General features: G+C 72.2%; 98 protein-coding genes, 6 pseudogenes and 1 riboswitch (1 of these 105 running past the window's edge). Of the genes and pseudogenes, 47 read left to right on the top strand and 57 right to left on the bottom strand.

Annotation, left to right across the window (positions count from 1 at the left end):
- The 3 genes in view from egtB to egtD are tightly spaced (each overlapping or abutting the next) and all read left to right on the top strand, a layout consistent with a single transcriptional unit that may run on beyond the window.
- Positions 1–234, top strand: partial view of an ergothioneine biosynthesis protein EgtB gene (gene egtB / locus ACWEK3_RS05110; protein ID WP_453248960.1) — the 3' portion only. It extends 1,128 nt beyond the left edge of the window; the window shows 234 of its 1,362 coding nt (coding positions 1,129–1,362); its start codon lies off the left edge, out of view; the stop codon is at positions 232–234.
- A complete protein-coding gene (egtC, locus tag ACWEK3_RS05105; protein WP_450547061.1) occupies positions 234–1,025 on the top strand; it encodes an ergothioneine biosynthesis protein EgtC in 792 nt (263 codons plus the stop codon). The genes egtB and egtC overlap by 1 nt, the downstream gene beginning before the upstream one ends.
- The gene (egtD, locus tag ACWEK3_RS05100; protein ID WP_450547060.1) at positions 1,022–1,984 is read left to right on the top strand and encodes an L-histidine N(alpha)-methyltransferase; all 963 of its coding nucleotides are present in this window, start codon (positions 1,022–1,024) and stop codon (positions 1,982–1,984) included. Before egtC ends, egtD begins: the two co-directional genes overlap by 4 nt.
- A 133-nt stretch (positions 1,985–2,117) precedes the next feature.
- Here egtD and ACWEK3_RS05095 read toward each other — a convergent pair whose 3' ends face one another.
- Positions 2,118–3,365, bottom strand: coding sequence for an extracellular solute-binding protein (locus ACWEK3_RS05095; protein ID WP_453248959.1), 1,248 nt, complete (start codon positions 3,363–3,365; stop codon positions 2,118–2,120).
- A 255-nt stretch (positions 3,366–3,620) separates the two neighbouring features.
- Between ACWEK3_RS05095 and ACWEK3_RS05090 the strand changes: the two genes are divergently transcribed.
- The gene (locus ACWEK3_RS05090) at positions 3,621–3,836 is read left to right on the top strand and encodes a dodecin (protein ID WP_361417760.1); all 216 of its coding nucleotides are present in this window, start codon (positions 3,621–3,623) and stop codon (positions 3,834–3,836) included.
- 87 nt (positions 3,837–3,923) lie between these two features.
- On the opposite strand, the gene ACWEK3_RS05085 is transcribed toward ACWEK3_RS05090, so the two are convergent.
- The gene (locus ACWEK3_RS05085) at positions 3,924–4,415 is read right to left on the bottom strand and encodes a phosphatase domain-containing protein (protein ID WP_453248958.1); all 492 of its coding nucleotides are present in this window, start codon (positions 4,413–4,415) and stop codon (positions 3,924–3,926) included.
- Positions 4,416–4,510: 95 nt separating this feature from the next.
- On the opposite strand from ACWEK3_RS05085, the gene ACWEK3_RS05080 reads away from it, so the two are divergent.
- On the top strand, positions 4,511–4,744 hold the full coding sequence (locus tag ACWEK3_RS05080) for a hypothetical protein (protein ID WP_361417754.1): 234 nt from the start codon (positions 4,511–4,513) through the stop codon (positions 4,742–4,744).
- A gap of 43 nt (positions 4,745–4,787) precedes the next feature.
- Here the strand turns inward: ACWEK3_RS05080 and ACWEK3_RS05075 are convergent, their stop codons facing one another.
- Positions 4,788–5,081 carry a hypothetical protein gene (locus tag ACWEK3_RS05075; protein ID WP_450547057.1) on the bottom strand — a complete coding sequence of 98 codons (294 nt, stop codon included), beginning with the start codon at positions 5,079–5,081 and terminating at the stop codon, positions 4,788–4,790.
- A 91-nt stretch (positions 5,082–5,172) separates the two neighbouring features.
- On the bottom strand, positions 5,173–5,646 hold the full coding sequence (locus ACWEK3_RS05070; protein ID WP_453248957.1) for a universal stress protein: 474 nt from the start codon (positions 5,644–5,646) through the stop codon (positions 5,173–5,175).
- A 108-nt stretch (positions 5,647–5,754) separates the two neighbouring features.
- Between ACWEK3_RS05070 and ACWEK3_RS05065 the strand changes: the two genes are divergently transcribed.
- Together ACWEK3_RS05065 and ACWEK3_RS05060 are read left to right on the top strand one after the other, a co-directional pair.
- Positions 5,755–6,354 (top strand): DinB family protein, encoded by a 600-nt coding sequence (locus tag ACWEK3_RS05065; protein WP_450547055.1) that lies wholly within the window; start codon positions 5,755–5,757, stop codon positions 6,352–6,354.
- A 73-nt stretch (positions 6,355–6,427) separates the two neighbouring features.
- Positions 6,428–7,510 (top strand): DNA polymerase III subunit beta family protein, encoded by a 1,083-nt coding sequence (locus tag ACWEK3_RS05060; protein WP_450547054.1) that lies wholly within the window; start codon positions 6,428–6,430, stop codon positions 7,508–7,510.
- Between the two features lie 83 nt (positions 7,511–7,593).
- On the opposite strand, the gene ACWEK3_RS05055 is transcribed toward ACWEK3_RS05060, so the two are convergent.
- Positions 7,594–9,192, bottom strand: coding sequence for a hypothetical protein (locus tag ACWEK3_RS05055; protein WP_450547053.1), 1,599 nt, complete (start codon positions 9,190–9,192; stop codon positions 7,594–7,596).
- Positions 9,193–9,949: 757 nt separating this feature from the next.
- Between ACWEK3_RS05055 and ACWEK3_RS05050 the strand changes: the two genes are divergently transcribed.
- Positions 9,950–10,507: an FG-GAP repeat protein gene (locus tag ACWEK3_RS05050; RefSeq protein WP_450547052.1), complete on the top strand. Its 558-nt coding sequence runs from the start codon at positions 9,950–9,952 to the stop codon at positions 10,505–10,507.
- 77 nt (positions 10,508–10,584) lie between these two features.
- Here ACWEK3_RS05050 and ACWEK3_RS05045 read toward each other — a convergent pair.
- Positions 10,585–10,698: pseudogene (locus tag ACWEK3_RS05045) on the bottom strand (cation diffusion facilitator family transporter); the annotation flags it as partial.
- Between the two features lie 94 nt (positions 10,699–10,792).
- The gene (locus tag ACWEK3_RS05040) at positions 10,793–11,368 is read right to left on the bottom strand and encodes a hypothetical protein (RefSeq protein WP_453248956.1); all 576 of its coding nucleotides are present in this window, start codon (positions 11,366–11,368) and stop codon (positions 10,793–10,795) included.
- Between ACWEK3_RS05040 and ACWEK3_RS05035 the strand changes: the two genes are divergently transcribed.
- Positions 11,367–11,882: a hypothetical protein gene (locus ACWEK3_RS05035; protein ID WP_453248955.1), complete on the top strand. Its 516-nt coding sequence runs from the start codon at positions 11,367–11,369 to the stop codon at positions 11,880–11,882. The two genes, ACWEK3_RS05040 and ACWEK3_RS05035, sit on opposite strands and share 2 nt — an antisense overlap.
- Positions 11,883–12,019: 137 nt before the next feature.
- On the opposite strand, the gene ACWEK3_RS05030 is transcribed toward ACWEK3_RS05035, so the two are convergent.
- A complete protein-coding gene (locus ACWEK3_RS05030; RefSeq protein ID WP_453248954.1) occupies positions 12,020–12,175 on the bottom strand; it encodes a hypothetical protein in 156 nt (51 codons plus the stop codon).
- Between the two features lie 165 nt (positions 12,176–12,340).
- On the opposite strand from ACWEK3_RS05030, the gene ACWEK3_RS05025 reads away from it, so the two are divergent.
- Entirely contained in the window at positions 12,341–12,727 is a 387-nt protein-coding gene (locus tag ACWEK3_RS05025; protein WP_450546950.1) for a signal peptidase I, read from the top strand.
- A 59-nt stretch (positions 12,728–12,786) separates the two neighbouring features.
- On the opposite strand, the pseudogene ACWEK3_RS05020 reads toward ACWEK3_RS05025, so the two are convergent.
- Positions 12,787–13,101: pseudogene (locus ACWEK3_RS05020) on the bottom strand (aldehyde dehydrogenase family protein); the annotation flags it as partial.
- Between the two features lie 270 nt (positions 13,102–13,371).
- Between ACWEK3_RS05020 and ACWEK3_RS05015 the strand changes: the two are divergent.
- Positions 13,372–14,061: a TetR family transcriptional regulator gene (locus ACWEK3_RS05015; RefSeq protein WP_453248953.1), complete on the top strand. Its 690-nt coding sequence runs from the start codon at positions 13,372–13,374 to the stop codon at positions 14,059–14,061.
- A 95-nt stretch (positions 14,062–14,156) separates the two neighbouring features.
- Positions 14,157–16,496: an ATP-binding cassette domain-containing protein gene (locus tag ACWEK3_RS05010; RefSeq protein WP_453248952.1), complete on the top strand. Its 2,340-nt coding sequence runs from the start codon at positions 14,157–14,159 to the stop codon at positions 16,494–16,496.
- 368 nt (positions 16,497–16,864) lie between these two features.
- Here the strand turns inward: ACWEK3_RS05010 and ACWEK3_RS05005 are convergent, their stop codons facing one another.
- From ACWEK3_RS05005 to ACWEK3_RS04985, 5 genes are all read right to left on the bottom strand, one after another.
- Complete coding sequence (locus ACWEK3_RS05005; RefSeq protein ID WP_453248951.1) at positions 16,865–17,881, bottom strand: lysophospholipid acyltransferase family protein; 1,017 nt, start codon at positions 17,879–17,881, stop codon at positions 16,865–16,867.
- Complete coding sequence (locus tag ACWEK3_RS05000) at positions 17,881–18,654, bottom strand: GNAT family N-acetyltransferase (protein WP_376550888.1); 774 nt, start codon at positions 18,652–18,654, stop codon at positions 17,881–17,883. Before ACWEK3_RS05000 ends, ACWEK3_RS05005 begins: the two co-directional genes overlap by 1 nt.
- A 315-nt stretch (positions 18,655–18,969) precedes the next feature.
- Positions 18,970–19,719, bottom strand: coding sequence for a succinate dehydrogenase/fumarate reductase iron-sulfur subunit (locus tag ACWEK3_RS04995; RefSeq protein WP_361417700.1), 750 nt, complete (start codon positions 19,717–19,719; stop codon positions 18,970–18,972).
- On the bottom strand, positions 19,716–21,665 hold the full coding sequence (locus ACWEK3_RS04990; RefSeq protein ID WP_453248950.1) for a fumarate reductase/succinate dehydrogenase flavoprotein subunit: 1,950 nt from the start codon (positions 21,663–21,665) through the stop codon (positions 19,716–19,718). The genes ACWEK3_RS04995 and ACWEK3_RS04990 overlap by 4 nt, the downstream gene beginning before the upstream one ends.
- A gap of 1 nt (position 21,666) precedes the next feature.
- The gene (locus ACWEK3_RS04985) at positions 21,667–22,338 is read right to left on the bottom strand and encodes a succinate dehydrogenase (RefSeq protein WP_361417694.1); all 672 of its coding nucleotides are present in this window, start codon (positions 22,336–22,338) and stop codon (positions 21,667–21,669) included.
- Between the two features lie 120 nt (positions 22,339–22,458).
- On the opposite strand from ACWEK3_RS04985, the gene ACWEK3_RS04980 reads away from it, so the two are divergent.
- Positions 22,459–23,346, top strand: a complete 888-nt coding sequence (locus ACWEK3_RS04980; RefSeq protein WP_453248949.1) for a LysR family transcriptional regulator — start codon at positions 22,459–22,461, stop codon at positions 23,344–23,346.
- A gap of 81 nt (positions 23,347–23,427) precedes the next feature.
- Here ACWEK3_RS04980 and ACWEK3_RS04975 read toward each other — a convergent pair whose 3' ends face one another.
- Positions 23,428–24,108, bottom strand: coding sequence for a TetR/AcrR family transcriptional regulator (locus ACWEK3_RS04975; RefSeq protein WP_453248948.1), 681 nt, complete (start codon positions 24,106–24,108; stop codon positions 23,428–23,430).
- Positions 24,109–24,196: 88 nt separating this feature from the next.
- Here ACWEK3_RS04975 and ACWEK3_RS04970 point away from each other — a divergent pair, with 88 nt between their 5' ends.
- The gene (locus tag ACWEK3_RS04970) at positions 24,197–25,825 is read left to right on the top strand and encodes an amidohydrolase (protein ID WP_453248947.1); all 1,629 of its coding nucleotides are present in this window, start codon (positions 24,197–24,199) and stop codon (positions 25,823–25,825) included.
- A 94-nt stretch (positions 25,826–25,919) separates the two neighbouring features.
- On the top strand, positions 25,920–27,326 hold the full coding sequence (locus tag ACWEK3_RS04965; protein ID WP_453248946.1) for an APC family permease: 1,407 nt from the start codon (positions 25,920–25,922) through the stop codon (positions 27,324–27,326).
- Between the two features lie 270 nt (positions 27,327–27,596).
- Here the strand turns inward: ACWEK3_RS04965 and ACWEK3_RS04960 are convergent, their stop codons facing one another.
- From ACWEK3_RS04960 to ACWEK3_RS04950, 3 genes are all read right to left on the bottom strand, one after another.
- On the bottom strand, positions 27,597–29,732 hold the full coding sequence (locus tag ACWEK3_RS04960; protein ID WP_361417679.1) for a putative bifunctional diguanylate cyclase/phosphodiesterase: 2,136 nt from the start codon (positions 29,730–29,732) through the stop codon (positions 27,597–27,599).
- On the bottom strand, positions 29,729–30,541 hold the full coding sequence (locus ACWEK3_RS04955; protein WP_450541664.1) for an SAM-dependent methyltransferase: 813 nt from the start codon (positions 30,539–30,541) through the stop codon (positions 29,729–29,731). Before ACWEK3_RS04955 ends, ACWEK3_RS04960 begins: the two co-directional genes overlap by 4 nt.
- Positions 30,542–30,769: 228 nt before the next feature.
- On the bottom strand, positions 30,770–31,720 hold the full coding sequence (locus tag ACWEK3_RS04950; protein WP_453248945.1) for an SCO0930 family lipoprotein: 951 nt from the start codon (positions 31,718–31,720) through the stop codon (positions 30,770–30,772).
- 758 nt (positions 31,721–32,478) lie between these two features.
- On the opposite strand from ACWEK3_RS04950, the gene ACWEK3_RS04945 reads away from it, so the two are divergent.
- The 3 genes from ACWEK3_RS04945 to ACWEK3_RS04935 all read left to right on the top strand — a co-directional run bounded on the left by ACWEK3_RS04945 (position 32,479) and on the right by ACWEK3_RS04935 (position 34,024).
- Positions 32,479–32,607 (top strand): hypothetical protein, encoded by a 129-nt coding sequence (locus ACWEK3_RS04945; protein ID WP_263637975.1) that lies wholly within the window; start codon positions 32,479–32,481, stop codon positions 32,605–32,607.
- A gap of 16 nt (positions 32,608–32,623) precedes the next feature.
- Positions 32,624–33,388 (top strand): bestrophin-like domain, encoded by a 765-nt coding sequence (locus tag ACWEK3_RS04940; RefSeq protein ID WP_450541668.1) that lies wholly within the window; start codon positions 32,624–32,626, stop codon positions 33,386–33,388.
- Positions 33,389–33,550: 162 nt separating this feature from the next.
- Positions 33,551–34,024, top strand: a complete 474-nt coding sequence (locus ACWEK3_RS04935) for a hypothetical protein (RefSeq protein ID WP_450541670.1) — start codon at positions 33,551–33,553, stop codon at positions 34,022–34,024.
- 183 nt (positions 34,025–34,207) lie between these two features.
- On the opposite strand, the gene ACWEK3_RS04930 is transcribed toward ACWEK3_RS04935, so the two are convergent.
- Complete coding sequence (locus tag ACWEK3_RS04930; RefSeq protein WP_450541748.1) at positions 34,208–34,717, bottom strand: hypothetical protein; 510 nt, start codon at positions 34,715–34,717, stop codon at positions 34,208–34,210.
- Between the two features lie 1,101 nt (positions 34,718–35,818).
- On the opposite strand from ACWEK3_RS04930, the gene ACWEK3_RS04925 reads away from it, so the two are divergent.
- A complete protein-coding gene (locus ACWEK3_RS04925) occupies positions 35,819–36,493 on the top strand; it encodes a class F sortase (protein ID WP_450541672.1) in 675 nt (224 codons plus the stop codon).
- 45 nt (positions 36,494–36,538) lie between these two features.
- On the opposite strand, the gene ACWEK3_RS04920 is transcribed toward ACWEK3_RS04925, so the two are convergent.
- Positions 36,539–37,381: a polysaccharide deacetylase family protein gene (locus tag ACWEK3_RS04920; protein ID WP_450541673.1), complete on the bottom strand. Its 843-nt coding sequence runs from the start codon at positions 37,379–37,381 to the stop codon at positions 36,539–36,541.
- Positions 37,382–37,478: 97 nt separating this feature from the next.
- Complete coding sequence (gene lysX / locus ACWEK3_RS04915; RefSeq protein ID WP_453248944.1) at positions 37,479–40,772, bottom strand: bifunctional lysylphosphatidylglycerol synthetase/lysine--tRNA ligase LysX; 3,294 nt, start codon at positions 40,770–40,772, stop codon at positions 37,479–37,481.
- Positions 40,773–40,887: 115 nt separating this feature from the next.
- On the opposite strand from lysX, the gene ACWEK3_RS04910 reads away from it, so the two are divergent.
- Positions 40,888–41,367: a universal stress protein gene (locus ACWEK3_RS04910; RefSeq protein WP_361417649.1), complete on the top strand. Its 480-nt coding sequence runs from the start codon at positions 40,888–40,890 to the stop codon at positions 41,365–41,367.
- 141 nt (positions 41,368–41,508) lie between these two features.
- Positions 41,509–42,957 carry an amino acid permease gene (locus tag ACWEK3_RS04905; RefSeq protein WP_453248943.1) on the top strand — a complete coding sequence of 483 codons (1,449 nt, stop codon included), beginning with the start codon at positions 41,509–41,511 and terminating at the stop codon, positions 42,955–42,957.
- A 6-nt stretch (positions 42,958–42,963) separates the two neighbouring features.
- Here the strand turns inward: ACWEK3_RS04905 and ACWEK3_RS04900 are convergent, their stop codons facing one another.
- Entirely contained in the window at positions 42,964–43,788 is an 825-nt protein-coding gene (locus tag ACWEK3_RS04900) for an alpha/beta fold hydrolase (protein WP_450541679.1), read from the bottom strand.
- A gap of 58 nt (positions 43,789–43,846) precedes the next feature.
- Here ACWEK3_RS04900 and ACWEK3_RS04895 point away from each other — a divergent pair, with 58 nt between their 5' ends.
- Complete coding sequence (locus ACWEK3_RS04895; protein WP_450541681.1) at positions 43,847–44,344, top strand: MarR family winged helix-turn-helix transcriptional regulator; 498 nt, start codon at positions 43,847–43,849, stop codon at positions 44,342–44,344.
- A 6-nt stretch (positions 44,345–44,350) separates the two neighbouring features.
- Here the strand turns inward: ACWEK3_RS04895 and ACWEK3_RS04890 are convergent, their stop codons facing one another.
- Complete coding sequence (locus tag ACWEK3_RS04890; RefSeq protein WP_450541683.1) at positions 44,351–45,514, bottom strand: CapA family protein; 1,164 nt, start codon at positions 45,512–45,514, stop codon at positions 44,351–44,353.
- A 210-nt stretch (positions 45,515–45,724) separates the two neighbouring features.
- On the opposite strand from ACWEK3_RS04890, the gene ACWEK3_RS04885 reads away from it, so the two are divergent.
- From ACWEK3_RS04885 to ACWEK3_RS04875, 3 genes are all read left to right on the top strand, one after another.
- Positions 45,725–46,273 (top strand): sigma-70 family RNA polymerase sigma factor, encoded by a 549-nt coding sequence (locus tag ACWEK3_RS04885; protein WP_141355925.1) that lies wholly within the window; start codon positions 45,725–45,727, stop codon positions 46,271–46,273.
- 148 nt (positions 46,274–46,421) lie between these two features.
- A complete protein-coding gene (locus ACWEK3_RS04880) occupies positions 46,422–46,937 on the top strand; it encodes a hypothetical protein (protein WP_365417009.1) in 516 nt (171 codons plus the stop codon).
- A 165-nt stretch (positions 46,938–47,102) separates the two neighbouring features.
- Entirely contained in the window at positions 47,103–47,753 is a 651-nt protein-coding gene (locus tag ACWEK3_RS04875) for an anti-sigma factor family protein (RefSeq protein ID WP_453248942.1), read from the top strand.
- A gap of 4 nt (positions 47,754–47,757) precedes the next feature.
- On the opposite strand, the gene ACWEK3_RS04870 is transcribed toward ACWEK3_RS04875, so the two are convergent.
- Positions 47,758–48,621, bottom strand: a complete 864-nt coding sequence (locus ACWEK3_RS04870; protein ID WP_361417627.1) for an Fpg/Nei family DNA glycosylase — start codon at positions 48,619–48,621, stop codon at positions 47,758–47,760.
- A gap of 94 nt (positions 48,622–48,715) precedes the next feature.
- Positions 48,716–50,803 carry a SpoIIE family protein phosphatase gene (locus ACWEK3_RS04865; RefSeq protein WP_450541687.1) on the bottom strand — a complete coding sequence of 696 codons (2,088 nt, stop codon included), beginning with the start codon at positions 50,801–50,803 and terminating at the stop codon, positions 48,716–48,718.
- Positions 50,804–50,903: 100 nt separating this feature from the next.
- Here ACWEK3_RS04865 and ACWEK3_RS04860 point away from each other — a divergent pair, with 100 nt between their 5' ends.
- Positions 50,904–52,334: a lipase maturation factor family protein gene (locus tag ACWEK3_RS04860; protein WP_453248941.1), complete on the top strand. Its 1,431-nt coding sequence runs from the start codon at positions 50,904–50,906 to the stop codon at positions 52,332–52,334.
- Positions 52,335–52,374: 40 nt separating this feature from the next.
- Entirely contained in the window at positions 52,375–52,782 is a 408-nt protein-coding gene (locus ACWEK3_RS04855; RefSeq protein ID WP_450541691.1) for a DUF3224 domain-containing protein, read from the top strand.
- Positions 52,783–52,797: 15 nt separating this feature from the next.
- On the opposite strand, the gene ACWEK3_RS04850 is transcribed toward ACWEK3_RS04855, so the two are convergent.
- From ACWEK3_RS04850 to ACWEK3_RS04820, 7 genes and pseudogenes are all read right to left on the bottom strand, one after another.
- The gene (locus ACWEK3_RS04850; RefSeq protein WP_453248940.1) at positions 52,798–53,637 is read right to left on the bottom strand and encodes an amidohydrolase family protein; all 840 of its coding nucleotides are present in this window, start codon (positions 53,635–53,637) and stop codon (positions 52,798–52,800) included.
- On the bottom strand, positions 53,634–54,617 hold the full coding sequence (locus ACWEK3_RS04845) for an aldo/keto reductase (protein ID WP_453248939.1): 984 nt from the start codon (positions 54,615–54,617) through the stop codon (positions 53,634–53,636). Before ACWEK3_RS04845 ends, ACWEK3_RS04850 begins: the two co-directional genes overlap by 4 nt.
- 89 nt (positions 54,618–54,706) lie before the next feature.
- A pseudogene (locus tag ACWEK3_RS04840) lies at positions 54,707–55,072 on the bottom strand (enolase C-terminal domain-like protein); the annotation flags it as partial.
- A 61-nt stretch (positions 55,073–55,133) separates the two neighbouring features.
- Positions 55,134–55,601, bottom strand: coding sequence for a DUF4231 domain-containing protein (locus ACWEK3_RS04835; RefSeq protein WP_376403345.1), 468 nt, complete (start codon positions 55,599–55,601; stop codon positions 55,134–55,136).
- 104 nt (positions 55,602–55,705) lie between these two features.
- Positions 55,706–58,717, bottom strand: coding sequence for an alpha-mannosidase (locus tag ACWEK3_RS04830; RefSeq protein WP_453248938.1), 3,012 nt, complete (start codon positions 58,715–58,717; stop codon positions 55,706–55,708).
- 51 nt (positions 58,718–58,768) lie between these two features.
- A complete protein-coding gene (locus ACWEK3_RS04825; protein WP_453248937.1) occupies positions 58,769–59,998 on the bottom strand; it encodes a flotillin family protein in 1,230 nt (409 codons plus the stop codon).
- 33 nt (positions 59,999–60,031) lie between these two features.
- Complete coding sequence (locus tag ACWEK3_RS04820; protein WP_361417600.1) at positions 60,032–60,283, bottom strand: hypothetical protein; 252 nt, start codon at positions 60,281–60,283, stop codon at positions 60,032–60,034.
- 187 nt (positions 60,284–60,470) lie between these two features.
- On the opposite strand from ACWEK3_RS04820, the gene ACWEK3_RS04815 reads away from it, so the two are divergent.
- Complete coding sequence (locus tag ACWEK3_RS04815) at positions 60,471–61,823, top strand: amidase (protein ID WP_453248936.1); 1,353 nt, start codon at positions 60,471–60,473, stop codon at positions 61,821–61,823.
- Between the two features lie 27 nt (positions 61,824–61,850).
- Here ACWEK3_RS04815 and ACWEK3_RS04810 read toward each other — a convergent pair whose 3' ends face one another.
- Positions 61,851–62,333 carry a GNAT family N-acetyltransferase gene (locus tag ACWEK3_RS04810; RefSeq protein ID WP_361417594.1) on the bottom strand — a complete coding sequence of 161 codons (483 nt, stop codon included), beginning with the start codon at positions 62,331–62,333 and terminating at the stop codon, positions 61,851–61,853.
- A gap of 54 nt (positions 62,334–62,387) precedes the next feature.
- Positions 62,388–62,561: a hypothetical protein gene (locus ACWEK3_RS04805; RefSeq protein WP_141355952.1), complete on the bottom strand. Its 174-nt coding sequence runs from the start codon at positions 62,559–62,561 to the stop codon at positions 62,388–62,390.
- A 443-nt stretch (positions 62,562–63,004) separates the two neighbouring features.
- On the opposite strand from ACWEK3_RS04805, the gene ACWEK3_RS04800 reads away from it, so the two are divergent.
- Positions 63,005–63,433, top strand: a complete 429-nt coding sequence (locus ACWEK3_RS04800; RefSeq protein ID WP_365416991.1) for a hypothetical protein — start codon at positions 63,005–63,007, stop codon at positions 63,431–63,433.
- Between the two features lie 43 nt (positions 63,434–63,476).
- Here the strand turns inward: ACWEK3_RS04800 and ACWEK3_RS04795 are convergent, their stop codons facing one another.
- The 6 genes from ACWEK3_RS04795 to ACWEK3_RS04770 form a co-directional block, all read right to left on the bottom strand.
- A complete protein-coding gene (locus tag ACWEK3_RS04795; RefSeq protein WP_450541707.1) occupies positions 63,477–64,952 on the bottom strand; it encodes an SDR family NAD(P)-dependent oxidoreductase in 1,476 nt (491 codons plus the stop codon).
- Between the two features lie 103 nt (positions 64,953–65,055).
- Positions 65,056–66,414 (bottom strand): wax ester/triacylglycerol synthase family O-acyltransferase, encoded by a 1,359-nt coding sequence (locus ACWEK3_RS04790; protein ID WP_450541750.1) that lies wholly within the window; start codon positions 66,412–66,414, stop codon positions 65,056–65,058.
- A 168-nt stretch (positions 66,415–66,582) separates the two neighbouring features.
- Entirely contained in the window at positions 66,583–68,913 is a 2,331-nt protein-coding gene (locus ACWEK3_RS04785) for a GH92 family glycosyl hydrolase (protein WP_453248935.1), read from the bottom strand.
- 139 nt (positions 68,914–69,052) lie between these two features.
- Complete coding sequence (gene glgC, locus ACWEK3_RS04780; protein WP_450541711.1) at positions 69,053–70,273, bottom strand: glucose-1-phosphate adenylyltransferase; 1,221 nt, start codon at positions 70,271–70,273, stop codon at positions 69,053–69,055.
- A 57-nt stretch (positions 70,274–70,330) separates the two neighbouring features.
- Complete coding sequence (gene glgA, locus ACWEK3_RS04775; protein ID WP_450541713.1) at positions 70,331–71,482, bottom strand: glycogen synthase; 1,152 nt, start codon at positions 71,480–71,482, stop codon at positions 70,331–70,333.
- A 40-nt stretch (positions 71,483–71,522) separates the two neighbouring features.
- Positions 71,523–72,266, bottom strand: coding sequence for a (2Fe-2S)-binding protein (locus ACWEK3_RS04770; protein WP_450541715.1), 744 nt, complete (start codon positions 72,264–72,266; stop codon positions 71,523–71,525).
- A gap of 241 nt (positions 72,267–72,507) precedes the next feature.
- On the opposite strand from ACWEK3_RS04770, the gene ACWEK3_RS04765 reads away from it, so the two are divergent.
- Positions 72,508–73,626 carry a DMT family transporter gene (locus ACWEK3_RS04765; protein ID WP_453248934.1) on the top strand — a complete coding sequence of 373 codons (1,119 nt, stop codon included), beginning with the start codon at positions 72,508–72,510 and terminating at the stop codon, positions 73,624–73,626.
- Positions 73,627–73,710: 84 nt separating this feature from the next.
- Here the strand turns inward: ACWEK3_RS04765 and ACWEK3_RS04760 are convergent, their stop codons facing one another.
- Positions 73,711–74,880: a transglycosylase family protein gene (locus ACWEK3_RS04760; protein WP_453248933.1), complete on the bottom strand. Its 1,170-nt coding sequence runs from the start codon at positions 74,878–74,880 to the stop codon at positions 73,711–73,713.
- A 228-nt stretch (positions 74,881–75,108) separates the two neighbouring features.
- Here ACWEK3_RS04760 and ACWEK3_RS04755 point away from each other — a divergent pair, with 228 nt between their 5' ends.
- Together ACWEK3_RS04755 and gndA are read left to right on the top strand one after the other, a co-directional pair.
- Positions 75,109–75,306, top strand: a complete 198-nt coding sequence (locus ACWEK3_RS04755) for a hypothetical protein (protein WP_361417566.1) — start codon at positions 75,109–75,111, stop codon at positions 75,304–75,306.
- Complete coding sequence (gene gndA, locus ACWEK3_RS04750) at positions 75,303–76,742, top strand: NADP-dependent phosphogluconate dehydrogenase (protein ID WP_453248932.1); 1,440 nt, start codon at positions 75,303–75,305, stop codon at positions 76,740–76,742. Before ACWEK3_RS04755 ends, gndA begins: the two co-directional genes overlap by 4 nt.
- Before the next feature lie 759 nt (positions 76,743–77,501).
- Here gndA and ACWEK3_RS04745 read toward each other — a convergent pair.
- The 3 genes from ACWEK3_RS04745 to panD are packed head-to-tail and all read right to left on the bottom strand — an operon-like array spanning position 77,502 to position 78,960.
- Positions 77,502–78,170 carry an aspartate/glutamate racemase family protein gene (locus tag ACWEK3_RS04745; protein ID WP_453248931.1) on the bottom strand — a complete coding sequence of 223 codons (669 nt, stop codon included), beginning with the start codon at positions 78,168–78,170 and terminating at the stop codon, positions 77,502–77,504.
- Between the two features lie 7 nt (positions 78,171–78,177).
- Positions 78,178–78,522, bottom strand: a complete 345-nt coding sequence (locus ACWEK3_RS04740) for a GNAT family N-acetyltransferase (RefSeq protein WP_450541725.1) — start codon at positions 78,520–78,522, stop codon at positions 78,178–78,180.
- Positions 78,523–78,540: 18 nt separating this feature from the next.
- Complete coding sequence (gene panD / locus ACWEK3_RS04735; protein ID WP_450541727.1) at positions 78,541–78,960, bottom strand: aspartate 1-decarboxylase; 420 nt, start codon at positions 78,958–78,960, stop codon at positions 78,541–78,543.
- A gap of 461 nt (positions 78,961–79,421) precedes the next feature.
- Between panD and ACWEK3_RS04730 the strand changes: the two are divergent.
- Positions 79,422–79,970: pseudogene (locus tag ACWEK3_RS04730) on the top strand (hypothetical protein).
- Between the two features lie 103 nt (positions 79,971–80,073).
- Positions 80,074–81,351, top strand: coding sequence for a tRNA uracil 4-sulfurtransferase ThiI (gene thiI / locus ACWEK3_RS04725; protein ID WP_450541729.1), 1,278 nt, complete (start codon positions 80,074–80,076; stop codon positions 81,349–81,351).
- Between the two features lie 67 nt (positions 81,352–81,418).
- On the opposite strand, the gene ACWEK3_RS04720 is transcribed toward thiI, so the two are convergent.
- Together ACWEK3_RS04720 and ACWEK3_RS04715 are read right to left on the bottom strand one after the other, a co-directional pair.
- The gene (locus ACWEK3_RS04720; protein ID WP_453248930.1) at positions 81,419–82,495 is read right to left on the bottom strand and encodes an enoyl-CoA hydratase/isomerase family protein; all 1,077 of its coding nucleotides are present in this window, start codon (positions 82,493–82,495) and stop codon (positions 81,419–81,421) included.
- Positions 82,492–82,671 (bottom strand): annotated as a pseudogene (locus tag ACWEK3_RS04715) (acyl-CoA dehydrogenase family protein); the annotation flags it as partial. The gene ACWEK3_RS04720 and the pseudogene ACWEK3_RS04715, both read right to left, overlap by 4 nt.
- A gap of 93 nt (positions 82,672–82,764) precedes the next feature.
- On the opposite strand from ACWEK3_RS04715, the gene ACWEK3_RS04710 reads away from it, so the two are divergent.
- Positions 82,765–83,685, top strand: coding sequence for a cobalamin-binding protein (locus ACWEK3_RS04710; RefSeq protein ID WP_450541733.1), 921 nt, complete (start codon positions 82,765–82,767; stop codon positions 83,683–83,685).
- A gap of 31 nt (positions 83,686–83,716) precedes the next feature.
- On the opposite strand, the gene ACWEK3_RS04705 is transcribed toward ACWEK3_RS04710, so the two are convergent.
- The gene (locus ACWEK3_RS04705; RefSeq protein ID WP_453248929.1) at positions 83,717–84,115 is read right to left on the bottom strand and encodes a (2Fe-2S) ferredoxin domain-containing protein; all 399 of its coding nucleotides are present in this window, start codon (positions 84,113–84,115) and stop codon (positions 83,717–83,719) included.
- A 60-nt stretch (positions 84,116–84,175) separates the two neighbouring features.
- Positions 84,176–84,298, bottom strand: a riboswitch (cobalamin riboswitch).
- A 72-nt stretch (positions 84,299–84,370) separates the two neighbouring features.
- Positions 84,371–85,153, bottom strand: a complete 783-nt coding sequence (locus ACWEK3_RS04700; protein WP_453248928.1) for an Fpg/Nei family DNA glycosylase — start codon at positions 85,151–85,153, stop codon at positions 84,371–84,373.
- A gap of 384 nt (positions 85,154–85,537) precedes the next feature.
- On the opposite strand from ACWEK3_RS04700, the gene ACWEK3_RS04695 reads away from it, so the two are divergent.
- Positions 85,538–86,185: a hypothetical protein gene (locus ACWEK3_RS04695; RefSeq protein WP_453248927.1), complete on the top strand. Its 648-nt coding sequence runs from the start codon at positions 85,538–85,540 to the stop codon at positions 86,183–86,185.
- Between the two features lie 198 nt (positions 86,186–86,383).
- On the opposite strand, the gene ACWEK3_RS04690 is transcribed toward ACWEK3_RS04695, so the two are convergent.
- The gene (locus tag ACWEK3_RS04690; protein ID WP_450541737.1) at positions 86,384–86,566 is read right to left on the bottom strand and encodes a DUF397 domain-containing protein; all 183 of its coding nucleotides are present in this window, start codon (positions 86,564–86,566) and stop codon (positions 86,384–86,386) included.
- Positions 86,563–87,384: a helix-turn-helix domain-containing protein gene (locus ACWEK3_RS04685; RefSeq protein WP_453248926.1), complete on the bottom strand. Its 822-nt coding sequence runs from the start codon at positions 87,382–87,384 to the stop codon at positions 86,563–86,565. The genes ACWEK3_RS04690 and ACWEK3_RS04685 overlap by 4 nt, the downstream gene beginning before the upstream one ends.
- 225 nt (positions 87,385–87,609) lie before the next feature.
- Here ACWEK3_RS04685 and ACWEK3_RS04680 point away from each other — a divergent pair, with 225 nt between their 5' ends.
- Together ACWEK3_RS04680 and ACWEK3_RS04675 are read left to right on the top strand one after the other, a co-directional pair.
- Positions 87,610–88,836, top strand: a complete 1,227-nt coding sequence (locus tag ACWEK3_RS04680) for a bifunctional class I SAM-dependent methyltransferase/NUDIX hydrolase (RefSeq protein WP_453248925.1) — start codon at positions 87,610–87,612, stop codon at positions 88,834–88,836.
- A gap of 188 nt (positions 88,837–89,024) precedes the next feature.
- Positions 89,025–89,656, top strand: a pseudogene (locus ACWEK3_RS04675) (DedA family protein).
- 81 nt (positions 89,657–89,737) lie between these two features.
- Here ACWEK3_RS04675 and ACWEK3_RS04670 read toward each other — a convergent pair.
- A complete protein-coding gene (locus ACWEK3_RS04670) occupies positions 89,738–91,645 on the bottom strand; it encodes an ABC transporter ATP-binding protein (protein ID WP_376406379.1) in 1,908 nt (635 codons plus the stop codon).
- Positions 91,646–91,798: 153 nt separating this feature from the next.
- Here ACWEK3_RS04670 and ACWEK3_RS04665 point away from each other — a divergent pair, with 153 nt between their 5' ends.
- The 7 genes from ACWEK3_RS04665 (at position 91,799) to ACWEK3_RS04635 (ending at position 100,194) form a co-directional block, all read left to right on the top strand.
- Positions 91,799–92,785 carry a lysylphosphatidylglycerol synthase transmembrane domain-containing protein gene (locus ACWEK3_RS04665; RefSeq protein ID WP_450541743.1) on the top strand — a complete coding sequence of 329 codons (987 nt, stop codon included), beginning with the start codon at positions 91,799–91,801 and terminating at the stop codon, positions 92,783–92,785.
- Positions 92,786–92,885: 100 nt separating this feature from the next.
- On the top strand, positions 92,886–93,650 hold the full coding sequence (locus tag ACWEK3_RS04660; protein WP_453248924.1) for a crotonase/enoyl-CoA hydratase family protein: 765 nt from the start codon (positions 92,886–92,888) through the stop codon (positions 93,648–93,650).
- Between the two features lie 145 nt (positions 93,651–93,795).
- Positions 93,796–96,012, top strand: a complete 2,217-nt coding sequence (locus ACWEK3_RS04655) for an NADP-dependent isocitrate dehydrogenase (RefSeq protein WP_453248923.1) — start codon at positions 93,796–93,798, stop codon at positions 96,010–96,012.
- A 391-nt stretch (positions 96,013–96,403) separates the two neighbouring features.
- Positions 96,404–97,774, top strand: a complete 1,371-nt coding sequence (locus tag ACWEK3_RS04650) for a bifunctional o-acetylhomoserine/o-acetylserine sulfhydrylase (protein WP_453248922.1) — start codon at positions 96,404–96,406, stop codon at positions 97,772–97,774.
- Complete coding sequence (gene metX, locus ACWEK3_RS04645; RefSeq protein WP_450546559.1) at positions 97,771–98,931, top strand: homoserine O-acetyltransferase MetX; 1,161 nt, start codon at positions 97,771–97,773, stop codon at positions 98,929–98,931. Before ACWEK3_RS04650 ends, metX begins: the two co-directional genes overlap by 4 nt.
- Positions 98,932–99,018: 87 nt before the next feature.
- Positions 99,019–99,816 (top strand): N-formylglutamate amidohydrolase, encoded by a 798-nt coding sequence (locus ACWEK3_RS04640; RefSeq protein WP_453248921.1) that lies wholly within the window; start codon positions 99,019–99,021, stop codon positions 99,814–99,816.
- A 54-nt stretch (positions 99,817–99,870) separates the two neighbouring features.
- Positions 99,871–100,194 carry a hypothetical protein gene (locus tag ACWEK3_RS04635; protein ID WP_450546561.1) on the top strand — a complete coding sequence of 108 codons (324 nt, stop codon included), beginning with the start codon at positions 99,871–99,873 and terminating at the stop codon, positions 100,192–100,194.
- On the opposite strand, the gene ACWEK3_RS04630 is transcribed toward ACWEK3_RS04635, so the two are convergent.
- The 3 genes from ACWEK3_RS04630 to ACWEK3_RS04620 are packed head-to-tail and all read right to left on the bottom strand — an operon-like array spanning position 100,172 to position 102,758.
- Positions 100,172–100,690: a hypothetical protein gene (locus ACWEK3_RS04630; protein ID WP_450546553.1), complete on the bottom strand. Its 519-nt coding sequence runs from the start codon at positions 100,688–100,690 to the stop codon at positions 100,172–100,174. The genes ACWEK3_RS04635 and ACWEK3_RS04630 overlap by 23 nt on opposite strands.
- Positions 100,687–101,262, bottom strand: a complete 576-nt coding sequence (locus ACWEK3_RS04625) for an RNA polymerase sigma factor (RefSeq protein WP_361415622.1) — start codon at positions 101,260–101,262, stop codon at positions 100,687–100,689. Before ACWEK3_RS04625 ends, ACWEK3_RS04630 begins: the two co-directional genes overlap by 4 nt.
- A 59-nt stretch (positions 101,263–101,321) precedes the next feature.
- The gene (locus ACWEK3_RS04620; protein ID WP_450546554.1) at positions 101,322–102,758 is read right to left on the bottom strand and encodes a S8/S53 family peptidase; all 1,437 of its coding nucleotides are present in this window, start codon (positions 102,756–102,758) and stop codon (positions 101,322–101,324) included.
- Between the two features lie 158 nt (positions 102,759–102,916).
- On the opposite strand from ACWEK3_RS04620, the gene ACWEK3_RS04615 reads away from it, so the two are divergent.
- Together ACWEK3_RS04615 and ACWEK3_RS04610 are read left to right on the top strand one after the other, a co-directional pair.
- Entirely contained in the window at positions 102,917–105,481 is a 2,565-nt protein-coding gene (locus tag ACWEK3_RS04615; RefSeq protein ID WP_453249014.1) for a CHAT domain-containing protein, read from the top strand.
- A 237-nt stretch (positions 105,482–105,718) separates the two neighbouring features.
- Positions 105,719–108,784 carry a M36 family metallopeptidase gene (locus tag ACWEK3_RS04610; protein WP_450546556.1) on the top strand — a complete coding sequence of 1,022 codons (3,066 nt, stop codon included), beginning with the start codon at positions 105,719–105,721 and terminating at the stop codon, positions 108,782–108,784.
- A gap of 114 nt (positions 108,785–108,898) precedes the next feature.
- On the opposite strand, the gene ACWEK3_RS04605 is transcribed toward ACWEK3_RS04610, so the two are convergent.
- The 3 genes from ACWEK3_RS04605 to ACWEK3_RS04595 form a co-directional block, all read right to left on the bottom strand.
- Positions 108,899–110,026, bottom strand: coding sequence for a helix-turn-helix domain-containing protein (locus ACWEK3_RS04605; RefSeq protein ID WP_453248920.1), 1,128 nt, complete (start codon positions 110,024–110,026; stop codon positions 108,899–108,901).
- Between the two features lie 269 nt (positions 110,027–110,295).
- Positions 110,296–111,477 carry an ROK family protein gene (locus ACWEK3_RS04600; protein WP_390725433.1) on the bottom strand — a complete coding sequence of 394 codons (1,182 nt, stop codon included), beginning with the start codon at positions 111,475–111,477 and terminating at the stop codon, positions 110,296–110,298.
- 258 nt (positions 111,478–111,735) lie between these two features.
- Positions 111,736–112,413: OmpL47-type beta-barrel domain-containing protein (locus ACWEK3_RS04595; RefSeq protein ID WP_450546558.1), on the bottom strand; the 678-nt coding region annotated here is incomplete at its 5' end.

The raw sequence follows: 112,413 nt of genomic DNA, 5'->3' as shown, positions 1-112,413 counted from the left end.
ATCGGGGACGTGTGGGAGTGGACGGCGAGCGACCTCCTCCCCTACCCGGGTTTCACCGCGTTCCCGTACAAGGAGTACTCGGAGGTGTTCTTCGGGCCCGAGTACAAGGTGCTGCGCGGCGGGTCGTTCGCCGTGGACACGGTGGCCTGCCGGGGCACGTTCCGCAACTGGGACTACCCGGTGCGGCGGCAGATCTTCTCCGGGTTCCGCACGGCCCGCTCGGAGGCCATCTGATGTGTCGTCACCTGGCTTATCTGGGACCCGAGGAGCCGCTCGGCCGGTATCTGGTGGAACCGGCGCACAGCCTGTACCGGCAGGCGTGGGCGCCCCGGCACCAGCGGCACGGGACGGTCAACGCCGATGGCTTCGGGGTGGGTTGGTACGCGGAGGGCGACCCGGTGCCGGCCCGCTACCGCCGCGCCGGGCCCATCTGGGCCGACCTGTCCTTCGCCGACCTGTCCCGGGTCGTACGCACCTCGGCGCTGCTCGCCGCGGTGCGGGACGCCACCCTCTCGGGCGCGGACGCGGAGGCCGCGGCGGCGCCGTTCGCCGCGGGCACCTGGCTGTTCAGCCACAACGGCGCCGTCACCGGCTGGCCGGACTCGCTCGCCGCGGTGTCCCGGACCCTGCCGCCGCGGGACCTGCTGACGCTGGAGGCCCGCAACGACTCCGCGCTCGTGTGGGCGCTGGTGCTGGCCCGGCTCCGCGGCGGCGACGAGGAGGGGCAGGCGCTCGCCGACACCGTCCTGGAGGTCGCCGCGGCGGCCCCCGGCTCGCGGCTCAACCTGCTGCTCACCAACGGCGAGACGATCACCGCGACCGCCTGGGGCGACAGCCTGTGGTACCTGGCCGAGCCGGGCCGCCGCACGGTGGTGGCCTCCGAACCCTACGACGACGACCCGCACTGGGTTCAGGTGCCCGACCGCACCCTGCTCGCGGCGAGCCGTACGGACGTCCTGCTCACCCCGCTCAAGGACCCCACCGAGGACCTGGCATCCGCACGATCCGAGGAGCCCCGCACGTGAGTGAGTTCCGTATCACCCGTACCCTGCCCGAGGACGCCATGGCCGCGGCCCTGCGCGCCGACGTCCAGAAGGGCCTGACCTCCGACCCCAAGACGCTGCCGCCGAAGTGGTTCTACGACGCGCGCGGCAGCGAGCTGTTCGAGCAGATCACCGAACTGCCCGAGTACTACCCGACCCGTGCCGAGCGGGAGATCCTCGTCGGCCGCGCCGCCGAGATCGCCGACGCGCTGCCCGCCCGCACGCTCGTCGAACTGGGCTCCGGCTCCTCGGAGAAGACGCGCCATCTGATCGACGCACTGCCCCGGCTGCACACCTACGTCCCCGTCGACGTCAGCGACACCGCGCTGGAACAGGCCGGGCGGGCCCTGGTCGCCGAGCGGCCCGGACTGAACGTGCACGCGCTGATCGCCGACTTCACCGCCTGCCTGACTCTCCCCCACTCCCCCGGCCCCCGGCTGCTGGCGTTCCTCGGCGGCACGATCGGCAACCTGCTGCCCGGCGAACGCGCCGAGTTCCTGGCCTCGGTGCGCGCCCTGCTCTCCCCCGGCGACGCGCTGCTGCTCGGCACCGACCTGGTCAAGGCCGAGGACGTGCTGGTCAGGGCGTACGACGACGCGGCCGGGGTGACGGCCGCGTTCAACAAGAACGTCCTGAGCGTGGTCAACCGCGAGCTGGGCGCCGACTTCGAGCCGGACGCCTTCGACCACGTGGCGCTCTGGGACACGACGAACGAGTGGATCGAGATGCGGCTGCGCTCACGCACCGCGCAGACGGTGAAGGTGCCCGCGCTCGATCTCGCCGTGCACTTCGCGGCGGGCGAGGAACTGCGCACCGAGGTGTCGGCGAAGTTCCGCAAGGACCGGGTGAGCGTGGAACTCGCCGCTGCTGGGCTTGAGTTGGGCGGGTGGTGGACCGACGGTGAGGAACGCTTCGCGCTGTCGCTGAGTCTGGTGCGGTGACGGGGGGCCGGTGTCGGGGGCGAGGCTCCGGACGCCGTTGAGGGCCTCCCAGTCCTCCCAGTCCTCCGAGTCCTCCGAGTCCTCCGGGCCGTTGCCCGGAGGGCTTGGGGGCCATCGCCCCGGGCCCGGGCGGCTACGCCAACTGCTCGGTGATCCGCTGTGAGGCGCGGCGGGCCTCCGTTCCCGGGTCGCCCCCGGAGAGCACCTTCGTCATGTAGTCCTTGATCGGGTTGTCGGCCTCGACTGTGGCCCACAGCGGCGTGTTGGGGGTCGCCCGGCCGTGTGCGGCGCCCGCCGCCATGGCCGCGACCCCCTCCTCGTCCGCGACGGCGGCGGCGAGCTTCGTCTTGTTGGGAACGTAGTTCATGGTGCGGGCGAGGTCGGTGTCCCACTTGGCGCCGGTGAGGGCGGCGACCACGGCGACGGCGCCGTCCCGGTCGGTGGTGTTACGGGGCACGACGAGGTCGGAGCCGCCGGTGAACACCGAGCCCGGCCGGGCGGCGGTCCTGCCCGGCACGGGGAAGAAGCCCAACTTGTCCTTGAGGTCGGGGTTCTTCCCCACGATGGTCTGGGCGAGGCCCGGCACCGCCACGATCTGCGCCACCTTGCCCTCGGCGAACACCTCCGCCTGCGGGGGGTGTTCCTCGTCGGCGTCGACCGGGCCCCGGCCCAGCGCCTGGAGTTGCCGGTAGAAGTCCATGCCGCGCAGCGCGGCTTCACCGTCCAGGGTGCCCTTCCAGCCGCTGTCGGTCTCCGTGGCGAGGTCGCCACCCTCGTCCCAGATGAAGCCGGAGAGCGTGTACCAGTCCTGTCCGGCGAGGTAGATCCCCTGGTTGGCCTCGGAGTTGAGTTTCTCGCTGGCGGCCAGCCACTCGGTCCGGTTGCGGGGCGGTTTGGTGATGCCCGCCTGCTCGAACAGCTCCTTGCGGTAGATGACGACCCGGTTGGCCGCGTACCACGGGATGCCGTACTGGGAGGAGTTGTCCAGCCCCGGTTCGGCCAGGCCGGGCAGCCAGTCCCGCATGCCCCAGTCCCGCATCGACTCCAGCGTCAGGTTGGTCAGCCTGCCGCCCTTGGCGTACTGCGCGACCTGGGTGTTGCCGACCTCGATGACGTCGGGGCCGCCCTCGGAGCGATTCGTGAGCGCGGCCTGCACCTTCGGACCGATACCGGTCCACTCCTGGATGCGGATGTCGAGGCGCAGGTCGCCGTGGGTGCGTTCGAAGTCCTCGGTGAAGCGGTCCAGGAAGTCCTGCGACGCGCTGCCCTTCATCATCCACACGGTGACGGTGTGCCGCCCGCTTCCGCCCGGCGACAGCACGCCGCAGGCGCTGACCAGGAAGGAGGACGCACACACCAGAGCGAGGAGGCGAGGTCTCACGAGGGGTCCTGTTCTTTCCGACGCACAGGGAGGGGGCCCGACGTGGGGGGACGAGCAGGGCTCGCGCGGGTGTGGCTGCGATTTTGGTATGGACCAATGCCTGGGTCAAGTGATGTCCCGCTTGCCGCACTTCTTCATCTCGCGCCGCGTCTCCGCATACGGCACGGTGGAGTGACGCGCGCCACACGCGCGCCCGGAAGTCGTGACGCCCCTTACCCGCGTCACCGGCGCCGCCCGCCGAGAGGAGCCACCCGCATGACCGACCACACCTACCGGGTCACGGAGATCGTCGGCAGCTCGCACGAAGGCGTCGACCAGGCCATCCGCAACGCCATCACCCGCGCCTCGCAGACCGTGCGCAACCTGGACTGGTTCGAGGTGACCCAGGTCAGGGGCCAGATCGAGGACGGGCGGATCGAGCACTACCAGGTCGGCCTGAAGGTCGGCTTCCGGATCGAGGACGCGGACTGACGCGCCTGCGTCCCCCGCTCTCGTCCCTCCCCCCCGTACGTCCCTCTTGGCGCGTCCCTCTTGGTGCGTGGCCGGCCCTCCTGCGGCTCAGGTACGCCCCTCGCTCTCCTGCGCCGTCCTCAACTCGGCGGACGGCGCCGTCCAGCGGGCGCGCAGGACGCGGAACCCCGCCAGTTCGGCGTCCTCGCACACCAGCTCGTCGTCGTCCACGAGGACACGGATCTCCCGGCCGCGGGCGAGCCGCCGCAGGATCTCCAGCTTGGTGCGGCGGGCCGGTCTGCGGTCGCCGTCGCGCCGCATGTGCAGGCGCCCCTCGGGCAGCCCGTGGGCGGCCAGCCAGTCCAGGGTGTCCCGGCGGCACCGCTCGGGCCGCCCGGTGAGGTAGACGATCTCGCACTCCACCGCGCTCCGGCGGGCCAGCTCCACCCCCTGCCCGATCGGCGGATCGTCGGGCGCGGCCGCGAAGAAGGCGTCCCAGTCGCGCGGGCGGCGCTGGAGGAAGCGCTGCCGGTGCGCCGTGTCGGCGAGGGTGTTGTCCAGGTCGAACACGGCGAGCGGCCGTCTGTTGCTGTCCGTCACCCGGACAGCGTAATCGGGCCCTCCTCGGAGCAGGCCAGGGCGCGGACCGCCGCCGTCCGGATGCGGCGGCGCGGCCCGCATCCGATGCTGGGTACATGCCCGGACCACTGCCTGTGATCGTGCACCCGCCCTCCCCGACGGGCGGCCGGCGCGTCCGCGTGAACGGCGAGATCCTGGGGCTGGCCTACAGCGTCGCCGACGTCGCCGAGTTCCTGCGCCGCGCGGGGCTGGACGTCGATCCCGTGGAGGTCTCGGTCTCCCCGCTGATCGACTGGCGCGGGGGCGGCCCGGAGTACTGGGGTCCCGAACCCGACGACACGCGCGCCTGAGCGCCACGGGAACGATCTGCCGAGAAGGAACGGAACAAGTCGTTCAGGTCGTTTCCTTCACCCGCGTCTGCTGGATGGTGGCTCCGCCACCCGCGCCGACGGCGGCCACCACGGCCTGGTGCAGCTCCCGGCTGCGCCGCTCGGAACGGCAGGGCACGGGGCTTCCGGTGAAGGTGAACCATTCGGAGGTGCCGGTGTACCCGACCGTCACGTCGGCGTTGTTGCCGTCCCAGGTGGTGTGGACGGTCAGGTTGCCGGTGACGACCCCCGCCTCGTCGGTCCGTACACCGCCCCGGCCGGTGAAGACCCCGGGGGTGGTCCATGATGCCCAGGCCATGACGTCAACCTTCTTTCCTGCTCCCGCGCTCAGGTCCCGCGTCCTCCCAGACTCGCCCGGCCGACGCCCTGTGTCATAGGGCCACATGGCCTCACCCCACACCATTGGCCCCATGGGCGGCGCTCGGTACGGGGCCGCGGATGACAACCACCGGGCACACCGCGTGCTGAACGAGGTGCTGGCCGACCGACCCGAGCAGCGCCTCGGTGAATCCGCCGTGCCCCCGGTTCCCCACGACCAGCAGTTCCGCCTCCCGGGAGGCCTCGAGCAGCACGGCCGCCGGGTGTCCGCGCTCGACCCGGGGCCGGATCTCGACCGGCCGGTCGGGGCCGAAGGTCTCGTCGAGCGCCTGGCTGAGGATCTTCGCCGCGTTGTCCGCGACATCGAAACCGGCGGCCATGGGGCTGGTGCCGTACCACAGCGGGTACTCCCACGCGGTTACCGCCTCGATCACGGCACCTGTCAGGGCGGCCTGCCGCGCCGCCCAGCGCAGGGCGGCCTTCGACGGCTCGGAGCCGTCGACGCCGACCACGATCCGTGCGGCGGACGCCGTCAGGCCGCTCATGACTCACCTGCCCTGGATCCGTACTCTCAGCTTGTCTCCCGCACCCGCCCCACGCACCCGGGCGACAGGCGGGCCCCGTTGTCAGTGGCGGCTGGAAGACTGCCCGGCATGATCGAAGCAGACCCGAAGGCGAACCTTCTCCGCTATCTGCAAGACGCCCGTGACGCCCTGCTGTGGAAGCTCGAAGGGCTCTCGGAATACGACGTACGCCGCCCTCTGACTCCCACGGGCACCAACCTGCTGGGGCTGGTCAAGCACACCGCCGGTGTGGAACTCGGCTACTTCGGCGACACGTTCGGACGGCCGTTCTTCAAGGAGGATCCGCCGCCCTGGTGGTACACGGAGGACGCCGAGCCCAACGCTGACATGTGGGCCACCGCGGACGAGTCGCGCGAGGAGATCGTCGGGCTCTACCGGCAAGCCTGGGAGCACGCGGACGGGACGATCGCGCAGCTGCCGCTCGACGCGACCGGTCACGTCCCGTGGTGGCCGGAGGAGCGGCGAGAGGTGACCCTGCACCACGTCCTGGTCCGCGTGCTGTCCGATACCCAGCGGCACGCCGGCCACGCCGACATCGTCCGGGAGCTCATCGACGGGACCGTAGGCCTGTCACAGGGCGCCGGCAACATCCCTCCGGGCGATCGCGCATGGTGGGAGACCCACCGACGCCGCCTGGAGCGCAGCGCACGGGAGGCGGGCGAGGGCTGATCCAAGGCTGATCCCGCGCCCAGTTGACCCTCGACCTGGTCGAGGCCTCAGGGTTCGGGGTGTGGAAAGCGAGATGCGCAGTATCGGGGAGATGGCCCGGGACAGCGGACTGGGCGTGAGCGCGCTGCGGTTCTACGACCGGTCCGGGGTGCTGGTCCCCGCCTGGGTGGACCCGGTGAGCGGCTACCGCTGGTACGAGCCCGGTCAGCTCGACGAGGCGCGGTTGCTGGCCCGGCTGCGTCGGGCCGGGATGCCGCTGGCGGACATCCGGCTGGTGCTGGCCGGCTGGTCCAACGCGGACACCGACCTGGTGCGGGGGCTCCTTCAGGCGCACCTGCGCCGTCTCGAACGGGGCCTGTCCGATGCCCGCAGCGAGCTCTCCGCACTTCGAGCCGTACTCGACCACAGGGAGAACCCCATGACTTCGCTCCGCACCGCCACAGTCCGGCTGTCCGTCCCCGCCCCGGAACTGGCCGCCGCGCTGGACGCGGTCCGCTTCGCGGCCAGTACCGATCCGGAACTGCCGATGCTCTGCGGGCTCCTGTTCGACATCGAGGGCGAAGACCTGCGCGCGGTGGCCACCGACCGGTACCGGCTGGCCGCAGCGCGGACCCGGACCACCGGACACGACGCGGGACGGGTGCAGATCATCGTGCCCCTTCCCCTCGCCGACGCGATGCGGGCGCTGTTGGACGGAGAGGAAACCGTGGAACTCACCGTCGACGGCGGCCGCGTGTCATTGGAGGCCGGCGACCGCCAGACGGCCGGCCAGTGCCTGGACCACGACTTTCCCGACTACCGCCGCCTCGTCCACCTGCCCGACCGCCGACGCACCCTCGTCGAAGTCGCCGCTCTCCGGGAGTCCCTGGCGACCGGCCCCGTCCGCACCAGTGAGCCACGGAACCAGGACGGCCCGCCCTGCGCCCTCAGCGTGCTGAAGTTCGCGGACGACGGCACGGTGACCGTCTGCGGCGACGGCGACGAGGACCAGCACCACATCGCCGTCAACCGCGACTTCCTCCACGACGCCCTCACCGCCGGATCCCGCCCCGAACTCCTCCTGGAGTTCACCACCCCCACGGCCCCCCTCGTCATCCGCCGCCCCGACGACGAGCACACGCTCTCACTCCTGATGCCGGTCCGCCTGGAGAACTGATCCGGTCGGTTCGACGGCGGACTTGACCGTCACCCAGTCAGCACCGGCTCCGTGAAAGACTCACTCGTCACGGCCGATCGAGGTCAAGGCTTGGCGTATTTCAGGGGACGGACGTAGAAGTCTCCTCCGAGGGCCCAGAGCCGGGTGTTCTTCATCGTGATCTGCAGCGCGTAGAAGAGACTCGGGTCCAACGAGCGGACGTCCGCACCGCGCCACCGAACCTGGTACCAGCCATCCGGCCCCGGCTCGAGAACGCTTCTGTCTGCCTCGAAGCCGGGTTGGACGGCGGTTCCGTTCTGGTCCATCAGGGCGACGGAGACGGAGCCGCCGTGGTCGATGTCGATGAGGAACCGCACATCATCGCCGAAGAAGTTGAGGCCTTGTGTGGTGACCACGGTGGGCTTCTGGACCTGCCGACCGCCGTAGTAGGCGAACTTGTCCTTCTCGATCCACCCTCGCCCGAGTGCTGTCTGCCGCCAGGACGTGTGCCATCCCTTGCCGCCCATGTAGTAGAACCAGAGGCGGTTGTCCATCTCGATCGGGACGGACGCGAAAATGACGCTGCTGTCGAAGTCACCGCGCGGGTACCGGCCCATGCCCGAGCCGTGCGGGATGAAGGTGCTGTCGTCCGGGGCGACGTTGTTCCATTCGGTGGTGTTGGTGGACCACAGGAGCGAGAGGTCTACCGTGTCGTAGTCCGGAAGCGTCTTGTCACCATCGGTGTAGACAGAGCCGAGGCCCAGGTACAGACCCTGGCCGTACTCCCACGAAGGCATCGAGTACACCTGGGACTCGAAGCCGTTGCCGCGGTGCACCTCGACCGGCTTCGACCAGTTGACGAAGTCGGTGCTCCGCGACATGGCCACCACGCGGACGTTGCTGTCCCACAGGCGGGTGATGAGCACGTACTCCCCGCTTACGCTGTCCTTGAACACGCGGTTGTGGCAGTCCGCCCCCGGAGAGGGGCTGTTGGCCGGCCAGGGCCGCAGCGGCGTGAAATGGATGCCGTCGGAGGAGAACGCGACGGACAGCTTGGACGCGAGGGTGATCAGCTTGTACCGGCGGGACGGATCGGGGTCTTCAGGGTCGTAGAGGACCGAAGTCCCCTGGACTCCCTTCAGCAGGATGTTGTTCGCCGTGCTGCCGTTGAAGTCGACGAGTCCCAGATCGGGCTTGGTCCAGTGGATTCCGTCTGCCGACTCGGCGTAGTTACAGCCGGTCACCCGGTTCGCAGTGGAGTACGTCTTTCCGATCCGCTGGTCGACGGGTGTGCTCGACGACGACGGGTCCACCAGGAAGAGCGTGTAGTAGCAGCGGAACTTCCGGTGTTCGGGATCCCAGAAGACATTCGGGTAGCCGTTGTCGAAACGTGGCTCCCAGGGCAGCGCCGGATGCTCGTACAGGCCCTCGCCGAACAGCGGGTTGTGCGCCGTGTCCTTGGTGAAACTCCCCATGCCCACCTGACAGTTCGACATCAGATGGCCGTTCCACAAGCCGGTGTCGAAGGCGAAGTACTTGTGTTTGCCACTGGTGGGGTCGATGGCCGGAGGTGTGGCTGCCGAGCGGGCCGTGGCGGCGAACGCCGAGGACGTCGTTGCCGCCAGTGAGGCGCCGGCGGCAACGCCCATGCCTCCGATCAGGGCCGCCCTGCGGGAAAAGCTGCTGTCGTGCGCGTTGCCCATCAGTCGTCGCTCCTTCGAAGCACTCCACTGCTGGACATAGGACGTCTGATGTCCGATGTCTCGCAGAGAAGCTAAGACCACGCCGATGCCCTGTCAATGAGCGCGGATGCGTCGGCCTCACTGACGAGCGCCGCCAGTCCTTGCGGTCGGTATGCCGGCGCAGCCGGTGGCACCGACGGGCGAGGGGCAGCGCGAAGGCGGATCCGACGTGGATCATCGGCTCCGCACAACGAGGGCAGAGCAGGGTGGCCCGGGAGCGGGAACGGGCCATCGCGATGTACGCGAAGCCGCCGAGCGCGGTGCGGGACCGACTGGACCTCACCCGTCCGCCGGCGCGCACGCTGACCAGGACCGGGGCGGGCGCCTGAACCCGCATCCGACACCCCGTCACCAGTGGTCGGGTACAGCGCCTTCCCGTGATGCTCGTTGCGGTGTCGCCTACCACGGCGGAACGTGACTGCTACCGAGATCGCCTCGACCCATTCCGGGTGATTGATCAACGGGTTCCGAACGTTGCCTGCCGGAACACTGGTTCAGCGGCCCAGGCGATGATGTCTCCCGAGCAAGGCCACAACGGCCGTGTCACCCATGGGATATCGGTGACACGGCCGCGTCTGACGTCGGATCAGTGCCTGTGCATCGGTGTCGCCTTGGCGTCCGCGCACGTCACCGTGATCGCGCCGCTGAGCTTCAGCTCCGCGCCCTGCCCGTCCCGTGGTCCGGCGAGCCGCACAGCCCGGACGACGGCGGCGAGAACATGACCGGCGGCATGGTCGGCGTCTACTACGGCAGTGCGGACGGCCCCGCCGGCCGGGAGGGGCCGGGCACCCCTCCCGTGTGGTGGACCCAGAACTCGGCGGGCGTGCCGGGCACGAACGAGCGGGGCGACGGCTTCGGCACCGACCTCTCCGTCGGCGACAGCAACGGCGACGGATACGCGGACGTGGCGATCGGTGTCGCGGGCGAGGACATCGGCGCCGTCGCCGACGCGGGCGCCATCACGGTCCTGCGTGGCTCGGCCAAGGGTCTGACGTCCACCGGCGCACTGTCCGTGAACCAAGGCACCAAGAACGTCCCGGGCACCGTCGAGAAGGGCGACAAGTTCGGCGGCCAGGTCTCCTTCACCGACCCGAACGACGACGGCCGCTTCGGCCTGCTCGTCTCGGCACCCGGTGAGAACACGAACGACGGCTACGTCTGGGTGTTCTCCGCGGGCCGCTCAGGCCTGACCACCTCCGGCTCCTGGAGCTACAGCCTGAAGGCGTTCGGCGGCCTGCGGACGGACGCGCTGTACGGGGCGGCGATCGACGACTAGACGGTACGGCTGTCGTGGAGCGACGACACCGCGTGCCCCGGCCGCGCGGCCGGGGCACGCGGTGCTTCGTTACGAGCGATGTCGGCCTCCGCGCGCAGGGCGTGGCCGATCCACCGCATCCGCACCTGCCCCACGCCCCGCACGCCCTCCATGGCACCCAGAGCTTCCTCGGCGCGCGCCACGAGCTGCGGGGCGCCCCGGACCGATGGGCTGCGATCGTGGCGCTCGCGGTCGGGTAGGTTCCGTCCGGGTCTCCGGGCGGGACGATCGGGGTGCTGGAAAGGCTCATGCTTCTATGCACAGCCAGGTCTCGCCCGTGCGGAGCCAAAGAATTCCGTCGCGACCCTGGCCGCAGCGCAGGACGACGCGTCCGGGTACGTCGAGCCTGCGGCGGTCGGTCACCGTCCAGGTGCTGCCGTCAAACTCGGCGCGGGTGAGTTCGACGGTCCGCCGGTTGTGGTCACGGCGGGTCAGCACGGCCCGGTTGTCGCGGACCGCGAAGCCGTCCGGATCGGGGACGGGGCTGGGGTAGCTGATCACTTCGCCGGTGGACGGGGTGATCCGGGTCAGGAAGGTGCCAGGTCCGCCGCCGGCGTACCAGACCAGCCACACTCGGTCGCCCTCCGTCGCTGCCGTGCAGCCTTCCAACGGGTAGGCGGGCAGCCGATCCCCCGGGGCCCATGTCGCATGGCCTTCGGGGTCCCAGCCCGCGAGACCGGAGCCGGACTCGGGATGACCGCCATAGATGCCTTCGTCCCCGTAGGCCGTCCAGATCCCTCCGTGGCGGTCGGTGATCAGAGCGGGGATGTCGTCGCCGATGCAGAACTCGCTCTCGGCTGCCCCCGATGCGGAGAACACCATGCTTGCCGGGCAGCAACCTCCGGACAACATCCCCTCGCCCGGCATGGCCGGCCTGCCCCTGCTCACTGTGGCCGACCTGCTCAGGGACGGTGCCCCCGGCGGGCGTATCCCCGAAGGCTCGGCCCATGCCGTGGCCGAGGAGGGTGACGTGGTGGTCGCCGGAGTGATCAGGGCCTTCAGGGCATGGGTGCACCAAGGTCCACCGACGGCACTGGGCCCGCAGCTGTACGCGGTACGGGTGGACCCGGAGAAACTGGACGCCCACTTCCTGGCCGGCTGCCTGCGCGCCCCCACCAACGGACGCCAGGCCGGCACCCACGCCTCCAGCTCGTCCCGGGTGGACATCCGGCGCCTGCAGGCACTGCCCCTGCCCCTGGCGGAGCAGGCGGCCTACGCCATGGCCTTCCGTCGCCTCACCGACTTCGAGGGCCTTCTCACGCGCGCCGAGGACCTGGGGCGCCGGCTGGTGAGCGACGTGCGCGACAGGCTCGCCTCGGGCGGGCTGGGCTGCTGACAACGCCGCTCGCACAGAATGGCGGTGGGTGGACGTCGATGTTTGATCTGTGGCGGCGGCTACGGATTCGCCGCTCCGGCCCAGGTGAGCTTGAGCGTGCCGCGGTCCCCGTCCTGCTGCTCCACCAGCCCGGTCCATCACAGTGAGGGCAGGGCCTCGCGGACCTGGACCGCATCGAGGTCCGGGGCCGCGTTGGATTCCGGCGCCGCTTCGGGATCCGGGTGGTCGCACAGGCCCAGTTCCCGCAACAGACGTTGCTGGAGCGGTGGCAGATGTCCAGTGGGAACAATCATGGTTTCAGTACGGGGCTCCATTACCCGGGCTCCCCTTCTCTGGTGGCGCGCGGGCCAGGGGCAGGGCTGAAACCGACCTGCCGTTGTCCGCCGTCCACGGCTATTCGCGGCCGCCGGCCCTTCAAACCCGCCCACATGGGCGCCCAACTGCTAGCGTCCGCCTGCGTGAGTGACAGTGTGTATGTGGGGAACGCGGGCAAGGACGCGGCGCTGGATCGGGGGTGGCTGCTCGGGCACTTCAAGGGTGTCGGTGATCCGCGTCGCAGTCAGGCCGTGGAGATCAAGTGGGGGGTCCATCGTCGTGGCGACGAACGATTGCGGTGGGTGGAGGGGGAGGAACGTACGGCTCTGCTGGTGCTCATCAGTGGGCGCTTCCGGGTGGAACTCCCGGGCCGCAGCGTTCTCCTGAAGGAGCAGGGGGACTACGTCGTGTGGGGGCGCGGAGTGGACCACTCGTGGTGCGCGGAGGAGGAGTCGGTGGTGCTGACCGTTCGGTGGCCGTCCGTGCCCGGCTACGCGGTGGAAGAGACGGTGCCGCCCGGGCGCCGGTAGACACGGTTGTGGCGGGAGGTGTGCGTCTTGTTCGGGCCGCGCCCGGCACCTCGGGGTGATCACAGTGCGATGGACTGGTACTCCGTGTAGGCGCTCAGGCCCGCCGGGCCGAACTCGCGGCCGACGCCGCTGGCCTTGAAGCCGCCGAACGGTGCGCGCATGTCGCGGGAGGCGCCGTTGACGCCGAAGGTGCCGGTGCGGATGCGGCGGGCGACTTCGAGGCCGTGCTCCGGGTCGGCGGTCCACACGCCGCCGTCGAGCCCGTAGGCGGAGTCGTTGGCGATGGCGACGACCTCGTCCTCGGTGTCGTACGGGATGACCGCAAGGGCCGGGCCCTCGCGGGCCGCCGCCACGGCACGGTCGACGTCGGCGAAGGACGCCTCGGGCACGACGCCCACCAGGGACTGGTCGTGCGGGCAGCGGACTTCCAGGACGTCGGAGGTGGCGGCGGCGGTCCAGGCGCCGCCCACCAGCAACTTGTCGAACGTGATCACGGTGTCCTCCCTGATCCGTACGGAGCCGGTCCGGCCGAATTAGCCGAACGGCGTTCTCTTAACTCTTCTCCGACCGTAACAGAATCCCGTTCTCTTAACCGGGGCGGTCGATATCCTGACCGCAGGGACACCGCGAGCGAAGAGAGGGTCATGAGCGAGTCGAAGCAGGGGTTCATCCGCGCGCGCAGCCCCGAGAACCGGGAGTTGCGCAGGCAGTCGATCCTGGACGCGGCCGAGCATCTGCTGAAGAAGTCGCAGGTCGCGGACATCACCCTGCGCGACATCGGCCGGCAGGTGGGGATCGCCACCTCGAACGTGCTGCGGTACTTCGAGAACCGCGAGGCGGTCTTCCTGGAGCTCCTCAACCGGGACTACGGCGCGTGGCTGGAGGCGCTCCCGGCCGAGCTGGGGCCCGCCTACGCGGGCGGCACCGGGCCGGCAGCGCGGGTGCGCGCGTTCGCCGAGGCCTACGCCGCCTCACTCGCCGCCCGGCCGGCGATGTGCGAGCTGGCGAGCGTGCTGGCCAGCGTGCTGGAACGCACGGTCTCGGCGGAGACGGTCCGCGCCTACAAGCGCCAGGCACTGGCCAACAACGACCGGCTCGCGGGCATCATCCACGCCCGCCTCCCCGAACTGGACGAGGCGGCCGCGAAGGAACTGGCCTCGGCGACCATCGTGCTCATCGCCGGCCTGTGGCCGTTCGCCCACCCCGGACCCACCGTCGTCGCGGCCGTCGAGGACCCCGCGCTCCTGGCCGCGCATGTCGACTTCCCCGCCCGCTACGGCCGCATGATCGAGCTGCTCACCACCTCACTACCGGGCCCCGCCACCCCTGAGTGACGGCCCATCCGCCGGGCCCGGTGGCCGGCAGGACCGCTCGCGTAGAATTTCAGGGTTTGCCCCTTCCCGCCCGCACCCCCGTACGGAGCCCTTCCATGCACAGCCCGCACGACCCGTACGTCCGCGTCCGTGGTGCTCGTGAGCACAACCTCCAGGGGGTGGACGTGGATGTTCCGCGGGACGCGCTGGTGGTGTTCACGGGGGTGTCGGGGTCGGGGAAGTCTTCGCTGGCGTTCGGGACGATCTACGCGGAGGCCCAGCGGCGGTACTTCGAGTCGGTGGCGCCCTACGCGCGGCGATTGATCCACCAGGTGGGGGCGCCGAAGGTCGGGGAGATCTCCGGGCTGCCGCCGGCCGTGTCGCTGGAGCAGCGGCGGGCGGCGCCGACGTCGCGGTCCTCGGTGGGCACCGTCACCAACCTGTCGAACTCGCTGCGGATGCTGTTCTCCCGGGCCGGGGACTATCCGCCGGGGGCCGAGCGGCTGGACTCGGACGCGTTCTCGCCGAACACGGCGGCCGGGGCCTGTCCCCAGTGCCACGGTCTCGGGCAGGTGCACCGCACGGAGGAGGCGCTGCTGGTGCCCGACCCCTCGCTGTCGATCCGTGAGGGCGCGATCGCCGCCTGGCCGGGTGCCTGGCAGGGCAAGAACCTGCGGGACATCCTCGACGCGCTGGGGTACGACGTGGACCGGCCGTGGCGTGAACTGCCCGCCGGAGAGCGGGAGTGGATCCTGTTCACCGACGAGCAGCCGGTGGTGACCGTGCACCCGGTGCGGGACGCCGAGCGGATCCAACGGCCGTACCAGGGCACGTACATGAGCGCCCGGCGGTATGTGATGAAGACGTTCGCCGATTCGAAGAGCTCGACCTTGCGGGCCAAGGCCGAGCGTTTCCTCACCGCCGCCCCCTGTCCGGCCTGCGGCGGCAGCAGGCTGCGGCCCGAGGCGCTGGCCGTGACCTTCGCGGGGCGCACCATCGCCGAGCTGGCCGCACTGCCGCTGACCGAACTCGCGGAGCACCTGCGGGGCACCTCCGAGCCCGCGCGGGTACTCACCGCGGACCTGAAGTCCCGTATCGCGCCCGTCGTCGAACTGGGCCTGGGCTATCTCAGCCTCGACCGGGCGGCGCCCACGCTGTCGGCGGGCGAGCTACAGCGGCTGCGGCTCGCCACACAGCTGCGGTCGGGGCTGTTCGGGGTGGTGTACGTGCTCGACGAGCCGTCGGCGGGGCTGCACCCGGCGGACACCGAGGCCCTGCTCACGGTCCTGCAACGGCTCAAGGCGGCCGGCAACTCGGTGTTCGTGGTGGAGCACCACCTCGACGTGGTGCGCGGTGCCGACTGGGTCGTCGACGTCGGTCCGCGGGCCGGGGAGCACGGCGGGCGGGTGCTGCACAGCGGGCCGGTCGCCGAGCTGGCGGGGGTCGCGGAGTCGGCGACGGGCCGGTTCCTGTTCGACGGCTTCCCTGGGCCGGTACGGGAAGTGCGGCGTGCACGCGGGCAGTTGACGGTGGGGCCGGTCACCCGGCACAACCTGCGCGCGGTGACGGCGGAGTTCCCGCTCGGCGCGTTCACCGCGGTCACCGGGGTGTCGGGGTCCGGGAAGTCCACGCTCATCGGTGAGATCACGGAGGAGCAGTCCGGTGTCGGACGGCTGGTCCGCGTCGACCAGAAGCCGATCGGGCGCACTCCGCGCTCCAACCTGGCCACCTACACGGGGCTGTTCGACGTCGTACGGAAGGTGTTCGCGGACACCGACGAGGCGCGGACGCGCGGTTACGGGGTCGGGCGGTTCTCCTTCAACGTCGCGGGAGGCCGGTGCGAGACCTGCCAGGGCGAGGGATTCGTCAGCGTGGAGCTGCTGTTCCTGCCGAGTACGTACGCTCCTTGCCCGGACTGCGGCGGGGCCCGCTACAACCCCGAGACACTTCAAGTGACCTACCGCGGACGGAACATCGGCCAGGTGCTGGACCTGACGGTGGAGAGCGCGGCGGAGTTCTTCGCCGACACGCCGGCCGTGGCCCGCAGTCTCGGCACCCTCCTCGACGTCGGCCTCGGCTATCTGCGACTCGGTCAGCCCGCCACCGAACTGTCCGGCGGTGAGGCGCAGCGCATCAAGCTCGCGAGCGAGCTGCAGCGCGGCCGCCGCGGCCACACCCTCTACCTCCTCGACGAGCCGACGACCGGACTGCATCCGGCCGATGTCGAAGTGCTCATGCGGCAGTTGCACGGACTGGTCGACGCCGGGCACACCGTGATCGTCGTCGAGCACGACATGTCCGTCGTGGCCGGCGCCGACTGGGTCGTCGACCTCGGCCCGGGCGGCGGCGACGCGGGCGGCCGGATCGTGGCGGCGGGACCGCCGGCTGAGGTCGCGCGGGCGGCGGGGAGCGCCACGGCTCCTTATCTGGCGCGGGCCGTACGGCGGGGCGTCTAGTGCTCCGACCGGAAAGGTTTTCTACGGCTACCACATGGGCGTGCCCCTGGCCGCGAAGGCGGACACGTCCGGGAACCGGATACCGCGCCAGTCCCGCGACATGGCCGACTACACGCCCGGGGTGCTGATCGACCGGACCGACGGCGTCCGCCCGCCGGCCGCGAGCCTGCTCCAGCCCGGCGACCTCGTGCTGTTCAACGCCGACTCCGGGGACGACGGGGACCCGCGGACCGTCACGGTCGACCATGTGGGGATCTACCCGGACGGGACGCGGCCGGCCAGCGGCGCTTCCTGTCCAGCCGCAAGACGGTCAACGGGCCCACCATGGCCGACCTGGCCGGCGCCTCACTGCTCGACGGCACGGGCCTCTACGCCGAGTCCCTGCACACCGTGCGCCGCGTCTGAGCCGGCACATGGGGCCGGGGCGGCCGGGCGGCCGCCCCGGCGGGGGCGTGACCCGCGAGGGCGTGACCCGTGGAAGCCTCACCCACGGAGGCGTGACCCACAGAGGCCTGCCCCACGGAAGCGTGACCCGCGGAAGCGGGCCCAGCGGGCGCATGACCGCACGTCGCGTTCGAGTGCGGGTCGGCACCATCGTGGCAACCCTCGGGCAGGTCCTGCTGGGCCGCGCGGGCCAGCGTGCGGCGGTCCGGGCAGGTGCCTGGAGGAAGCACGGGGCGCACGTCGACCTCGGCGACCAGGCCGCGTGCCGTCGCCACCCGCCACAGGGACGCGAGCAGGGAGTCGTCGCCGACGAAGGCAGGGGCCGTGCTGGCCGCTCCCCCGGCGTGGCCCAGGTAGCGGATGCGGACCGGCTGGACGGGCACCCCGGCGTCGAGGGCGGCCTGGAAAACGGCTCGGTGGAAGGCGCCCTGGGCGCGGCCGCACCAGGTGCTGCCCTCCGGGAAGGCGGCGACCGCGGCGCCGGCGCGCAGTTCCCCGGCGATGTGCGCCACCGTCGCGGGCAGGGCGCGCAGGCGGTCCCGTTCGATGAACAGGGCGCCGCCGCGCGCGGCGAGCGCGCCGGCCACCGGCCACGCGCGGATCTCCGTCTTGGCGAGCATCCGGGCCGGACGGACGGCGGCCAGCAGCGGGATGTCCAGCCAGGAGATGTGGTTGGCGACCAGCAGGAGGCCGCCGGTGGGCGGGGCCGTGCCGGTGATCCGGACCCGCACCCCCGAGGCCCTGACGACCGCCCGGCACCAGCACCGGACCCAGCCGGCGGGGATCTGCGCGCCGAGCGGCGACAGCACGACCCCGGCGAGTACGAGGATCGCGACCAGCGTCAGCCGCAGCACGGCGCGCGGTACGGCCGCCCCCGCGGACCCCGTCGTCTCCACGCATGCCCTCGGGGTGCAGGGCGCGCTGGGCAGCCAGAGGCTCATCAGGCCGGCACGAGGGAGAGGAAGTGCCGCAGGTAGCGCGGGCTGACCCGGCGCATCGACAGCAGGACGTAGAGGTCGGCGACCCCGAAGTCGGGGTCGTGCGCGGGCGCGCCGCAGACCTGGGCGCCGAGCCGCAGGTAGCCGCGCAGGAGGGCGGGCAGTTCGGTGCGGGGCGCGGCCGGGAGGTCGGTCCGCGGGATCCACGGCAGCAGCGGGCGCACCCGCTGTTCCTCCGGTGCCAGGTTCTTCTCGCGCACCCGCTCCCAGGTGGCGGAGGCGAGGGCGCCGCCGTCGGCGAGCGGTATCGAGCAGCAGCCCGCCAGCCACTCGTGCCCGCGGTCCACCATGTAGCGGGCCAGCCCGGCCCAGATCAGCCCGATCACCGCGCCGTCGCGGTGATCGGGGTGCACGCAGGAGCGGCCCACCTCCACCAGGCCGGGACGGATCGGGGCCAGCGCGGTGAGGTCGAACTCGCTCTCCGCGTACAGCCGTCCGGCGATCGCGGCCCGCTCCGGCGGCAGCAGCCGGTAGGTGCCCACGACCTGCCCGGTCGTCGTGTCGCGCACCAGCAGGTGGTCGCAGTAGGCGTCGAAGGGGTCGACGTCGTACCCCGGCTGCGGGGTGGACAGCAGGGCGCCCATCTCCCCGGCGAAGACGTCGTACCGCAGCCGCTGCGCGGCCCGCACGTCCGCCTCGTCACGGGCGAGGGCGACGGTGTAGCGGGTGGGCGGCGCGGGCTGCGGGGGGCTTTCGAGCGTGGAGACGCCGGTCATGTTCTCTCCTGGTCGTGGACCCGGTACGGAAGAGGGACGGCGGACCGGCGGTGCGGTCCGTCGTCCCTGTTCTTCCGATGCCGGTTGGCGTCCGCGTGACCTGTGCCGGGAGAACGGATGTGGGGATGTTGAACGGTGCGGGCGGCGCCGCGTCCGGCCGGCCCGCCTGACGCTCCCCTCGGCGTCGAGGACCCGTTCGGGGACCGGGCCGCCCGCCCGTGGCCGGGTCCTCGTGGAGAAAACCGAGGCGGGGCCGGGGATGAGCACCACTCCCGGCCCCGCCCGTCCGCCCCCTCGGCGAACGTTCTGTATGGGCTACCGCTTGGACGCCTTGCGGGTCGCGCGCAGCCACTCCTTGTTCATGCTGGTGATCGACACGAGGGGGATGCCCTTGGGGCAGGCGGTGGCGCACTCCCCGGTCAGGGTGCAGCCGCCGAAGCCCTCCTCGTCCATGCGGGCCACCATGTCCAGGACGCGGGTCTCGCGCTCGGGGGCGCCCTGCGGCAGCACGTTGAGGTGGTTGATCTTGGCGGAGGTGAACAGCATCGCCGCGCCGTTCGGGCAGGCGGCGACGCAGGCGCCGCAGCCGATGCACTCGGCGTGCTCGAAGGCGAAGTCGGCGTCGGGCTTGGGTACGGGGGTGGCGTGGGCCTCGGGCGCGGAGCCGGTGGGGGCGGTGACGTAGCCGCCGGCCTGGATGATCCGGTCGAAGGCCGAGCGGTCCACGACCAGGTCCTTCACCACCGGGAAGGCGGCGGCGCGCCACGGCTCGATGTCGATCGTGTCGCCGTCCTCGAAGGACCGCATGTGCAGTTGGCAGGTGGTGGTGCGCTCGGGGCCGTGCGCGTCGCCGTTGATGACCAGGCTGCACGCGCCGCAGATGCCCTCGCGGCAGTCGTGGTCGAAGGCGACCGGGTCCTCGCCGGAGAGGATGAGCCGTTCGTTGAGGACGTCCAGCATCTCCAGGAAGGACATGTCGGGCGAGATGCCGTCCACCTCGTAGGTGGACATGGCGCCGTCGGCGTCGGCGTTCTTCTGCCGCCAGACGCGCAGGGTGAGCTTCATGCGTAGCTCCGCTGGGTGGGGTGGACGTACTCGAAGACCAGGTCTTCCTTGTGCAGGGTGGGGGCCTCGCCCGTGCCTGTGAACTCCCAGGCCGCCGCGTAGGTGAACTGCTCGTCCCTGCGGGCCGCTTCGCCGTCGGGGGTCTGGGACTCCTCGCGGAAGTGGCCGCCGCAGGACTCGGCGCGGTGCAGTGCGTCGAGGCACATGAGCTCGGCGAGCTCCAGGTAGTCGACGATGCGGTTGGCCTTCTCCAGGGACTGGTTGAACTCCTCGCCGGTGCCGGGCACCTTGATGCGCCGCCAGAACTCCTCGCGGATCTGCGGGATGCGGTCCAGCGCCTTGCGCAGGCCCGCCTCGGTGCGGGCCAAGCCGCAGAACTCCCACATCAGTTCGCCGACTTCGCGGTGGAAGGAGTCGGGGGTGCGGTCGCCGTCGACGGACAGGAGCAGGTTGAGGCGGTCCTCGGTCTCCGCGACGGCCTCCTGGACCGCGGGGTGGTCCTCGGTGACGGCCTCCTGGTGCGGGTTGCGGGCCAGGTAGTCGTTGATCGTGGCCGGGAGGACGAAGTAGCCGTCGGCCAGGCCCTGCATCAGTGCGGAGGCGCCGAGGCGGTTGGCGCCGTGGTCGGAGAAGTTGGCCTCGCCGACCGCGAACAGGCCGGGGACGGTGGTCTGGAGGTCGTAGTCGACCCACAGGCCGCCCATCGTGTAGTGCACGGCGGGGTAGATCCGCATCGGCACCTCGTACGGGTTCTCCGCGGTGATCCGCTCGTACATGTCGAAGAGGTTGCCGTACTTCTCCTCGACCCTCTTCCGGCCCATCCGCCGGATCGCGTCGGCGAAGTCCAGGTAGACGCCCTGGCCGCCGGGGCCGACGCCGCGGCCCTCGTCGCAGACGTTCTTCGCGGCGCGGGAGGCGATGTCACGCGGGACGAGGTTGCCGAAGGAGGGGTAGATGCGCTCCAGGTAGTAGTCGCGCTCGTCCTCGGGGATCTCGTTCGGCGGGCGGTTGTCGCCCTTGGACTTCGGGACCCAGATGCGGCCGTCGTTGCGCAGCGACTCGCTCATCAGGGTGAGCTTGGACTGGTGGTCGCCGGTGCGCGGGATGCAGGTGGGGTGGATCTGGGTGAAGCAGGGGTTGGCGAAGTAGGCGCCGCGCCGGTGCGCCCGCCAGATGGCGGTCGCGTTGGAGTTCATGGCGTTGGTCGACAGGTAGAAGACGTTGCCGTAGCCGCCGGAGGCGAGGACGACGGCGTCCGCGAAGTACGTGTCGGTCTTCCCGGTGATCAGGTCGCGGGCGACGATGCCGCGGGCCCGGCCGTCGACGACGATCAGGTCGAGCATCTCGGTGCGCGGGTGCATCTCGACGTTGCCGGCGGCGATCTGCCGGGACAGCGCCTGGTAGGCGCCGAGCAGGAGCTGCTGGCCCGTCTGGCCGCGGGCGTAGAAGGTGCGGGAGACCTGGACGCCGCCGAAGGAGCGGGTATCGAGCAGGCCGCCGTACTCGCGGGCGAACGGCACGCCCTGGGCCACGCACTGATCGATGATCTCCACCGAGATCTGCGCGAGGCGGTGCACGTTGGACTCGCGGGCGCGGAAGTCGCCGCCCTTGACGGTGTCGTAGAACAGGCGGTGGACGGAGTCGCCGTCGTTGCGGTAGTTCTTCGCCGCGTTGATGCCGCCCTGCGCGGCGATGGAGTGGGCGCGGCGCGGCGAGTCCTGGTAGCAGAACTGGACGACGTGGTAGCCCTGTTCGGCCAGGGTGGCGCCGGCCGAGCCGCCCGCGAGGCCGGTGCCGACCACGATGACCGTGTGCTTGCGCCGGTTGGCGGGGTTGACCAGCTTGGCCTCGAAGCGGCGCTTGTCCCAGCGCTCGTTGATCGGGCCGGACGGGGCCTTGGTGTCGGCGACCGGCGCACCGGTCGCGTAGTCGGCGTAGGAGGTCATGTCAGCTCACCACTCCGGTCATGACGCCCACCGGGACGGCGATGAAGCCGACCGTGAGCAGCAGTGCGAGAACGTTGGCGGCGGTCTTCAGGGCACGGTCGCGGGTGCGGCTGCCGACGCCGAGGGTCTGGGCGGCGCTCCAGAAGCCGTGCCGGATGTGCAGGCCGAGCGCCAGCATGGCGACGATGTAGATGACGTTGCCGTACCAGGTGGAGAAGGTGTCCACGACGTTCTGGTACGGGTGGCCCGGCTGGAATCCACCGGAGTGCACGGTGCCGGTGGTCAGGTCGAGGATGTGCCAGACGATGAACAGGCCGAGGATGATCCCGCCCCAGCGCATGGTGCGGGTGGCGTAACTGGCCCGGGGCCTGGTGTGCACGTACTTGCTGGGCCGCGCCTTGATGTCGCGGCGGCTGAGCTGGTAGGCGGAGACGGCGTGGGCGACGACGGCGGCCACGAGCACCACACGGACCAGCCAGAGCGTCCACTCGTAGTGCATGAACGGCTCGCCGAGTGTGCGCAGCCAGTGGGCGTAGTGGTTGAACTCGGCCGCCCCGAAGTAGATCTTCAGGTTTCCGATCATGTGGACGACCAGGTACAGCAGCATGATCAGGCCGCTGACCGCCATCACGGTCTTCTTGCCGACGGTCGAGCCCCACACGGTGCGTGCCATGGACGGCCGTCGGTCCGTCCGCGTTGCCAGTGCCATGTCTCAGGACGCTAGGGCCGAAGGACCCCATCGGTCCAAGACATGGTCCGGCTCGTTTCGATAGGGATTGGCTATGCTGGTCTGGTGCAGTTCCAGCAGCTCCAGTACTTCGTGGCGGTCGCCGAGACCCGGCACTTCACCCGGGCGGCCGATCTGGTCCATGTCGCCCAGCCGTCACTCTCGCAGCAGATCAAGGCGCTGGAGCGGGAGTTGGGCGCGGATCTGTTCCTGCGGGCGCGGGGCAACATCACGCTCACCGACGCCGGTGAGGCACTGCTGCCGCTGGCCCGGCGCATCCTCGCCGACGCCGACACGGCACGGCAGGAGGTGCAGGAACTGGTGCAGCTGCGCCGGGGCCGGGTGCGGCTCGGCGCCACCCCGAGCCTGTGCACCGGCCTGCTGCCGGACGTGCTGCGCGCCTTCCACGACCGCTACCCCGGCATCCGGCTGCTGGTCGAGGAGGGCGGTTCCCACGACCTGGTACGGGAGCTGGCCCGCGGCGCCCTGGACCTGGCGCTGGTCGTGCTCCCACTGCCCACCCCCTCCCCCGCCCTGACCACGGTGGAGCTGCTGCGCGAGGACCTGGTGGTGGTCTCCTCGCCGGAGGCGCCGGCGCCCGGTGGCCCGGGGCGGCGCTCGGTCGGCATCGCGGATCTCGAGGGTGAGCGTCTGGTGATGTTCCGGCACGGCTACGACCTGCGGGAGCTGACGGTCGCCGCGTGCCGCGCCGAGGGCTTCGAGCCGGACCTCGCCGTCGAGGGCGGGGAGATGGACGCGGTGCTGGGTTTCGTACGGGCGGGGCTGGGAGTGGCCGTCGTCCCGCGCATGGTCGCGACGCGTGCCGGCCACGGCCTGCGGGTCACCCCGCTCGCCCGGCCCGGACTGCACCGCACGATCGCACTGGCCCACCGCAGCGACGTGGCTCCGCCGAGGGCCGCGAGGGAACTTCAGCGGATGCTGCTGGAGCGATGACCGTTGAGCGCACCTCGCGCTTCCAGACCTGCACTTGATTCCTCGTCAGCCTGACGGGGGATCGTCTTGACTTAGCGTCAACTACCATGCGTCAGAGGCGGTTTCCACGGCCAGCCGAGCGCGCAGGCCGTCGACCAGCGCCGCGAGTGCGACCTCGAAGGCCAGGTCAGCGGCGGGCCGTCCCCGCGCGGCCGAGACCTCGTCCCGGGCGTGCACCGCGGCGGTGAACCTGGGCACCTGGGGCGAGTCAGGCCCCGGGTCGAACATCGCGGCCGGTGCCACCAGGTCCAGCGCCGAACCCAGGATGAACGACTCCACACCGACCATCACGGGGATGACCGAAGCGGTCGGCCATCCGCCGCGCTCCAGCCCGCCCACCACCGACTCGTACATCCTCAGGGTGCGGTGCGCACCGGACACCGGCATGGTGGCCAGGAGCGAGATGGTCTGCGGATGCGCCGCGAACGCCGCCCGGTAGAGCCGGGCCCAGCTCACCAGGGCCTCGTCCCAGGGCAGGGTGTCGAAGACCTTCGCGTCGATCGGGTCGGCCACCAGCTCGCGCACTCCGGCCAGGATGTCGTCCTTGCCCTTGACGTGGTTGTAGAGCGACGAGGGCCGGACCCGGAGCCGCCGGGCCAGCAGGGCGATGGAGAACCCCTCGGCGCCGACCTCGTCGATCAGGTCCAGCGCGCCGCGCACGATCACCTCGCGATCGAGTACGGGCGTGCTCGGCCGTCCCGACCTTCGTGTCCCGGCGCTCATCCGGTGTCCCCGCCCCTCTTCCCAAGCGTCGTCGCGTGAGTCTAACCTGCGTCCACTAAAACGAACGGCATTCGCTTTGGGAGTACGTATGCCCCTCACCGTCTTCCGCAACGGCACCGTGTGGACCGGTCTGCCCGTACCGGCCGACTCCGGGCAGTCGCCGACCGCGCTGGCCGTGCGGGACGGCCGCGTCGAGGCCGTCGGCGCCGCGGCCGAGGCGCTCGCCGGCGACGCCGACGAGCTGCTGGACCTCGGCGGGGGTCTGCTCATGCCCGCGTTCGGAGACGGTCACTGCCACCCCGACCAGGGCGGATTCGAAGCGCTCGGACCGCGGATCAGGCCCTGTACCAGCGTGGACGAGCTGGTCGCGGAGGTCGGCCGGTACGCCGCCGAGCACCCCGAGGCGGACTGGATACTCGGCGGGAGCTACGACTCCACGCTCGCCCCCGACGGCCTCTTCGACGCCCGCTGGCTGGACGCCGTCGTACCCGACCGCCCGGTCGCCCTGCGGGCCTGGGACTACCACACGCTGTGGTGCAACACCGAGGCCATGCGCCGGGCCGGCCTCGACGGCTCCACCGAGGACAGCGAGCGCGGCCGGTTCGTACGCCGCCCCGACCGCAGCCTGATGGGCACCATGGTCGAGTGGGACGCGGTCGACGCGGTCCTCGGCGCCGCACCCGCGCGCACCCTGGACGAACGCGTACGGGCCCTGGCCCACGCCACCCGCACCTACGCCGCGGCCGGAGTCACCTGGATCCAGGACGCCTGGGTGGACCACGAGGCCGTCGACGCCTATCTGACGGCGGCCCGGCAGGGCGTCCTGGCCACGCGGGTGAACCTCGCCCTGCGCGCCGACCCGTCGCGGTGGCGCGAGCAGCTCGCCGAGTTCGCGGCCGACCGCGACCGGATCCGGGCGGAGGGGCTCGACCGGCTGACCGTGCAGACCGTCAAGTTCTTCGTCGACGGCATCATCGAGAACCGCACCGCGGCGCTACTCGAACCGTACGCCGACGACCCCTGCACCCGGGGCATGCCGGTCTGGGCCGCCGCCGAGCTGCGCGAGGCCCTGGTGGAGATCGACCGGCTGGGCCTCCAGCCGCATCTGCACGCGATCGGCGACGCCGGCATCCGCACCGCCCTGGACGCCCTCGCCCACCTCACCGAGGCGCGCGGCCCCCGGGACCGCCGTCCGGTGATCGCCCATGTGCAGATGGTCGACCCCGAGGACCTGCCCCGCTTCGCCGAACTGGGCGTGATCGCCAACATCGAGCCGCTGTGGCTTCAGCCCGACCCGGCGATGACCGACCTCACCATGCCCCGTCTGGGCGAGGTCCGGTCCCGGCAGCAGTACCCGCTGGGCTCGCTGCTGCGCAGTGGCGCCCGGGTCTCGTTCGGCAGCGACTGGCCGGTCACCGACCACCGGCCGCTGACCGGCCTGCCGGTCCCGGTGACCCGGCAGACGCCGGAGCGCCGCCCCGAGGGCGGCTGGCTGCCGCGGGAGCGGATCGGCATCGAGACCTCGATGTCCTGCTACACGGCCGGCGTCGCCCACCAGGCGATGGCCGACGACCGGGGTGTCCTGGCCCCGGGACGGGTCGCCGACCTGGTCTGGCTCGACCGGGACCCCCGCGACTGCGACCCGCACGACGTGCCCGCCATCACCGTGCTCGGGACCTGGCTGGCCGGCGAGTGCACCCACGGCACCCAGGGGTGACCCCAGGGCGGGGCGCCGCCGCACGCCCCGCCCCAGCCGCCGCCCTTGCCGGATCACCCGGTAATGCCTCATTCTTCTGCGGAAGGAACGCTTCATGACGGATACCGACATCCCCGCGGAAAAAGGACTCAAGCGAGTCCTCGGGCTGCCGGGGCTCACTCTCTTCGGACTCACGTATCTCGCCCCGGTGACCGTGTTCACCACCTACGGGGCGGTCACCGGCGTGACCAACGGCCATCTGCCGGCCGCCTATGTGATCGCCCTCGTGGTGATGCTCTTCACCGCCGTCAGCTACGGGCGGATGGTGCGGGCGTTCCCCACCGCGGGGTCGGCGTACACCTACACCCAGCAGTCCTTCGGCGGGCATGTCGGCTTCATGGTCGGCTGGACGCTGCTGCTGGACTACCTCTTCCTGCCGATGATCAACTTCCTGCTGATCGGCATCTATCTGCACAGCCAGTTCCCGTCGGTTCCCGCGCGGGTGTTCGTGCTCGCCGCGCTGCTGCTCGCGCTGCTCGTCAACGTGCTGGGCGTGGGCTCCATCAGCCGGCTCAGCGTCCTGGTGGTGGGCCTGGCCGGGGTGCTCGTGGTGCTCTTCGTCGCCCTGTCGGTCCACCACACGCTCGGCCACGGCACTTCCAAGCCGTTCGCCTCGTTCCTGCCGGGCGGCTCCGGGACCTCGGCGGCGTTCTCCGGGGCCGCGATCCTCGCGCTGAGCTTCCTCGGGTTCGACGCGGTCTCCACCATGTCGGAGGAGGCCAAGGACCCGCGCCGCACCATCCCCCGCGCCATCGTGCTGACCACGGCCATCGGCGGCGTGCTGTTCATCGTGGTGTCCTGGATGGGCGCGCTGGTGCACCCGGGCTCCACGTTCAGCGACCCCGACAGCGCGGGCCTGGACATCATGCGGACGCTGGGCGGCTCGGCCTTCACCTCGTTCTTCGTGGCCGTCTATGTCGCGGGCTCCTTCGGCTCCGGGGTCACCACGCAGGCGAGCGTGTCCCGGATCCTGTACTCGATGGGACGCGACGGGGTGCTGCCCAAGCGGGTGTTCGGCCATCTCCACCCCCGCTTCCGCACCCCGGTGATCGCGACCTGCCTGGTGTCCGCGGTCTCGCTGGTCGCCCTGTTCATCAGCCTCGACAACGCCGTGGTCATGATCAACTTCGGTGCCCTGATCGCCTTCTCGATGGTCAACCTGAGCGTGGTCAAGCACTATCTGATCGACCGGGGCCGCCGGAGCGCGCGCGACCTGCTCTCCTACGGGCTGCTGCCGGTCGTCGGATTCGCCCTGACCGTCTGGCTGTGGACCAGCCTGGAGGGCATCACCTTCGAGGTGGGGCTCTGCTGGATGCTGGCCGGGTTCCTGTACCTGCTGTTCCTGACCCGCGCGTTCCGGCGGAAGCCTCCGGTGATGAGCTTCAGCGAGGAGCGGGCTGAGGCGGAGGCCGCTCCACGCGACGAGCCGGGAGTGGGCGCGGCGGCGGTGCCGCGCGTCTGAGAGCGACGGCCGAGGGGCCTGCCGACGGTGTGTCGGCGGGCCCCTCGTGCTGCGACCGGAAAGGTTCACCGGCTCGCGTCGCCCGGCACGGCACTCCCCCAGCCTTCGGCCGGGGGTACCCCCACGCCGCGTTGTCGCATCACCCGAGTACATCCAGTACGAGGGCGATGCTCCGCCTTGCGATGCACCGCACCGAACGCCGCGAGCTTTCCGGCAAACCTTTCCGGTCACAGCACTAGGCCGTTCTCGGATCCGCGCCCCGCTTCCCGTTCAGCCCGTCGCGTCCGCCAGGGCCAGTTCGTGCAGGCGTTCCGGTGGGCCCGGGCGGGCGTAGTACCAGCCCTGGGCGGTGTCGCAGCCCAGGACGCGCAGTTGCTCGGCCTGGGCGCCGGTCTCCACGCCCTCCACGGTGACCGCGAGGTCAAGGCTGTGGGCGAGCGCGACGATACCCTCGACGATCTTCAGGTCGACGGGGTCGGCCGGGAACCGCTGCATGCCCTGGGTGAAGGAACGGTCCAGCTTGAGCACGCTCACCGGCAGCCGGCGCAGGTTGGCCAGGTTCGAGTAGCCGGTGCCGAAGTCGTCCAGGGCGATGTCTATGCCCATCTCGGCCAGCCGGCGCAGCGGCTTGAGCAGGTCGTCGTCGGCGCCGATGAGCGCCGACTCGGTGACCTCCAGGCACAGCGCGTCCGGCTGCACGCCCGCGCGCTCCAGGATGTCGACGGTGTCCTGGACGAGCCCGGGGTGGGTGAGCTGGCACGGCGAGAGGTTGACGTTGATGCGCAGCGGGCCCTCGGCGCCGTGCGTCTCCCGCCACCGGCGGGCCTGGCGCACCGACTGCTCCATGACCCAGCGGCCCAGCGGGACGATCAGCCCGGTGTGCTCGGCGAGCGGGATGAACCGGTCGGGGCCGAGGACGCCGTGCTGCGGATGCAGCCAGCGCACCAGCGCCTCGGCGCCGCGCACACTGCCGTCGCCGAGGTGCACCAGCGGCTGGTACTCGATGAAGAACTCGCCCCGGTCCAGCGCGGCCGGCAGCGCCGTGGTCAGTCCGTGCCGGGTGATGGCGCGGGCGTCGGCCTCCGGGTCGGCGAGCTCGAAGCGGTTGCCGCCGGCCGACTTGGCCCGGTACATGGTGATGTCCGCGCTGCGCAGCACCTCGGCCGCGCTGCGCTCGCCCGCCGGTCCCTCGACGATGCCGATGCTGCCGCGTACGGCCAGTTCCCGGCCGTCGATACGGATCGGGGCGACCAGCGCGTTCATGATCCGGGCGGCGAGCTCGTCGACCTCGTGCCGGGTGCCGGGGCCGGTGGTCAGCGCGACGAACTCGTCACCGCCGAGCCGGGCGACCATTTCGCCGGGCGCGGTCGCGCACGCCTGGAGCCGGTCGGCGACCTCGACGAGCAGCCGGTCGCCGGCCGCGTGGCCGAGGCTGTCGTTGATGGTCTTGAAGCCGTCCAGGTCGAGGTAGCACAGGCCGAAGCGCTGGCCCTCGCCCGCGTTCAGCGCCTTCTCCAGGCGTTCGAAGAACAGCGTGCGGTTGGGCAGGCCGGTGAGCGCGTCGTGGGTGGCCTCGTACCGCAGTCTCAGGTTGAGCAGCCGCCGCTCGGTGGTGTCCTCCATGAGGGCGAGCTGGTACTGCGGGTAGCCGTCGGCGTCACGGAGCAGGGAGACGGTCAGGTTGGTCCACAGAACCGTTCCGTCCGGCCGGTAGAAGGCCTTCTCCACGTGGTAGTGCTCGCGCTCGCCGCGCACCAGCTCCTCATACAGCCGCCACATCTGCGGGGCGTCGTCGGCGTGGGTCCACTCTCGTACGTTGCGGCCGCGCACGGTCTGCTCGGAGCCGCCGAACATGCGCAGCAGCGCGCTGTTGACCTGGAGGACGTGGCCCTCCAGGTCGGCGATGGCGATGCCTATCGCCGCGCCTTCGAACACGGCGCGGAAGCGGGCCTCGCTGGCGTGCAGGGCCTGGGCGACCACGCCCTGGGCGCGCAGCGCCGCCTGGGCTATCGCCTCCTGCTCGGCCAGCGTGCGTTCGCGCAGCGCCCGCGCGAACCCGGCCGCCATCGAGTGCTGCAACCGCGCGGAGCGGGCCCGCAGGTCCTCCTGGTCGCCGTCCTCGCCGCAGTACAGCACGAGGTAGGCGTCCAGGCAGTCCAGGGAGCGGCTGAGCGCCTCGGGTGCGGTGCAGTGCGCGTCGACCAGGGCCGCGCCGACCGCCTCGCCCTCCTCCGCGGCGAAGGCCCGGTCCCGTAGCGCCGTGCTCAACCGGCGGGCGAGCGGCAGGAGTTGCTCCTCGAACTCCGGGCGGGTCAGCGACGTCGAGGTCACCGGGAAGACGGCCCGGCTCCAGATCGTCGTCAGCCGGCGCAGTCTGCCCTCCGGCCCGTCCGGTTCCGCGCTCACGCCGTACGCCCCACGCCCGCGAAACCGGAGTAGGCGTACGGGTCCTCGTCCTCCGGCGCCGTACGCGGCCGCCAGTTCGGCATCGGCACCAGCCCGGGTTCCACCATGTCGTACCCCTTGAAGAACCGCGCGATCTCCTCGCGCGAACGCATGATCAGCGGGTTGCGAATGTCCTTGTACACGTCCACCAGGGACCGGCTCCGCTTCGCGGGGAGCGGGATTCCCTCGTACGCGGCATGGGTGAGGACGAGCAGGCTGCCCGGCGCGAGCGCGTCGCGCAGCTCGGCCACCGCACCGTAGGGGTCGTCCGCGTCTTCCACGAAGTGCAGTATGGCAACGAGAAGCAGCGCGACTGGCCGATTCAGGTCGATCAGCCGCCCCAACTCGGGGCTCTGGAGGATTTCCCCGGGCTTGCGCAGGTCGGCCGCGACCACGTCGGCGTGCTCGTTGCCCGCCAGAACGGCCTTGCTGTGGCTGACGGCCACCGGGTCGTGGTCGACGTACACCACCCGCGCGCCGGGCCGGGCGGCCTGGGCGACCTCGTGGACGTTGCCGAAGGTGGGGATGCCGGACCCGATGTCCAGGAACTGGGTGACGCCCTCCTCCAGGGCGAAGTCCACGGCCCGGCGCATGAACGCCCGGTTGGCCTGCATGATCTTGGGCAGCCCCGGCATGAACTCCATGGCCCTGCGGGCCGCTTCCCGGTCGACCTCGAAGTTGTGCGAACCGCCCAAGTAGAAGTCGTAGATGCGAGCGACGCTCGGCACCGAGATGTCGATGCTTCGCGGAGCCCAGGCGGGACGCTCCATCCATCTCTCCACTGCGTAGGCGATCCGGTGTTCGAGCTGAGGCTACTGATCGCCCGCCGAACGGGCGAGCCGAAACGGAAATTGACCATCCGTTCCCGGTCACCACCTGCGCTCCCGGCCCGCTCCTCGCACCCGCATCGCGGTGAATTGCCACGATCCGAGCACACGCCGGACCGCCCCCTCCGTGCGGTACGGAGGGGGCGGTCCGGCGTGGGGGGAAGGTGGTCCCTACTGCGGCGCGCCGATCGCCTTTCCGTCGGGGGAGACGGCGAACCACGTGCCGCCGACGCCCTGGCCGTTGACGTCGCCGGGCGCCTCGTCCCCGGAGAAGGTGTAGAGGGGCCAGCAGTTGATGGTCATCTGCTTGACGCCGTCGGGCCGGGTGAAGGGCATCATGCCCTTCTTCAGCACGCCCTTGGTATCGCTGACGGCGACGGGCGCCACGGCCGGCCACTTCTCCAGGCAGGAACCGGTGCAGGCGGAGACCGACTTCGGCCACGCCTGGTCCTTCGAGAAGCGGTAGACCGTCATGCCGTTCTTGTCGACGACGACGTCGCCCAGTTCGGTCTTCTTCACGGACAGGCCGGGCAGGTTCACCAACGAGGCCTTCTTGCCGTCGGGCGCCAGCGCGAACCACTTGCCGTTCACGCCCTGGCCGCTGGTCTCACCGGCCTTGGTGTCCTTCGCGTAGCGGTAGGCGGGCCACCCGGCGATGGTCAGCTGCTTGGTGCCGTCGGCGCGGGTGACCTCGCCGAGCAGGGCCTTGTCGACACCGGCGCCGGCCGTGGCGTCGTTGGCGGGAACCGGCGGCCAGGCCGTGGCGCAGTCGGCGTCGCAGGTGGACTTGGGGGGCTTGGCCGTGTCCGCGTCGAAGCGGTACAGGGTCATCCCGGCGCTGTCGGTGACCACCTTGCCCAGCTCCGCGTTGGCGGAGACCGCGAGTTCCCCGGCGGCCTTGGCGGCACCCTGCTGGCCGTCGGCGCCGTAGCCATTGCCGAGGGCGCTGTCGGCACCGGCGCCGGCGCTCGTCCCGGCGCTGCCGAATCCGCCGGCCGCGGCGGTCGCACCCACGTTCTGGCTGCCCGTCGAAGGCGCGCTTTCCTGACCGCACGCCGTCGTCAGCGCCAGCACGGCCGCGGCCGCCGCCACGAGTGAGGCGCTCCGCCAGGAGGTGTTCATCGTCAACTCCCCATAATCAAAAGGGTGTTGCAGCGCCCTGCTGCGCCGCCGCACGACACTGGGTACGCACGGCACCGGTGGTTGTGTTCAACCGCGGCGAAGATTTCTTTCCGGAATCCGTGACACGTTTCGCGCCACCCCGTACGCGCGTACCCATCGGCAGCGCCGCACCGGCCCGCCGATCAAACCCTCCGACCTGCCACGTCCCACCTTCGGGGCAATCCGCGCCCACCGCGGCGTGCCAGGGTCCACGACAGCTCATGATCTTGCTCGTGCAACGACCCGAACCGACGCGATCCGCCCTGGTGCTGCGGGTGTTGGCGCCGGCACTGCTGGCGTGGACGTGTGTGGGCGGGGCCGCCCCGGCGGCGGCCGACGCCTGCGCGTACGCCTCCACGGGCCCGGACGGCACAGAGGCGGTGGCGGTGGCCGGCAGCGGCCCCTGGCCCTCTTTTCCGCCCCTTCCGCCGCCGTGCCCGCAGCCGACGCCACCGCCCAGCCCGAGCCCCACCCCGACACCCACACCCGAACCCACCCCGACGCCCACGCCGCCTCCGCCGCCTCCGCCGCCGGCACCACCACCGAAGCCCACCCCCACCCCCACACCCAAACCCCCGCCGCCCCCGCGCCCGGCCCCGGTCGCCCCGCAACCCCGGCCCACTCCCCCACCACCCCCACCGCCCGCACCGCCACCGCCACCCGCGCCGCCGGCCCCCAAGCCGGCCCCCAAGCCCCGTCCCCGCCCGTCCGTGGCTCCGGTGACCTACCCGCGCCACCACACCCAGCCGCACCGGCCGACACCCCGGCGCAGCCCCTCACCCCTCACCTACGTCCTGCTCATCGCGGTACCCGCACTGGCCGCCGTGGCCGCGCTCCGCCCCCGCTGACCCCTGGAGGAACCCGTTGTCGGAATGGCTTGTTCTCGTTCTCGCGATGCTGGCCGCCTGTGCGGTGGTCGTGGTCATCACCCTCCTGCGGCACCGCACGAAGGCCGTGGACGACGATCCCACCGAGACCCCGGACGTCATCGAGTACATGACCATGTGGATCGGCGTGGTCTACGCCATCGTGCTGGGGCTGGCCATCGCCGGTGTCTGGGAGGCGCGCGTCGCCGCCCAGGACCACGTGCAGGCGGAGGCCCAGGCGCTGCACGAGGTCTCCGAGCGCGTCCGCGTCTATCCGCCCGACGTCCGCGACCGCATCCGCGCCGACGTCGACGCCTACGCCGGACACGTCGTGACCACCGAGTGGAAGACCATGGCAGACCACGGCCATGTCACCAAGCGGGGCGACGAGCTGCTCGGCCGCGTCCGCGCCGACGTCACCGACTACCAGCCCAAGTCGGACTTCGAGGCGCAGGCCTACCAGCCGCTGGTGGACCAGGTGGCCGCCGCCGCCCAGGCCCGCACCGCACGCGCCGGCTCCATGGGGGCGACGATGCCGGGTGTGGTGTGGTTCGGTCTGATCGCGGGGGGCGTCGTCACCATCGGCATGGTGTTCGCGCTCCAGATCCGGCGCACGAAACGGGAGCTGATCCTCGCGGGGCTGTTCTCCGCGCTGATCGCCTTCCTCCTCTTCCTGATCTGGGACTTCGACTCCCCCTACAGCCGCGGGGTCTCGGCCACCGCCGGGCCGTTCCTGGACCTGTTCCCCCATCTGACACACTGACGGCCCCGTGTGAATCCCCTGTGCGGCCCAACCGTTGCCCCGTTCGCCCGGGTGCAATCGCGCCGGAGTGCACACCTCCCTAGCGTTTTGGTCAGCGAGGCGCATACCCGGCACAAGCGGAATAGGTCCGCTGCTGCTCCTCGGGGACCGGGAGGACCCACCATGCGCGTAATAGGTGTCGTATCGGCCGCACTGCTGGGCGTCGGCGCCCTCACCTTCTGCGCGCCGGCCGCCGTCGCCAGCGGTGGTGACGGCCGCTCCTACGGCAACGGGGGCGGCGACAGCCGTTCCTACGGAGGCGGAGGCGGCGGAGGCGGCGGCGGTAACGAGGACCGCTACGGCGGCGGGGGCGGCGAGCGCGGCAACTCCTACGGCGGCGGAGGCGGCGGCGAGCGCGGCAACTCCTACGGCGGCAACGGCCGCTCCGGTTACGGCGGTGACGACGAGGGCAGCTTCGGCAGTCGCGGAGGCGGCGGTTCGGAGCACTTCCGGCACGGCGTCCGCGCGGGCGTGGGCGGGAACGTCGCCGGCTTCGACCTCAAGCAGATCGGCCTGGGTACCGCGCTCATCGGCGGCTCGGTCGGCACGGCTTACTGCCTCTCCCGCCGGCGCACCGGCGAGGAGGGCACCGCCTGACCGCGTCCTCTTCCTCGGGACAGGCCTTCGCCCCGGACCTTTCCAGGTCCGGGGCGAAGGCCTGTCGGTATACGCGGACTCAGAGGCGAAAGCCCCGCCGACAAGAAGGGCGAAGGCTCCGCGGACAGGAGGAGATCCGGCCCCGCACACGGGAGTGGGGGCCGGATCCGGCGTACGGAGTCGTCAGGAGCGCTTGTCGGACCGGCGCCGCATCCAGAGCACGCCGCCGCCGACGGCACCCGCCGCCATCAGCCCGCCGCCGATGGCCATGTCGGCCGGGGTGGCACCGGTGATGGTGCCGCCACCCACTCCGCCGCGGACACCGCCAACTACGGTGAAGGCCTCCGGCCGGGTCAGCCGCCGGCCGTTGCAGTCGACCGTGATGTCGTACGTCCCGGGACGGGCGTCGTCGCGGATCGTCACGACACCCCTCGCGCGCTCGCCGGCGCCGTCGAACGGCCGCAGCGTCGACTGGGAGAACACGGTCGACGACATGGTCCCGCCGTTGCGGCAGCCGTCGATCGTGACCACCAGCTGACCGCCGCGGGCGATCACGCCGGGCGAGGGCACGATGCTCTGGACGCCGCCCGGGCCGTGGCCGGGCGCGCCGCCGAGACCGGCACCCGGAGCGACCCCGGAACCGCCACCCGTTCCGGCGCCGGGCGCCGCCCCCTCACCTCCCTTGTCGACCAAGCCCCCGAGACCGCCGACACCCGCGCCCTCGCCTCCCTTGTCAACCAAGCCCCCCAGGCCACCGGGGCCGACGAGGCCGAAGTCCCCGCCGAGGTTCCCGCCGAAGTTCCCGCCGAAGCCGCCACCGCCAGGGCCACCACCGGGGAACTCGCCGAACCTGCCCCTGTCCCTGTCCCTATCCCTGTCCCTGTCCCTATCCCTGTCCCTATCCCTGTCCCTGTCCCTGCCCCCCCGGCCGCCACGGAACTCACCGAACCCGCGGAACTCACCGAACCGGTCCCCCGGGCGACCGCGGAACTCACCGAAGCCACGGAACTCACCGAACCGTTCCCCCCGGCCACCGCGGAACTCACCGAAGCCACGGAACTCACCGAAGCCGCCGCCCCCTCCAATGCCGGGCCCGAAACCGGGACCGAAACCGGGGCCGAACCCGAACCCCGGCCCCACTCCCGTCCCGAACCCCGGCCCCACTCCCGGCCCGAACCCCGGACCCACTCCCGGCCCGAACCCCGGACCCACTCCCGTCCCGAATCCCGGCCCCACTCCCGTCCCGAATCCCGGACCCACTCCTAGACCTCCACCTGGGCCGCCGCCTGGGGCAACCCCCGTGCCCCCACCCACGCCGCCGTCCCGTGTGATGCCGAGGACTTCGGCGCCCTTCGCCACGGCCCCGGGGGAGGCGAGCCCGACCGCGGCGACCGCCGCGGCCAGCACCACCAAGGAGACCGAGGGGGCCGTGCGGGCCATAAGGGTACGAGTAGTACGCATGTGATCCTCCGCGGAAGGCGCCCCGGGGACCCGTACCCGGTCGATCGGTGAGAAAGCACCTCCCGCCACCGACCCTCGGACGCACTCCACGCGGGCGCATTTCGGGGCTGGTCCGTCTCGGTGAGCAAATGCATCAGGACCTTCACCCCATTGAATATCGACGCAGGTCACGGACCGTCAGAAATGACCCTTCCGGACCGCCTCGGATGGCGCACGGCAAAACGACGCCGCCACCCGTTCGCGTGCGCCCCGTCGCCGGTTGCGCGCGCCGGACTTAGCGTTTCTCGCATGCGCGATTGACGCGGCGACGGCCGCGTCGAGAGGGGATGCCGAATGCCTGCGAGAGAGCTGACCGGATTCATCGAGGAGGAGCGGGAGGCACCGAGGAAGCGCGCACCGTGGGGCGTGATAGCGCTTGCCCTGCTGACCGGACTCGCCCTGATCCGCAACGGCTCCGGGGAGTTCGACGTCGGCCCGCCCCAGCCCGCGACGGCGGCGGCACCGGACCTCAGGCACACGCCGCACCCCTCGGGCGGGGTCCTGCAGCCTCTGTCGCGCTCGGTGCCGGACCGGATCAAAGTCCCCGTCCTCCAGATCAACGCGCCCATCACACCGGTCGGTGTGGACGCCGACGGCTGGGTCGCCGCGCCGCCGCCCGCGGACCCGAATCTGGCCGGCTGGTTCAACGGCGCGGTCACGCCCGGGGAAAAGGGCACTTCGGTCGTCGTCGGCCATGTGGACAACGCTGCTGGACCCGCCGTGTTCTACGGACTCGGCGCCCTGCAGAAGGGAAACCGCGTCGAAATCAACCGCCAGGACGGGAAGACGGCCGTATTCGAGGTGTACGGCGTCGAGGTGTTCGCGAAGAACGATTTCCCCGGAGACCGTGTGTACGGCTCGAAGGGCACGCCGGAACTGCGGGTCATCACCTGCGGCGGCGGCTACACGAAACAGAACGGATATCAGGGGAACGTCGTCGTGTTCGCCCGCCTGGTCGAGGTCCGCTGACAGGACCCCGGCCGGGCGGGCGCCGGACCGTGCGCGCGGCTCGGCTCAGGTGTACTGCCGGCGCGGCACGGTGAAGTGGTGGCCGTCGTCGAGGAGCTTGGGAAGGTAGTCGCGCAGCGCGCGGACGGTCTGCGAGCGGTCGCCCCCGGCATCGTGGGAGAGCACCACGACCCCGGGGGCGGCGCCGTGCTCGATCCGGCGCACGATGGCGCCGGTGCCTGGGGTGGTCCAGTCGAGGCTGTCGACGCTCCAGGCCAGCGGTTCCATGCCCAGCTCAGCGTTGATCTTGAAAACGTCGCGGTTCCAGGCACCGTAGGGGGCACGAAACCACAACGGCCGCTCGCCGTAGGCCTTTTCGATGATGTCGCTGGTGCGCTCGATCTCGTGGCGGATGCCGCGGCGGCCGAGCTGGGTGAGCATCGGGTGGCTCCAGGTGTGGTTGCCGACGACGTGTCCCTCGTCGGCCATCCGGGCCAGCAGGTCCCGGTTCCAGTCGGCCATCTCCCCGCAGACCATGAACGTCGCCCGGACGTCGTACTTGGCCAGGGTGTCCAGGACGTGCGGGGTGAACTCGGGGTGGGGTCCGTCGTCGAACGACAGCATCATGGTGTCGCCGCGGCCGGAGAAACGCAGGATCGGCGTGGTCCGCACCCTGGCGGGCAGCGGCGCGGCCCGCTGCGGGACGTCACCGGCCAGGGGCGTCAGACGGTAGGCGGAGGGATTGAGGGCGCTGCGCGCCTCGGGGCCCGCGGCGGGGGCGGGCGGTACCGGGGTGTCGGAGGAACCGGAGAGCAGCAGACCGGCCGTGCCGGCCGCTCCCGCCGCTCCGAGAGCGACGGCCCCGGCGAACAACGCCCGGCGCCGCGTGAGCAACTGATCCTTCTGCATGACTCATCAGTGTCCGGGCCCTCCGCCTCTCCACCGGCACGGCGCCACGAAAGCACCCGCCCGGCCCAGCGCCCGGCGGCAGTTGTGCGCGGGTGCCTCAGCGGCGGCGTACCAGCGGGAACGGCAGCGTCTCACGGATCGTCAGGCCGGTGAGGAACATGATCAGCCGGTCGACGCCGAGGCCGAGGCCGCCGGTGGGCGGCATGGCGTACTCGAGGGCGTCGAGGAAGTCCTCGTCCAGTTCCATCGCCTCGGGGTCTCCCCCGGCGGCGAGCAGGGACTGGGCGGTCAGCCGGCGGCGCTGTTCGACGGGGTCGGTGAGCTCGGAGTAGGCGGTGCCCAGTTCGGTGCCGAAGGCCACGAGGTCCCAGCGTTCGGCGAGCCGCGGGTCGGTGCGGTGCTGCCGGGTGAGCGGGGAGACCTCGGTCGGGAAGTCCTTGTAGAAGACGGGCGGCCCGGTCCGCTCCTCCACCAGCCGCTCGTACATCTCCAGGACGATCTCGCCAGGAGTGTCGTCCGCGGTGTACGGCACGCCGGCGCGGTCGCAGTGCCGGCGCAGTGTCTCCGGGCCGGTGCCGGGGCCGATCTCCTCCCCGAGCGCCTCGGAGATCGCGCCGTGCACGGTCTTGACCGGCCAGGGCCCGGAGATGTCGTACCCGATGCCGTCCTGGTGGGCGACCGGTCGGCCGAAGACGGCGGTGGCGGCACCCTGGATCAGCTCGCGGGCGAGGTCGAGCATGACGTCGTAGTCGGCGTAGGCCTGGTAGGCCTCCAGCATCGTGAACTCGGGGTTGTGCTTGTGGGAGACGCCCTCGTTGCGGAAGGTGCGGCCCATCTCGAAGACCTTCTCCAGACCGCCGACGCACAGGCGCTTCAGGTACAGCTCGGGTGCGATGCGCAGGTACATGTCGAGGTCGTAGGCGTTGATGTGGGTGGTGAACGGGCGGGCGTTGGCGCCGCCGTGGATCTGCTGGAGCATCGGCGTCTCGACCTCGAGGAAGCCACGGTCCAGCAGCCCCTGGCGCAGGGCCTGTACGGCGGTGGAGCGGCTGCGGACGACCTCGCGGGCCTCGGGGCTGGTGACCAGGTCGAGGTAGCGCAGACGCACCTTGGTCTCGGGGTCGGCCAGGCCCCGGCGTTTGTCGGGCAGCGGGCGCAGGCACTTGCCGAGCAGCCGCCAGGAGGTGACGAAGACGGTCGGCTCGCCCGTGTCGCTCCGTCCCGCCCGGCCGGTGGCGGTGATGTGGTCGCCGATGTCGGTGTCGGCGGTGAAGCGCTTCAGCGCGGCAGGCCCGGTCCGGTCGCGGGTGAGGGCGAGTTGGTGGTCGCCGGACCAGTCGCGCAGCACGACGAAGACGATGCCGCCGAAGTCCCGGGCGAGCAGGATCCGGCCGGCCACGGTGAGCTGCTCCCCTTCGCGGACCTCGGCGAGGGCGTGGGTGCGGGCCTTCGTCCCCACCGGGTAGGGGTCGGTGCCGGCCGCGCGGAGCCGGTCGAGTCTGGCGTGCCGGACGCGGACCTGTTCGGGCAGGCCGGCGAGCGGACCGCCGGCTTCGGCCCGTGCCTCCTCGTCGAGTCCGAGCGCCGTCAGTGGCGGCAGGCCCTCGGTGGTGGCCGGGCGCGGTCCGGTGGCGGGGTGGGCCGGGTGGCCCTTGCCCCAGAGCTTGCGCAGCGAGGGTACGGCGACGAACCCCTCGGCGATGCCGGAGGCCAGGCCGATCCGGGCGAGGGAGGCGGTCTCGCCGTAGCAGATGAAACGCGGGTACCACTCGGGGTGGTACTTGGCGTTGGACCGGTACAGGGCCTCCAGCTGCCACCAGCGGGAGAAGAACAGCAGCAGGCCGCGCCACAGGCGCAGCACGGGTCCGGCTCCGATGCGGGCGCCCTCCTCGAACACCGAGCGGAACACCGCGAAGTTCAGCGAGATGCGGCGTACGCCGAGCTTCGGGGCGGCGGCGCAGAGTTCGGCGACCATGTACTCCATGACGCCGTTGGGTGCGGCGCGGTCCCGGCGCATCAGGTCCAGGGAGGCACCGTCGCGGCCCCAGGGCACGAAGGACAGCAGGGCGAGCAGCCGGCCCTCCGTGTCGAGGGCCTCGACCAGGAGGCAGTCGCCGTCGGCCGGGTCACCCAGGCGGTCCAGCGCCATCGAGAAGCCGCGCTCGGTCTCGGTGTCGCGCCAGGCGTCGGCCTTGTCGACGATCTCCTCCATCTCGGCGTCGGTGAGGGTGGCGTGCCGGCGGACGCGGCAGGTGGCGCCGGTGCGGCGGACGCGGCGCACCGCCTGCCGGGTCACGCGCATGTCCCGGCCGTCGAGGTCGAAGCCGGCGACGTGCACGATCGCCTCGTCGCCGAGTTGGAGGGCGCCGAGTCCGGCGCGGGCGTAGGCCCGGGCGCCCTCCTCGGAGGCGCCCATGACGGCGGGCGCCCAGGCGTAGCGGCGGGCCGCGTCCAGCCAGGCGGCGATGGCGTGCGGCCAGGCCTCGCGGTCGCCGACGGGGTCGCCGCTGGCCAGGCACACGCCGGCCTCGACGCGGTAGGTGACGGCGGCCTTGCCACTGGGCGAGAAGACGACGGCCTTGTCGCGGCGGGTGGCGAAGTAGCCGAGGGAGTCGTCCTCGCCGTAGGCCTTGAGCAGGGCGCGGATGCGGGGTTCCTCGTCGCCGTGCAGGGCCGCCTCCAGGCGCTGCGAACGGAACAGTGTGGCGGCGGCGTTGAGCAGGGCGAGCGCTCCGAACAGGCCGAGCAGGAAGGTCACCGGGCGCGGCGGGCGGCCGTCGAAGTCGCGGGCGGAGACCAGTCCGCCCATGACCCGGTTGGCGGACCACGCCAGGTGCAGGCCGGAGGGCAGGGTGCCGGGGAAGAGCGCGACCAGGCCCCAGCCGGCCAGGACGGCCACGGCGAGTCCGGCGACCAGCACGGCCAGCGCCCGCCACCAGGAGCCGCGGCGGGAGGCGGCGTAGAACTCGCCTCTGGCCGTGATCAGCAGCACCAGTGCCAGACCGCAGAGCACGAGGGACGGCGCGAACTCGGCGTAGTCGCCGGCCGCGAGGCCGAGTACGTCGCCGAGGATCACCAGGCCCAGGTAGCCGACGACCAGCCACCAGGCGACCTTCTTGCGGGCGGCGGTCGCGCCGGCCAGCAGGACGAGGAAGACGGCGTAGGCGAGGTTGATGCTGACCGGGACGAGGAGCAGGTCCAGGACGCGGACGACGGGGTGGAGCAGGACCCGCAGCGGGGCGATGAGGTCCAGCAGCGCGCACAGCAGGGCCAGAGCGCCGAAGAAGGTGGCGAAGCCTTGCGGCACCCTGCTGAGGAGTCCGTTCCTGCGCGGCGGCGGGGCGGGGGCGGCGGCGCCCCGGGAGGGGGCGGCACCGGTGGCGGCGGTCATGGCTCTGGTGTGGTGGCGCTCATGGTTCCGACTGTAGGAACTGGGCGCGCGGGGCGCCCGTCGAGAGGTGACCCGCGCGGCGTTGGGAACCGGGGATTCCGATAGCCTCGCACATGTGACGGAACAGCACGAGCAGCACGAGCGGCACGCTCACCGGTTCGAGCGGGGCACGGACGGGCCGAAGGTCATCGTCGCCGGCGTGGACGGCTCCGACTCCTCGATGCGGGCCGCCGCGTACGCCGCCGGTCTCGCCCGCCGGCAGGGCGCGCTGCTGGCCCTCGTGTACGTGCAGCCGGTGATGACGGCGGGGGCGGCGCTCGGGGCGCCGGTGGCGGAGACGACCGACGAGATCGCCGAGGACCTCGTGCAGTACATCCGGGAGTCCACGGAGCGGCTGAAGGGGATATTCGAGATCCGCTGGGAGTTCCACACCTTCCCCGGCGACCCGTACAACGGTCTGGTGAAGGCCGCCGACGAGCTGCGTGCGGACGCGGTGGTGGTGGGCGCCTCCGAACAGGCCGGCCACCGGATCATCGGCTCGGTCGCGATCCGCCTGGTGAAGGCGGGACGCTGGCCGGTGACGGTGGTTCCGTAGGGCCCGTTCCCGGCGTTCGGACTGCGCGGCGGGCGGCCGGGTGCCGCCGCCCGGACCGTGCGCGGTGTCTTCCGTACCCGGCGGTGCTGGGCCATCATGATCCGCCGTCAGCCGTTTGCCGTCTGTGAAGAGGTGAGACGCATGGCCGGGCTCCGGATGGGTGAGGGCATTCTCCGCCGCAAACCCATCGAACACATCGAGGAGACGGAAGCCGCCGAGGGACCACGCCTGGAAAGAACCCTCGGATTGTGGCAGCTGACCGCGATCGGCGTGGGCGGCATCATCGGGGCGGGCATCTTCACCCTCGCCGGCACGGTGGCCAACGGTACGGCGGGTCCCGCGGTGCTGGTGTCCTTCCTCGTCGCCGGTGTCGCCAGCGCGGCGGCGGCCCTGTCGTACGCCGAGTTCGCGGGCCTGATCCCGAAGGCGGGCTCGGCCTACACCTACGGCTACGCGGTGCTCGGCGAGTTCGCCGGCTGGTTCATCGGCTGGGACCTGCTCCTGGAGTACACGGCGATCGTGGCGGTGGTCGCGATCGGCATCTCCGGTTACTTCAGCTTCCTGGTCGAGGACATGGGCGCGCATCTGCCCGCCTGGATGCTGGGCGCGCCCGGCACCGGCGCCGGACACAAGGTCGACCTGTTCGCGGCGATCCTGTGCCTGCTGATCGCCTGGCTGCTGAACCTCGGCATCCGCAGCGCGGCCCGCTTCGAGACGATCGTGGTGGGGCTGAAGGTGCTGGTCGTGCTGGTGGTGATCGTGGTCGGCGTCTTCCACGTCAACACCGCCAACTACCACCCGTTCTTCCCCTACGGGGTCGGCGGGGCGTTCACTGGTGCGGCGACGGTGTTCTTCGCGGTCTTCGGCTACGACGCGATGTCGACGGCGGCCGAGGAGTCCAAGGACGCGCAGCGGCACATGCCGAAGGCGATCATCTACTCGCTGGCGATCGCGATGGTGCTGTACGTGGCGGCGTGTCTGGTGCTGACCGGCATGCAGAACTACAAGGGCATCAACAAGGAGAGCGGCTTCTCCACCGCGTTCAAGTCGGTGGGGCTGAGCCGGCTGGCGGACGTGATCGCGGTGGGCGCGATCATCGGCATCCTTACTGTCATGTTCACGTTCATGCTGGGTGTGACCCGGGTGTGGTTCGCCATGTCCCGGGACGGGCTGCTGCCCAAGTGGTTCGCGAAGACGCACCCCACGCGGCACGTGCCGACGCGGGTGACGTGGATCGTCGGGGTGGCGTCGGCCGTCATCGCGGGGTTCCTGCCGATCGCGGAGGCGGCCGAACTGACCAACATCGGCATCCTGCTGGCGTTCGTGGTGGTGTGCACGGCGGTGATCGTGCTGCGCTACCGGCAGCCGGACCTGCCGCGCGGCTTCCGTACGCCGTGGATGCCGTTCGTGCCGGCGCTGGGTGTGGTCTTCTCGCTCTGGCTGATCACGTTCCTGAAGTGGGAGACCTGGGTGCGGTTCGCCGTGTGGTTCCTGATCGGGTGCGTGGTCTACTTCGGGTACTCGTACAAGCGCTCGGAGCTGGCCCGGCGTCAGGGCCTGCCGGAGGACCTGCCGGGCCGGGGGCCGTGACGGCGTTCAGCGGGCCGGGAGGGCGCGGACGAAGTCGGCGACGATCTCGCTGAACTCCTCCGGCTTCTCCAGGTTCGGGTAGTGGGCGGTGCCCTCGATCGTCACGGAGCGGCCGTCGGGGACCGTGCGGGCGAGGCGTTCGGCCTCGGCGATGAGGTCGGGTGTCTCGAGGGCGCCGTTGACGGTGAGCACGGGGACACCGATCTTCGGCACGCGGCCCCAGGAGCCGGTCATCGGCACGTGCCAGTTCTTCTCGTCGGCGGTGTGCTTGGACAGGGTGTGCAGGGCCATGTCGCGCAGCCGGCGCAGGATGTCCTGGTCCATGTCGTCCGGGGTGCGGTGCGGGCCGGGCGCGAAGCGCAGGAAGGACGCGAGCCAGCCCTCGATGTCGCCGGCGCCCAGGGCGCGGGCCGACTCGGCCTGCGTCTGCCGCGCCCACGGGTCGGTGTACTGGAACTCGCTGGTGGCGGCGCCGCAGGCCACGACCCCGCGGACCAGTTCCGGGTACTCCAGCACGGTGTCGGTGACGATGGCGCCGCCCATCGAGACGCCGACGAGCACCGCCGGGCCGGCGTCGAGGTGGCGCAGCAGCGCGGCGAGGTCGTCGGCCCAGCGGAACGGCCCGGTCGCGTTGGCGGAAAAGCCGTGGCCGCGTACGTCCGGGGCGATGACCCGGAACTCGGCGGCGAGGGCCGTGATCTGGGCGTCGAGGACGCGGTGGTCGACCCAGCCGGAGTGCACCAGGACCACGGGGTCCCCACTGCCGGTGTCGAGGTAGGCGAGGTCGCCGTCGGAGGAAGGGAGGAAACGCAGATCCGCAGCAGCAGTCATGACAACCAGGGTGTCATTTCGCGGAGGGGTTTGGCAACCAAGGTGTCATGATGGTGCGATGAGCGACATCGACAGCGACATCGACGACGGTCCCGAGACCCCCCTCCCACCGGACGAACTCGGCCACCGCCTCACCGAGGTGTTCGACCTGGTGGGCCCGCTGTACCGGCGGGTGCAGCGCAAGGTCGAGCAGGGCGAGGCCGTCGAGGGGCTGTCCGTCGGCGTACGGGCCGTGCTCGACCTGCTGCACAAGCACGGCCCGATGACCGTTCCGCAGATGGGGCGCGCGCAGGCGATCAGCCGCCAGTTCGTTCAGCGCATGGTGAACGACGCGGCGGCCCGCGGCCTGGTGCGCAGCGTCCCGAACCCTGCGCACCAGCGCTCGTCGCTGATCCGGCTCACGGACGCGGGCCGGGCGGCGATCACCGCGGTGCTGGCCCGTGAGCACCTGCTGCTGCGCCGGGTCGGGGGCGATCTGACGGAGTCCGAGGTACGGGCCTGCCTGCGCGTGCTCGGGGAGATGCTCGACCTCTTCGAGCACGTGGACGTCGACTGACCGGCCTCACTCCCCCATGACGAGCCCGTCCTTCGCCGCGCCCCGGCTGAGCACCGCGGTGCGGATCCGGTCGCGCACGCCCCGGAGGTCGGCGCCCTGGGCGATGGCCCTGCTCAGGTTCAGCACCCGGCCGGCGTCGAGGTCGAACACCTCGGGGACGAACTCGGCCCGGGCCACCTCCCAGCGCCCGCCGGGCCGGGCGGGCGGGGAGAAGGTGAAGCGGGCGAGGGTGCTCTGGTTGGCGCGCGGGTTCCGCGCGCCGCTGTCGTCGGTCGTGGCGCCGGTGATCTGGTCACCGAGGCCGTAGACCACCCAGGTGCCGTTGACCTTCTCGTAGGCCTGCGGGACATGGGCGTGGCTGCCGAGGATCAGGTCGACGTCGGGCCGGCCGCCGGAACGCGAGGCGGTCAGCTTCCGGGCGAGGGTCACTTGCTGCGCGTCGGGCGCGTCCTGCCATGCCTGGCCCCAGTTCAGGGACACGACCACGACCTCGGCACCCGCCTGGCGGGCGGCCCTGGCGTCCTCGATGATCCGCTTCTCGTCGATCACGCGCACGGCCCACGGCTGATCGGGAGGAAGGTCCTCGTTCGTCCCGTAGGTGTAGGCGAGGTGGGCGACCACGGCCCGCCCGGCCTGGAGGAGCGTGCCGCGTGACTCGCTCTCGGCGCGCGCCGTACCGGCGTGCCGCAGCCCGGCTTGGTCGAGGGCGTCCAGGGTGCGCTGGACACCGTCGGCGCCGTCGTCCAGGGCGTGTTCGGAGGCGGTGGCGCAACTGTCGTAGCCCGCCGCGGCCAGGGACGGCGCCAGCTCGGGCGGGGAGTTGTAGCGCGGGGCGCCGGCGTAGGACGCGTTCGCGCCGAAGACGGTGCCCAGGTGACACAGCGCCAGATCGGCACGGGAGACGATGTCCTTGACGCCGTCGAGCATCGGGCGGAAGTCGTGGCCCGAGCCGCCCGCGTCGAAGGCGGCCCGCTCCAGCACCGGGGTCTCGGGCAGGATGCCGCCGGAGGCGACGAGCGTGAACGCGCTGGGCGCGGTCGCTGAGTCCGGGGCCGGGGCGGCTCGTCCGGGCGGAGGGTGCTGCTCTTCCCTTTGGTGGGCCTGGCAGGCGGCGGCCGCGGTGAGGAGGGCCGTCACGACCAGGGACACCTGCTGTCTGCGTGCGATCATCAGTTCACCCCAAGGCGGTCGTATGGACAGACAAATGAGTACGAATCTGACGGCTTTCGCAAACGGTATCGGGGCTTCGTTAGCCCGTTCGTGTGCGACAAGGGGCCTGACGGACCGTTCGTCGTACCGTTCGCCGACGCGATCGACCGTCCGTCGCACAGCGGTGTGCGTGCCCTGTCCCCGTGCGGCCCCCTGCGATGCCATACGGCCATGACGGCCGGAACCACCCTCCCGCACGGGACGACGACCGCCGAGCACGAGCTCGCCGCACTGCAACGCGAGCACGGCCGACCACTCTTCGCACTGCTGCTGCGCCTGTGCGACGGCGACCGCCAGCGCGCCGAGGACCTGCTCCAGGAGACGCTCGTACGCGCCTGGCAGCACCCCGAGGCGCTGCGCGCCGACGCCTTCGACTCAGTGCGGCCGTGGCTGCTGACCGTGGCGCGCCGGCTCGCCATCGACGCACGCCGCGCCCGGCAGGCCCGCCCGCCCGAGGTCGGGGACGCGGACCTGGAGAACGCGCGGGTCATCGCCGACCACGCCGAGCGGTCCGCCGCGACGCTCGATGTCCGGGAGGCTGTGAAGACACTCACTCCCGAGCACCGTGAAGTCCTGGTGCTGGTGTACTTCCGGGGGGCCAGTGTGGCGGAGGCCGCCCGGACCCTGGGGATCCCACCCGGTACCGTGAAGTCCCGCGCGTACTACGCGCTGCGCGCCCTGCGCAGGATGCTTCCGGGATACGCGGCCGACCTGCGGTGAAACCGACTGCCGAGTCAAACCTCCGCAAAGCGCCTTGCCGTGGACCGCTGTTGAGTAATCGGCTGTCCTCATCCGTGTTCCGACAGGGGGCCCGCCCCCGGGACCCGGGGTCGGGCGAGAAGCGCGCACCGGAGGAAGGCAGGAAGGGATGCTGCACAGAGGTCACGAGAGCACGGACGGCCAGGGCGGCGGCGAACTGGCCGTCCCCATGGCCTGGTTGTACGCCGAGTACATCGCCGACGAACTGCTGCGTACTGGCGACCTGATGCCGCCGACGTCGTTCGAGTTCCGCGCCGGGCGGGACGCGCTGGCGCTCACCATCTTCCTCTCCGACACCGGCGGCGAGCTGTCCCGTGTCCGGGTGGTCTCCCAGCTGGAGACCTGGCTGTCGCTGACCGCGTACGACCAGCCGTGGCAGGACTGGGTGTGCGAGCGGATGGCCTGCCTCGCGGCCGAGGCGGACGCCCGCGGGGTGCCCTCGCCGGACCTGGCGCTGGCCGAGGCGGCCTGGCGCTGGCTGGAGGAGACCGAGTTGCTCGCGCCCGATCTGGACGCGGTGCCGGGCGGCGCGGGCGTGGTCGGCGAGGACGAGGGACCGAAGGTGTGGACGCCCGCCTGGCGGCTCGGACTGCCCCTCGGGCATCTGGCCATCCATCTCTTCTAGATCTTTTCTTCTAGATCTTTCTTGGAATCCGACCAATCCGCGAGGCCGGCCGCTCCGAACGTCTTGATTACGATTCGGAACGCGGCTGAGTGATTCCAGTGCCGGGTGCGTACGGGTGGGAGCAAGGAGTAACCCCACCCGCACTCACAGGCACGAGGATTCGGCATGAGGTCCCTGGAACGGCATCGCGACGTCGGCGCGTACGCGCTCGGCATGCTGGACGAGGCGGACGCCTTCCGCTTCGAGGACCACCTCATGGAGTGCGCTCGCTGCGCGGCGCACGTCACCGAGTTCGGACCCACGGCACGGCAGCTGATGCTGTACCGCCGCGCCACGCCGCGCTTCGTGCACCCCATGACCCGGCCCGGCCCCGCGCTGCTGGACCGGCTGCTCGGCGAGGTGGCACGGCGGCGCCGGGCCGGACGCCGGCACGTCCTCTACGGGCTGGCCGCCTCGGTGGTGCTCGCCGTGGGCGGACCCGCGGTCGCCGCCGTCGCAGGGCACACCGACGGGCCCGCCCGATACTCGGCGACCGACGCGGCCACGGGCGTGTGGGCCGAGGTCAGGGCCGCCGACCGGGACTGGGGCAGCGATGTGGAGGTGCGGGTCAAGGACGGCGCGGGCGCCTATTCCTGTCGGCTCGTCGTGGTCGGCCGGGACGGCTCGGAGCAGATCGTGACCACCTGGAACGTCCCCCCGCACGACGCGCGGCCCAGCACGGTCGCGGGCGGCACGACGATGCATCCGGGCCAGATCGACCGCTTCGAGGTGCGCACCGCGGACGGGCGGCCCCTGGTGACCCTCGACGCAGGCTGAGCCGTCACTTGAGCAGCCGGGACAGGCGCCGGTCGGCCAGCGGTTTCCCGCCCGTCTGGCAGGTCGGGCAGTACTGGAGCGAGGAGTCGCTGAAGGACACCTCGCGGATGGTGTCCCCGCACACCGGGCAGGGTTCGCCGGTCCGGCCGTGCACGCGCAGGCCGCCCTTCTTCTCCGCCTTCAGCCGTCCGGCGGCCAGGCCCCTGGAGCGCGCGACCGCCTCCGTCAGGGTGGTGCGCAAAGCCTCGTACAGGGTTCGTGTCTCCCGCGGCGTCAGGGAGGCGGCCAGCTTGAACGGGGACATCTTCGCCGCGTGCAGGATCTCGTCGCTGTAGGCGTTGCCGACACCCGCGATCAGGCCCTGGTCGCGCAGGGCGCCCTTGATCTGCCGCCGCTCCCCCGCGAGCAGCCGGGCGAACCGCTCCTCGTCGAAGTCGTCGGCCAGCGGGTCGGGTCCGAGGCGGGCCACTCCGGGCACCTCCTGCGGATCCCGTACGACGTGGACCGCGAGCCGCTTCTGGGTGCCGGCCTCGGTGAGGTCGAAGCCCGCGCCGTTCTCCAGGGCGACGCGCAGGGCGAGCGGGCCCTTGCCGGGGCGGGGCGCGCCGTCGGGCAGCCGGTCCTTCCACTGGAGCCAGCCCCCGCGGGCCAGATGGGTGACGAGGTGGGGGCCGCCGTCGGTGCTCAGGTCCAGGAACTTGCCGTGCCGGTGCACCGCGGTGACCTCGTGGCCTTCGAGGGCGGTGACCGGGGGGTCGTACGTCTTCAGCACGCTGATCGCGACGGGCAGTACGCGCACGATCTCGTGGCCGACCAGATGGTCGGTCAGGAAGTCCTTGAGCGCTTCGACCTCGGGCAGTTCCGGCATAGGTCCAGAGTGCCACCGGAGCCCCGGGACGCCATGCGGTGCGCCGGACGCCTCGGCTCTCGGCTCCCGGGTCTCGGCTCTGGGCTCTGGGCTCTCAGCTCTGGTCGGGGACCGCGAACTCGCACCACACGCACTTGCCACCGCCGCGCGCCTCCACGCCCCACACGTCGGTGAGCCGGTCCACGAGCAGCAGTCCCCGGCCGGAGACGCCGTCCTCTCCGGGTTCGCGGCGGCGCGGCAGGGCGCTGGAGGAGTCCTCGACCTCGATCCGCAGCCGCCGGTCCGGGCCGCTGAGGACCCGCAGGGTGACGATCGCGGCGCCCTCGGTGTGTATCAGGGCGTTGGTGATCAGTTCGTCGGCCACGAGTTCGATCTCGTACGAGTCCTCCCCGGCGCCCCAGGCCCGCACCGCCGTGCGGATCATGTGCCGGGCCCGGGTCAGGGCTTCGGGGTCGCCGGGGGCCACGTGCTGCTGGAGCCGGCCGACGGGCTGCCGCTCGGCCGGCACCCGGCGGCGCAGCACCAGCAGGGCCACGTCGTCGTCGCCGCCCCGCGCCTCGGCCATCGCGATCAGCCGGTCGGCGAGGTCCCGTACGTCGCCGGGTCCGGCGGCGACGGACCGCGCCAGGGCCCGTATGCCGTCGTCGAGGTCGGCGCCGGGCTGTTCGACCAGGCCGTCGGTGCACAGCACCAGGGACTGCCCGGGATCGAGCTCCATGGTGCCGACCGGGTACTCCAGGCTGCCGAACTCGGCGGACAGGCCGAGCGGCAGCCCCCCGTCGACGGCGACCCGGTGGCAGCTGCCGTCGTTGTGCCGGACCAGCGGGTCGATGTGCCCGGCCCGCACCAGCTGGACCACGCCGGTGGACAGGTCGGCCTCCGCGTACAGGCAGGTGGCGAAGCGGTCCGTGTCGAGTTCGTGCAGGAAGACCGAGGCGCGGGCCATCACGGTGGCCGGAGCGTGGCCCTCGGCGGCGTAGGCGCGCAGCACGATGCGGAGCTGGCCCATGACGGCGGCGGCGTGCGTGTCGTGACCCTGGACGTCGCCGATGACGGCGCCGACCCGGCCGCCGGGCAGCGGGATCAGGTCGTACCAGTCGCCGCCGATGTCCCGGCCCAGGGAGCCGCCCGCGTAGCCGGAGCGGTAGCGGACGGCGACGTCGGCGCCGGGCACGCTGGGGATGGTGCGCGGCAGCATGGCCTGTTGCAGGCCCTGGGCGAGGTCCTTCTCCTGCTCGTAGAGCATGGCCCGCTGGAGGCTCTGCGCGATGCTGCTGCCGAGGGCGATCAGGACGTTGCGCTCCTCCGAGGTGAAGCCCCGCCGGTCGCTGTAGAGCAGGCCCATGCCGCCGATCGGGCGGGCCTGGGCTATCAGCGGCAGATAGGCGGCCGAGGTGATGTCCAGTCCGGTGATGTGCGGCCACAGGATGGGGTAACGCTCGGCGAAGTCCTCCGGGGACTCGATGAAGCGGGGGCTGAGGGTACGCACGGCCTCGCTCATCGGGTACGGCTCGTCGATCCGGGTGACGCGGGTGCCCGGCACGGAGGAGCCCTCGGGGCCCTCGGCGACGAGCCGGATGCGGCCGGCCTCGACCAGGCCGAGGACCAGGCTCTTGGAGCCGAGGAGGGCCAGCCCGTGGGAGTCCTTGACGACGTCGATGACGTCCTGCACGGTGCGCGCGTGGGCGAGGGCGGCGGTGGCGGTCTCCACGACGTTGGTCTGATTGCGCCGGGCCGCGGCCTGGGCGGCCCGCTCCCGGCGGGCGGCGATGTCGTTGAGCTCCTCGGAGGCGTCCCGGATGATCCCGATGATCCTGCGCGGCCGGCTCGTCTGGTCGCGGCGGATGCAGCCCTGGATGTGGGCCCAGCGCAGACCGCCGTCGCGGCGGCGGAGACGGACGTAGGTGCCGTAGTTCTCGCGGCCCTCCTTCATCGCCTGGGCCACCAGCGAATCCAGGCGCTCGCGCTCGGACCGCAGCAGCCGCTCGCCCAGGGTGTCCGGACGGCCGTCGTTCTCCTCAGGGGTGATGTCGAAGATTCGGTGGGCCTGGGCGTCCAAGTGCACGAGCCCGGCGTCCAGGTCCCAGTCGAAGGTGCCCATGCCGTTGAGCGCCAGAATGGGTTCCGGGTGGGCGGGCCAGTCCTCCGGGAGTGACAGGGCAGGCGCTCCCTGATCAGCCATGGGGACACCTTGCCAGGGATTGACTGATTCTTCGAGCCGGGGGTGGGGTAGCCGGGGCCCGTGACTTTCCCGGAGGACGCGAGGAGAGGAGCGCTCGACCGTGGGTTGGTTCACCGCACCCGAATACTGGCTGAGCCGGCTGGTCTTCCAGCGGGCGCTGGCCGCGGTGTATCTCGTCGCGTTCCTGACGGCGGCCCTCCAGTTCCGCGCGCTGCTCGGCGAACGGGGCATGCTGCCGATCCCCCGTTTCCTCGAGCGGGTGCCGTTCACCCGGGCGCCGAGCCTGTTCCACCTGCGCTACTCCGACCGGCTCTTCGCGGCGGTCGCCTGGGCCGGGTGCGCGGTGTCGGCGGCGCTGGTCGCGGGCGCGGACTCGCTGGTGCCGTTGTGGGCGGCCATGCTGCTGTGGCTCGTCCCCTGGGCGCTGTATCTGTCGATCGTCAACGTCGGGCAGACCTGGTACGGCTTCGGATGGGAGTCGCTGCTGCTGGAGACCGGGTTCCTCGCGGTCTTCCTCGGCAACGACGAGGTGGCCCCGCCCGTCGTCGTGCTGTTCCTGCTGCGCTGGATCCTCTTCCGCGTCGAGTTCGGCGCCGGGCTGATCAAGCTGCGCGGCGACGCCTGCTGGCGGAAGCTGACCTGTCTGCACTACCACCACGAGACGCAGCCGATGCCGGGCCCGCTGAGCTGGTTCTTCCACCATCTGCCAAGCCCGGTGCACAAGGCGGAGGTGGCCGCCAACCACGTCACGCAGCTGATCGTGCCGTTCCTGCTGTTCACTCCGCAGCCCATTGCCACGGCCGGCGCCGCGCTGATGATCGTCACGCAGTTGTGGCTGGTGCTGTCCGGGAACTTCTCCTGGCTGAACTGGATCACGATCGTGCTGGCGCTGTCCACGGTCCGCTTCCCGGGGAACGCGCCGTCCGTGCCGGCCGCGCCGCTGTGGTACGAGGCCGTGGTCCTCGCCGTGGCCGCGCTGGTGGTGTTCCTCAGCTACCGCCCGGTGGTGAACATGGTCTCCCGCCGGCAGATCATGAACCGCTCCTTCGACCCGCTGCACCTGGTCAACACCTACGGCGCGTTCGGCAGCGTCAGCCGCGTCCGCTACGAGGTGGTGGTGGAGGGCACGCTGGACGAGGTACGGGACGAGGACCACGAGGAAGCGGACTGGCGGGAGTACGAGTTCCGGGGCAAGCCCGGTGATCCCCGGCACTGGCCGCGCCAGTTCGCGCCCTACCATCTGCGCCTGGACTGGATGATGTGGTTCGCCGCCCTGTCCCCGGCCTACGCGGGCGTCTGGTTCGGCGCGCTGGTGGAGCGGCTCCTGGAGAACGACCGCGACACCCTCCGGCTGCTGCGCCGCTCCCCCTTCCCGCCCGACGAGCCCCCGCGCTACGTCCGCGCCCGGCTCTTCCGCTACCACTACACGACGTGGCGGCAGCTGCGGGCGACCGGCGCCTGCTGGGACCGCGCCTATGTGCGGGACTTCCTGCCGCCGACCCGGCTGGCGGCCGGCACCCGGGAGCCGTGACCGGCCCCCGTTGTCGGACCCGGCCGGTACGGTCGCGGGCATGAGAGCTACGGGCACCTTCACCGTGAAGTCGTTCAACCCCACCGGTCTCAAGCCGGACCCGGACGTCTCCACCGGCCTCCCGGTCGGCGTCGCCACACTGGAGAAGCACTTCGAGGGCGAGATCACCGGCCGCGCGGCGACCCTGTTCACCGCCGCGTACGACCAGGAGTCCGGCGTCGGCACGTATGTGGCGATGGAGTCGTTCGAGGGCACGCTGCACGAGCGGCGGGGCGCCTTCAACTTCGTCCACTCGGCCACGACGACCGGGACCGACCGCACGGCCGAGTTCTTCACCGTCGTCCCGGCCAGCGGCACCGGCGAGCTGGCCGGGATCACCGGCACCGGCGGCCTGCGGATCGACGCGGACGGCACGCACCGGATCTGGTTCGACTACGAACTCGGCTGAGGCGCGCCCGTCCGGTCACAGTCCGTACACGCGAGTGGCCGTCCCCTCGAAGACGGCCGCGCGTTCGCCGGCGGTGAGCTTCGAGGTCAGCTCCCGGGCCGCGGCGAGGACCTCGGCGTATCCCGCGGCCAGGGTGCACACCGGCCAGTCCGAGCCGTACATCAGACGGTCCGGGCCGAAGGCGTCCAGGACCACGTCGGCGTAGGGGCGCAGATCGGCGGTGGTCCAGGTGGCGGGGTCGGCCTCGGTGACCAGGCCGGACAGTTTGCAGACGGTGTTGGGCAGGGCGGCGAGCGCCCGGACGGCCGTGGCCCAGGGCTCGCGTTCGCCCGAGGCGATCGGCGGCTTGCCCAGGTGGTCGAGGACGAAGGTCAGACCGGGATGGCCGACGGCTGACTCGACGCAGGCCGGGAGCTGGTGGGGGACGACGACCAGGTCGTGGACCAGGCCGGCGTCGGAGACCGCCGCCAGCCCCCGGCGGACATCGGGACGGAGCAGCCACCGCGGGTCGGGCTCGGCCTGGACCTGGTGGCGGACGCCCTTGAGGTGCCGGCCGCCGGGCAGGTCCCGCAGCCGGGCCAGTTCGGCCGCGATGTCGGACCGGGTGAGGTCCACCCAGCCGACCACGCCCGCGATCAGGTCGTGCGCGTCCGCCAGGGCCAGCAGCTCGGGGGTCTCTTCGGGCACGGTGACCGTCTGGACGAGGACCGTGCGGTCGACTCCGGCGGCACGGGCCTGCGGCTGAAGGTCCTCGACGGTGAAGTTCCGGCGCAGCGGCCGGAGTTCGTCTCCCGCAATCCAGTCCTGGTCGCGCACCGTCAGGTCCCAGACGTGGTGGTGGGCGTCGACGGTCATGGCATCGCCTCTCGTGACGGTTCCTCCGGGGGCAGCAGTCCGGTGTCTCTCAGCTCCTGCCAGAAGGCGGCGGGCACAGGTGCGGCGAACTGCTCGGCGCAGTCGCGGACTTCATCGGCCGAGCGGGTGCCGACCAGGACGGAGGCCACGGCCGGGTGGTGGGCGCAGAACCTCAGGGCCGCGCCCCGCAGGGTGAGGCCGTGACGGTCGGCCACCGCCTTCATGCGCTGGGCGCGCTCCACCAACTCCGGTGGGGCACTGTCGTAGTTGTACGTGGCTCCGGGCCTGGGGTCCGCAAGCAGGCCGGAGTTGAAGGCGCCGCCGATGACGACGGACACGCCCCGCTCGGCGGCCGCGGGCAGCAGCTCCGTCCGGGCGCGCTGGTCGAGCAGGGTGTACCGGCCGGCGCACAGCACCACGTCCACGTCCGTGTCGCGGACGAAGCGGGTCAGCATCTCCGACTGGTTCATGCCCGCCCCGATGGCCCCGACCACGCCCTGGGCGCGCAGTTCCTCCAGCGCCGGGTAGCCCTCGCGGAAGGCCTGCTCGGCGTGGTCGTCGGGGTCGTGGAGGTAGACGACGTCGACGCGGTCCAGGCCGAGCCGTTCGAGGCTGGCCTCCAGACTTCGCCGTACCCCGTCGGCGCTGAAGTCCCGGACCCGGCGGTGGCTGGCGGTCACGGCGAAACCGTGGGCGAGGTCGCTCCCGCCCCGGTCCGTGGGCTCGAGCAGGCGGCCGACCTTCGTGGAGATCGTGTACGCCGACCGGGGAAGGCTTCGCAGGGCCGCGCCGAGGCGGCGTTCGGACAGGCCGAGGCCGTAGTGCGGGGCGGTTTCGAAGTAGCGGATGCCCTGCTCCCAGGCGGCGGCCACGGCCGCCCGCGCCTGCTCCTCGTCCACTTCGGTGTAGAGGTTGCCGATGGCGGCGGCACCGAAGCCGAGGGCGCTGACCTCGACCCCGCTCCCGCCCAGCGTCCTCATCGGGCCTCCTGTCGCGGCCGCGGGCCCCGCCTGCCGCCGTCGACGGCGAGGGCGGTGCCGGTGGCGCCGGACAGCGGGCTCGCCAAGTCGGTGGCGACCCGCACCGGGGCGACGTCCTCCCGGACGGCCGCGCGGCCGAGGACGTCGTCGAAGCTGGTGGCTGCCTCGATCCAGTACGGGTCGAACTCGGCGAGCGCCCTGGTCCGGCGGATCGCCTGGGTCACCAGCCACTCGGGGTGGGCCCCGGCGAGCAGCCGCCGCAGGGGCGCGCCGGGGCGTTTGACGGCGACGTCCCACACCGCGTTGACGACCGCGCCGACCGCCATGTGCATCACGCCCTTCTCGGGCCCGGGCCGGGGAAGGTTCATCGCGTCGGAGCCGTCGAGTTCGCGCGAGGTGGGGAAGCGGATGTCGTAGGTGTTGACCGCGGTGATGCGGGCGGGCGTCGCGGACACGGATGGCCTTTCGGTCGGTGGCGGGGGAACTCGCGCGGGCGGGCCTGGATGCCGGTCGCTCTCAGGGGCCGGGGGCCGGCAGTGGCGGTTCCGGGCTGCGGGTCCGGGACTCGGACCATTCCCGCAGTTCGTCGGCGCCGACCTCCTCGATCACCGTCCGCAGGGTCTGCCGGGCCGCGGCGTCGCGTTCCGGTTCGGGCAGGAGCAGATACCGGTCGACGGCCCGGCGCAGGGTCTCGCGTGCCCGCGCGGTGAGCACCCAGCGGGAGCCGGGATCGTACAACTGCCGCATGCCGGTGAAGAACACGGCACCGCCCGCGATCACCGCGGTCAGCCAGGCCGGTGCGTGCAGACCGGCGGCGACGACCGTCACCGAGGTGGTGGCGAGGGCGCCCAGCTCCGTGCCGCGGTGCAGCCGCCTGGCCCGGTCGCAGGACCGGGTGTAGAACGTCAACTCCCGTTCGGCCAGGGCCAGCAGGGGATCCGGCTGGGCGGCCCAGGAGTGGTCGGGCACCGCTCTTCGTGTCATCGCCACATCATCGTGGCCCCGCACCCCACCGGAAAAGAGCGGCACGGCTCACCGGGAAAGACCGGCACGGCCCGATCCCGCCGCGCCGCCCCCGGTCCAGGGCCTCACGCGCGCCGCAGCCGCAGCGTCATCAGCTCGAACGGGCGCAGCCGCACGGCGATCCGGCCGCCGTCCCGCTCCGGTTCGGCCGCCTCGGGCAGGGCCCGCTCCAGCAGATCCGTCACCGTCACGTCCGCGACCTCGAACCCGGCCGTCAAGGTCGCCCTGGCCCGGCCGCCGTGGGCCTCGTGGAAGCGGACCACCACGTCACCGCTGCCGTCGTCGGCCAGTTTCACCGCCGTCACGACCACCGCGTCCTCGTCCACCGTCACCAGGGGAGCCACCTCCCCGCCGCCGGTCAGCCGCCGCTCGGGCACATTGATCCGCCAGCCCTCGCGGACCGCGACCCCGATGTCCGCGCCCGGCACCAGGGCGTGCCGGAAGCGGTGCGCGCCCTGGTCGGTCTCGGGGTCGGGGAAGCGCGGGGCGCGCAGCAGCGACATCCGGACCGTGGTGGTGGTGCCCCGGTCGCCGTCGGTGCGGACCGTGCGGGTCACATCGTGGCCGTACGTCGAGTCGTTGACGACGGCGACGCCCCAGCCGGGCTCGGCCACGTGCACGAAACGGTGGTTGCAGGCCTCGAACTTGGCCGCGTCCCAGGAGGTGTTGGTGTGGGTGGGGCGGTAGAAGTGCCCGAACTGCGTCTCCGACGCGTACCGTTCGGCGTGCACGTCGAGCGGGAAGGCCAGCTTGAGGAACTTCTCCGTCTCGTACCAGTCCACCTCCGTGTCCAGCACCAGCCGCCGCTCCCCCGCCGGAAGCGACAGCACCTGGGTGACCCGGGAGTCCCCGAAGGCCCGTACGACCCGCACCGAGGCGCCATCCTCGCCGGCCGTGACGGACTCGGCGTCCGTGAGGTCGGTGACCGTGTTGCGGTAGAACTCGTCCACGTCCCAGGCGTCCCACATGTTCGGGAGGTCCGGGTGCAGTTGGAGGAGGTTCGCGGCCCGGCCCGGAGCGATCGTCTCCCGGCCGGCCTCGATGTCGTACACCGAGACGACCAGGCCCCGGTGGTCGATCCCGATCCACAGCAGACCGTTGTCCAGTACGTGCCCGCCGTCCGCGCGGGGCCTCAGCTCCGTGCTTCCCCCGATGGCGGGGGTGGCGGCGCCGCCGGCCGGGACGCCCGCCCGCGCGTGCGGGGCCGCGTTGAAGACCAGCGGTGTGGCGCCCTCACCCGCCAGCGCGCGTTGCGCGGACTCGACGATCCGGTTCAGCTCCCCGGCGATCCGCTCGTACGTGGCCCGCGCCTCGCGGTGCACCCAGGCGATGGAGGAGCCGGGCAGGATGTCGTGGAACTGGTGCAGCAGCACCGTCTTCCAGATCCGGTCCAACTCCTCGTAGGGGTAGGCGAATCCGGTGCGTACGGCCGCCGTCGCCGCCCACAGCTCGGCCTCCCGCAGCAGGTGTTCGCTGCGCCGGTTGCCCTGCTTGGTCCCGGCCTGGCTGGTGAGAGTGGCGCGGTGCAGCTCCAGGTACAACTCACCGACCCAGACGGGGGCTTGCGGGTACTCGGCCTCGGCCCGGTCGAAGAAGGCCCGCGGTGTCTCCCACAGCACCCTCGCGGAGCCCTCCAGGTCGCGCAGCCGGGCCGCCTTGGCGACCATCTCCCGGGTGGTGCCGCCGCCTCCGTCGCCCCAGCCGGTGGGTGCGAGGGAGTGCCGGGCGGCGCCCTTGTCCTTGAAGGTGCGTGCCGCGTGGGCGATCTCGCCGCCCGTCATGGAGCAGTTGTAGGTGTCGACGGGCGGGAAGTGGGTGAAGATCCGGGTGCCGTCGATGCCCTCCCACCAGAAGGTGTGGTGCGGGAACGCGTTCGTGCGTGACCAGGAGATCTTCTGCGTGAGCAGCCGGGTGGAGCCCGCCGCCCTGATGATCTGCGGCAGTCCGGCGGCGAAGCCGAACGTGTCGGGCAGCCAGGCCTCGTCGTTCTCGACGCCGAACTCGTCGAGGAAGAACCGCTTGCCGTGCACGAACTGCCGGGCCATCGCCTCCGAGCCGGGCATGTTGGTGTCGGACTCCACCCACATGCCGCCGGCCGGCACGAACCGCCCGTCCGCCACGGCCGTCTTCACCCGCGCCCACACCTCGGGCCGCCGCTCCTTGAGCCACGCCCACTGCTGAGCCTGGGACATGGCGAAGACGAACTCCGGCTCGTCCTCGAGCAGCGCGGTCATGTTGGACGCGGTGCGGGCCACCTTGCGCACCGTCTCGCGCAGCGGCCACAGCCACGCCGAGTCGATGTGGGCGTGCCCGACCGCGCTGATCCGGTGCGCGGAGACGGCGGCGGGCGCGGCCAGCACCTCGGTGAGCCGGGCGCGGGCCCGCTCCGCCGTGCCGTTCACGTCCTGGAGGTCGACCGCGTCGAGCGCCCCGTCCACCGCGCGCCGGATCTCCCAGCGGCGCTGCGAGTCCGCCGGCAGCTCGGCCATCAGCTCGCCCAGCACCTCCAGGTCGATGACGAGTTGCCAGACGTTCTCGTCGAACACGGCGAGGTCCATGCGTGTGAGCGTGTACTGCGGCTCGTCGCCCGCCGTCTCTCGGTCGCCGAGCGGAGTGGGCAGGAAACCGGGGATGACGGGGTTGGAGGCGGCCTCGATGTGCAGACGCACCTCCTCGCCGCCCAGGGCGGGGGCGCCGACGCGGACCCACTGGTTGCGCGGGTTGAGCCCTTTCACCGGGGTGCCGTCCGGCCGGAGGACCAGGCCCTCGCACTGGAAGCCGGGCATGTTCTCGTCGAAGCCGAGGTCGAGCAGGGCTTCGACGGTTCTCCCGGCCCATGCCTCGGGCACGGTGCCGGTCACCCGGAACCAGCTGGTGCCCCACGGCGCACCCCACCGGGTGCCCACCTCGATCGGCTCGGGCTCGGCGGCCAGGCCCTCGGCGACCGGTACGGGCTCGCCGGGCGCGTGCCACACCGCCACCTCCAGCGGGACGGACTCGGGATACACGGCGGGACGGATGCGCTCGCCGAGCACCCGCCGGAGGCGGGCCTCGACCAGGCCGCGGTCGTCATGCATGAGGGACGCTCCGTGGGGTGGGCGGGCGGCGGTCCGGACCCGGGGCGGGCATCAACGGGTTCGGGAGTCCGGCCGTTCCCCGTCGGCCGTGCCCTCGCGCGGCTCGGCTCCCTCGGTGTCCGGCCGCGGTGCGCTCGGGCCCCGCAGCGCGAGCCGGCCGTCGCCCTCCTCGGGGCGGGCGCCGCCGGAGTTCCGGTCGCCGTGGCCGTTCAGGTTCTGCCGGACCGAGTCCAGGATCGTCAGGCCCTGGGCGACCAGGCCGGCCGCGATCTCGCCGAGCCCGTCGGCGCCGTTCAGGACGTTGACGTTGGCCCCGGAGAGGCCTCCCGCGGCCTCCTTCACGATCAGCGGCAGCTGGTCGATCAGCATCCGGTCCAGGGCAACACGGTCGTACGACGCCGCGGCCTCGGCCTGGATCTTCATCCGCTGCGCCTCGGCGGCGGCGAGGACCCTGACGCGTTCGGCCTCGGCCTCGGCGGGCTTCACGATCTCGGCCACCAGCTCCTGCTGACGCAACTTGGCCTGCCGCTGAGCCAGTTCGGTCTGGGCGTCGAGCACCTCCTGCCGGGCGTGTGCCTGCGCCAGCGGGCCGGCCTGGGCCGACCGCGCCTGGGCCCGGTCCACCTCGGCCGAGTACTCCGCCTTCACCACCGCGGTCTGCCGGGCGTACTCGGCCTGCTTGCGCGCCGCCTCCTGCTCCGCCTGGGCGGCGGCCTGGTTGGCCTGGGCCTGGGCGATCTGGGCCTGCCGCCGGATGGCCGCCTTGTGCGGCGCGGACATCGCGTCGATGTAGCCGGTGTCCCCGTCGTCGATCGACTGGATCTGCAGCGAGTCCACGATCAGGCCGATCTTCGCCATCTCGGTCTTCGAGGTGTCCAGCACCTCGGCGGCGAGCTTCTGCCGTTCGGTGACGATCTCCTCGACCGTCATCGAGCCGATGATGGCCCGCAGATGGCCGGCGAAGATCCGGCCGGTCAGGACCGACATCTGGTCCTGGTCGGAGAGGAACCGCTGGCCCGCGTTGATGATGCTCTCGGTGTCGTTGCCGACCTTGAAGGCGATGACGGCGCGCACGTGCAGCGCGATGCCCTGCCTGGTGACGCAGGTCTCGACGACCTCGGACTCGCACATCGACAGGGTGAGGAAGCGGACCTTGCGGAAGACGGGGAGCACGAACTTGCCGTGGCCCGTCACCACCCGGAACGGCGCGCCCCCCAGGCCCCGCCTGCCTCCGGAGATCAGCATCGCCTCGTCGGGGGCGGGAACACGGTAACCGAACATGGTCTTGTTCTCCTTAGTCCGGATCAGCCCGGATCAGCCCCGATCCACAGGATCGTCCCGCAATCTCTCCAAGGGGTCGCCCCACGCGATGACGTCGACCTCACGGCATCCGCGTGATTCGACCACGAGCACCGTCGCACCGATCGGCAGCGGTTCCTGCGACCAGGCGAGGAAGGTCTCGGAACCGCCTCTGACCCGTACCAGGATCTCGCCCGGACCGGCGGAACCGCGCGTTCCGATGAGAAGCTCCCCCGTGCAGCCGATCACGGCCTCGTCCTGTGCCATCGCCGACCGGTTCCCCTCGTACGCGTCCTCCTCCTTCGACCTTAGACCCACTCGGACGGGCCGCATACGCCGCTGCACCGGCCTTTCCGCGGCGGGTGGCCTCTCGACGCGGCACCCGCCGCCGGGCACAGTTCTCCCTGCGTACCCGCGAGTACGAAACCGCCCGTCCCCCATCCGAGGAGCGCCCGTGACCAACTGGGCCGGCCGCAGTGCCGCCGAGATCGCCGCCGCCGTACGCGAGAGGCGGGCCACGCCCCGCGAGGTGGTGGCCGAGCACCTCGCCCGTATCGAGCGGCTCGACGGCCGCGTCGGCGCCTTCCGCACCGTCCGTGCCGAGGCCGCGCTCGAGGAGGCCGACGAGGTGGCGGCCCGCGGCGATCTGTCCGGACTGCCGCTCGCGGGTGTGCCGGTGGCCGTCAAGGACAACCTGGTGGTGCGGGGCGAGTCCAAGCGCGTGGGTTCGGCCGCGACCTCGGACACCCCGGCCGTCGACGACCATGTCACGGTGGCCCGGCTGCGGGCGGCGGGCGCGGTGGTCGTCGGGTTGACGAACGTTCCCGAGCTGTGCGTCTTCGGCACCACGGAGAGCGTCCACGGCACCACCCGCAACCCGTGGGACACCACCCGGAACGCGGGCGGCTCCTCGGGCGGCAGCGCGGCGGCGGTCGCCGCCGGCATGGTCCCGATCGCCCTCGGCAACGACGGAATGGGCTCGCTGCGCATCCCGGCCGCCAACTGCGGCCTGGTCACCATCAAGCCGGGTCACGGGGTGGTGCCCGCCGGCATCGGCGAAGGCGACTGGTTCGGCATGGCCGAGAACGGGCCGCTCGCCACGACCGTCGAGGACGCGCGGCTGATGCTCTCCGTGCTGGCCGGCACCGAGGCCGTACGCGGTCGGGAGGCGACCCCGCGCACGATCGCCGTGTCCGTGCGCAGCCCGCTCGCCGGGGTGGGCGTGAGCAGGCCCTACGCCGTTGCCACCCGGGACGCGGCGCGGTTGCTGGCGGGGGCCGGTCACCGGGTGCGCCGGGCCGAGCCGCCGTATCCGATGTCGCTGGGCGTGACGGCTCTGCGGCACTGGACGGCGGGCACCGCCGTGGACGCCGCGGGTCTGGACCCGCGGCGGCTGGCCCGGCGCACCCGGGTGCATGCCGCCGTGGGGCGGCGGTTCCTGAAGGGGGTGCGCGCGGATACGCGACGGGAGGCACTGCGGCGGCGGATGGAGTCGTTCTTCGCCGAGTACGAAGTGCTGCTCACCCCCGCGCTGGCCCGCCGCTCCCCGCAGGCCGGGCCCTGGCACGAGCGGGGCTGGCTGCGCAACGTACTGGCCGACACTTCCTACTCGCCGATGACCCCGCCGTGGAACCTGACCGGATGGCCCGCGATGGCGGTGCCGTTCGGCACGCTGCCCTCGGGCGCCCCGTGCGCCGTTCAACTGGTGGGCCGTCCGGGCTCGGAGGCGGACCTGCTGGACCTGGCGGAGGAGATCGAGCGGCGGTGCCCGTGGACCAGGACGGCGGACCTGCCGCCGGACACATAGGGCCGCCCCGGGCTCGCGGGGCCCGTTCTAGAGGGCCCGGTACATGATGTGCAGGCCCACCAGGCCGTGCCGGGGGTGCTCGAACGCCTCCGGCACCGTGCCGAGGATCCGGAAGCCGAGCGAGGTCCACAGCCCGACGGCGGGGTTGGTCTCCACTACGGCGTTGAAGACCATCGCCCGGTAGCCGGCGGCCGTCGCGGCCTCGAGGACGTGTTCGGCCAGGGCGCGGCCGATGCCGCGTCCGGCCTGGTCGGGATCGACCATGAAGCCCGCGTTGGCGACGCCGGCCGCGGGACCGCCGTAGTTGGGGGTGACGTAGGCGGAGCCGACGACCGCCCCGGTGTCGTCCTCGGCGACGTACACGCGTTTGGCGGGGCTCATCCACAGGGCCCGGGCATCCTCCTCGGAGGTGTCCGGGCCCCAGGCGTAGGTCTCGGCGGCGGCGACGATCCGGTGCCAGAACGGCCAGATCCGCGGCCAGTCCTCGGCCGCGGCTTCTCTGATCAGCATGGGCGTGAGTCTGACACGCCCATGCGGTCGGCGATCGCGACGGGTTCCCGCCGGTCAGTCCACGCTGGGCAGGATGTGCGGCTCGGCCAGGTCGTCCTCGTAGCCCGCCAGGCGGATCGGGGCCGAGCGGGCCCACACGTCGAGGCTGCCCAGGTCCGCGGGCCGTCGGCCCGCGCGCTCCGTGCGTTCGTTGGGGCGCTGCTCGCGATTCGTCTTCTCCGGTGTCACCGCGCACTCCTTATGTGTCGGTCACCCTCGGGGCATGCGGCCGGTACGCACCGCGCCGCCCAAGCCCGCTCGGGTCTGGTTGGTATGCATCTCGGACGCGGTGGCGTCGACAACTGAGGTGCGAGCAGGCCGTGGTGCACCGGCTTGCCCCGGGACGGACCATGGGTGTGGATGGAACCCCTAGTCGCTGTCCGTCCACCCCAGATTAACCAAATGAGCGGCCCCCTGCTCGATGGGGCTGCAAAGAGCAGGTAACTATCTGACGTCGCGCGTGTTGATTGGACCACTTACAGGGCGATTTGTCGCATCATGTGCCGGGCGGGATTCATCCCTGAGGGCTACCCGGCACACCCGTGGGACCGTTCAGGTTCCGTTGGCCGCGCCGCAAGCTCGCCATGATCTGCTGACCCACCACGACGGCTTTCCCGCAGGAGGACCGACGCATGGAGCTGCGCAGCGCCGAGGAGCTCATGGACCTGCTGTACGCCTGCCCGCCCGATGCCCGCGCCCACGCCCTGCGCACCGCCGCCCTGCTGCGCCGGCATCATCCGGCCGACAAGGAGCTCCAGGTGGCGGGCCTGGTCCACGGCATCGGCCGGCTGTTGCGGCCGGGTGGCGGAACCGGTGCGTCCGACCCGGCGGCGGACGCGGTGCACGCACTGCTCGGCGAGCGCGTCTCCCGCCTCGTACGGCGGCACGCGGCGTCCGCCGACGGCCGTCTGCCCGACGAGTCCGACGAGGACGCGCTGTCGCTGCGCCAGGCGGCCGAGGAGGCCGGCGCCACTGGTTTCGACGCCGGCGTCCTGGAGGACTGGCGCACGGTCCTGGAGCTGCTCGCGGCGGGCAACTACCGGCTGCGGACCGTGGACTGACACGACGTCGGAACGGGGCCGGCCGGAGGGCCGCCCCGGCGGTTCACCACTTGCCCGGCGCGTAGTCCTTGAGGAAGACGCCGTACAGGTCCTCACCCTCCTCGCCGCGGACGATCGGGTCGTAGACGCGGGCGGCGCCGTCCACCAGGTCGAGCGGGGCGTGGAAGCCGGCCTCCGCGAGGCGGACCTTGTCGGGATGCGGACGCTCGTCCGTGATCCAGCCGGTGTCGACGGCCGTCATCAGGATGCGGTCCTTCTGGAACATCTCCTCGGCGCTGGTGCGCGTGAGCATGTTCAGGGCGGCCTTGGCCATGTTGGTGTGCGGGTGGCCGGCGCCCTTGTAGCCGCGGTTGAACACGCCCTCCATGGCGGAGACGTTCACGATGTAGGTGCGGCGGGCCGCGGCGGCCGCCATCGCCGGGCGCAGCCGGCTGATCAGGATGAAGGGCGCCGTCGAGTTGCACAGCTGGACCTCCAGCAGCTCCACGGGCGTGACGTCCTCCACCGCCTGGATCCAGCTGTTGGTGTCGTGCAGGTCGGGTACGAGACCGCCGGCGTCGATGGCCGTGCCCGCCGCGATCCGCTCCAGGGACGCCGAGCCGGAGACCAGCGCCAGGTCGGTGACGTCCTGGGCGGTGAGCGCGCCGCCGCCCGCCACCGGCAGCTCCGCGACCGCCCCCGAGCCGAACGTGCCGATCACCTCGGCCGCGGGCAGCTCACCGGCCGGCAGCGGGGCCGACTCGGCGGCGACCAGTTCGCTGTAGGCCTGCGGGGAGCGCCGTACGGTCTGGGCGGCGTTGTTGATCAGGATGTCCAGCGGTCCCTCGGCGGCGACCGAGTCTGCCAGGGCCACCACCTGGGCCGGGTCGCGCAGGTCGATGCCGACGATCTTCAGCCGGTGGATCCACTCGCCGCTGTCGGGCTGGGCCTTGAAGCGGCGGATGGCGTCGTTGGGGAAGCGGGTCGTGATCGTGGTGTGCGCGCCGTCGCGCAGTAGCCGCAGCGCGATGTACATGCCGATCTTGGCGCGGCCGCCGGTGAGCAGGGCGCGCTTGCCCGTGAGGTCGGCGCGGGCGTCCCTGCGGGCGCGGTTCTCGTCGGCGCACCGCGGGCAGAGCTGGTGGTAGAAGTAGTCGACCTCGACATAGCGGGTCTTGCAGACGTAGCAGGAGCGCGGGCGCTGGAGTATGCCCGCGATCTGCCCCTCCCGCGTCGCGGACGAGGGCAGGATGCCCTCGGTCTCGTCGTCGATGCGCTGCGCGGAGCCGGTGGCCGTGGCCTCCGTGACCGCCTTGTCGTTCGCGGTCTTGGCGGCCCGGCGCTCCTGGCGGCGGCGCTGCTTGACCGTGCGGTAGATGTGCGAGGTGGCCCGGCGCACGGCGACGGCGTCCGGGTGGTCCACCTCGATCCCGTCGAGCTCCTTGAGCACACCGAGGCACACGGCGAGGCGTTCGGGGTCGATACCGGGCCCGTACACCACTTCGTCCGTGGCCGTCGAGCCTGCGTCTGTCACCGTCATCGCGCTGCCGTTCCCTGATCACCCGTGCGGCGCTCCGACTCGCGTCCGCTTTCGAACAGGGGATTTTACGGCAGCGCCGGGCCCCCGGGCCAAACCGCGGTGATCAGGGTCCACAGACCGTGATCAGGGTCTCCACCTCCTCGGTCACGGCACGGGCGAGCCGGTTCAGGTCGGGCACGGCCCGCGCGTCGGCGACGAGCCCGTAGTGGACCTGGCCGCGGTAGGTGGAGATCGCGACGGCCAGGGACTGGCCGCGGGCCAGCGGCGCGAAGGGGTAGACCTCGGCCAGCGGATGGCCGCCCAGTTTCAGGCCGATGCCGGGCAGCGGCACGCTGGTGACCAGGATGTCGAACCACAGCCGGGCGGCCTGGGCGACCAGCGGTCCGCCGAGCCGGTGGCCGAGGGCGGGCACGTGGTCGGCGAGCAGCGCGACGGCGCCCGCGCCCCGGTTGGGCCCGGCGTCCTTGTTGCGGTCCATGGCGGTGCGGACGGCGCCGAGCCGGCGCAGTGGGTCCGGGTCGCCGACGGGGAGTTCCATCAGGTAGCCGGAGAGCCGGTTGCCCTGCGGGTGGGCGGTGCGCGGGCGGCGCCTGGAGACCGGGATCAGGGCGCGGGGCGCGATCCCCTCGGTGCCCTCGCCGCGCTCGTCGAGCCAGCGCCGCAGGGCGCCGGCGACGACCGCGATCAGCACGTCGTTGACGGTGCCGCCGACGGCCTTGCGGACCAGGTGCACGTCGTCGATGTCGACGACCGCGCCGGCGGTGCGGCGGGTTCCGGTGGGCTCGGCGGTGAGCGCCGGGGTGGACCGGGTGGCGAGGGACGAGCGGGCGACCGAGGCACCGATGTCCAGGGCGCGGCCCACGTCGGACAGGGCGCCGCGCAGCGCCTCGGGCAGCTTGCGGACGTCGGGCAGCGGACCGCGTGCGGGCGCGGCCGGACGGGGCCGCGAGGTGGGCATGTCCATGGGGTCCAGAACGGCCGCGGCGAGGGTCAGGGCGCGCAGGCCGTCGGCGAGGGCGTGGTGGAACTTGAACAGCACGGCGAAGGAGACGCCGTCCTCGCCCGGCAGCACGTGCGCCTCCCAGGGCGGGCGGTTGCGTGCCAGCGGGCGCTGCATGAGCCGGCCGGCCTCGGCGTGGAAGTCCGTGGCCGGGGCGTGCAGCCGGACGTGGTGGAGCGGGTCGAAGCCGGGGTCGGGTTCGCGGGCGGCGCCGCCGAAGCCGAGCGGGCGCAGCGCCTGGGCGAGGGGCCGGCGCAGGTCGAGCGGCCGCCACACGTCCCTGATCCGCATGTGCAGGCCGGGCACGGCGGCCGCGCGGGCGGCGAGCAGGTCGGCCGCGTGCGCGCCGGCGGTCGGCGAGTGGGCGGAGAAGACCCCGAGGGCGCCGAGGTGCATGGGGTGGTCGGCGGACTCGATGTTCCAGAACGCCAGGTCGAGGGGAGCGAGCAGGTCGGGAGTCAATGGCTTGCCTCGCATCGGCGATGGGTGGGTACGCAGTCAACCGCCCTCGACTGATTACAGTCAAGTACGATCAAGCTACTCTCAGTTAACAACAGATTAAGTCGGACCCATGAAGAAAGGGGTGGGACACATGGGGCCTTTGAGGTCACTTCGGGGCCGCTGCGGGTGTCACCGCAGGGCGGGTGGCGCGGCCTGCGCGGACGTGCCCCACGCCGAGGGCCGGGGTCCCACGGTGTAGCTCAGGGTGCCGAGCGACCGCAGGGCGCGGGTGGTCAGATACGTCCGGTCGTGCGGTGCTCCGCCGGCCCGGACCGACTGGATGTACCGGTCCTTGCGCGAGGTGCCCGGCGCCGTGATGGTGAGGCCGCCGCGCGGGTAGTAGCCGCGGTCCAGGCGCAGGTCGACACGTTCGAAGACGGGCGTGGACAGGCCCCAGGTGGGATAGCCGGGCTGGACGGGGAACAGGCCGATGGAGGCCAGCACGTTCCAGGAGGACATGGTGCCCAGGTCGTCGTTCCCGCTCAGCCCGGCCGGCTCGTCGGTGAACAAGGTCAGCGCGGCGTGCACCACGTCGGTGGTCTTCCACGGCTGCCCCGTCGACAGGTAGGTGTACGGCGCGGCGAGGTCCGGCTCGTTCATCGGGTTGTACTTGTCGGCGTCGTAGTAGGCGTACGGCCCGCTGACCCACGTCTCGCGGCCGGTGCTCTCCGGGTCCTTCAGCAGGTCGGCGTAGGCGAAGAGCGCGTCGAGCCGCGCGTTGGCGGCGCGCCGGCCGCCGATCAGGCGCACCAGGCCGGGCAGGTCCTGCGGCACCAGCCACTGGTACTGCCAGGACGTGCCCTCGTGGAAGCCGACGCCACGGGCCGGGTCCGCCGGTCCGGTGAAGGCGCCGGAGGCGTCGCGGGCGCGGAAGAAGCCGGTGGCGGGGTCGAACAGCTCGCGGTAGGCGCGGGAGCGGGCGGCGTACCGCGTGGCGTCCCCGTGGTGGCCGAGGGCGCGGGCCATCCGGGCGAGCATCGCGTCCGACAGGGCGTACTCCAGGGTCGCCGACGCGCCGAACGCGTAGTCGGAGTGACCGGGCTTCGCGGGCTCGTGGCCCTTGCGGTACGGGACGTAGCCGCGGGCGAGGTAGTCGCGGTTGGCGTCGCGGCCCACGGCCGGGGAGTCGGCGGGCGGCACCCCGTCGGCGTTCCGCCTCAGCGCCCGGTAGGCCCGCTCCTCATAGCCCGTCAGCAGGCCCTGTTGGTAGGCGTTGGTCAGGAACGGGGTGACCGGGTCGCCGGTCATGACGTTCGTCTCGACGGTGCCGTAGCCCCACTTGGGCAGCCAGCCGCTCTCCTCGGCGACCCTGATGACCGAGATCGCCATGTCCCGGGACTCGCGCGGCGCGAGCAGGGCCAGCAACGGGGCCTGGGTGCGGTAGGTGTCCCACAGCGACCAGTTCTGGTAGTAGGTGAAACCCCGCGCGCGGTGGATCCGCCCGTCCCAGCCGGTGTAGCGGCCATCTGCGTCGCTGCCGGTGTTCGGCGCCAGGAACGAGTGGTACAGCGCCGAGTAGAACGTGCGGCGCAGGACCGCGTCGCCGCCCCGGACGCGTACGTCGGCCAGCCGCCTCTCCCAGGACCGCCGGGCCGCGCCGCGCACCGCGTCGAAGGAACGGCCGCCCTCCGCCGCCAGGTTGCCCGCCGCGCCGGCCGCGTCGACGTAGGACAGCGCGGTCGTCGCCTCCACCGTGCGGTCCTCGGTGGTGTCGAAGCGGACGTAGGCGCCGCCGTGTCCGGTTCTGGACCCCGCCGTGACCCTGGTGCCGTCCCAGGTGCCGTACGCCGTGAACGGCCGGTCGAAGCGGGTGACGGTGTAGACCGTGTAGGGCCGGGTGTCCCGGCAGAAGCCGCGGCCCGTGATCGCCGTCCGCACGGTGCGGTCGTCCAGGATCTCCACCTTCGCGGCGACCGGCTTGTGCAGCGCCTGCGCCGCGTTGAGCAGGATGTTGGCCTTGCCGGTGGCCGGGAAGGTGTAGCGCTGCACCCCTGTGCGCGCGCTCGCGGTCAGTTCGGCGCCGATACCGCCGGTACCGGAGGACAGGCCGACGCGGTAGTAGCCGGGGCTCGCCCGCTCGGTGTCGTGACTGAAGGCGGCCGCGTACTTCGCGTAGTCCGTCCGAGTGACGTCACCGGTGGTCGGCAGCACCGGCAGGTCGCCGCCGATGCGGCAGCCGACGCCGGAGAGGTGGACCAGGGAGAAGCCGCGGACGCGGTCCTGGCCATGGTCGTAACCGGTGCTGTGGCCGGTGTCCGGCGAGAGCTGCACCATGCCGAAGGGCACGGCCGCGCCGGGGAAGGTGTTGCCCTCGTTCGCGGTGCCGATGAACGGGTCGACCAGATCGGTGAGCCGGTCGTCGCGCGCTTCGGCGGCCGGTGCGGCGACGGGAGCGGCGGTCAGCGCGAACGCTGCCACCGCCCCCGCCGCGCACAGGCGCGGGCGCCGGGTCCATCTCATGCAGGAAGACCTCCGAAGGAGACGTCACTGCCTGCATGATCCGGTCTGAAGGCCGGTCAGTCCGGCAACCGGCGGGTGTCGCGCGCGACGCGTCGCGGATCGGCGCCCCGTGCGCGGGCCCCGGACGCGCCGCGTCGGGCTACGGGACCAGCTGTCCCTTGCCGAGAGCGATCACACCGCCTTGCGAGACGGTGTACAGCTCGGCGTCCCGCTCGGGGTTGACGCCGATCGTCGCGCCGGGCGGCACCTCGACGTTCTTGTCCAGGACCGCGCCGCGCACGATGGCGCCCCGGCCCACCCGGACGTTGTCGTGCAGCACCGAGCCCTGGACGACCGCGCCCGGGTCGACCCGGACGCCCGGCGACAGCACGGAGCGGGTGACCTGCCCGCGGATCAGGCAGCCGGCGCTGATGATCGACTCGCCCGCGATCCCGCCCGCGTTGAACCGGGCCGGCGAGAGCTGACCCGAGTGGGTGTAGATCGGCCAGTCGCGGTTGTAGAGGTTGAACGCGGGGCGCTCGGCGATCAGGTCCATATGGGCCTCGTAGTACGCGTCGAGCGTGCCGACGTCCCGCCAGTAGCCCTGGTCGCGGCTGGTCTCGCCGGGCACGTGGTTGGCGCCGAAGTCGTACAGCTGCGCCTCGCCGCGGGCGGTGAGCTGGGGCAGGATCGAGCCGCCCATGTCGTGCACCGACCGGTCGTCCTCCGCGTCCCGCTGCAGTGCCTCGATCAGCACCTTGGTGGAGAACACGTAGTTGCCCATGGAGGCGAAGACGCTCTGCGGGTCGTCGGGCAGCCCCGGAGGGTCGGCGGGCTTCTCCAGGAAGCGCTGCACGGTCTGCCCGTCCGAACCGGGGGTGATCACCCCGAACGACGACGACTCGGCGCGCGGCACCCGGATGCCCGCGACCGTCACGCCCGCGCCGCCCTCGATGTGCTCCTTGACCATCTGCCGCGGGTCCATGCGGTAGACGTGGTCGGCACCGAACACCGCTACGTATTCGGGCTGTTCGTCGTGGATCAGGTTGAGCGACTGAAGGATCGCGTCGGCGCTGCCCAGGTACCAGCGGGGTCCGAGCCGCTGTTGGGCGGGGACCGGGGTGATGTAGTTGCCGAGCAGGCTGGACATCCGCCACGTGGTGGTGATGTGCCGGTCCAGCGAGTGCGACTTGTACTGCGTCAGCACGCAGATGCGCAGGATGTCGCCGTTGACGAGGTTGGACAGGACGAAGTCGACGAGCCGGTAGGTGCCGCCGAACGTGACCGCTGGTTTGGCGCGGTCCGCGGTCAGCGGCATCAGCCGTTTGCCCTCTCCGCCCGCGAGGACGATCCCGAGGACCGAAGGTCCACCACGACGCATGGCCGCTCCCCTCACCAGGTTGCCTCCCCCCTGCACCTGAGCAGGAGGGATAGAGCCCTAAGCCTGTCCGAGGATCTCCTCGTAGAGCCGCACGGTGCGCCGGGCGACCGCGTCCCAGCCGAACTCCTCCACCGCGCGCCGTCTTCCGGCCTCACCCATGCGGCGGGCGCCGTCCCGGTCCGCGAGCACCGTGTCGAGTGCGCGGGCGAGCCCCGTCTCGAAATCGTCGTCCACCGGCACGAGTACTCCCGTCCGGCCGTCGTCGACCACCTCGGGGATCCCGCCGACCCGGGAGGCCACGACGGGCGTGCCGCACGCCATCGCCTCCAGGTTGACGATGCCCAGCGGCTCGTAGACCGAGGGGCAGACGAAGGCGGCGGCGTGGGTGAGGAGCTGGATCACGTCCGGGCGCGGCAGCATCCGTGGAATCCAGTGCACGCCGTCGCGGGTCCGGCTCAGCTCCTGGTAGAGGTCCCGGAACTCCCGGTCGATCTCCGGTGTGTCGGGCGCCCCCGCGCACAGCACCACCTGCGCGGCCGGGTCGATGTCCCGTACCGCCCGCAGCAGATGGGGCACGCCCTTCTGCCGGGTGATGCGGCCGACGAACAGCACGTACGGGCGGTCCGGGTCGAGGCCGACGCGGTCGAGGGCGTCCGTGCCGTGGTCCGGCCGGTAGAGGGTGGTGTCGATGCCGTTGTGGATGACGTGCACCCGGGCCGGGTCGAGCGCCGGGTAACAGCCGAGGATGTCCTCGCGCATGGCGCCGGAGACCGCGACGACCGCGTCGGCGGACTCGATCGCGGTGCGCTCGGCCCAGCCGGACAGGGCGTAGCCCCCGCCGAGCTGTTCGGCCTTCCAGGGGCGCAGGGGCTCCAGGGAGTGCGCGGTCATCACGTGCGGCACGCCGTACAGCAGTTTGCCGAGGTGACCGGCGAGGTTGGCGTACCAGGTGTGGGAGTGGACGAGTTCGCGGTCCTGGAGCGCGGCGGCCATGGCGAGGTCGACGGAGAAGGTGCGCAGCGCGTCGTTGGCGCCGTCCAGCGCGGTCCAGGGACGGTGGCGTACGACGCCGTCGGCGCGGCCCTCGCCCCAGCAGTGCACCTCCAGGTCCACCAGCGGTCCGAGTTCCCGCGCGAGGAACTCGACGTGGACGCCCGCACCGCCGTACACGTCCGGCGGGTACTCCCGGGTCAGTAGTCCCACGCGCACCCGCAACCCCCTGGTCCGAAGCGGCCGGTCGCCTTCATGGTCACTCAGATGCGGCCCGTGGGGAAGAGCCCGGCACCCGGGTGAAGCAGCAATCCCCGCAGAGGCCGCCGCCGGGGACGCGGTAGTAGAGGCAGCAACTGCGCCGCCGGAAGCCGGTGCCGGCGCCGGTCAGCGTGCCGGCACCGGCGAGGAGGGGATGGGCGAGGAGCCCGGCGGCCAGCTCCCGGGCGTGGTCGCCGGCCGCGATACGGCCGCTGTCGCGCACCCGGCTCTCCAGCAGGCGTGCCGCGGCCGCCAGCGCGGAGGCCGCGTTGCCCCGCAGCAGCCCGGGTGCGAGGCGGTACCGGGCGCGCAAGGCGGCCGCCAGGGGTTCGAGGTGCCCGTGCAGGACGACGTCCGCGACCGTCTCCGGGTCCGCCGGGCGGCCGCGCACCTCGGTGAGCCACAGGTCGTCCGGGGCGCTGCCGGCGGGGTCCCAGCGGATCAGGCGGGCGTCCAGGTCGGGGAGCCGCCCGTACAGCACGGCGCAGCCGAGCGCGGCCGACCACAGCCGGGCGGCGAGCGCCTGGTGCGCGACCGAGGCGGCGACCCGGGCTTCGGGGGCGCCGATGCCGTCGGCGACCCGGCGGACCCGAACCAGTAGGGGATGCCGGTCGGGATCGGCGGCGGCCGCGGCATAGGCCCGGGCGAGGGTGGGCAGTGGCCGGTGCGGCGGGGCGCCCGTGCGCAGGACGAAGAAGCCGCCGAGGTCGTTCAGTGCGGCGAGGCCGGGGGCGAGGTTCACGGGAAGCAGTAGTACCAAGGCCCGTCGAGCGGTGCGCAAGGGGTTCCGGCAGGGACTCCACGTCCTCTGTCGCCCACCCAGGGGAGGACGGCGGGCGGGGCGTACTCCATCGGCAGTAGGACCTATTGACTGCTCAGGGACGACGACGGGAGGCGATCGGCACGGCAGGGTGGACAACCATGGAAGCCGACCGTTCGTCGCACCGGGGTCGCCGCCCCAGCCCCACGCGGAGGTGCAGCTCATGAGCGCCCTCGCGCTGTCCGTGCTGCTGTCCTTCGTTTCCGCCGTGGCCTACGCCGGCGGTGCGATCGTCCAGGAGCGGGTCGCGGTGTCCTCCCCCGGCGAACGGTACGCGCCGCTGCGCCGGCCCGCCTGGTGGGCGGCGCTGATGCTGAACGGTCTCGGCGGGCTGCTGCACGTGGTGGCCCTGGCCTGCGGCCCGCTCAGCCTGGTGCAGCCGCTGGGTGCCCTGACCATCGTGTTCGCGCTGCCGATGGCGGCGCTGTTCGTCGGCCGGCGGGCCGGCGCCGCCGCCTGGCGCGGCGCGATCATGGCGACGGTGGGGCTCGCGGGTCTGCTGTCCCTGGTGGGCACCTCCGAGGCCCAGTCGCTGACCACCGCACAACGCGGGGGCCTGGCCGTGGTGACCGCCGGTGTGGTCGCGGCGCTCACGGTCGCGGGCCGGGCGGCGCACCGGCATCCGGCGGTGCGCAGCGTGCTGCTCGCCACCGGCTCCGGCATCTCCTTCGGCATGTCCTCGGTGTTCACCAAGACCGTCACGGTCGACTTCACCAACGGGATCGCGGCGTCCGAACTGCCGTCCCTGGCCGCGATAGGCGTCCTGGCCACGGCCGGGATCCTGCTGTCGCAGGCGTCGTACCGGGGCGGTGGCCTGGCGGCGCCGCTGGCCACGCTGACGGTGGTGAACCCGGTGATGGCGGCCGCGGTCGGGCTCACGCTGTTCGGCGAGACCTTCCGCTACGGCACGACGGGCACCGTGCTCGCCCTCGGCTGCGGTGTGGTGGCCGCGGGCGGGCTGATCCTCCTGACGACCGAGCGCATCGAGCGTACGGCTCCGGTCGTGGTGACCGGGACCGGGCAGATGCCCGCCGGGAAGGCGTCGCCCGCCGAGGCGGTGTTGTCCGCCGAGGCGTCCGGGGCCTCCGGGCGGGGCGTGCGGGTGGACGCGGTCGTCGTCCCGGTCCCACCGGCGGCGCGGGAGGAGCACCCCGCGCAGGGCGAACCGCCGCTCATCCTCGGCCTGTTCTACGGCGCCCCGTGCTACGGCCGGCAGTTCTACGCGAACCCCTGCGTTCCGGTGCCCGTGCCCGACCGGCACGAGTCCCGCGTCGGATCCTGACCTCCGGCGCCCGGACCTGGGTACGGGTACGGGTGCGGACACGGGTCCGGCTCTGGATACGGGACCCGGTCCAGTTGCGGCGGGTCAGATAGTGACGCCGCGGGCCCGCAGATAGGCGAGCGGGTCGACGTCGGTGCCGAAGCCGGGCCCCGTGCGCACCTCGAAGTGCAGATGCGGTCCGGTGACATTGCCCGTGGCCCCCGAGCGGCCGATGCCGCGCCCGGCGGCGACCGACTGCCCGGCCCGCACGGATATCGCCGACAGGTGGCCGTACTGCGTGTAGTGGCCGTCGGCGTGCCGGATGACCACCTGGTAGCCGTAGGCGCCGCCCCAGCCCGCGCTGACCACCCGGCCGGCCGCGGCCGCCTTCACCGAGGTGCCGGTGGGAACCTCGAAGTCGACGCCGGTGTGGTAGCCCTTCGACCAGTGGGCGCCAGTCGCGTGGTAGGGCGTGCCGACGCTGCCGCCGACGGGGGCGACGAGGGTGTGCGGGGTCGCGTGGGGCCGGGACTTGGGCGCGCCGACGGCGGGCTTGGCCTCTCTGGCGGGGCGCGTGGCGGTGGACGGCTTGCGGTGCGGCTCGGCCGTCGTACGCGACTTGGGCACGGCCAGCCGCTGACCCGGCTGGATCAGGTTCGGGTCGGCGCCCACGGTCGTGCGGTTGGCGGCGTACAACTGCCGCCAGCCGCCGGAGACATGGCGCTCCTCGGCGATGCCGGAGAGGGTGTCGCCGCGGACCACCTTGTACATCTCGGCGCTGCCGGCCCGCGCCTGCGGCGCGGTCTGCGGCCGTACGTCGACCTCGCGGGCGGAGCTCTTCGCACTGCGCACGGTCCGCTGCCCGGCCGTGTCCGGGTGGACGTCGGGGGCGCCGCCGCCGCGGGCGAGACCGGCCCGGGTCGAGCACACCGGCCAGGCACCGGGTCCCTGCCCGTCGAGCACCTTCTCCGCGACGGCGATCTGCTGGTCCCGGGTGGCCAGGTCCGCGCGGGGCGCGTACCGCGTCCCGCCGTACGCCTCCCAGGTGGACCGGGTGAACTGGAGCCCGCCGTAGTAGCCGTTGCCCGTGTTGATGTGCCAGCTGCCGCTCGACTCGCAGGCCGCCACCTTGTTCCAGGTGGAGGCGTCGGCGGCGTGCGCGGCTCCGGCGCCGATGAGCGGAATGGCCATCCCGGCGCCGCCCGCCGTGACGGTGAGCGAGGCGCGGTTGATCCTGTTCGGCTGGTACCGGCGGTGCCGGCCGCGTACGGCCATCTCAAGCCCCCTCGACATGCGTCAGGAGGGGCGAAAGTAACCGCCGCGAACAGGCCGTGACAAGACGGCTATCGGCCGGTTCGTCACTCCAACTGGCCGGTCGCGGCGCCTGATTGGCCGGATTCGCGAGCCGTGCGCTGAGCCACTGGGCCCCCGCCGCGCGTATGGAAGGGTGCCGGGTCCGGATATGCGCGCGCCGTACCGGCACGTCAGGATGGTCGAAAGGGTATGAACGGCGATACTGGCGGGCACGGACGGCGCGACGGACGGAAGGCCGACGACGAGACCGACGGCGGAACCGGCGGCGGACCGGCCGTCAGCGGCACCGACGGCGGCACCGGCGGCGGACCGGCCGACGGCACCGGCGGCGGGGCCCCAGCGTCCCACTTGATGATTCACCGGATTTTCGAGGAGCAGGCGGTATGAGCACTACAGCCCAGATCGGCGTCACGGGACTCGCGGTCATGGGCCGCAACCTCGCCCGCAATTTCGCGCGCAACGGCTACGCGGTCGCACTGCACAACCGGACGGTGGCCCGGACGCACGCCCTGGTCGAGGAGTTCGGGCACGAGGGGGACTTCGTCGCGGCCGAGACCGCGAAGGAGTTCGTGGCGGCCCTGGAGCGGCCGCGCCGCCTGGTCATCATGGTGAAGGCCGGCGAACCGACCGACGCGGTGATCCAGGAGTTCGCCCCGCTGCTGGAGCCCGGCGACATGATCATCGACGGCGGCAACGCGCACTTCGCGGACACCCGGCGCCGGGAGCGCGAGCTGCGCGAGCAGGGCATCCACTTCGTGGGCACCGGGATCTCCGGCGGCGAGGAGGGCGCGCTGCACGGGCCGAGCATCATGCCGGGCGGCTCGAAGGAGTCGTACCAGTCACTCGGTCCGATGCTGGAGAAGATCTCCGCGAAGGCGAAGGACGGCGCGCCGTGCGTCACGCACGTCGGCCCCGACGGCGCCGGGCACTTCGTGAAGATGGTGCACAACGGCATCGAGTACGCCGACATGCAGCTGATCGGCGAGGCGTACCAGTTGCTGCGCGACGTGGCCGGGTACTCCCCCGCGCAGATCGCGGAGATCTTCCGCACCTGGAACACGGGCCGGCTCGACTCGTACCTGATCGAGATCACGGCGGAGGTCCTGTCCCACGTGGACGCGGCGACCGGCAAGCCGTTCGTGGACGTGGTGGTGGACCAGGCCGAGCAGAAGGGCACCGGCCGCTGGACGGTCCAGATCGCCCTCGACCTGGGCGTACCGGTCTCGGGCATCGCGGAGGCGGTCTTCGCCCGTTCCCTGTCGGGCCACGCCGACCTGCGGGAGGCCTCGCGCGGACTGGCGGGACCGAAGGCGTCCCCGCTGAGCGAGTCGGAGGCGGGCGCCTTCGCCGACCGGGTGGAACAGGCGCTGTACGCCTCGAAGATCGTGTCCTACACCCAGGGCTTCCACGAGATCGCCGCCGGCAGCGCGGAGTACGGCTGGGACATCGACCTCGGCGCGGTCTCCACCATCTGGCGCGGCGGCTGCATCATCCGTGCGGCCTTCCTGGACCGGATCCGCGCGGCTTACGACGCCCGCCCGGACCTGCCGAGCCTGCTGTCCGACGACACCTTCGCCCAGGAGATCGCGGCGGCCCAGGACGACTGGCGCGAGGTCCTGGTCGCCGCGACCCGGCAGGGCGTGCCGACCCCCGGCTTCTCGGCCGCCCTCGCGTACTACGACGCCCTGCGCGCCGAACGGCTGCCCGCCGCGCTCACCCAGGGGCAGCGGGACTTCTTCGGGGCGCACACGTACCGGCGGGTGGACCAGGACGGCTCCTTCCACACGCTGTGGGGCGGGGACCGGTCGGAGGTGACGGCGTAGAGGTTCCGCTTTCGCCTGCCGCCTCGGCCGGGAGTACGGGAGTAGCTGCGTAGCAGGCAGAAGACGGTGGGCGGCTGGGGAGCCGCCCACCGTCTTCCTGCGTTCGGGGGCGGGGCGAGGGGCGGGTACGCCTGGGTGGTACCGGGGTCGGGTCGGTACCGGGCGCGGACCGGGTCCCGGGTCGGGTCGGACGTCAGGTCAGGGGCCGGGTCCGGTCCCGAGGCCGGGTCAGGTCCCGAGGCCGGGTCCGGCGTCAGGTCAGGGGCGGTCCCGGCTCCGGGTTCGGGACCGGCTCCGGGCCCGGCGGGATCGGGGACGGCGGGGGCTCCGGAGGCAGAGGACTGGGCGGCGGGCTGGGGATCGGGCCCGGGGGCGTGGGCGGGATCGGGCCCGGTCCTGGCGGCGGGGCCGGGGGCGGGGGCGCGGGAGGCGGAGTCGGGCCAGGACCGGGTGGTGGGCCCGGCGGACCTGGCGGTGGGCCCGGCAGCGGCCCTGGTGCCGGAGGGGGTTCCGGGGCCGGGGGCGGCTCCGGTGTGGGCACGGGGTGCGGTTGCGGCTGCGGATGCTGGGGGTCCGGACCCGGCATGGGTGAGGGCGAGGTGGGGTCCGGGTACGGGTCGGTCATGGCGTCCTCCGGCCAGTCGGTCGACATCGGCTCTGGACTACTCCCCCACCTACCCGACCCCCGCGCCACCAGTCACCCGACGGGGGCACGGCGAGCAGCCGGGCGGACCCATGGGTGGCGGGCGGCCTGTTCGGCTACGCGGGGGTGTCGAGCGGTCGGGCGGGGCCGTGTCGTGCCGCGCGTGCCGCTGCCTCGAAGCCCGGTCTCGGGCTGGAGAGGACGGGGACCGCGGTCGTCGTGAGGTGCTGGGCGGGAGCCATCGAGGCCTGGGCGAGGACGATCGCGTCGGCGTGGGTGATCCGGTCGGCCACGGTGGCCACCTCACGCACGTATCCCTCGTTGTCGCCGGCCTCGAAGCGGGACCATGCGGCGTCGACGACCACGGGGCGGACGGTGACGGTGTGCCCGGCGCGGCGGGCCTCCTCCTCGATGAGCGCGGTGGTCGGCGCGAGGGTGCTCGCCAGCGCCGCGAGGAGGACCACCCGCGGCCCGGTGGCGACCGCGGCGGCCGCCATGGGGCGGTCCACCCGCAGCACGGGCACGGCGAGCTGCGCCGTCCCCGCCTCCTCCGCGACGCCCCCGAGGGTCGAGCAGGTGCACAGGACCGCCCTGGCTCCCTCGGCGACCGCCCTGCCGAGCACCGCCCCCACCGCGTCCGTCACCGCCGCCGGACCTTCCAGGCGGGCCCGGCTCAGCAGCTCCTCGTCGACGAAGTGCCGTAGCCGGAGGCCGGGGTGGGTCTCGTCGCGCAGCGCGTCGAAGACCGGGACGTGCACCGGCGAGGTGTGCAGCAGGGCGAGCATCGGCCGCTCAGAACCGTTCCGGGTGCGCCGCGAGCCACTCCCGCGCGGCACCCAGCAGCTCGGGGTCGGCCGCCGGGGCCTCGTCGCGGTGGCGTTCGGCCCACTTGACGACGTACGAACAGAGCGGGGCCACGGCGGCGCCCTCGCGCCCGGCGATCGCGTACAGCTCGCGCGTCAGCGAGCCCGCGATGCCCCGGCCCTCGTGGGCCGGCTCCACGATCGTGTGCACGGCTACCATCGCGCGCCTGGGCCGTTCGAGGACGAAGTACTCGATGCGGCCGACGACCGCACCGCCCTGCACTGCCTCGAGGCGTCCCGCCGTCCGGTCGTCGCGGATCTCGATGTCGCTCACGGTCACGCTCCTGGTCGGTCAGCTCGATACGGCCTGCGGGCTGCGCTCCTGGTCGGAACCCGGCACCGGCTCGGAGGCGTCGGCGCCGAGCGCCACCATACGGTTGTCCGCGTCGACGTGGACAACCCGCGGCTGAAGGGCCCGCGCCTCGGCATCGGTGACCTGGGCGTAGCTGATGATGATCACCAGGTCTCCGGGGTGCACGAGATGCGCGGCTGCCCCGTTGATCCCGACGACCCCGGCCCCGCGCTCCCCCTCGATGACGTACGTCTCCAACCGGGCGCCATTGGTGACGTCGACGATGTGGACGAGCTCACCGGGCAGCAGATCGGCGGCGTCGAGCAGGTCCGCGTCAATGGTCACGGATCCCACGTAGTGCAGGTCGGCCTGGGTGACCGTGGCGCGGTGAATTTTGGACTTGAACATGGTGCGCAGCATCGAACTACTCCTGAAGCTAGGCTCCCTGCCTGCGTTCTTGCAGGTCAAGGGCTGGCTCGACACCTTACAGCCAGTCTTGTGTCCGGGCAGCTCTCCCCAGGCTTCTCAGGAAATGGCGACCCAACGGGGGCCCTCGCCAACGGCCGAGATCAGCGTACGCAGCGACCCACGAAGACCTTCATGTCAGCCGGTCCGCCGGGCTCAGAGCCCGTGGCCGGCCCCGCTGGACTGCCGCGGCACTTCTTTGCCCGATCGCGGCCACGGCCTTCTTGAACTGGCGCGGACTCAGCCCGTTGAACTGGCGCGGACTCAGCCCGGTGAACGACCCCATCCGGACGGCTGCGAGGCCGTGATGACACCCACCACGTCGTGATCATCACATCGGGCCTGGCCCGACTCCGCGACGATCGGTGCCGCTACGCTTCCACCAGCGCAGCCGATATCAGCGTGGCAGGGGGGTCGTGAGCCGACCACTACTGTTCCTCGACGGGGACGGGCCCCTCAACCCATATGCGGCCAAGCCGGAGAAGCGTCCCGACGGCTACACCACGCTCAGAGTGCCCCGAGACAGTGGGACTCCAGAGGGCCATCGAGAACTCTCGCTCCGTCGGCACCACCTGCGGGTCTGGCTCAACCCGGAGCACGGACGAGCCGACTCGGCTACGAGCTGTGCTGGGCCACAACGTGGAGAGGGGATGCCAACCGGTGGATCGGTCCAGTGCTCGGCCTTCCTGGGACTACCCTTCGTCGACTTCGGCGACGCCTTGTTCCAAGAGCGCCCCGACGGGGTCCACTGGAAGACTCCTCCTCTGGTGGACTACGCCAACGGCCGTTCCTTCGCCTGGGTGGACGACGAACAGAGTGATCTGGACCAGGCGTACGTGACCACCCACCACCGCGCACGTGGACTTCTGCACCACGTCAACCCGCGGATCGGCTTGCGCGAGGACGACTTCCGGACCCTTGCCGACTTCGCCCGATCTTTGGGCACTTCACAAGCCACCGACTGAGCCTGTCCTGCCCATCGGACAGCTCTGTCCTGGGCTCCGCGATCATTGCGGGACAGGGAGGCCACCTGCGACGACGACGGGGCGCTCTGAGAGGCTCGCTCACATGTCCGACGATCTCCGCGTACCCACTCCCCGCGCCTCATCCGGTGCCGCCCCCGTCTCCCACGGCCCGTGCGTGCTGCTCAAGCACGGCGAGGTCTTCCTCAAGGGCCGCAACCGACACCGCTTCACCGAGCGGCTGCACGACAACCTGCGCGTCTCCCTGCGCGGGGTCGGCGGCTCGACCTGGATCAAGACCGCGCAGAACGTCACCGTGCTGGGCGGGCAGGTCCCCGTTGAGGCCCTGGTGGAGCGGGCCCGGCGGGTCGTCGGCTTCAACTCCGTCGAGCCGGCCGTACGGGTGCCCAGCACCCTCGACGGCATCACGGCGGCGGCGATCGACGCCCTGCGTGCCGTGAGCGGCGAGCGCCGGGGGCTCCGCTTCGCCGTGCGGGTGCGGCGGCGGGACAAGCAGTTCCCGCTGACCTCTTCCCGCATGGAAGTGTTCCTGGGGGCCCGGGTACTCGACGCCGTGCCCGCGCTGACGGTCGACCTCACCACGCCCGGCGTGACGCTGAACGTCGTGATCGACCACAAGGAGACGTACCTCTCCTGTGAACGCCTCCCCGGTCTGAGCGGGCTGCCCGTCGGGGCCAGCGGGCGGGCCCTGGTCCTGCTCTCCGGCGGCTACGACTCCCCCGTCGCCGCCCACCGGGCCATGCGGCGCGGACTGGCGTGCGACTTCGTGCACTTCAACGGCGCTCCCTACACGAACCCGTCGTCCGTGTACAAGGCGTACGCCCTGGCCCGTGAGCTGAACCGCTGCCAGCCGCCCGGAACCCTGCACGTCGTCGCGCTCGGCAAGGCGCAGAAGCAACTCGCCGTGGCAGGGGCCGGGCGGCTCCAGGTGGTCGCCCAACGCCGGCTGATGGTGCGCACCGCCTCCGCGCTGGCCGACCGTATCGGTGCCCAGGCGCTGGTGACGGGCGACAGCCTCGGGCAGGTCGCCAGTCAGACGCTGGCCAACCTGGTCGCGGTGGACGAGGCGGCGGCGCTGCCCGTACTACGTCCGCTGATCGGCTGGGAGAAGCAGGAGATCATCGACGAGGCCCGGTCCATCGGCACCGCCGGCATCTCGGTCCTCCCCGACGAGGACTGCTGCAGTCTGCTCGCCCCTCCCCGGGTCAGCACCGGGGCGCGGCTGCCACACCTGCGGTCGGTCGAGCAGCGCCTCGACCTGGAGGAGGTGGTCGAGGCGCTGCTCGGCTCGGCTCAGGTGCTCCGGCCCGGAGAGGACGAGGAGGCCCCGGTCTCCGGCGACGGCTGCCCGGCGCCTGCCTGACCGGGTGGTCGACGTGCCCCGGGCGAGGCGCCGATGTGCGCCCTTCCGAGGAACGCGACGGTCCTCCTCACCAGGCCGCCTCCGCGGTGGCGCCAGAGCCGGCGAGGCCCAGTTCACGGTCGCCGAGCGGGGCGAAGAAGCGGTTCACGTCGGCGTCGGTCACCTCGGCGAGGGTGTCGGGGGACCAGCGCGGGTCGCGGTCCTTGTCGATGACCTGGGCCCGGATGCCCTCCACCAGGTCGGGGCTGCTCAGGGCCGCGCAGGAGACGCGGTACTCCTGGTCGAGGACCGGCTCCAGCGATCCGAGACGGCGGGCGCGGCGCACGGCGGCCAGGGTGACCTTCACGGCGGTCGGTGACCTGGTGAACAGGGTTTCGGCCGCCTCCTTGGCGGCGGGCTCGCCGTGGTCGAGCAGCCGGCTCACGATGTCCTCGACCGTCGCGCCGGCACAGCAGGGGTCGATCCATTCCCTCTGCCTCTCCAACTCCCCTTCCGGCAGCGGTCGGGCATGGCGCGCCAGCACCTCCCGTACGGGCGTGCCGGCGAGGTCGTCGATGAGGGCCGGCAGGGCCGCTGACGGCACGTAGTGGTCGGCGAGCCCGCAGAGCACGGCGTCGCCGGCGCCGATCTGCGTACCGGTCAGCGCGAGATGGGTGCCCAGTTCCCCGGGGGCGAGGGCCAGCAGATGGGTGCCGCCGACGTCGGGTATGAAGCCGATGCCGGTCTCCGGCATCGCGATCCGCGAGCGCTCGGTGACGATGCGGACGCTGCCGTGCGCGGAGACGCCGACGCCGCCGCCCATCACGATGCCGTCCATGACGGCGACGTACGGCTTCGGATAGCGGGCGATACGGGCGTTGAGGCGGTACTCGTCGCGCCAGAAGGCGGCCGAGGCGGCGCCGTCCCCGTCGCGGACGTCGTCGTGGACGGCGCGGATGTCACCGCCCGCGCACAGGCCGCGCTCCCCCGCGCCGGTGACGACGACGGTCTCCACGACCGGGTCGTGCTCCCAGGCCGTCAGTGCCGCGTCGATGCGGCACACCATCTCGTGGGTGAGGGCGTTGAGGGCCTTCGGCCGGTTGAGGGTGATGTGGGCGGCCCGTCCGTCGGTGTGGACCAGGACGGGTTCCTCGGCGGCGGTCATCCGAACGCCTCCGTCAGGCCGCGGGCCACGATGACACGCATGATCTCGTTGGTTCCTTCCAGGATCTGTTGCACGCGCAGGTCAGGGACGATCTTCTCAAGGCCGTACTCGCCGAGGTAGCCGTAGCCGCCGTGCAGTTGGAGCGCCCGGTCGGCGGCCGAGTGGCCGGTGTCGGTTCGTGCGATCACGCCGTGCATGCCCTGCACGCCGGGCGCCGGAATCGCGGATCCGCGAGGTCCACGGGTCCCGGAGCCTCCTACAGTCGACGTATGCGCATCGTCTCCCTGCTGCCCGCCGCGACCGACATCGTCGCCGAACTCGGACTGTCGGAGCAGTTGGCCGGCCGTACCCACGAGTGCGACTGGCCGCCGCGCGAGGTCGCTTCGGTACCCGTGGTGACCGGGGCCGACCTGGACCAGGACGCGCTCACCAGCCGGGAGATCTCCGACGCCGTCGGCGGGTCGGCGCACTCCGGCTCGTCGCTGTACACGCTGGACACCAAGGCTCTGGCCGCCCTGCGCCCCGACGTGGTGCTCACCCAGGACCTGTGCGACGTGTGCGCGGTGTCGTACGAGAAGGTCAGCCGGACCGTGCGGCTGCTCGACGCCGACACTCGAGTCCTCAGCCTGGAGCCGCGCACGCTCGACGACGTACTGGACTGTCTGGTCACCGTCGGCGACCTGCTCGGCGTGCGCGAGCGCGCGCAGCGGCGCCGGGGCGAGTTGCAGGCGCGCCTCGCCCGGGTGCGCGACGCGGTCGCCGGCCTCGACCGGCCCCGGGTCGTGGCGATCGAGTGGCTCGACCCGCTGTGGCCTGCCGGACACTGGGTGCCCGAGCAGATCACCACCGCCGGAGGTGAGCCTCTCCTCGCCGCGCCCGGCGAGCACACCAAGCCGATGACCTGGGAGGCGGTACGCGCCGCACAACCGGACGTGGTCCTCCTCCTGCCGTGCGGCTTCCCACCTGAACGCACCCTGCGCGAAGCCGCGTTGCTCACCGCGCTGCCCGGCTGGACGGATCTGCCCGCCGTTCGGTCCGGCCGCGTCTGGGTGCTGGACGGGCCGTCCTACTTCAACCGGCCCGGCCCCCGCGTGGTGCGCGGCGCGGAGGTACTCGCCCAGGTCCTGCACGGTGTGCCGGCCGGCGAGGCGGTCACACCGGTCGAGGCCCGCCCGTTCCCCGGCCGGTGACGACGGGCCGGCCTCCTCGCGCGTGCGGGCTTCAGGAATCCGTGGCACGTCGTGGCGGTGTGATGGCGTAAAGGTCGAGGATGTCCGGCAGGGGAGCCACGCCCCGGCCTCCGGCGCGCACCCAGGCGACGATGTCCTCGGTCGCGTCCGCATCGTTGACGAGTCCGAGCCAGACCGGCCGCGCACCGGCGGCCCGGCCCGCGGTGGACGGCTGGACCACGATGACGTTCGCCTGCTCGCACACGTCGAGGCAGTCGGAGATGCGCACCGGCACCTCCGCTCGCAGCCGCGCGGTCTGCGCCGCGTGATCGACCCCGGTCACCTTGGGGCTGCCGCAGCAGCAGTCCCGGCACACGACGACCCGGCACGGCACCGAACCGCTCCCCGTCACGGCACCGCCCGGTGCCTCGTCCGTCGGCCTCTCGGGCACGCCGCACCACTCCCCTCCCGGGGAGATCCGCCCCGGTGTCGCTCGAGGAGGCGACCGCGTGAGTCTCCTGGCTCCCGGGTCTTCACTCGTCCCGCCTTCCCACCCCGGGCGGGGCAGTGGCCTTCCGGAACTCGCTCACCGGTCACAGTGGCGGGACCGCGCCGGATTCTCACCGGCTTCCTCGGACCGCCGTCGCCATTTGTCGCCGATCATCATCCCATTGCCGTTCGCTGACTTGAGAACGGCCCGCTTCGTTCATTTCTGGCACTGCGGGCACCAGACCGTGCGGCGGCCGCCGACGCGGTTCGAGCACAGAGGCCACCCGCAGCGAGGACACATCGGCTCGCTGTCGTCCCTGTGCCCGGTGAGCCAGGAGCGCCTCGGCGGCACGCACCCGGCGCGCACGGACGTCTCAAGGACCCGGCCCATCCCCTCATAGACACGCCGGATCTCGGTCTCGCTCAGGTCGCGCGCGGGAGTCCGCGGAGGGACACGGGCCCGCCAGAGGATCTCGTCGGACAGGAGGTTCCCGAGACCCGCGATCACGGACTGGTCCATCAGCGCGGTCTTGACGGCGCGCCGTCGTCCCGACAGCAGCTCCCTGAATTCCGGCGCGCGCACGGTGAGGGCGTCGGGACCGAGACCGTCCGTGATCCGTTCGATCTCCGTGTCGCCGGCCAACCGCACGCCCTGCAGCTTGCGTTGATCGCGATAGCGGAGGTGCCGGGAACCGTCGATCGTCAGCAGGACGCGGTCGTGCGCCTCTACCGGTTCGTCCGGGGAACAACACCGCAGCGACCCCGTCATGCCGAAATGCCAGACAAGGGTGGGACCGCCGTCGTCCGTCGGCACGAACAACCACTTTCCCTGCCGCCACGCCTCCCCCAGTCGCCTGCCCACCAGCTCCCTCCGCAGCCGCTGTGCGCTGACACCGCGCAGAACCCCCGCGTCCCGCACCTCGACGTCCGTGACACACCGGCGCCGGCCGCAGGTCATCAGCACCTCGCGGAATCCCTCGACATCCGGCAGTTCGGGCATGCGTTCGTCCCGGCTCTTCGTCGTACGGTCGTCAGGCCGCCACACGCGGTGACGGGTACCCGTGGAGGGCGAGCCCACGCGCTCGGCACTCCGCATCCGGGCGTCATGCCTCCGATCGGATGATCGCCGGTTTGACGGACGGCTCGACCGGGATACCCATGGCCCGTGATCCCGTCCAAGGTCGACGACACGCTGCCCGAGCTGGCTCCCTTCGTCCACGCCGTACAGGGCCGAAGGCCCGACGACGGCACGTGGTGCGAGGCGTGGACGGTGCCGGCTACTGAGCCATCGTTGCTTTTGGGCTGACCCGGCCCACGGCCTAGCGGCGCTTCACCCAGCGGGTGTGGCTGCCACGGCGAACAGCCCCTCGTAGGGTGGACCGTCATGGCCGAGTCTCACCCGCTGCTGGGCATGTTCCTCGATGCTGCCGACGGCCGCTTCCCGCCTGCAGACGGCCGCGTAACAGTTCTTCCGCCTCTGCCGGGTGGGCTGGAGTGCTCGGTCGCCTTCACCGGGCACGCCGTGGTCGCCACCGCCCTGTCCACTTCCGACATCCAGGCTCAAGGACCCGACGGTTACGGGGCTTCAATGGCTCCTGATTTCCTGTGCTACCTCGCAGGTCGTGAGGGGTGGATCGACAGTGTCGACGCGACACTCGTTGCGCGTGGCGTGCCGGCCCCTCGCCGCCTGCCTGAACGTCTTGACGTCGATGACCACCCGCGCGTTCGTCATGCTCAGGCTCTGCGTACTGACGTCCGTGTCTACGGAGATGAACGCGGCCTTGTCACACTGGCCGGTGGCCTGGCTGGGCGGCGCGAGATGAGCATCGAACTCAACGACCCTGGTAGCAGCACGGCTGGGCTCGGTCGCTCCCTGCTGCGTGACGCGCTCACCTTGCTCCCCGCCGGTGAGCCGGTTTTCGCCGCTGTCGCCCCAGGCAACGCTCGATCCCTTCGAGCTTTCCTCGCGGCTGGTTACAGCCCCCTGGGCAGCGAGGTCATCATCCGTCCCAAACGGCCGGCCTCGGGGTAGACCCGCATCCGCGCCCAGACCCTGGGCTGATCCTCGCCCAAGAGCGGGGCCGGGTCACCGTTTCCGCCAGGGCAGCCCAGATCAACATGGCCGCGCCGATGCCGAGCATGGCCAATACCCAGGGGTTCAGCAGCGCGTCCACCGAACCCCCCGCTCGTCGTCTGATGCAGTCCGCCTCCGGCGTCCTGACGCGTCGCACTACACCACGAGACCGAGGAAATCCGCCCACGCCGAGGAGGCGACCTCGAATCGCGGCCCGTCGCTCTGCTTGGAGTCGCGTACGTGTACGGCACTGGGGGCGTGTGCGACTTCCACGCAGCTGTCGCCTTCGGACCCGCTGTAGCTGCTCTTGAACCAGTCCAGCTCACGGTTGGTGTTCATAGCGCTCCTCGCATCCGCTGCAACAACTCCGCCGAGTCCGCGGGGGACAGGGCCTGCGAGCGCATCTTGGCATAGCGCATCTGCATGACGCTCACCGCTTCTCGGTCGGAAACCAGCTGCCCGGTCTTCTGCCCTTCCGAGTACCCCAACCACTGACGCTCCGGGGTCTCCAGAAGCTGCATCGGCCCGTCCGTACCCGCGTGGTGCGGCTGCCGCTGCGGCATGATCTGCAGCTCCACGTTCCACGGTTCCGTGCGGACGAGGAGGTGGTCGAGCAGTTCTCGGGTGACCTCCTCACCTCCCGTGTGCCGCAGCAGTACCGACTCCTCGACAATGAAACTGAACGCGACCGGCGGCCTGCGCGTCAACAGTTCCTGCCGCGCCAGCCGGGCGGCGAGCCGCTCCTGGAGCTGCTCCTCCGTAGGCGGAGGCGGCACGTTGAGCATCACCGCCCGCGTGTAGGCCTCGGTCTGGAGCAGCCCCGGCACGACCCGGCACTCGTACGTGCACAGGCTGACCGCCGTCTCCTCCAACTGCGCCCACTCCCGGAACCAGACCGCCAGCCCCCGCTGCCGCCCCACGTGCCGGGCCACCGCGCGCAGCACACCGAACGACTCCAGCGCCTCCTCGGCCCGTTCGACGAAGAGCGCGGTGGGCATCCGCCGGCCCTGCTCGACAGAAGCGACTGACGCATGCGAGTAGTTGAGCCGTTCGGCCAGCTGTTCCTGCGTCAGCAGGGCCCGTTCACGGAAGACCTTCAGGGCCGCCCCGAACGCCTTCATACTGCCGGACGAATCAAGCGCACTGCCACTTGCCATGAATGACGACCCCCTTGTCACACCCGCGTCACCTCTTGCAACGGGTACAACGGCCCGACCATGAGCAGGGGTTACGTGTCCGGCCCGGCTACAACCAGTACAGGACGGCTTGTACGGGCGGCCGGGTGCAGCGTGCGCGCGGCCTGGACGGACGCTGTGAAGGCGTCACTTACGGTCACGAACGGCGATCCCTGAGACTCTTGAACCTGGCCATCGCTGCGTCGAATGACTAGGAGTCCTTCTGTGACGGCACGCCCCGGATACGAGCAGAGCTGGACGATCTACGGTCAACGCCAGCTGGACTACGGCTACTCGCCCCCGGTACCGGATCGCATCGACTGGGGATTCTGGCCCGGCGTGGGTCCCGGAGCCGAGACCCTCGGAGACATCCGCGGCAAGCGGATCCTCGACGTCGGATCCGGTCCCGGACACCACGCCGTCCACCTGGCCCGCGAGTACGGCGCCCTCGTGGACGGCATCGACCTGTCCGCCACCCAGCACCAGCGGGCACTGAACGCTCACGGCAGCGAGCCCGGAGTCCGCTTCCTGTGCGGAGACGTCGCCGAGCATCTGCGTCGCGCGGAACCGTACGAGGCCGCCTACGGCATCCGCACCTTCGCCTGCATCGACCCGCACCACCTGCTGCCGGCCCTGCGGGACGGGCTGGTCGACGGCGCGCCCCTCGTCTTCTCCGCCCTCCACACCGACGCCGACGCACAGGGACCCTCCAACGAGGTCATGCCACGGCAGGAGTTGATCCGACTGCGCGACGGGGAACCCATCCCCACCCAGATGTGGGTGCTCACTCCGCAGCTCTGGGAAGACCTCCTGACCGAGCACGGGTTCCGTGTGGAGGGGGTCGAACTCCTCACCGCACCGGAACCGGACAACCCCGGGATACTCCAACTCGTCCGGGCCCGACGCCACCGCACGACCAGCCCACCTCGCGTGACCAGTCGCCCACGGACCGCCCGGCCGCCCGTACCCCACGCCGCGATCGGTGTCGGAGCCATCGTGTTCGGCGAGCGGGGCCTGCTGCTGGGACGGCACCGGCACGGCACCTGGGAGCTGCCTGGGGGCACCGTCGAACCCGGAGAGTCCCTCCACGACACCGTCGTGCGCGAACTCGCCGAGGAGACCGGGCTCGTCGCGCGCCCCGAGGACGTGACTCTGCTGGGCACGCTCATCGACCACGTCGACGACGTCGTACGCGTCACCGTCGGCGCCGTCGTCACGGCCTGGCGGGGCGAGCCCGCCGACCAGCCGCACGAAAGCGTCGGCGAGTGGCGGTGGTGGGCCCTGGACGAGCTGCCGCAGGGACTGTTCGTGTGCAGTGCCCAGATCCTCACGTCCTGGCGCTCCGACCTGCCGCCCATCGAACACACACCTGCGCACTTCACCCCGTACGCAGACCGGACACCGACCCCTGCGAAGGCGAACAGCACACTCTGAGTGGCCCCCCCGCCCCAGCCCGGGTCGCCGCCGACAGGCGGTACGCGTCGAGTGTTGTCCATGATGTCTGCAATAGTCGCGATGTCCGTGATGTTCGCTGTGCTCGATTCCGCGGCGGTACCGCAGGGGTACTCATGGAGCAGTGAGCCCGACGGGCGCGCGGTGAGGAGGGCCATGAGGCGATGACGGTGTTCGCCGTCAACCCGATGGACAGCGCCTCGGTGCTGGCCGCCTTCGGTGCGCTGGGGGTCCTGGTCGTGACCTTCGCCGAGTCGGGTCTGATCGTGGTCGGCTTCTTCCTTCCCGGTGACACGCTGCTCATCCCGGCCGGTGTGCTGTGCGCGCAGACCGACGGCCAGGTGCCGCGGCTGGCGTTGTGGCAGGTCCTTGTGTGCGCTGCCGTGGGCACGGTGGCGGGCGGGCAGGTGGGGTTCCTGCTCGGGCGGCGGGGCGGGCGGACCCTGCTGGCCCGCACCTCCAACCGGCGTCTGAAGGAGCGGGCGGCGCGGGCACAGGCACTCCTGGCCCGCTACGGGCAGGGCAAGGCGCTCGTGATCGGCCGCTTCATCCCGATGCTGCGGTCCGTGCTGCACCCGGCGGCCGGGGCGCTCGGCGTGCCACCTTCACGCTCTGGGCGACCGTCGGGGGCGTGCTCTGGACCCAGAGCCTGGTGCTGGCCGGGTACGCCCTGGGGGCGTCGGTCCCCCGCATCGGGGACTACCTCCTGGCCATGGTCGCCGTGCTCATCGTGCTCTCCCTGGTGCCCCTGCTCGTGCAGGCGCGGCGTACGCGGCACGCCCGGCAATCGCCGCCGCGGTGAGTCCGCCCCCACAGTGAGCGGGGGGCGGCGGTCGCCCGAGTGTGGCTCCCGCCGCCCCCGCCCCGCACCCCCCGGCGTCGCCTACGCAACCGCCTCGATGCCCGGCGCCTCCCCCGCCTCCCGCGCCTCCTCGGCCCGCTGCTCGAACTGCGTGCGGTGCAGCTCCGCGTACCGGCCGTCCGCCGCCAGGAGTTCGTCGTGGGTGCCGCGTTCGACGATCAGTCCGCCCTCGACGACCAGGATGAGGTCGGCGGCCCGCACCGTGGACAGCCGGTGGGCGATCACCACCGCGGTCCGGCCCTCCAGGGCCTCGGCCAGCGCCTCCTGTACGGCCGCCTCCGAGGTGTTGTCGAGGTGGGCGGTGGCCTCGTCGAGGATGACCACCCGCTGGCGGGCCAGCAGCAGCCGGGCGATGGTCATGCGCTGGCGTTCGCCGCCGGACAGGCGGTAGCCGCGCTCGCCGACGACGGTGTCGAGGCCGTCGGGCAGGGAGCGCACGAGGTCGTCGAGGCGGGCCCGGCGCAGGGCGTCCCACAGTTCCGCGTCGGTCGCCGAGGGGCGGGCCAGCAGCAGGTTGGCGCGCACGGAGTCGTGGAAGAGGTGGCCGTCCTGGGTGACCATGCCGAGAGTCGCCCGCAGGGACGCGGAGGTCAGGTCGCGGACGTCGACGCCGCCGACGCGCACGGCTCCCTCGTCGACGTCGTACAGGCGCGGCAGCAGTTGCGCGATCGTCGACTTGCCGGCGCCGGAGGAGCCGACGAGGGCGACGGTCTGCCCGGCCTCGGCGCGGAAGGAGACGCCGTGCAGGACCTCTGCGCCGTCGCGGGTGTCGAGGCCGGCGACCTCCTCCAGTGAGGCGAGGGAGACCTTGTCGGCGGACGGGTAGCCGAAGCGGACGCCGTCGAACTCCACGGCGAGGGGGCCCTCGGGCACCGGGCGGGCGTCCGGCTTCTCCTCGATCAGCGGCTTGAGGTCGAGCACCTCGAAGACCCGCTCGAAGCTGACCAGGGCGCTCATCACCTCCACGCGCGCCCCGGCGAGCGCGGTGAGCGGCGCGTACAGGCGGGTCAGCAGCAGGGCGAGCGACACGACGGCGCCCGGCTCCAGGGTGCCGCGCAGTGCGAAGTACCCGCCGAGGCCGTAGACCAGGGCCAGCGCCAGCGAGGACACCAGGGTCAGCGCGGTGATGAAGGCGGACTGCGCCGTCGCCGTACGGATGCCGATGTCCCGTACCCGGCCGGCGCGGGACGCGAACTCCTCCGACTCCTGCTCCGGACGGCCGAAGAGCTTGATCAGGGTGGCGCCGGGGGCGGAGAAGCGCTCCGTCATCCGGGTGCCCATCGCCGCGTTCAGCGTGGCCGCCTCCCGCTGCATACGGGCCATCCGGGTGCCCATCCGCCGGGCCGGCACCACGAACACCGGCAGCAGCACCAGGGCGAGCAGGGTGATCTGCCAGGACAGGGTGAGCATGACGGCGAGGGTGAGCAGCAGCGTGACCACGTTGCTGACGACACCGGAGAGGGTGTTGCTGAAGGCCCGCTGGGCGCCGATGACGTCGTTGTTGAGCCGGGAGACGAGCGCTCCCGTACGCGTGCGCGTGAAGAACGCCACCGGCATGCGCTGCACATGGTCGAACACCGCCGTGCGCAGATCGAGGATGAGTCCCTCGCCGAGCGTGGCCGACAGGCGTCTGCCGAGGATGCCGAACGCCGCCTCGGCCACCGCGATCAGGGCGATGAGCAGGGCCAGGCGTACGACCGTGCCCTGGTCGCCCCGTGACACGATCACGTCGACGACGCGCCCGGCGAGTACGGGGGTCGCCACCGCGAGCAGCGCGGTCACCACCCCGAGGGCGACGAACTGCGCGATACGGCGGCGGTGGGGCCGGGCGAACGCGCCGATGCGGCGCAGCGTCGCGCGGGCGAGCGGACGCCGCTCCTGCTGGGCGGTCATGACGCTGTGCAGCTGCGTCCAGGCGGTGGTTTCCATGCTCATAAAGAAGAACCTAGAACCTCAAGCATCGTTGAGGTCAATGTGCGCACCCCGAAGGCCCCGACTGCTCCCGACCCGCTTTCCGCTCGTAAGGCGCCGTCCTCGGTTCCGCCACCCGCCGTTGGCGCGGCGGGTAAACCCTCTCCGGATGTGACCCCGGATGTGACAGCGGCCGAACTTCGCGATCTGCGGCCAGGACGGCTCCCGCGGCGCCTGCCCGTGCGCCAGGTGCTGTGCCTGCTGCCGGTGCTGCTCGTGGCGGTGGCCGCGGTGCAGCACTGGTCGGTGCTGGCCGAGGGCTTCGCGCACCTGCGGAGCGCCGAGTGGCCATGGCTGCTGGCCGCGGTCGGCACGACCTGTCTGACCTGGGTCGCGGCGGCCGTCACCCGGCAGGGCGCGGTCGTCCAGCGGTTGCCGAGACGGCGGCTGCTCGCCACCCAGTTCGCGGCCGGCGCCGCCAACCACCTGTTGCCGACGGGCCTCGGGGCGAGCGCGGTGAACCTGCGGTTCCTGACGGTGTGCGGGGTCTCCCTGGCCCGGTCCTCGGCCGCGCTCGCGCTGTACATGCTCGCGGAGAGCATCGCCCGGCTGGCACTGCTCGCCGCCCTGCTCCTCGCGTTCCCGAACGCGCTGCGGCTCGGCGGCCTGCTGCCCTCGGGCGTGGCCGGTCCGCTGCTGTACACCGTGGGCGCGGTCCTGCTCGCCGCGACCGGCGCGGCACTGTGCGTACGGCGGCTGCGCTCGGCGGTCGCCTCCTTCGTGCGCACCGCGCTGAGCGAGGCGCGCTCGGTGCACTCCCGTCCGGCGCGGGCGCTCGCGCTGTGGGGCGGCTCGCTGGCCTTCCCGGCCCTTCAGGCGGTCTCACTGGTCGCGGTGGGGCAGGCGCTGGCGCTGCCGGTGCCGTCCGTGTACATGGCGCTGGCGTACCTGGCGGCCACCACCGCCGTCGCGCTGGTGCCCACGCCCGGTGGGTTCGGCTCGGTGGAGGCCGCGCTCGTCGTGGCGCTGGTGGCGGCGGGCGGGCCGGCCGCGGTCGCCACGGCGGTGGTGGTCGCCTACCGGATCATCACGGTGTGGCTGCCGCTGCTACCGGGCGCGCTGACGCTGGGGGCACTGGTACGGCTGAAGGTCATCTGACCGTCCCCCTCCCCCGCGGCTCCGTCTCCCGCACGAGGTGACCGAGGAGTAACCTGCCGTCCCACCACGCAGCAGGAGATCCCAGCAGGAGGTCGCCGTCATGCCGGTCCGGATCGAGCGCCAGGGGTACGTCACCACGGTCGTCCTGTCCCGGCCCGGGGCCCGGAACGCGGTGGACGGTCCGACGGCCGCCGAACTCGCCGACGCCTTCCGCCTGTTCGAGTCCGACGCGGAGGCCAGGGTGGCGGTGCTGTGGGGCGAGGGCGGCACGTTCTGCGCGGGCGCGGACCTGAAGGCGGTCGGCACCGGCCGGGGCAACCGGGTCGCGGACGACGGCGACGGGCCGATGGGGCCGACCCGGATGCTGCTGTCCAAGCCGGTGATCGCGGCGGTGGCCGGCCATGCCGTGGCGGGCGGTCTGGAACTGGCGCTGTGGTGCGATCTGCGGGTGGCGGAGGAGGACGCCGTGTTCGGTGTGTTCTGCCGCCGCTGGGGCGTGCCGCTGATCGACGGCGGCACGGTACGGCTGCCCCGGCTGATCGGCACCAGCCGCGCCATGGACATGATCCTCACCGGACGGCCGGTCCCGGCCCGCGAGGCGTACGAGATGGGCCTGGCGAACCGGCTCGTCCCCACCGGCCGCGCCCGCGCCGAGGCCGAGCGGCTGGCGGCCCGGCTCGCCGGCTTCCCCCAGGCCTGCCTGCGCGCGGACCGCGCCTCGGTCCTGGACCAGGAGTCCCTGGACGAGGTGTCGGCCCTGCGCGGGGAGCTCCGGCGCGGCAGGGGCGTACTGGTCGAGGGCCTTCAGGGCGCGGCCCGGTTCGCCGCCGGGGCGGGACGGCACGGCTCGTTCGCGGACGAGTGAGCCCGCCCCCCAGGAACGATTGAGCCAACCCTCCAGGGACGAGTGAGCCAACCCTCCGGATCCGGGGCGGACCCCTGTCGAGCCGGGGACCGTCACGAGATATCTTGATGTCGAGCAATGTTGCAGACGTGGAGCGGAGCACCCGGTGACTGACTCGACCATCATCTACACACACACTGACGAGGCCCCGGCCCTGGCGACGTATTCCTTCCTGCCGGTGGTCCAGGCGTACGCCTCGCAGGCGGGTGTCGCGGTGGAGACGCGTGACATCTCGCTGGCCGGGCGCATCATCGCCGTGTTCCCGGAGTACCTCGCCGAGGACCAGCGGATCCCGGACGCGCTGACCGAGCTGGGCGAGCTCGCCAAGACGCCCGAGGCCAACATCATCAAGCTGCCGAACATCTCGGCCTCCATCCCGCAGCTGAGGGCCGCGATCGCCGAGCTCCAGGGCCAGGGCTACGCGCTGCCGGACTACCCGGACGACCCGAAGACCGACGAGGAGCGCGAGATCCGCGCCCGCTACGACAAGGTCAAGGGCTCCGCGGTGAACCCGGTGCTGCGCGAGGGCAACTCCGACCGCCGCGCCCCCGCCTCGGTGAAGAACTACGCCAAGACCCACCCGCACCGCATGGGCGCCTGGACCGCCGATTCCAAGACCAACGTGGCGACCATGGGCGTCGACGACTTCCGCTCCACCGAGAAGTCCACGGTGATCGCCGAGGACGGCGCGCTGCGCATCGAGCTGAAGGGCGACGACGGCTCCACCACCGTGCTGCGCGAGTCCGTGCCCGTCCTGAAGGGCGAGGTCGTGGACGCCTCCGTGATGCGCGTCGCCGCGCTGCGCGAGTTCCTCACCGCCCAGGTCGCCCGCGCCAAGCAGGAGGGCGTCCTGTTCTCCGTGCATCTGAAGGCCACGATGATGAAGGTCTCCGACCCGATCGTCTTCGGTCACGTGGTGCGCGCCTTCTTCCCGAAGACGTTCGCGAAGTACGGCGAGGCGTTCGCCGCGGCCGGCCTGACCCCGAACGACGGTCTGGGTGGCATCTACAAGGGCCTGGAGAACCTGCCGGAGGGCGCCGAGATCAAGGCCTCCTTCGACGCCGAGCTCGCCGAGGGCCCGGAGCTGGCGATGGTCGACTCCGACAAGGGCATCACCAACCTGCACGTCCCCTCCGACGTGATCGTGGACGCCTCCATGCCGGCCATGATCCGCACCTCCGGCCACATGTGGGGCCCGGACGGCCAGGAGCACGACACCCTCGCGGTCATCCCGGACTCCAGCTACGCGGGCGTCTACCAGGCCGTGCTCGACGACTGCCGCGCCCACGGCGCCTACGACCCGTCGACCATGGGCTCGGTCCCGAACGTGGGCCTGATGGCGCAGAAGGCCGAGGAGTACGGCAGCCACGACAAGACCTTCGAGATCCCGGTCACCGGCACCGTCCGCCTGGTCGACCAGGCCGGCCACGCCGTGCTCGAGCAGACCGTCTCGGCCGGTGACATCTTCCGCGCCTGCCAGACCAAGGACGCCCCGATCAAGGACTGGGTGAAGCTGGCCGTCACCCGCGCCCGCGCCACCGGCGACCCGGCCGTGTTCTGGCTGGACGAGGGCCGCGCCCACGACGCCAACCTGATCGCCAAGGTCGAGCAGTACCTGCCGGAGCACGAGACCGAGGGCCTGGACATCAAGATCCTGTCCCCGGAGGAGGCCACCAAGCTGTCCGTGGAGCGCATCCGCCGCGGCGAGAACACCATCTCGGTCACCGGCAACGTGCTGCGCGACTACCTCACCGACCTGTTCCCGATCCTGGAGCTGGGCACCAGCGCCAAGATGCTCTCCGTGGTCCCGCTGATGGCGGGCGGCGGCCTGTTCGAGACGGGCGCCGGCGGCTCCGCGCCGAAGCACGTGCAGCAGCTGGTCAAGGAGGACTACCTGCGCTGGGACTCCCTGGGCGAGTTCTTCGCCCTGGTGCCGTCCCTGGAGCAGTACGCCCAGGCCACCGGCAACGCCCGCGCCAAGGTGCTCGCCGACACCCTGGACCGGGCCACGGCGACCTTCCTCAACGAGGACAAGTCCCCGACCCGTCGCGTCGGCGGCATCGACAACCGCGGCAGCCACTTCTTCCTGTCCCTGTACTGGGCGCAGGAGCTGGCGAAGCAGACCGACGACGCCGGTCTGGCCAAGGCGTTCGCGCCGCTCGCCGAGACCCTCGCCGCCAACGAGCAGCAGATCGTCGACGAGCTGATCGCTGTCCAGGGCAAGCCGGCCGAGATCGGCGGCTACTACCAGCCCGACCCGGCCAAGGCCGCCGCGGTCATGCGCCCGTCGGCCACCTGGAACGAGGCGCTGGCCGCCCTCTGAGCCGACCCGGGCCCGGCACCCCGCCGGGCCCGACGGTCCTCACCGCTCCGCCCCGACCGGCATCCCGCCGGCCGGGGCGGAGCCCTTTTGTGACGGCTGCGTGTCATCCCCGCTCCGGCGCTGGTGCGCCGTGGAGCCCTGTGTTTACCTGGGTCGCATGATCGCGCTCGTGAGCCGCCGCCACGTCGACTACGGACGTGTCACCAGCACGGGTTGTCGCCTCACCGGCTGACGTACCCGCGGACCGCCGTCACGTCACGGCCCTCGGGTCCTCCGTCGTTTCTCTCCCTCATCTCGTTCATCCCGCGGTTCCCGCACGCGCTCACGCGTGCCCGGGAGCTGCGGCACACCCGTGGCATGCCGCGCCACCGCACTCCGTACGAGGAGCACCATGAGCGACCCCACCCAGCCCATCGACGCCGTCGCCGCCGGTCACACGCCCGACGAGGCGTCCGCCGGGCCCGACACCTCCGCCTGGTCGTTCGAGACCAAGCAGGTCCACGCCGGGGCCGCGCCCGACCCGGCGACCGGAGCGCGGGCGACGCCGATCTACCAGACCACGTCGTTCGTCTTCCGGGACACCCAGCACGCCGCCGATCTGTTCTCGCTGGCCGAGCCCGGCAACATCTACACCCGCATCCACAACCCCACCCAGGACGTCTTCGAGCAGCGGATCGCCGCCCTCGAGGGCGGAGTCGCCGCGGTCGCGCTGTCCTCCGGGCAGGCCGCGGAGACGCTCGCTCTGCTGACGGTCGCGCGCGCCGGCGACCACATCGTCTCCAGTACGTCGCTGTACGGCGGCACGTACAACCTGTTCCGGCACACCCTGCCGAAGTTCGGCATCGAGGTGTCGTTCGTGGACGACCCGGACGACCCGGACGCCTGGCGGGCGGCGATCCGGCCGGACACCAAGGCGCTGTTCGCGGAGACGCTGGGCAATCCGCGCGGCAACGTGCTGGACGTGCGGGCGGTCGCCGACGTGGCGCACGCGGCGGGCGTGCCGCTGATCGTGGACAACACGGTGCCGACGCCCTACCTCCTGCGCCCGATCGAGCACGGCGCGGACGTCGTGGTGCACTCGGCGACCAAGTTCCTCGGCGGGCACGGCACCGCGATCGCGGGGGTCGTGGTGGACGGCGGCACCTTCGACTTCGGCGCGCACGCCGACCGCTTCCCGGACTTCACCGAGCCCGACCCCAGCTACCACGGTCTGCGCTACTGGCCGGCGCTCGGGCCGGGCGCGTTCGCCGCCAAGCTGCGGGTGCAGCTGCTGCGCGACCTGGGACCGGCGCTGTCCCCGCACTCGGCGTTCCTGCTGCTTCAGGGCGTGGAGACGCTGAGCCTGCGCATCGAGCGGCACTCCGCCAACGCGCAGGCCCTCGCGGAGTGGCTGGAGCGGCGCGACGAGGTGTCCGCGGTCCACTACGCGGGACTCCCCTCCAGCCCCTGGTACGAGGCGGGGCGCAGGTACCTGCCACGGGGCGCGGGAGCGGTGGTCTCCTTCGAGCTGCGCGACGGGGTCGCGGCGGGCAAGCGGTTCGTGGACGGGGTGGAGCTGTTCAGCCATCTCGCCAACATCGGCGACGTGCGGAGCCTGATCATCCACCCGGCGTCCACCACGCACAGCCAGCTGGACGAGGAGCAGTTGGCGGCGACCGGGACCGCGCCGGGCCTGGTGCGGCTGTCGGTCGGCGTCGAGAGCCTCGCCGACCTGAAGGCCGATCTGGAGGCCGGCTTCCGCGCGGCCAAGGGGGCGTCCTGAACAACGTGCTCGCCTCCCACGCGGACGCGCTCCCCCGCCCGCCGGCCTCCGGGGCCTGGCGGGCGGGGGACCCGCCGGGGCGCCGTCGGTGGCACGGGCTCCGCCGGCCCCTGCCGCTGGAGGCGGGGGGTGAACTGGCGGGCGTACGGCTGGCGTTCGAGACGTGGGGCCGCCTGGCCCCGGACGCCTCCAACGCGGTGCTGGTGCTGCACGCCCTCACCGGTGACAGCCATGTCACCGGGCCGGCCGGGCCCGGTCATCCCACGCCGGGCTGGTGGGAGGGGCTGGTCGGGCCGGGCCGGGCGCTGGACACCGACCGGTGGTTCGTCGTCGCGCCGAACGTGCTGGGCGGCTGCCAGGGCAGTACGGGACCGGCCTCGCCGCGACCCGACGGGACGCGGTCCTGGGGCGGGGCCTTCCCGTTCGTGACCCCGCGGGACCAGGTGGCGGCCGAGCGGGACCTGGCGGACGCGCTGGGCATCGAGAGGTGGGCCCTGGTGGCCGGCGGCTCGATGGGCGGGATACGGGCCCTGGAATGGGCGGTGTCGTACCCGGAGCGCACGGGAGGCCTGCTGCTGCTCGCCACGACGGCGGCGGCGAGCGCGGAGCAGATCGCCTGGGCGAACGTCCAGTTGCACGCCATCCGCAGCGACCCGCACTGGCGCGGCGGCGACTACCACGACACCGGCCGCGGACCGCACGCCGGCCTGGGTCTCGCCCGCCGGCTGGCCCATGTCACCTACCGGAGCGAGCCCGAACTCCAGCTCCGTTTCGGCCGCTCGTCGCAGGGTGCGGAGCACCCGTGGCACGGCGGCCGCTACCAGGTGGAGTCCTACCTCGACCACCACGCGGGCAAGCTGGTACGGCGGTTCGACGCGGCCAGCTACGTCGTCCTGACCGAGGCGATGAACGCCCACGACGCCGGCCGTGCCCGGGGCGGTGTGCGCGCCGCCCTGCGCCGGGTGACCGCCCCCACGCTGGTGGCCGGGGTCGACTCCGACCGCCTCTACCCGCTCGCCCAGCAGGCCGAGTTGGCCGACGGGATCCCGGGCGCCGACCGCCTCCGGGTGATCGAGTCGCCGTACGGCCACGACGGCTTCCTGATCGAGACGGAGCAGGTGGGACGGTTGGTCCGGGAGCTGCTGGGAGCGGTCTGAGCCGCGCTGTCAGTGGGGTGCGGCAGGATCGAGGGGCCACGGCGTCGAGACCCGCCTGGCGAGGCGAAGAGAGACAGGAACAGCCCCATGCCCGACACCCCGCCGTCCTTCGAACTGCTGCCCGGCGCCGCCGAGTCGCCGGTGATCCTGCACGTGCCGCACGCGGCGCGGGCGATACCGGCCGATGTCCGCGCCGGTATCGTGCTGGACGACGCGGCGCTGGAGCGGGAACTGGACCACATCACCGACGCGTACACCGACCGGATCGCCGAGGCGGCGGCCGAGTTGGCGGGCCTGGCGCCGTGGCGGTTCGTCAACCGGCTGTCGCGGCTGGTGGTGGACCCCGAGCGGTTTCCGGACGAGCGGGAGGAGATGCTCGCCGTCGGAATGGGCGCGGTGTACACGCGGACCACGCACCGGGAGGTCCTGCGGCCGGCGGACACCGACCCGGAGCCGCTGATCGAGCGGTACTTCCGGCCGTACGCCGAGGCGATGACGAAGGCCGTGGCCGACCGGCTCGCCGCGACCGGGCGGGCCGTGATCATCGACGTGCACTCCTACCCCGGCGCCGCGCTGCCGTACGAGCTGCACGGCCGGGGTCCGCGGCCGCCCGTGTGCCTGGGCACCGACTCCTTCCACACCCCGCCCGAGCTGACCGGGCTCGCCCGGACGGCGTTCGCGCACTGCGGCGGGACGGGACTGGACAGCCCCTTCAGCGGCACGTACGTCCCGCTGGAGTTCTACGGCGAGGACGCTCGCGTCGGCGCCCTGATGGTGGAGATCCGGCGGGACACGTACATGACCGAGCCGGGCGGCCCCGCGGGACCCGGCCTCGACCGGCTCGCCGGCGCGCTGGCCGCCCTCGTCGACGGCCTGGGCCGCTGACCTCCGGCCGGAGCACGCCGCGCCAAGCGGTGCGGGCTTGGTCGGGGTGACCGTATGACGCAGGGGATCATCACCACGACACCGCCCGGCCGGGCCACTCGTGCCCCTGAGCGAGCAGGCGGGCGCCCCGCCCCGGGGCACGAGTGGCCCGCGCTCGACCTGGCGGGCACGGAGTTCGACCCGATCCTGGCCGAGTTGCCGAGCGACACGCCGCTCGACCGGCTGCCGGGGCTGCGGCTCGCGGTCCCCGCCGGTCAGGTCGCCTGGCGGCGGAGGGCGATCCGCAACCCGCGGACCTGCTGGTCAGGTGGTGAGGCGGGCCGGGCCGGTCACCCGGTGAGGTGGGCCGGCCCGGTTACGCCCGCAGCCACTCCGTGATCACGACTTCGGCGCCCGCGCGCAGCCGCAGCGCGAACGGGCCGGCGGGCGGTGCGTCGCCGGTGAACCGGCCCAGTTCGTCGGCGGTGAGCGCGGGGCCCGGCCGCCGCGGGCCGGCCAGCACCTCGATCCTGGCCTGCTGCGGCGGCAGCACCTGCCCCATCAGCCCGTCCCCGGTGACCTCGATGTCCACGGTCAGGTCGCCGGCCTGGAAGGTCAGCATCCGCGGTGTGTCCGTCGCGCCCCGGACCGGAATGGAGTCGACCAGCGAGTCAAAGGTCAGCTCCGCGATCCGGGCGTCGAGGTCACGCAACGCGTAGGCCTCGACGGCGAGTTGACGCAGGTCGTCGGGCACCGGGTCGAGGATGGCGGCGGCCTGCCGCAACTCCTGCTCCAGCATGCCCGCGGCCGCTTCCTCCTCGTCGAACGACCCTTCCCCGTCGAGGAGTCCGTCGCCGCTGCCGTCGTTGTCGCGGGTGTCGTTTCCGTCGCTCACACTGTCCCCCGTGCGTCGAGTCGTGCGCGCAGACGCCGCAGACAGCGCTGGCGCAGTGGTCCGATACTGCCCACGGCCACGCCGAGGGCCGCGGACACCTCCTGGTAGCTGGGCGGCGGCGAGGCGATCAGCACCCGCAGCAACTGGCGGCAGCGGTCGCCGAGTTTCTCGAACTCCTGCCACAGCCTGCGGACCCGCTCGCTCTGCGCGGCGGCCTCCTCGGAGTCGAGCAGCGACTGCTCGGGCGTACGGTCCTCGCTGACCCGGTCCAGCAGCTGCGGATCACTCGTCACCGTCAGCCGGCTGAGGCTCCTCAGCGTCTTCAGGCACTCGTTGCGCGCGGTGCTCGCGAGCCACGAGCCCGCCTTGTCGGGTTCCCGGATCCGCCCGAGGTGCTGGGCGAAGCGGAACCACACGGTCTGGTACACCTCGTGTCCGTCGGCGTCCGAGAGCCGGTGCGCGCGCACGACCGACCACACGAGCGGACTCAGCCCCTCCACCAGCGCCTTCCAGGCCGCCGCGTCACCGTCGACGGCGGACTGGACGAGCACGCCGACTTCTGCACGATCCACGAACTCACCCCTCGAATACGGCATGTCATCGTACGCCGTGGAGGGGACGGTTCCGGACCTCATGCCGGCGGAGCGAGCCGGACGACGGAGACCGGACTCCATGTCGGCGGACGCAGCGCCGGGACGTGCGCCCCGCGTACTTCCGCGTATTCGGTGTTCGCCGCGAGTACTTGGCGCCGGGCCGCACGCGGGTCGCGCTCCTTGTGCGCGGTCATGTGTGCCGCGATCATGCCGGCGGCCACGGGGGTGGCGAAGGAGGTGCCGCTCCACTGCGCGAAGCCCTCGAACATCACCTGGTCCGCCGTCGCCGGAGGGCTCTGCTCCGCCTCGCTGAGCACCCCGGTGTGCTGGGGGGACTGGCAGGTGCAGTCGTAGGAGAAGCCGAACCGGCAGGCGTCGTAGGTGGAGTGCTGGTAGACGTACGGCACGGGCGCCTGGAAGCCGGTGAGGGCGCTGGTCAGCCGCTCGCCCGGGGCGTACGCCTTCACCCAGGCTCCGTGGTTGCTGAAGCAGGCGCCGTGCTCGCCGTCACCGCGCAGGGCGCCGACCGACAGCACGGACTCGGCGTAGTCCGGCAGGCCGGCGTAGGCCGCGGGCCAGAACGGGGTGCCGCTGGCGTTGTTGCCGGCGGCCGCGACGAGCAGGGTGCCGCGGGCGCGCAGCTCCCGCATGAAGGCGTCCACCCCGAGCAGGCCGTCGGTGCGGCCGTTGGAGGTGCCCGCGGACAGGCTGAGGATGTCGGGCCAGCCGCCCGCGTCGACGGCTTCGAAGAGCCGGTGACCGAAGTCGGACTCCAGGACGGCGCCGGCGTCATTGAGGGTGCCGCGCACGGTGATGTCGGTGTTGGGGGCGACGGCCGCGACCAGCCCGGCGATGAACGTGCCGTGGCCGACGTACTGCTGGAGGACGCCGGCGTCGTCGGTCTCCTCCACCTGCGCGTCGCCCTGGACGTGGGCCAGCATCGGGACCGAGCGGTAGTCGTGCATGAGGCCGGTGTCGACGACCAGGACGCCGACGGCGGTGTCCTGGTCGTAGGCGGTCTCGGCGGCCGCCGGGTTGGGGCCCTGGGCGAGCGGGGCGGGCACCGGCTCGTCGCCGGGGCAGGCGTTCACCGCGATGGACACCACGTGGTTGCGGCTGATCAGCCGCCGTCCGGCTCTGCCCTCGTGCTCGCGCAGGGCGCGCAGCGCGTGCGTGACGGCGAGGTCGCCACCGCGGTCGCCGCGGCCCGGGTCGCCGACCTGGATACGGGTGATGCCGGTGCGGTTGGTCTCGGGGCCCGCCCGGCGCACGCGGTCCGCGGTCAGGTCGGGCGCCGCGGTGAAGTGCGTGCGGACGGTGTCCTCGACCAAGCGGGCCTCCTCGCCGTCGCGGGCGAGGACGACGCCCTTCTCGTAGCAGAACTCGGCGGCGTCGTCCGGGCCCATCGCGAGCGGCACGTCCGGCATCGAGCGCTGGATCTGAGCGAACTGCTCGCGGAATCGCTGAGGTGCCATGGCGTGTCCTCCCGTTGGTGCGACGGTCGTCAGTCTGACCCATGGGGCTCACACTTGATACAGCGTCAACCGACATGCGCCGGTTCCAGGGGCCTCACCAGGCCACTACCATCCGACGCGTGACAGCGGGAAGCGACTCGGTCCTCGAACTGCTGCCCATGGTGTTCGCCGCGCCGGGCGAGGCCCTGGCGCGGGCCCGTGGGCTGCTGGAGGCCGGTCCGCCGCCTGTGCACGGCTCCGTGGCGCACCAGGTGATCGGCATCTGGCAGCGGGACTTCGGCGACACCCGGCTGGCCCTGCGGCATCTGCGGCGGGCCCGGGATCTGGCGGCGCGCGCCGACTCGGCCGAGCGGGAGGCCGACGTACTGGCCACGCTGGGGGTCGCGTTGGTGCACGCGGGGCGCACACGGCAGGGACTCGCGGCGTTCGAGCGCGGGGTCGCGCGCGGGACGGGCCACACCCGGGCGCGGGTGCTGTTCCGGCGGGCGTACGTGTGGTGGGTGCTGGGCCGTCATCGTGAGGCGCTGGAGGACGTACGGCGGGCGATTCCCGTGCTGCGGCAGGCCGGCGACGTGATCTGGACGGCGCGGGCGCTGACGCTGCGGGCCACCGTGCACCTGGCGCTGGGCGCGGTGGAACGGGCGGACGCCGACTTCACCGCGGCCCAGGCGCTGTGGGACACCACCGGCCAGGAGCACGACAAGGCCGACGCCGTGGAGAGCCGGGGTCTGGCGGCGTTCCGGCAGGGCGACATCCCGGCGGCGCTGCGGCTCCTCGACGAGGCCGAGGAGCAGTACGCCAAGCTCGGCACGCCGACGTTCATGCTGGACATCCGGCGCTGCGAGGTCCTGATGGCGGCCGGGCTCGCCCCCGAGGCGCTGGCCGGGGCGGACGCGGCGATCGCCGAACTGGACGGCATCGGCGGCCAGTCGACCCGCAAGGCGGAGCTGCTGCTGGCCGCGGCGCGGGCGGCACGGCTGGCGGACGACCCGCACACGGCGACCGCGCGCGCGGCGCTGGCCGTGCGGCTGTTCGCCGGGCAGCGGCGCACCTGGTGGGAGACGCACGCCCGGCTGGTGCTGATCGAGGCCCGGGTGGCCGACGGGCGCCGCTCGGGGCGGCTGGTCGCGGACGCCGCGGCGGTGGCCGAACGGCTGGCCTCCTTCGGCTCGCCCGCCGCGCCTGAGGCCTCGCTGCTGGCGGGCCGGATCGCGCTCGCCCTGGGCCGGCCGGCGGACGCCGAGAGCCACCTCGCCGTCGCCGCGCGCAGCCGGCACGGCGGGCCGCCGCTCGCCCGGATGACGGGCTGGGCGGCGCAGGCGCTGCGGGCCCGGGCGGCGGGCTCCCGCCGCGGCGTGCTGGAGGCGTGCCGACGCGGGCTGGACGTGCTCGACGACCACCGGATGACGCTGGGCGCCTCGGAGTTGCGTGCCCGGGCGACCGCGCAGGGCGCCGAACTGGCCGCGCTGGCACAGGAGTCGGCTCTCGCCTCCGGTGAGCCGCGGCGGCTGCTGGTGTGGAGCGAGCGCTGGCGGGCCACCGTCCTGTCCGCGCCGCCCACCCGGCCGCCCGCCGACCCGGCCCTGCTCAGCAGGCTGACCGCCTTCCGTGAGATCGCCGCCCGCGCGCAGGACGCCCGCCAGGACGGCCACCCGGTGCCCGCCCTGGAACGCGAACAGCGGCGCCTGGAGCGGGAGATCCGCTCCCGCACCCTGCGTCTGCGCGGCGACGCGCCCGGCGGCGGCGACCGGTTCGACCCCGGCCGGCTGCTGGCGCGGCTCGGGGACGCGCGGCTGGTCGAACTGGCCGTGCTGGACGGGCGGGTGCATGTGCTGCTGTGCGGCGAGGGGCGGGTACGGCGCTTCGAGGCCGGGCGGCTCGCGGACGCGGTGACCGAGGCCGAGCACGTGCAGGCGGGACTGCGGCGGCTGGCGCACCCGGGGGCGGCGGCCCGGCTGCCACTGGTGGAGGCGGCGGGGCGCCGCCTGGAGGAGCTGCTGCTCGGCCCGGCCGCCCGGCATCTGGGCTCCGGGCCGGTCGTGGTGGTGCCGCCGGGCTCGCTGCACCGGGTGCCGTGGACGCTGCTGCCGTCGTTGCGGGATCGGGTGCTGAGCGTGTCGCCGTCGGCGAGCAGTTGGCTGCGCGCCCACGAGACCGAACCGCCGCCGGGGGGCCGCCGGGTGCTGGTGCGCGGGCCGGGTCTGGCGACCGGGGGCGCGGAGGTGCCCGAACTCGCCGACCGCTACGGCACGCCGACCGTACTGGAGGAGGCCGACGCGCACGTGGCGCGGGTGCTGCGGGAGCTGGACGGGGCCGCGCTCGCGCACATCGCCGCGCACGGCACCTTCCGTACGGACAGCCCGCTGTTCTCGTCGCTGACGATGGCCGACGGCCCGCTGATCGTGCACGACTTCGAGCGCCTGGACCGCAGCCCGTACCGGATCATCCTGTCCTGCTGCGACACGGCCCGGTTCGCCTCGGTGGGCGCCGACGAACTCCTCGGCCTGGTCACGGCGTTGCTTCCGCTGGGCACCGCCGGGGTGGTGGCGTGCAGCGCCCCCGTGAACGACGAGGCGGTGGTTCCGCTGATGCTCGCCCTGCACAAGGGCCTGGACGCCGGGCTCTCCCTGGCCGAGGCACTGCGCGACGCACGGGCCGCGCTGCCGGACGACGCGACGCACCAGGCGACAGGCTGGGCCTTCGCGGCGTTCGGCGCGGCCTGAGACCGAGGACGGGGCAGCCTGAGCCGGAGGACGGGGCGCCCTGAGACAGAGGACCGGGCAGCCTGAGCCGGAGGATGGGGCTGCCTCGTACCGAGGACGAAGCGGCCTCTGGCGGAACTGTGCATTGTCATGTTTCCGCCATGCACGATCATTACGGCGGCACCACACCGCATGCCACTCTCCGCGGGTCCGGACGGGCAATCCGCGTCCGGTCCTTCCACAAGGAGAGGGGTACGAGTGCGCACATACTCCACACGCTCCACACGTGTGCGGCGGACCGTCCTGGCGGTGGCCACGGCGTGCATCGTCGCGGTGATCCAGACACCGTCCGCCGGTGCGGACCCAGGCCCGGCACAGCCGCGGTCGTCGGACTCCGGTTCTGGCATGCTCGGCGCCCACGACCACGGCAAGCCCGACAAGGACCTGCCCGGGGCCCACAGAGCCCCGTCGGCCAAGGCCAGAGGCGCGGCGGCCGCGGCCGACGCCCGGGTGCGCTGGAGCCGCTACGGCACCCCGACCACGGTCGTGCCGGACGGCGAGGGCACCACACTGGCGACCGGGCTGCCGGCCGCGCCCGAACAGGCCGCCCGCGCGTATCTGAAGGACAGCGCGGCCCTGTTCGGCATCTCCGCCGACCAGGTCGACGGCCTGAAGCTGGTGTCGAGCACGCCGATCGGCAAGGGCGCGGCGGTGCTGCTCGCCCAGGAGGTGGACGGCAAGCCGTTCGGCCGGGACGGCCTGGTCTCCGTGGGCGTGGTCGACGGCACCGTGGTCAGCGTCACGGGCGCGCTCACCCCGGTCACCGGCACCCCGCAGCCCGCGACGCTGTCGGAGCAGGACGCCATCAAGGCCGCCCTGGCCGACGTGACCATGTCGCCGGGCAAACTGACCGAGACCGCGGGCACCGAGAAGTGGCAGAAGTACGAGGCCGCGGACCTGGACGGCACCCAGATGGTGCGCCAGGTGGTCGTCGCCGACCCCGACGGCACGGTGCGCTCCGCCTACCAGGTGCAGGCGGGCACCGCCGGCGAGGAGCCGGAGCTGTACGACAGCATCGTCGACGCGCGCACCGGCGAGGTACTGGCCCGGCGCTCCCTGGTGGAGTCCGAGCAGGTGGTGGACGGGACCGAGGACGGCAACCCGCAGTGGAAGGTGTTCCCCTTCTCTCCCCCGCTGAACGACTCCTCCGCCGACACCCGGGAGACCTGGTGCTGGACGGCAGCCCCGGGCTGCGACCGGGTGGTCGGCGACGAAGCGCCGGGCGCGCCGCACCTGGCCTGGGACATCGCCTCCGGCAAGGGCGGCGGCACGTATGGCAGCTACTACAAGCCGGGCACCACGCTGGGCGCCAACGCCTTCGCCAGTGACGGCCTGGCGGCCACCGGGCGCAACTGGCTCGGCATCACCCCCAACGTGCGGCCCGAACGGGTCTACGACTACTCCTACGCCGACGCCTGGCACGCCAGCGGCTGCGACCCCAAGGTGCTGACCAACCCGGCCCAGCCGGACCGGGACGCCGCGATCGGCAACCTGTTCGCGCAGCACAACGGGATGCACGACTTCTCGTACCACCTCGGGTTCACCGAGAAGGCGTGGAACATGCAGCACGACAACTACGGCCTGGGCGGCAAGGGCGGCGACCCGGAGATGGGCGTCGCCCGGTCCGGCGGCAACAACCCCACCACCCGCAACAACGCCAACCAGAGCACCGGCGCGGACGGCGGCGTGGCGCTGACCAACATGTACCTGTGGCAGCCGCAGGCCGGCGCTTTCTACGGGCGCTGCGCCGACGGCGACTTCGACGCCTCCGTCATCGGCCACGAGTACACCCACGCCATCACCAACCGGATGATCGGCGGCCCCGACGCCGGTATCTCCGGCAGCCACGGCGGCTCGATGGGCGAGTCCTGGAGCGACCTGGTCGCCAGCGAGCGGCTGATCGAGACCGGCGTGGTCCCGGACGGGGTGGACCCGTGGGTGGTCGGTCCGTACGTGACCAACAACAACGAGCGCGGCATCCGCAACTTCGCCATCGACCGCAACCCGCTCAACTACTCCAACTTCGGCTACGACATGGGCGGAGCGGAGGTGCACTCCGACGGCGAGATCTGGAACGCCGTGCAGTACGAGGTGCGCCAGGCGCTCGTCGGCAAGCACGGCGAGCCGTCCCAGAAGGTCCTCGCCTCGTGCGCGGCCGGCAAGTCGGCGGTGGAGGACTGCGGCGGTGGCCGCCGCTGGATCCAGCTGATGTTCGACTCCTACCTGCTGATGGCGGACGGCAGGATCACCATGGTCGACGCCCGTGACGCGATGCTCGCCGCGGACCGGATCCGCTTCGGTGGCGCCGACGTGGACACCATGTGGGCGGCGTTCGCCAAGCGCGGCCTCGGCATCGGTGCCACCGCCACCTCGACGAGCGACACCCGGCCGCACGCGGACTTCTCCACCCCGAACGGCAAGAACGGCACGGTGACCTTCAAGATCACCGACGAGGACGGCAGCGCGATCGACGGCGCCAAGGTCTCCATCGGCCACTTCAGCACCCGCACCACACCGATCGCCGGCACGGCCTCCGGCCTCGACACCACCGCGCGCCTCACCCCTGGCCGCTACGACGCGGTCGCGGTCGCCCCTGGCTACGGCCTGGTCCGGTTCAATTTCCAGGTCGGCGGCAAGTCCAACCGGACCGTTCCGGTGCACATGGAGCGCAACCTCGCCTCGGCGGCGGCCGGCGCCACCGTCACCGGCGACGGACTGAACCTGGCCCGGCTCATCGACGACGACGAGGGCACCAACTGGGCGTTCGTCGGCGACAAGACCAGGACGTCGGTGGTCGGCAAGGGCGTCAGCATCCACCTGGCCGGCGACGCTCCGAGCAAGATCCGCCGCGTCCAGGTCAGCGCCCTGAACCGGCCGACCGACAGCAAGGACCCGGGCGGCGACACCGGCAGCCAGAGCCGCTTCTCGGCCCTGCGCCAGTTCCAGATCTCGGCCTGCACCCGCACCGAGTCGGTGGACTGCTCCCAGCCCGGCCAGTTCAAGCCGGTCTACACCAGCGCGGCGGACGCCTTCGCGGCGGCCAAGCCGCGGCCGGCGGCGCCGGACCTGACGATGCGCAGCTTCGACATCCCGCTGACCACGGCGACCGACCTGCGCTTCGAGACCGTCACCAACCAGTGCATCGGCGGCCCTGCGTTCGCGGGCGAGCAGGACAACGACCCGAACAACGTGACCGACTGCGCCACCGGTTCCACAGCGGCGTTCAACGTGCGGGCCGCGGAGTTCCAGGTGTTCGAGCACTGATCCTGCCGCGGTGACGGTGTGTTCGGCACCGTCACCGCGCACGGTTCCGCGATGTTGCGAGGGGCCCCGACCCAGCCGTACGGGTCGGGGCCCCTCGTGCGTGGCGGCCGTCCGTCACAACCAGCCGCGGCGGGAGGCCTCCCAGGCCAGTTGCATCCGGGTGCGGACGCCGGCGAACGCGATCAGGTCGCGGATGCGGCGCTGGACGGTGCGCAGGCTCGTGCCCAACTGGCCGGCGATGGCGGTGTCCGTCAGCCCGGTGAGCAGCAGCGACAGCAGGAGCAGGTCCTCCGGCGGAGGGGTACGGTCGGATACCGCCGCGCCGTCCAGCCCTTCCTCGGTGAGCACCAGCGGGGAGGCGCCCGCCCACAGGCTCTCGAAGAACGCGATCAGGGCGTCGAGCAGCGCGCCGGGGCGGACCAGGACGGCGGACGGCTCAGGCGTGGGCTGGGCGCAGGGAACGGCGGACGGCCTGGCGGCGGGGGCAGGCGGCGGTTGGGCGGCGGGATCGCCAGGATCTCCTGGATCGCCGGTCGGGCCGCCAGTCGCTTCGCCGGTCGGAGCGTCTGTCGGGCCGCCCGCGTCCACGGCGCGTGCGAACGGGGACACCAGCATGGCCAGTTGCCGGTCCGCGACCACCATCTTCACCGGGACCTCCGCGGCGACCCGGGCCTGTTCTCCGCTCTCGACGAACTCGCGGATCCGGTACACCTCGGGCGGCACCTCGAGCGCCGACGGCTCGTAGACCGCGCGGTACGTCACCCCCGAGGCCAGGACCTCCAGTTGGGTGTCGTTGCCGCGGGACGGCACCGCCATGTTCGGCGGCTTGCACAGCGCCATGATCTCGTCCCGGGCGCCGCGCTGAAGCTGGTCGAACGTCCGGGCCATCGCCTGCGCCCCGGTCACCGTCTCGACCGCCTCGCCCGAACTCCGGCGCCGGGCCTCGCTGTGGTACTCCTCCGTGAGCTCCGCCATCACCGACTGCGCGGCCTGCAACTCCTGCTGCCGGCTCAGCAGCAGCGGGCCGAGCGCCAGGTCCGGGGGCGACGCCCGGAAGCGGTGTGCCGAACCCTCGGCGCGGCTCACCAGCCCTTTGGCCTCCAGCGTGTCGAGGAGCCTGGCCGCCTCCCGCCCGGACAGACCGAGACGGCTGGCGAGCTGGGACGGCGTGGCCTCCGGCACCCTGACCAGGCTGCGGTACGCACGTACCTCCACGGAGTTGAGACTCGCGGTCTCGAACATGTCGCTCTTCTCCTCCTCCGGTCGTGCGCCGGCCCTCACCGGTACCGGCTCCCGGCCGGCCGGAGCCGCCGGGGAAGAGATCTTGACCTGTCACCATCCACTCGCGCCAGACTGCGGGCGGCGGGAGATCGCGCTCCCCCGCACCGGCCATGGGCTCGCGCCCGCGCACCGGGTCGGGGGCGGACGATCCGGGCGGTGAGGCGGGGCCCGATGGGGAGGGGAACCGCCTGGCCCCGGGTTCCGGTCGCGAGGGTCGGGCCGCGTGGGGGTCAGGCCGGTGAGAAGACGTGGTCGCTGATCAGCCGGGTGGCGCCGACGACGCCGGCGACCTGGCCGAGCTCGCCGAGGACGATCGGCAGGTTGCCGGTCGCCAACGGCAGGGACTGCCGGTAGACCTGGGTGCGGATGCTCGCCAGGAGGTTGTGGCCCAGTCCGGTGAGCCCGCCCCCGATGACCACAAGGCCGGGGTTGAAGAAGCTGACCAGACCGGCGATGACCTGACCGGTACGCCGTCCGCCCAGGCGGATCAGGTCCAGGGACGCGGCGTCCCCGGCACCGGCGGCGGCCGACACGTCCTCGGGGGTCAGTCTCCCGGCCGCTTCGAGGCGTCCGGCCAGTTCCGTCGAGCGGCCGGACTGGGCGAGCGCGGTCGCGTCGCGGACGAGGGCGCTGCCGCCGAAGTACGCCTCCAGGCAACCGATGTTGCCGCAGGCGCACCGCGGACCGTCCGGGTCCGCCTGGATGTGGCCGATGTCGCCGGCGCTGCCGGTGACACCGCGGTGGACCTCGCCGCCGACGACGACACCGCAGCCGATGCCGGTTCCGAGCTTCACGCACAGGAAGTCGCGTACGGACCGGGCCACGCCTGCGTGCTGCTCGCCCAGGGCCATCAGGTTCACGTCGTTGTCGACCAGGACGGGACAGCCCAGCTCCTGGCTCATCGCCTCACGGACGGGGAAGGCGTCCCAGCCGGGCATGATCGGCGGCGCGACGGGGACGCCCTCGGGGAACCGGACGGGTCCCGGCACGCCGATCCCGGCGCCGTCGAAGTGTTCCGCCAGCCCCGCCTCGCGCAGCTTGTTGGCCAGGGCGAGCACCCGCTCGAAGACCGCGACCGGGCCTTCGCGCACGTCCAGTGTCTCGGCCACGTGGCCGAGGACGTCCAACTCGGCGTTGGTGACCGCGACGTCCACGGAGGTGGCTCCGATGTCCACGCCGAGGAAGCGTAGTGACGGGGCGATCCGGACGTTGTGCGAGCGGCGGCCACCGCGGGAGGCGGCGAGGCCGTCCTGGACGACGAGACCCGTCTCCAGCAGCCGGTCGATCTCGAAGGCGAGCTTGGAGCGCGACAGCTCGACCTGCTCCCCCAGGGCGACCCGGGACTGCGGGCCGAGGTCGCGCAGGAGGCGGAGCAGCCGGGCCTGATGAAGATTGGCCGGTCGAGCCGTCATAGACCTCACGCCGCCCCCGTCAAGGCAAGAATCGTTCGCATGCCCGGCACGTGGGGGCACGACTTTGGAAAGGACCGTAGCACCGAGCCGTCGCCGATGAAAGAAACTTGTGCACTAACGAGTGGAACTTTCATCTGCGGATGGACAAAGCCATACGCGGCAGTGTCGTGGACCCGGCACCGGAGGGTGCCCTGGCGGGCTATTGAAGCGGCCCGCCAGGGCTCACGGTTCAGGCGGTGTCACCGCCCCGGCCGTGACTCACGCGTCGGACGGCCCGCGGTTGGGCTTGCCGACGTCGGACTGGCCCGCCGCCTTCTTGATCTCGGCGGCCTCCCGCTGGTCGATGACGCCCTCGTCCCGCAGCGTCTGGACGACCTTTCCGACGTGGGAGACGAACGTGCCGTGGTTCTCCCAGGCCCGGTGGTCCTCGATCAGCTCGTTGATCGTGCAGCCGTCGGCCGTGACGCGGTTGGGGATACCGGTGTTGATCGAACCGACGAACACGGTGGCCCGGTCGTCCCTCTCCGGACAGTCGGTCGGCGGCTCGCTGTTGACGATGGTGAGGGACAGCGACTTCGGCGTGGACGTGTTGCCGGCCTTGTCGGTGGCCCGGTAGAGGAAGGCGTGACTACCGGCCCTGTCGATCACCACCGGTGCCGAGTACTGGAGGTAGGGGCCGCCGTCGAGGGAGTACTCGATCCTGGCCACTCCGGACCCGGCGTCGGAGGCGGACACCGTCACGGTCGCGCTGCCCACATAGTTACCGGAAGCGTCCTTGGTACCGGACACCGTCGCCGACGTCTCCGGCGGCGTCTTGTCCTCCGGCTGAGCCGCCACGACAGTGAACTGCACCGACTTCACAGCCGACGTGTTCCCCGCCTTGTCCGTCGCCCGGTACGACAACGTGTGCGCACCAACCGCACTCACCTGAACCGG

The sequence above is a fragment of the Streptomyces sp. NPDC004721 genome (assembly GCF_053601495.1).
The sequence above is the reverse complement of the archived record's forward strand: the minus strand, read 5'-3'. Positions and strand labels throughout refer to the sequence as shown.

Excerpts from the sequence above, each read along its gene's own strand:
- ACWEK3_RS04785 (WP_453248935.1), bottom strand. The coding sequence starts at position 68,913 with ATGAGATGGACCCGGCGCCCGCGCCTGTGCGCGGCGGGGGCGGTGGCA.
- ACWEK3_RS05010 (WP_453248952.1), top strand. The coding sequence starts at position 14,157 with ATGCACAGCCCGCACGACCCGTACGTCCGCGTCCGTGGTGCTCGTGAG.
- ACWEK3_RS04990 (WP_453248950.1), bottom strand. The coding sequence starts at position 21,665 with ATGACCTCCTACGCCGACTACGCGACCGGTGCGCCGGTCGCCGACACC.
- ACWEK3_RS05040 (WP_453248956.1), bottom strand. The coding sequence starts at position 11,368 with ATGGTGTTCTCCGCATCGGGGGCAGCCGAGAGCGAGTTCTGCATCGGC.
- ACWEK3_RS04870 (WP_361417627.1), bottom strand. The coding sequence starts at position 48,621 with ATGCCGGAACTGCCCGAGGTCGAAGCGCTCAAGGACTTCCTGACCGAC.
- ACWEK3_RS05065 (WP_450547055.1), top strand. The coding sequence starts at position 5,755 with ATGATCGAAGCAGACCCGAAGGCGAACCTTCTCCGCTATCTGCAAGAC.
- ACWEK3_RS04895 (WP_450541681.1), top strand. The coding sequence starts at position 43,847 with ATGAGCGACATCGACAGCGACATCGACGACGGTCCCGAGACCCCCCTC.
- ACWEK3_RS04955 (WP_450541664.1), bottom strand. The coding sequence starts at position 30,541 with ATGGAGCGTCCCGCCTGGGCTCCGCGAAGCATCGACATCTCGGTGCCG.
- ACWEK3_RS04795 (WP_450541707.1), bottom strand. The coding sequence starts at position 64,952 with ATGACGGTGACAGACGCAGGCTCGACGGCCACGGACGAAGTGGTGTAC.
- ACWEK3_RS04720 (WP_453248930.1), bottom strand. The coding sequence starts at position 82,495 with ATGACCGCCGCCGAGGAACCCGTCCTGGTCCACACCGACGGACGGGCC.
- ACWEK3_RS04925 (WP_450541672.1), top strand. The coding sequence starts at position 35,819 with ATGCCTGCGAGAGAGCTGACCGGATTCATCGAGGAGGAGCGGGAGGCA.
- egtC (WP_450547061.1), top strand. The coding sequence starts at position 234 with ATGTGTCGTCACCTGGCTTATCTGGGACCCGAGGAGCCGCTCGGCCGG.
- ACWEK3_RS05080 (WP_361417754.1), top strand. The coding sequence starts at position 4,511 with ATGCCCGGACCACTGCCTGTGATCGTGCACCCGCCCTCCCCGACGGGC.
- ACWEK3_RS04845 (WP_453248939.1), bottom strand. The coding sequence starts at position 54,617 with ATGAGGACGCTGGGCGGGAGCGGGGTCGAGGTCAGCGCCCTCGGCTTC.
- ACWEK3_RS04685 (WP_453248926.1), bottom strand. The coding sequence starts at position 87,384 with ATGGCAAGTGGCAGTGCGCTTGATTCGTCCGGCAGTATGAAGGCGTTC.
- ACWEK3_RS04765 (WP_453248934.1), top strand. The coding sequence starts at position 72,508 with ATGAGCGCCCTCGCGCTGTCCGTGCTGCTGTCCTTCGTTTCCGCCGTG.
- ACWEK3_RS04755 (WP_361417566.1), top strand. The coding sequence starts at position 75,109 with ATGAACGGCGATACTGGCGGGCACGGACGGCGCGACGGACGGAAGGCC.
- ACWEK3_RS05005 (WP_453248951.1), bottom strand. The coding sequence starts at position 17,881 with ATGAGCCTCTGGCTGCCCAGCGCGCCCTGCACCCCGAGGGCATGCGTG.
- ACWEK3_RS05030 (WP_453248954.1), bottom strand. The coding sequence starts at position 12,175 with ATGATTGTTCCCACTGGACATCTGCCACCGCTCCAGCAACGTCTGTTG.
- ACWEK3_RS04690 (WP_450541737.1), bottom strand. The coding sequence starts at position 86,566 with ATGAACACCAACCGTGAGCTGGACTGGTTCAAGAGCAGCTACAGCGGG.
- ACWEK3_RS04670 (WP_376406379.1), bottom strand. The coding sequence starts at position 91,645 with ATGGAAACCACCGCCTGGACGCAGCTGCACAGCGTCATGACCGCCCAG.
- ACWEK3_RS04850 (WP_453248940.1), bottom strand. The coding sequence starts at position 53,637 with ATGACCGTCGACGCCCACCACCACGTCTGGGACCTGACGGTGCGCGAC.
- ACWEK3_RS04875 (WP_453248942.1), top strand. The coding sequence starts at position 47,103 with ATGAGGTCCCTGGAACGGCATCGCGACGTCGGCGCGTACGCGCTCGGC.
- ACWEK3_RS05070 (WP_453248957.1), bottom strand. The coding sequence starts at position 5,646 with ATGAGCGGCCTGACGGCGTCCGCCGCACGGATCGTGGTCGGCGTCGAC.
- ACWEK3_RS04700 (WP_453248928.1), bottom strand. The coding sequence starts at position 85,153 with ATGCCCGAACTGCCGGATGTCGAGGGATTCCGCGAGGTGCTGATGACC.
- ACWEK3_RS04835 (WP_376403345.1), bottom strand. The coding sequence starts at position 55,601 with ATGACACGAAGAGCGGTGCCCGACCACTCCTGGGCCGCCCAGCCGGAT.
- ACWEK3_RS04975 (WP_453248948.1), bottom strand. The coding sequence starts at position 24,108 with ATGAGCGCCGGGACACGAAGGTCGGGACGGCCGAGCACGCCCGTACTC.
- ACWEK3_RS04905 (WP_453248943.1), top strand. The coding sequence starts at position 41,509 with ATGGCCGGGCTCCGGATGGGTGAGGGCATTCTCCGCCGCAAACCCATC.
- ACWEK3_RS04830 (WP_453248938.1), bottom strand. The coding sequence starts at position 58,717 with ATGCATGACGACCGCGGCCTGGTCGAGGCCCGCCTCCGGCGGGTGCTC.
- ACWEK3_RS05055 (WP_450547053.1), bottom strand. The coding sequence starts at position 9,192 with ATGGGCAACGCGCACGACAGCAGCTTTTCCCGCAGGGCGGCCCTGATC.
- ACWEK3_RS05000 (WP_376550888.1), bottom strand. The coding sequence starts at position 18,654 with ATGACCGGCGTCTCCACGCTCGAAAGCCCCCCGCAGCCCGCGCCGCCC.
- ACWEK3_RS04800 (WP_365416991.1), top strand. The coding sequence starts at position 63,005 with ATGGAGCTGCGCAGCGCCGAGGAGCTCATGGACCTGCTGTACGCCTGC.
- ACWEK3_RS04970 (WP_453248947.1), top strand. The coding sequence starts at position 24,197 with ATGCCCCTCACCGTCTTCCGCAACGGCACCGTGTGGACCGGTCTGCCC.
- ACWEK3_RS04745 (WP_453248931.1), bottom strand. The coding sequence starts at position 78,170 with ATGCTCGCCCTGCTGCACACCTCGCCGGTGCACGTCCCGGTCTTCGAC.
- ACWEK3_RS04900 (WP_450541679.1), bottom strand. The coding sequence starts at position 43,788 with ATGACTGCTGCTGCGGATCTGCGTTTCCTCCCTTCCTCCGACGGCGAC.
- ACWEK3_RS04650 (WP_453248922.1), top strand. The coding sequence starts at position 96,404 with ATGAGCGACCCCACCCAGCCCATCGACGCCGTCGCCGCCGGTCACACG.
- ACWEK3_RS04935 (WP_450541670.1), top strand. The coding sequence starts at position 33,551 with ATGCGCGTAATAGGTGTCGTATCGGCCGCACTGCTGGGCGTCGGCGCC.
- ACWEK3_RS05035 (WP_453248955.1), top strand. The coding sequence starts at position 11,367 with ATGCTTGCCGGGCAGCAACCTCCGGACAACATCCCCTCGCCCGGCATG.
- ACWEK3_RS04695 (WP_453248927.1), top strand. The coding sequence starts at position 85,538 with ATGGCCGAGTCTCACCCGCTGCTGGGCATGTTCCTCGATGCTGCCGAC.
- ACWEK3_RS04995 (WP_361417700.1), bottom strand. The coding sequence starts at position 19,719 with ATGAAGCTCACCCTGCGCGTCTGGCGGCAGAAGAACGCCGACGCCGAC.
- ACWEK3_RS04640 (WP_453248921.1), top strand. The coding sequence starts at position 99,019 with ATGCCCGACACCCCGCCGTCCTTCGAACTGCTGCCCGGCGCCGCCGAG.
- ACWEK3_RS04600 (WP_390725433.1), bottom strand. The coding sequence starts at position 111,477 with ATGACGGCTCGACCGGCCAATCTTCATCAGGCCCGGCTGCTCCGCCTC.
- ACWEK3_RS04615 (WP_453249014.1), top strand. The coding sequence starts at position 102,917 with ATGGTGTTCGCCGCGCCGGGCGAGGCCCTGGCGCGGGCCCGTGGGCTG.
- ACWEK3_RS04885 (WP_141355925.1), top strand. The coding sequence starts at position 45,725 with ATGACGGCCGGAACCACCCTCCCGCACGGGACGACGACCGCCGAGCAC.
- ACWEK3_RS04635 (WP_450546561.1), top strand. The coding sequence starts at position 99,871 with ATGACGCAGGGGATCATCACCACGACACCGCCCGGCCGGGCCACTCGT.
- thiI (WP_450541729.1), top strand. The coding sequence starts at position 80,074 with ATGTCCGACGATCTCCGCGTACCCACTCCCCGCGCCTCATCCGGTGCC.
- ACWEK3_RS04880 (WP_365417009.1), top strand. The coding sequence starts at position 46,422 with ATGCTGCACAGAGGTCACGAGAGCACGGACGGCCAGGGCGGCGGCGAA.
- ACWEK3_RS04660 (WP_453248924.1), top strand. The coding sequence starts at position 92,886 with ATGCCGGTCCGGATCGAGCGCCAGGGGTACGTCACCACGGTCGTCCTG.
- ACWEK3_RS04855 (WP_450541691.1), top strand. The coding sequence starts at position 52,375 with ATGAGAGCTACGGGCACCTTCACCGTGAAGTCGTTCAACCCCACCGGT.
- ACWEK3_RS04920 (WP_450541673.1), bottom strand. The coding sequence starts at position 37,381 with ATGCAGAAGGATCAGTTGCTCACGCGGCGCCGGGCGTTGTTCGCCGGG.
- ACWEK3_RS05050 (WP_450547052.1), top strand. The coding sequence starts at position 9,950 with ATGACCGGCGGCATGGTCGGCGTCTACTACGGCAGTGCGGACGGCCCC.
- ACWEK3_RS05015 (WP_453248953.1), top strand. The coding sequence starts at position 13,372 with ATGAGCGAGTCGAAGCAGGGGTTCATCCGCGCGCGCAGCCCCGAGAAC.
- ACWEK3_RS04985 (WP_361417694.1), bottom strand. The coding sequence starts at position 22,338 with ATGGCACGCACCGTGTGGGGCTCGACCGTCGGCAAGAAGACCGTGATG.
- ACWEK3_RS04620 (WP_450546554.1), bottom strand. The coding sequence starts at position 102,758 with ATGGCACCTCAGCGATTCCGCGAGCAGTTCGCTCAGATCCAGCGCTCG.
- ACWEK3_RS04820 (WP_361417600.1), bottom strand. The coding sequence starts at position 60,283 with ATGGCACAGGACGAGGCCGTGATCGGCTGCACGGGGGAGCTTCTCATC.
- ACWEK3_RS04865 (WP_450541687.1), bottom strand. The coding sequence starts at position 50,803 with ATGGCTGATCAGGGAGCGCCTGCCCTGTCACTCCCGGAGGACTGGCCC.
- gndA (WP_453248932.1), top strand. The coding sequence starts at position 75,303 with ATGAGCACTACAGCCCAGATCGGCGTCACGGGACTCGCGGTCATGGGC.
- glgC (WP_450541711.1), bottom strand. The coding sequence starts at position 70,273 with ATGCGTCGTGGTGGACCTTCGGTCCTCGGGATCGTCCTCGCGGGCGGA.
- ACWEK3_RS05060 (WP_450547054.1), top strand. The coding sequence starts at position 6,428 with ATGCGCAGTATCGGGGAGATGGCCCGGGACAGCGGACTGGGCGTGAGC.
- ACWEK3_RS04710 (WP_450541733.1), top strand. The coding sequence starts at position 82,765 with ATGCGCATCGTCTCCCTGCTGCCCGCCGCGACCGACATCGTCGCCGAA.
- ACWEK3_RS04810 (WP_361417594.1), bottom strand. The coding sequence starts at position 62,333 with ATGCTGATCAGAGAAGCCGCGGCCGAGGACTGGCCGCGGATCTGGCCG.
- ACWEK3_RS05090 (WP_361417760.1), top strand. The coding sequence starts at position 3,621 with ATGACCGACCACACCTACCGGGTCACGGAGATCGTCGGCAGCTCGCAC.
- ACWEK3_RS04680 (WP_453248925.1), top strand. The coding sequence starts at position 87,610 with ATGACTAGGAGTCCTTCTGTGACGGCACGCCCCGGATACGAGCAGAGC.
- ACWEK3_RS04605 (WP_453248920.1), bottom strand. The coding sequence starts at position 110,026 with ATGTTCGAGACCGCGAGTCTCAACTCCGTGGAGGTACGTGCGTACCGC.
- ACWEK3_RS04965 (WP_453248946.1), top strand. The coding sequence starts at position 25,920 with ATGACGGATACCGACATCCCCGCGGAAAAAGGACTCAAGCGAGTCCTC.
- panD (WP_450541727.1), bottom strand. The coding sequence starts at position 78,960 with ATGCTGCGCACCATGTTCAAGTCCAAAATTCACCGCGCCACGGTCACC.
- ACWEK3_RS05075 (WP_450547057.1), bottom strand. The coding sequence starts at position 5,081 with ATGGCCTGGGCATCATGGACCACCCCCGGGGTCTTCACCGGCCGGGGC.
- ACWEK3_RS04825 (WP_453248937.1), bottom strand. The coding sequence starts at position 59,998 with ATGTTCGGTTACCGTGTTCCCGCCCCCGACGAGGCGATGCTGATCTCC.
- ACWEK3_RS04890 (WP_450541683.1), bottom strand. The coding sequence starts at position 45,514 with ATGATCGCACGCAGACAGCAGGTGTCCCTGGTCGTGACGGCCCTCCTC.
- lysX (WP_453248944.1), bottom strand. The coding sequence starts at position 40,772 with ATGACCGCCGCCACCGGTGCCGCCCCCTCCCGGGGCGCCGCCGCCCCC.
- ACWEK3_RS04950 (WP_453248945.1), bottom strand. The coding sequence starts at position 31,720 with ATGAACACCTCCTGGCGGAGCGCCTCACTCGTGGCGGCGGCCGCGGCC.
- ACWEK3_RS04760 (WP_453248933.1), bottom strand. The coding sequence starts at position 74,880 with ATGGCCGTACGCGGCCGGCACCGCCGGTACCAGCCGAACAGGATCAAC.